Source organism: Evansella halocellulosilytica, from assembly GCF_002335745.1.
In the GTDB taxonomy this organism is placed as follows: Bacteria; Bacillota; Bacilli; order Bacillales; family Salisediminibacteriaceae; genus Bacillus_CA; species Bacillus_CA halocellulosilytica.
On sequence record NZ_NIST01000001.1, the window covers coordinates 211,827 to 327,169 of the forward strand.

The 115,343-nt window shown below is 39.2% G+C and carries 103 protein-coding genes and 1 other annotated feature (2 of these 104 cut by a window edge); of the genes, 12 read left to right on the top strand and 91 right to left on the bottom strand.

Annotation, left to right across the window (positions count from 1 at the left end; genetic code table 11):
* From CD001_RS00995 to CD001_RS01050, 12 genes are all read right to left on the bottom strand, one after another.
* On the bottom strand, positions 1-923 hold the 5' portion of the coding sequence (locus tag CD001_RS00995; protein ID WP_096185785.1) for a hypothetical protein. 4 nt of this gene lie to the left of the window's left edge; 923 of the gene's 927 nt are visible here — the first part of the coding sequence; the start codon lies at positions 921-923; the stop codon falls past the left edge of the window.
* 10 nt (positions 924-933) lie between these two features.
* Positions 934-2,067, bottom strand: a complete 1,134-nt coding sequence (locus CD001_RS01000) for a polysaccharide pyruvyl transferase family protein (protein ID WP_096185786.1) — start codon at positions 2,065-2,067, stop codon at positions 934-936.
* A gap of 81 nt (positions 2,068-2,148) precedes the next feature.
* Positions 2,149-3,489, bottom strand: a complete 1,341-nt coding sequence (locus CD001_RS01005) for a lipopolysaccharide biosynthesis protein (RefSeq protein WP_096185787.1) — start codon at positions 3,487-3,489, stop codon at positions 2,149-2,151.
* A gap of 40 nt (positions 3,490-3,529) precedes the next feature.
* Positions 3,530-4,627 carry a glycosyltransferase family 1 protein gene (locus CD001_RS01010; RefSeq protein WP_096185788.1) on the bottom strand — a complete coding sequence of 366 codons (1,098 nt, stop codon included), beginning with the start codon at positions 4,625-4,627 and terminating at the stop codon, positions 3,530-3,532.
* 9 nt (positions 4,628-4,636) lie between these two features.
* Complete coding sequence (locus tag CD001_RS01015; RefSeq protein ID WP_096185789.1) at positions 4,637-5,722, bottom strand: glycosyltransferase family 4 protein; 1,086 nt, start codon at positions 5,720-5,722, stop codon at positions 4,637-4,639.
* A gap of 88 nt (positions 5,723-5,810) precedes the next feature.
* A complete protein-coding gene (locus CD001_RS01020) occupies positions 5,811-6,455 on the bottom strand; it encodes an acetyltransferase (RefSeq protein WP_096185790.1) in 645 nt (214 codons plus the stop codon).
* A 30-nt stretch (positions 6,456-6,485) separates the two neighbouring features.
* Positions 6,486-7,118, bottom strand: a complete 633-nt coding sequence (locus CD001_RS01025) for a sugar transferase (protein ID WP_096185791.1) — start codon at positions 7,116-7,118, stop codon at positions 6,486-6,488.
* Between the two features lie 5 nt (positions 7,119-7,123).
* Entirely contained in the window at positions 7,124-8,233 is a 1,110-nt protein-coding gene (locus tag CD001_RS01030; RefSeq protein WP_096185792.1) for a DegT/DnrJ/EryC1/StrS family aminotransferase, read from the bottom strand.
* Positions 8,234-8,274: 41 nt separating this feature from the next.
* Complete coding sequence (locus CD001_RS01035; RefSeq protein ID WP_096185793.1) at positions 8,275-10,095, bottom strand: polysaccharide biosynthesis protein; 1,821 nt, start codon at positions 10,093-10,095, stop codon at positions 8,275-8,277.
* Between the two features lie 677 nt (positions 10,096-10,772).
* Entirely contained in the window at positions 10,773-11,537 is a 765-nt protein-coding gene (locus CD001_RS01040) for a tyrosine-protein phosphatase (RefSeq protein WP_096185794.1), read from the bottom strand.
* Between the two features lie 101 nt (positions 11,538-11,638).
* Entirely contained in the window at positions 11,639-12,337 is a 699-nt protein-coding gene (locus CD001_RS01045; RefSeq protein ID WP_096185795.1) for a CpsD/CapB family tyrosine-protein kinase, read from the bottom strand.
* The gene (locus tag CD001_RS01050; RefSeq protein WP_096185796.1) at positions 12,327-13,073 is read right to left on the bottom strand and encodes a YveK family protein; all 747 of its coding nucleotides are present in this window, start codon (positions 13,071-13,073) and stop codon (positions 12,327-12,329) included. The genes CD001_RS01045 and CD001_RS01050 overlap by 11 nt, the downstream gene beginning before the upstream one ends.
* A 251-nt stretch (positions 13,074-13,324) precedes the next feature.
* Here CD001_RS01050 and CD001_RS01055 point away from each other — a divergent pair, with 251 nt between their 5' ends.
* On the top strand, positions 13,325-14,272 hold the full coding sequence (locus tag CD001_RS01055) for an LCP family glycopolymer transferase (protein ID WP_096185797.1): 948 nt from the start codon (positions 13,325-13,327) through the stop codon (positions 14,270-14,272).
* A gap of 220 nt (positions 14,273-14,492) precedes the next feature.
* Here CD001_RS01055 and CD001_RS01060 read toward each other — a convergent pair whose 3' ends face one another.
* The 3 genes from CD001_RS01060 to CD001_RS25855 all read right to left on the bottom strand — a co-directional run bounded on the left by CD001_RS01060 (position 14,493) and on the right by CD001_RS25855 (position 16,697).
* Positions 14,493-15,002 (bottom strand): SRPBCC family protein, encoded by a 510-nt coding sequence (locus CD001_RS01060; RefSeq protein ID WP_096185798.1) that lies wholly within the window; start codon positions 15,000-15,002, stop codon positions 14,493-14,495.
* 427 nt (positions 15,003-15,429) lie between these two features.
* Positions 15,430-16,404 (bottom strand): nuclease-related domain-containing protein, encoded by a 975-nt coding sequence (locus CD001_RS01065; RefSeq protein ID WP_096185799.1) that lies wholly within the window; start codon positions 16,402-16,404, stop codon positions 15,430-15,432.
* Between the two features lie 98 nt (positions 16,405-16,502).
* Positions 16,503-16,697, bottom strand: a complete 195-nt coding sequence (locus CD001_RS25855) for a hypothetical protein (protein WP_142303526.1) — start codon at positions 16,695-16,697, stop codon at positions 16,503-16,505.
* Between the two features lie 208 nt (positions 16,698-16,905).
* On the opposite strand from CD001_RS25855, the gene CD001_RS01070 reads away from it, so the two are divergent.
* Positions 16,906-17,850, top strand: coding sequence for a C40 family peptidase (locus CD001_RS01070; protein WP_096185800.1), 945 nt, complete (start codon positions 16,906-16,908; stop codon positions 17,848-17,850).
* A 497-nt stretch (positions 17,851-18,347) separates the two neighbouring features.
* Here CD001_RS01070 and CD001_RS01075 read toward each other — a convergent pair whose 3' ends face one another.
* The 6 genes from CD001_RS01075 to CD001_RS01100 form a co-directional block, all read right to left on the bottom strand.
* On the bottom strand, positions 18,348-19,229 hold the full coding sequence (locus CD001_RS01075) for a sensor histidine kinase (RefSeq protein ID WP_179298554.1): 882 nt from the start codon (positions 19,227-19,229) through the stop codon (positions 18,348-18,350).
* Positions 19,230-19,251: 22 nt separating this feature from the next.
* Positions 19,252-19,623, bottom strand: coding sequence for a hypothetical protein (locus CD001_RS26175; RefSeq protein WP_096185802.1), 372 nt, complete (start codon positions 19,621-19,623; stop codon positions 19,252-19,254).
* Positions 19,624-20,202: 579 nt separating this feature from the next.
* Positions 20,203-21,456, bottom strand: a complete 1,254-nt coding sequence (locus tag CD001_RS01085; RefSeq protein WP_096185803.1) for a sensor histidine kinase — start codon at positions 21,454-21,456, stop codon at positions 20,203-20,205.
* Positions 21,457-21,676: 220 nt separating this feature from the next.
* Complete coding sequence (locus CD001_RS01090; protein ID WP_096185804.1) at positions 21,677-27,886, bottom strand: SpaA isopeptide-forming pilin-related protein; 6,210 nt, start codon at positions 27,884-27,886, stop codon at positions 21,677-21,679.
* Between the two features lie 472 nt (positions 27,887-28,358).
* A complete protein-coding gene (locus tag CD001_RS01095; RefSeq protein WP_096185805.1) occupies positions 28,359-29,153 on the bottom strand; it encodes an SDR family NAD(P)-dependent oxidoreductase in 795 nt (264 codons plus the stop codon).
* 70 nt (positions 29,154-29,223) lie between these two features.
* Entirely contained in the window at positions 29,224-30,234 is a 1,011-nt protein-coding gene (locus CD001_RS01100; RefSeq protein WP_096185806.1) for a helix-turn-helix transcriptional regulator, read from the bottom strand.
* Positions 30,235-30,934: 700 nt separating this feature from the next.
* On the opposite strand from CD001_RS01100, the gene CD001_RS01105 reads away from it, so the two are divergent.
* Entirely contained in the window at positions 30,935-32,101 is a 1,167-nt protein-coding gene (locus CD001_RS01105; protein WP_096185807.1) for a response regulator, read from the top strand.
* A 34-nt stretch (positions 32,102-32,135) separates the two neighbouring features.
* Here CD001_RS01105 and CD001_RS01110 read toward each other — a convergent pair whose 3' ends face one another.
* Positions 32,136-32,687, bottom strand: coding sequence for a response regulator (locus CD001_RS01110; protein WP_096185808.1), 552 nt, complete (start codon positions 32,685-32,687; stop codon positions 32,136-32,138).
* A gap of 94 nt (positions 32,688-32,781) precedes the next feature.
* On the opposite strand from CD001_RS01110, the gene CD001_RS25860 reads away from it, so the two are divergent.
* Positions 32,782-33,027: a hypothetical protein gene (locus CD001_RS25860; protein ID WP_142303527.1), complete on the top strand. Its 246-nt coding sequence runs from the start codon at positions 32,782-32,784 to the stop codon at positions 33,025-33,027.
* A 6-nt stretch (positions 33,028-33,033) separates the two neighbouring features.
* Positions 33,034-33,213: a hypothetical protein gene (locus CD001_RS25865; RefSeq protein ID WP_142303528.1), complete on the top strand. Its 180-nt coding sequence runs from the start codon at positions 33,034-33,036 to the stop codon at positions 33,211-33,213.
* A gap of 16 nt (positions 33,214-33,229) precedes the next feature.
* Here the strand turns inward: CD001_RS25865 and CD001_RS01115 are convergent, their stop codons facing one another.
* Positions 33,230-34,048, bottom strand: coding sequence for a hypothetical protein (locus CD001_RS01115; RefSeq protein WP_096185809.1), 819 nt, complete (start codon positions 34,046-34,048; stop codon positions 33,230-33,232).
* Positions 34,049-34,250: 202 nt separating this feature from the next.
* Between CD001_RS01115 and CD001_RS01120 the strand changes: the two genes are divergently transcribed.
* Positions 34,251-35,258, top strand: coding sequence for an LLM class flavin-dependent oxidoreductase (locus CD001_RS01120; RefSeq protein ID WP_096185810.1), 1,008 nt, complete (start codon positions 34,251-34,253; stop codon positions 35,256-35,258).
* Between the two features lie 662 nt (positions 35,259-35,920).
* On the opposite strand, the gene CD001_RS01125 is transcribed toward CD001_RS01120, so the two are convergent.
* The 11 genes from CD001_RS01125 to CD001_RS01175 form a co-directional block, all read right to left on the bottom strand.
* Positions 35,921-36,913 carry an LLM class flavin-dependent oxidoreductase gene (locus tag CD001_RS01125; protein WP_096185811.1) on the bottom strand — a complete coding sequence of 331 codons (993 nt, stop codon included), beginning with the start codon at positions 36,911-36,913 and terminating at the stop codon, positions 35,921-35,923.
* Positions 36,910-37,197, bottom strand: a complete 288-nt coding sequence (locus CD001_RS01130) for a DUF3219 family protein (RefSeq protein ID WP_096185812.1) — start codon at positions 37,195-37,197, stop codon at positions 36,910-36,912. The genes CD001_RS01125 and CD001_RS01130 overlap by 4 nt, the downstream gene beginning before the upstream one ends.
* Before the next feature lie 149 nt (positions 37,198-37,346).
* Positions 37,347-38,747, bottom strand: coding sequence for an SLC13 family permease (locus CD001_RS01135; RefSeq protein WP_179298556.1), 1,401 nt, complete (start codon positions 38,745-38,747; stop codon positions 37,347-37,349).
* Positions 38,748-38,809: 62 nt separating this feature from the next.
* On the bottom strand, positions 38,810-40,228 hold the full coding sequence (locus CD001_RS01140) for an aldehyde dehydrogenase family protein (protein ID WP_096185814.1): 1,419 nt from the start codon (positions 40,226-40,228) through the stop codon (positions 38,810-38,812).
* A 37-nt stretch (positions 40,229-40,265) separates the two neighbouring features.
* Positions 40,266-42,197, bottom strand: coding sequence for a TRAP transporter permease (locus CD001_RS01145; RefSeq protein ID WP_179298557.1), 1,932 nt, complete (start codon positions 42,195-42,197; stop codon positions 40,266-40,268).
* Positions 42,198-42,264: 67 nt separating this feature from the next.
* Positions 42,265-43,272 carry a TAXI family TRAP transporter solute-binding subunit gene (locus CD001_RS01150; RefSeq protein WP_179298558.1) on the bottom strand — a complete coding sequence of 336 codons (1,008 nt, stop codon included), beginning with the start codon at positions 43,270-43,272 and terminating at the stop codon, positions 42,265-42,267.
* Between the two features lie 10 nt (positions 43,273-43,282).
* The gene (locus tag CD001_RS01155; RefSeq protein ID WP_096185817.1) at positions 43,283-44,206 is read right to left on the bottom strand and encodes an NAD(P)-dependent oxidoreductase; all 924 of its coding nucleotides are present in this window, start codon (positions 44,204-44,206) and stop codon (positions 43,283-43,285) included.
* 27 nt (positions 44,207-44,233) lie between these two features.
* Positions 44,234-44,617 carry a carboxymuconolactone decarboxylase family protein gene (locus tag CD001_RS01160; RefSeq protein WP_096185818.1) on the bottom strand — a complete coding sequence of 128 codons (384 nt, stop codon included), beginning with the start codon at positions 44,615-44,617 and terminating at the stop codon, positions 44,234-44,236.
* A gap of 192 nt (positions 44,618-44,809) precedes the next feature.
* Positions 44,810-45,466 (bottom strand): GntR family transcriptional regulator, encoded by a 657-nt coding sequence (locus tag CD001_RS01165; protein ID WP_096185819.1) that lies wholly within the window; start codon positions 45,464-45,466, stop codon positions 44,810-44,812.
* Between the two features lie 982 nt (positions 45,467-46,448).
* Entirely contained in the window at positions 46,449-48,020 is a 1,572-nt protein-coding gene (locus CD001_RS01170; protein WP_096185820.1) for a C40 family peptidase, read from the bottom strand.
* Between the two features lie 229 nt (positions 48,021-48,249).
* A complete protein-coding gene (locus CD001_RS01175) occupies positions 48,250-48,687 on the bottom strand; it encodes an Rrf2 family transcriptional regulator (RefSeq protein ID WP_096185821.1) in 438 nt (145 codons plus the stop codon).
* Positions 48,688-49,051: 364 nt separating this feature from the next.
* Between CD001_RS01175 and hmpA the strand changes: the two genes are divergently transcribed.
* The gene (gene hmpA / locus CD001_RS01180) at positions 49,052-50,293 is read left to right on the top strand and encodes an NO-inducible flavohemoprotein (RefSeq protein ID WP_096185822.1); all 1,242 of its coding nucleotides are present in this window, start codon (positions 49,052-49,054) and stop codon (positions 50,291-50,293) included.
* Positions 50,294-50,400: 107 nt separating this feature from the next.
* Here the strand turns inward: hmpA and CD001_RS01185 are convergent, their stop codons facing one another.
* The 12 genes from CD001_RS01185 to CD001_RS01250 form a co-directional block, all read right to left on the bottom strand.
* A complete protein-coding gene (locus CD001_RS01185) occupies positions 50,401-51,579 on the bottom strand; it encodes an anhydro-N-acetylmuramic acid kinase (protein WP_096185823.1) in 1,179 nt (392 codons plus the stop codon).
* Positions 51,569-52,441, bottom strand: a complete 873-nt coding sequence (locus CD001_RS01190) for a MurR/RpiR family transcriptional regulator (protein WP_096190445.1) — start codon at positions 52,439-52,441, stop codon at positions 51,569-51,571. The genes CD001_RS01185 and CD001_RS01190 overlap by 11 nt, the downstream gene beginning before the upstream one ends.
* Before the next feature lie 960 nt (positions 52,442-53,401).
* Positions 53,402-54,982: a beta-N-acetylhexosaminidase gene (nagZ, locus tag CD001_RS01200; RefSeq protein WP_096185825.1), complete on the bottom strand. Its 1,581-nt coding sequence runs from the start codon at positions 54,980-54,982 to the stop codon at positions 53,402-53,404.
* A 56-nt stretch (positions 54,983-55,038) separates the two neighbouring features.
* A complete protein-coding gene (locus tag CD001_RS01205) occupies positions 55,039-55,872 on the bottom strand; it encodes a carbohydrate ABC transporter permease (protein ID WP_096185826.1) in 834 nt (277 codons plus the stop codon).
* Positions 55,869-56,759: a carbohydrate ABC transporter permease gene (locus tag CD001_RS01210; protein WP_096185827.1), complete on the bottom strand. Its 891-nt coding sequence runs from the start codon at positions 56,757-56,759 to the stop codon at positions 55,869-55,871. Before CD001_RS01210 ends, CD001_RS01205 begins: the two co-directional genes overlap by 4 nt.
* Before the next feature lie 79 nt (positions 56,760-56,838).
* Positions 56,839-58,221 carry a sugar ABC transporter substrate-binding protein gene (locus CD001_RS01215; RefSeq protein ID WP_096185828.1) on the bottom strand — a complete coding sequence of 461 codons (1,383 nt, stop codon included), beginning with the start codon at positions 58,219-58,221 and terminating at the stop codon, positions 56,839-56,841.
* 84 nt (positions 58,222-58,305) lie between these two features.
* Entirely contained in the window at positions 58,306-59,223 is a 918-nt protein-coding gene (gene murQ, locus CD001_RS01220) for an N-acetylmuramic acid 6-phosphate etherase (RefSeq protein WP_096185829.1), read from the bottom strand.
* A gap of 896 nt (positions 59,224-60,119) precedes the next feature.
* Positions 60,120-60,992 carry an IS3 family transposase gene (locus CD001_RS01230; protein WP_096185831.1) on the bottom strand — a complete coding sequence of 291 codons (873 nt, stop codon included), beginning with the start codon at positions 60,990-60,992 and terminating at the stop codon, positions 60,120-60,122.
* Entirely contained in the window at positions 60,989-61,312 is a 324-nt protein-coding gene (locus CD001_RS01235) for a transposase (RefSeq protein WP_096185832.1), read from the bottom strand. Before CD001_RS01235 ends, CD001_RS01230 begins: the two co-directional genes overlap by 4 nt.
* Before the next feature lie 324 nt (positions 61,313-61,636).
* Positions 61,637-63,196: a SpoIID/LytB domain-containing protein gene (locus CD001_RS01240; RefSeq protein WP_142303530.1), complete on the bottom strand. Its 1,560-nt coding sequence runs from the start codon at positions 63,194-63,196 to the stop codon at positions 61,637-61,639.
* A gap of 451 nt (positions 63,197-63,647) precedes the next feature.
* Positions 63,648-64,208, bottom strand: a complete 561-nt coding sequence (locus CD001_RS01245) for a hypothetical protein (protein ID WP_142303531.1) — start codon at positions 64,206-64,208, stop codon at positions 63,648-63,650.
* A 5-nt stretch (positions 64,209-64,213) separates the two neighbouring features.
* Positions 64,214-65,731 (bottom strand): hypothetical protein, encoded by a 1,518-nt coding sequence (locus tag CD001_RS01250; protein ID WP_096185835.1) that lies wholly within the window; start codon positions 65,729-65,731, stop codon positions 64,214-64,216.
* Between the two features lie 297 nt (positions 65,732-66,028).
* Positions 66,029-66,281, top strand: a binding site (T-box leader).
* A gap of 66 nt (positions 66,282-66,347) precedes the next feature.
* Between CD001_RS01250 and CD001_RS01255 the strand changes: the two genes are divergently transcribed.
* Positions 66,348-67,625, top strand: a complete 1,278-nt coding sequence (locus tag CD001_RS01255) for an MFS transporter (protein WP_096185836.1) — start codon at positions 66,348-66,350, stop codon at positions 67,623-67,625.
* Between the two features lie 331 nt (positions 67,626-67,956).
* Here the strand turns inward: CD001_RS01255 and CD001_RS01260 are convergent, their stop codons facing one another.
* From CD001_RS01260 to CD001_RS01420, 37 genes are all read right to left on the bottom strand, one after another.
* Positions 67,957-69,189 (bottom strand): M14 family zinc carboxypeptidase, encoded by a 1,233-nt coding sequence (locus CD001_RS01260; protein WP_179298560.1) that lies wholly within the window; start codon positions 69,187-69,189, stop codon positions 67,957-67,959.
* A 525-nt stretch (positions 69,190-69,714) separates the two neighbouring features.
* Positions 69,715-70,692, bottom strand: coding sequence for a GNAT family N-acetyltransferase (locus tag CD001_RS01265; protein ID WP_257009676.1), 978 nt, complete (start codon positions 70,690-70,692; stop codon positions 69,715-69,717).
* A gap of 21 nt (positions 70,693-70,713) precedes the next feature.
* Positions 70,714-71,862 carry an exo-beta-N-acetylmuramidase NamZ family protein gene (locus tag CD001_RS01270; RefSeq protein ID WP_096185838.1) on the bottom strand — a complete coding sequence of 383 codons (1,149 nt, stop codon included), beginning with the start codon at positions 71,860-71,862 and terminating at the stop codon, positions 70,714-70,716.
* 6 nt (positions 71,863-71,868) lie between these two features.
* Positions 71,869-72,828 carry an N-acetylglucosamine kinase gene (locus CD001_RS01275; RefSeq protein ID WP_096185839.1) on the bottom strand — a complete coding sequence of 320 codons (960 nt, stop codon included), beginning with the start codon at positions 72,826-72,828 and terminating at the stop codon, positions 71,869-71,871.
* Positions 72,829-73,244: 416 nt separating this feature from the next.
* Positions 73,245-74,615, bottom strand: a complete 1,371-nt coding sequence (locus CD001_RS01280; RefSeq protein WP_096185840.1) for a GntP family permease — start codon at positions 74,613-74,615, stop codon at positions 73,245-73,247.
* Positions 74,616-74,722: 107 nt separating this feature from the next.
* The gene (gene pdxA, locus CD001_RS01285) at positions 74,723-75,727 is read right to left on the bottom strand and encodes a 4-hydroxythreonine-4-phosphate dehydrogenase PdxA (RefSeq protein WP_096185841.1); all 1,005 of its coding nucleotides are present in this window, start codon (positions 75,725-75,727) and stop codon (positions 74,723-74,725) included.
* 13 nt (positions 75,728-75,740) lie between these two features.
* On the bottom strand, positions 75,741-77,024 hold the full coding sequence (locus CD001_RS01290; protein ID WP_096185842.1) for a four-carbon acid sugar kinase family protein: 1,284 nt from the start codon (positions 77,022-77,024) through the stop codon (positions 75,741-75,743).
* A 3-nt stretch (positions 77,025-77,027) separates the two neighbouring features.
* On the bottom strand, positions 77,028-77,795 hold the full coding sequence (locus CD001_RS01295) for a DeoR/GlpR family DNA-binding transcription regulator (protein WP_096185843.1): 768 nt from the start codon (positions 77,793-77,795) through the stop codon (positions 77,028-77,030).
* A gap of 183 nt (positions 77,796-77,978) precedes the next feature.
* The gene (locus tag CD001_RS01300) at positions 77,979-80,432 is read right to left on the bottom strand and encodes a penicillin acylase family protein (protein ID WP_179298561.1); all 2,454 of its coding nucleotides are present in this window, start codon (positions 80,430-80,432) and stop codon (positions 77,979-77,981) included.
* Positions 80,433-81,083: 651 nt separating this feature from the next.
* Positions 81,084-81,347: a hypothetical protein gene (locus tag CD001_RS26180; protein ID WP_179298562.1), complete on the bottom strand. Its 264-nt coding sequence runs from the start codon at positions 81,345-81,347 to the stop codon at positions 81,084-81,086.
* Between the two features lie 305 nt (positions 81,348-81,652).
* Positions 81,653-81,799, bottom strand: a complete 147-nt coding sequence (locus CD001_RS26185) for a hypothetical protein (RefSeq protein ID WP_179298563.1) — start codon at positions 81,797-81,799, stop codon at positions 81,653-81,655.
* Between the two features lie 162 nt (positions 81,800-81,961).
* Positions 81,962-82,108 carry a hypothetical protein gene (locus tag CD001_RS26190; protein ID WP_179298564.1) on the bottom strand — a complete coding sequence of 49 codons (147 nt, stop codon included), beginning with the start codon at positions 82,106-82,108 and terminating at the stop codon, positions 81,962-81,964.
* Positions 82,109-82,171: 63 nt separating this feature from the next.
* A complete protein-coding gene (locus tag CD001_RS26195; protein ID WP_179298565.1) occupies positions 82,172-82,318 on the bottom strand; it encodes a hypothetical protein in 147 nt (48 codons plus the stop codon).
* 102 nt (positions 82,319-82,420) lie between these two features.
* A complete protein-coding gene (locus tag CD001_RS01310; RefSeq protein ID WP_096185845.1) occupies positions 82,421-82,684 on the bottom strand; it encodes a DNA primase in 264 nt (87 codons plus the stop codon).
* Between the two features lie 80 nt (positions 82,685-82,764).
* A complete protein-coding gene (locus CD001_RS26200) occupies positions 82,765-82,932 on the bottom strand; it encodes a hypothetical protein (RefSeq protein ID WP_179298566.1) in 168 nt (55 codons plus the stop codon).
* 587 nt (positions 82,933-83,519) lie between these two features.
* Positions 83,520-83,954 (bottom strand): 3-hydroxyacyl-ACP dehydratase FabZ, encoded by a 435-nt coding sequence (fabZ, locus tag CD001_RS01315; protein WP_096185846.1) that lies wholly within the window; start codon positions 83,952-83,954, stop codon positions 83,520-83,522.
* Positions 83,955-84,310: 356 nt separating this feature from the next.
* Entirely contained in the window at positions 84,311-84,955 is a 645-nt protein-coding gene (locus tag CD001_RS26750; protein WP_257009677.1) for a DNA-directed RNA polymerase subunit beta, read from the bottom strand.
* Between the two features lie 43 nt (positions 84,956-84,998).
* Positions 84,999-85,829 (bottom strand): flagellar hook-basal body protein, encoded by an 831-nt coding sequence (locus CD001_RS01325; protein ID WP_179298567.1) that lies wholly within the window; start codon positions 85,827-85,829, stop codon positions 84,999-85,001.
* A gap of 50 nt (positions 85,830-85,879) precedes the next feature.
* Complete coding sequence (locus tag CD001_RS01330; protein ID WP_096185847.1) at positions 85,880-86,704, bottom strand: flagellar hook-basal body protein; 825 nt, start codon at positions 86,702-86,704, stop codon at positions 85,880-85,882.
* A gap of 169 nt (positions 86,705-86,873) precedes the next feature.
* The gene (gene mreB / locus CD001_RS01335) at positions 86,874-87,878 is read right to left on the bottom strand and encodes a rod shape-determining protein (protein ID WP_096185848.1); all 1,005 of its coding nucleotides are present in this window, start codon (positions 87,876-87,878) and stop codon (positions 86,874-86,876) included.
* Between the two features lie 128 nt (positions 87,879-88,006).
* Complete coding sequence (gene spoIIID / locus CD001_RS01340) at positions 88,007-88,291, bottom strand: sporulation transcriptional regulator SpoIIID (protein ID WP_096185849.1); 285 nt, start codon at positions 88,289-88,291, stop codon at positions 88,007-88,009.
* A 614-nt stretch (positions 88,292-88,905) separates the two neighbouring features.
* Complete coding sequence (locus CD001_RS01345; protein ID WP_096185850.1) at positions 88,906-89,766, bottom strand: M23 family metallopeptidase; 861 nt, start codon at positions 89,764-89,766, stop codon at positions 88,906-88,908.
* Between the two features lie 128 nt (positions 89,767-89,894).
* Positions 89,895-90,989 (bottom strand): stage II sporulation protein D, encoded by a 1,095-nt coding sequence (gene spoIID, locus CD001_RS01350; protein WP_096185851.1) that lies wholly within the window; start codon positions 90,987-90,989, stop codon positions 89,895-89,897.
* A gap of 832 nt (positions 90,990-91,821) precedes the next feature.
* On the bottom strand, positions 91,822-93,147 hold the full coding sequence (gene murA / locus CD001_RS01355) for a UDP-N-acetylglucosamine 1-carboxyvinyltransferase (protein ID WP_096185852.1): 1,326 nt from the start codon (positions 93,145-93,147) through the stop codon (positions 91,822-91,824).
* A gap of 32 nt (positions 93,148-93,179) precedes the next feature.
* Positions 93,180-93,971 (bottom strand): YwmB family TATA-box binding protein, encoded by a 792-nt coding sequence (locus tag CD001_RS01360; protein ID WP_096185853.1) that lies wholly within the window; start codon positions 93,969-93,971, stop codon positions 93,180-93,182.
* Between the two features lie 139 nt (positions 93,972-94,110).
* Positions 94,111-94,344, bottom strand: a complete 234-nt coding sequence (locus CD001_RS01365) for a DUF1146 family protein (RefSeq protein ID WP_096190449.1) — start codon at positions 94,342-94,344, stop codon at positions 94,111-94,113.
* Positions 94,345-95,036: 692 nt separating this feature from the next.
* Complete coding sequence (locus CD001_RS01370; protein WP_096185854.1) at positions 95,037-96,500, bottom strand: NADH-quinone oxidoreductase subunit N; 1,464 nt, start codon at positions 96,498-96,500, stop codon at positions 95,037-95,039.
* 5 nt (positions 96,501-96,505) lie between these two features.
* Positions 96,506-98,038 (bottom strand): complex I subunit 4 family protein, encoded by a 1,533-nt coding sequence (locus CD001_RS01375; RefSeq protein WP_096185855.1) that lies wholly within the window; start codon positions 98,036-98,038, stop codon positions 96,506-96,508.
* A complete protein-coding gene (gene nuoL, locus CD001_RS01380; protein ID WP_096185856.1) occupies positions 98,035-99,897 on the bottom strand; it encodes an NADH-quinone oxidoreductase subunit L in 1,863 nt (620 codons plus the stop codon). Before nuoL ends, CD001_RS01375 begins: the two co-directional genes overlap by 4 nt.
* Before the next feature lie 51 nt (positions 99,898-99,948).
* On the bottom strand, positions 99,949-100,263 hold the full coding sequence (gene nuoK / locus CD001_RS01385; RefSeq protein WP_142303532.1) for an NADH-quinone oxidoreductase subunit NuoK: 315 nt from the start codon (positions 100,261-100,263) through the stop codon (positions 99,949-99,951).
* Positions 100,259-100,756 carry an NADH-quinone oxidoreductase subunit J gene (locus CD001_RS01390; RefSeq protein ID WP_096185858.1) on the bottom strand — a complete coding sequence of 166 codons (498 nt, stop codon included), beginning with the start codon at positions 100,754-100,756 and terminating at the stop codon, positions 100,259-100,261. Before CD001_RS01390 ends, nuoK begins: the two co-directional genes overlap by 5 nt.
* Positions 100,753-101,208, bottom strand: coding sequence for a NuoI/complex I 23 kDa subunit family protein (locus CD001_RS01395; protein ID WP_096185859.1), 456 nt, complete (start codon positions 101,206-101,208; stop codon positions 100,753-100,755). The genes CD001_RS01390 and CD001_RS01395 overlap by 4 nt, the downstream gene beginning before the upstream one ends.
* 4 nt (positions 101,209-101,212) lie before the next feature.
* Positions 101,213-102,172, bottom strand: coding sequence for an NADH-quinone oxidoreductase subunit NuoH (nuoH, locus tag CD001_RS01400; RefSeq protein ID WP_096185860.1), 960 nt, complete (start codon positions 102,170-102,172; stop codon positions 101,213-101,215).
* A complete protein-coding gene (locus tag CD001_RS01405) occupies positions 102,172-103,281 on the bottom strand; it encodes an NADH-quinone oxidoreductase subunit D (protein WP_096185861.1) in 1,110 nt (369 codons plus the stop codon). The genes nuoH and CD001_RS01405 overlap by 1 nt, the downstream gene beginning before the upstream one ends.
* Positions 103,282-103,295: 14 nt before the next feature.
* Complete coding sequence (locus CD001_RS01410) at positions 103,296-103,844, bottom strand: NADH-quinone oxidoreductase subunit C (protein WP_096185862.1); 549 nt, start codon at positions 103,842-103,844, stop codon at positions 103,296-103,298.
* Positions 103,841-104,368: a NuoB/complex I 20 kDa subunit family protein gene (locus CD001_RS01415; RefSeq protein WP_096185863.1), complete on the bottom strand. Its 528-nt coding sequence runs from the start codon at positions 104,366-104,368 to the stop codon at positions 103,841-103,843. Before CD001_RS01415 ends, CD001_RS01410 begins: the two co-directional genes overlap by 4 nt.
* Positions 104,359-104,730, bottom strand: a complete 372-nt coding sequence (locus tag CD001_RS01420) for an NADH-quinone oxidoreductase subunit A (RefSeq protein WP_096185864.1) — start codon at positions 104,728-104,730, stop codon at positions 104,359-104,361. Before CD001_RS01420 ends, CD001_RS01415 begins: the two co-directional genes overlap by 10 nt.
* 1,952 nt (positions 104,731-106,682) lie before the next feature.
* Between CD001_RS01420 and CD001_RS26755 the strand changes: the two genes are divergently transcribed.
* From CD001_RS26755 to CD001_RS01440, 4 genes are read left to right on the top strand one after another with little or no spacing between them, the layout of a single operon-like run.
* The gene (locus CD001_RS26755; protein WP_257009678.1) at positions 106,683-107,243 is read left to right on the top strand and encodes a helix-turn-helix transcriptional regulator; all 561 of its coding nucleotides are present in this window, start codon (positions 106,683-106,685) and stop codon (positions 107,241-107,243) included.
* Positions 107,244-107,264: 21 nt separating this feature from the next.
* Positions 107,265-108,191 (top strand): ABC transporter ATP-binding protein, encoded by a 927-nt coding sequence (locus CD001_RS01430; protein WP_096185865.1) that lies wholly within the window; start codon positions 107,265-107,267, stop codon positions 108,189-108,191.
* The gene (locus CD001_RS01435; protein WP_096185866.1) at positions 108,184-108,528 is read left to right on the top strand and encodes a hypothetical protein; all 345 of its coding nucleotides are present in this window, start codon (positions 108,184-108,186) and stop codon (positions 108,526-108,528) included. Before CD001_RS01430 ends, CD001_RS01435 begins: the two co-directional genes overlap by 8 nt.
* Positions 108,453-108,977, top strand: a complete 525-nt coding sequence (locus CD001_RS01440) for an ABC transporter permease (protein WP_257009956.1) — start codon at positions 108,453-108,455, stop codon at positions 108,975-108,977. The genes CD001_RS01435 and CD001_RS01440 overlap by 76 nt, the downstream gene beginning before the upstream one ends.
* Positions 108,978-109,132: 155 nt before the next feature.
* Here CD001_RS01440 and CD001_RS01445 read toward each other — a convergent pair whose 3' ends face one another.
* From CD001_RS01445 to atpB, 8 genes are all read right to left on the bottom strand, one after another.
* Complete coding sequence (locus CD001_RS01445; protein WP_407081130.1) at positions 109,133-109,531, bottom strand: F0F1 ATP synthase subunit epsilon; 399 nt, start codon at positions 109,529-109,531, stop codon at positions 109,133-109,135.
* Between the two features lie 87 nt (positions 109,532-109,618).
* A complete protein-coding gene (gene atpD / locus CD001_RS01450) occupies positions 109,619-111,031 on the bottom strand; it encodes a F0F1 ATP synthase subunit beta (RefSeq protein ID WP_096185869.1) in 1,413 nt (470 codons plus the stop codon).
* Positions 111,032-111,104: 73 nt separating this feature from the next.
* Entirely contained in the window at positions 111,105-111,983 is an 879-nt protein-coding gene (gene atpG / locus CD001_RS01455) for an ATP synthase F1 subunit gamma (RefSeq protein WP_096185870.1), read from the bottom strand.
* A 36-nt stretch (positions 111,984-112,019) separates the two neighbouring features.
* Positions 112,020-113,528, bottom strand: a complete 1,509-nt coding sequence (gene atpA, locus CD001_RS01460) for a F0F1 ATP synthase subunit alpha (protein ID WP_096185871.1) — start codon at positions 113,526-113,528, stop codon at positions 112,020-112,022.
* 11 nt (positions 113,529-113,539) lie between these two features.
* The gene (locus tag CD001_RS01465; RefSeq protein WP_096185872.1) at positions 113,540-114,094 is read right to left on the bottom strand and encodes a F0F1 ATP synthase subunit delta; all 555 of its coding nucleotides are present in this window, start codon (positions 114,092-114,094) and stop codon (positions 113,540-113,542) included.
* Entirely contained in the window at positions 114,091-114,579 is a 489-nt protein-coding gene (gene atpF, locus CD001_RS01470) for a F0F1 ATP synthase subunit B (RefSeq protein ID WP_407081131.1), read from the bottom strand. Before atpF ends, CD001_RS01465 begins: the two co-directional genes overlap by 4 nt.
* Positions 114,580-114,675: 96 nt before the next feature.
* Positions 114,676-114,897 carry a F0F1 ATP synthase subunit C gene (gene atpE / locus CD001_RS01475; RefSeq protein WP_096185874.1) on the bottom strand — a complete coding sequence of 74 codons (222 nt, stop codon included), beginning with the start codon at positions 114,895-114,897 and terminating at the stop codon, positions 114,676-114,678.
* Between the two features lie 97 nt (positions 114,898-114,994).
* Positions 114,995-115,343: the 3' end of a F0F1 ATP synthase subunit A gene (gene atpB / locus CD001_RS01480; RefSeq protein ID WP_096185875.1), read on the bottom strand. 374 nt of this gene lie beyond the right edge of the window; the window shows 349 of its 723 coding nt (coding positions 375-723); its start codon lies off the right edge, out of view — the gene reads right to left on this strand; its stop codon occupies positions 114,995-114,997.

Genomic DNA, 115,343 nt, shown 5'->3' on the forward strand with positions numbered 1-115,343 from the left:
GATATATCCCTAAAATACCATTCTTTAAATCCACTATCACTAAATATATTACTTATTAAAAAGTGATAATATTTACAAGAGCTATAATTATATTCCCTTTTACTTTTAGACTCAATTATTAGAAGGATTACTCGAAATAATCCAAACCTTAATTGAGAGCATTCATCAAATTTAATTTTTTCTCTTATTTTCAATTCTTCACAATACAATTGAAATAATTTAAAATCAAAATCTAAAGTGTCAAAGTCAAGACACAATTCAATAATATCTGTAAGTATCCACTTTCTTTCAAATTGAATTGTTTCAAAATCAAATAATAATATATAACCCTCTCTATTTGTAAATATATTCATTATATCATTGTGTAATAAATAATCTAACTTCTGTTTCTTTTCTGTTTTTGATAAGGTAAAAAGTAAGATTAAACTATCTTTTACTAGCCTCCAATTTTTAGTTTTAATAAATATCCTATATATACTTCTAGGTATTCTAAAAATATATTTCCTTGTAACATAGTTTATTAATTTATTTTCCATCTTTTTCTTAAAATTTCTATTATTAACCTGAAATTCCAACATTGTTCTTGTTATAACTTGCGGTTCAACATTATCGTCTAATCCCAATTTGCCATCTATATATCCAATCACTAAATATTTATTATTACCATAATGGAATTGTGGGAATTTAAAATAATTATAATTCTCATTTCCACTTATATACCGATAAAAAGATAACTCATTAATATATGAGACAGAACCTTTAATAAATAACTTCTTTATTAACCCACTAAAACCATCTTTAATCCTATTTTCTTTGTATATTTGTTTAGTTCCGTCACTAAATTCAAGTAAATAGGTGTCATTTCGCAGCTTTTTTTTTTTATAGTTTCCCTTACTTTGAAGAAATTCCAGCTTATCTTTCAAAAAAATCACCCTAATAATTTATTTGGTCTAATCTATGAAGTATATCACCCTTGATTTCTCTCATTTCACTTTCTAACCTTTTTCTTAATCTAGCATCTTCTTCTAATTTTTTGGAAATATCCTGTAAGAGATTTATGTTAAGTATGTTTATATCTTTGCTTATATTAATTGAGTATTCAATGATATTAAATTGATGCATTAATCCAGTAACTTTAGGACTGTAGTCGAGACTTATTACCGGAACATTGTTAATTAAAGCTAGTATTAAAGAATGCATTCTCATTCCAATAACATAGTCACATTCCTGTAATAAGGTGTTAACCTCATTTGAATTATATTTATAAAAAGGTATAATTTCAACATTCCCTTTACCACTTTCTGGTAGTAAATTATATATTGATTGATTAAATGCCATGTCCCCCTTGCTAGTAGGGATCAAGTAAAAATATGCATCATTATTACTCTCAATATATTCAGATATTACATCACATATTTTCCCACTTATGTCACCTTTATTAGAATTATATAACGAACCAGTTAGATTTATTGCTATTTTCTTCTTCCTACTGTTTTTAATATTCTTTATCCCTTGATACTTTGTATCATTTATAAAAACAATATCTGAACTTACGCTAAAATTCTCATAACCAAATTTTTCAAGAACCGTTTTATCTTGAGGATTTCTTAAGATAATCTCATCATGAAGACCAATATAGTTCTTCATTATAAATTCTCCTAATTTAGATTCAGGTTTTATGACACCTATACAAAGACCAAATATTTTTTTTCTTATAAGTTTCATAATAAATAAGACAGGTAATAAACTAATAATAAAGTTATATCTAAAATTAAGAATTTTCTTATCGAAGCAGATCCCAGCCGTTGTTACAATTATGTCACACTTCATTAAGTTTTTAATAGAGCCAAATCCAAAGAACCTCATGGATAAACTCCTAAGAGTTATATCAATTCCTTTAATATTATAAGAACTAAAATAATTTTCTATAAAATTTTTATTATAAGTTGGTATATAAAATTCTAAACTGTCATCTTTTTGACTAAAATACTTAAGAATAGTTTCTAGTACAATAGTGTCACCAATATTGGTACCAGAAAACGATCCTATTATTCCAATTTTCTTCATAACATTTCTCCTAACTCAGAATAATGAGAAGTTCAATCTTTATAATATAAATACTCTTAACTATAAACAAACATTATCTTATTAAGAATAGTAACGTTCAGTGCCTTTAATAAATGAGTTACTAAGTCTTTTGGTTTTAATTATTGTTAGTATAACTAATACAATATTTGTGGACGAACCTGCTACACTATATAAAGCAATTGCTAATAGATCATCATTAAATAAATATGAGCCTACAAATAATCCAGTGATTCTTAACATTAAGCTTACAATAGATTCTATTAAACTTAGTTTTTGAGCAAATAATACAGGAAGCGTTTGCCTACTTGGCTTCGTAACAAATGTAAACAATAACCATAATGACATCCACCTAGCATATTCTCCTGCTTGAACCCATTCTTCACCAAATACAACACTGAATAGTTGTGGCCCAAATATCATTATAATTCCAAATGGAATGATTCCAATTGCCCCCATAGATAATGTTCCCATAATCAATAACCTTGTAACGTTTTCTTTATTATTAACAGCTTCAGACATACGAGGAAAAAAAACGTCACTTATAGCTTTTCCTATTAGAGTTGAAGGCATCTTTAAGACTCTTTGACCTATAGCATAAAACCCTGCAGCTGCAGGACTAAAAAGAGTTGTTAACATGATTACAGGTAAATTTTTTGACACTGCACTTATAAATGTCTGTGGACTCCGATATTGAGGGAAATCTCTATATTTCTTAGCAACTTGACCTATTTTTAAAGTTGAGTTAGATACACGTGATGGTTCCTTGAGTACTTTGTATTTTTTTAAACCTCTTATAATCAATATATTATGAAGAGCATATCCAATAGTTGATATCCAAATTAAAGTAGTTGCAAATGGAGATATAAAGCCGAAACCAGTTTTTGTTGCGTTTACTATTAAGGCTTGAGCTACTACTGCTTTTGCTTGTATTGAGAACAGCTTCTTTCTGATTAACCATTGTATTGTTACTTCAAGCGTTACACTCAAAACCATAACTAATGGTATTAATTGTAAATAAGGGGTTATTGATTGACTATTTAACATATTGGTGAAAAAATCACCCATAAACAAGAAAACAATGCTCATTAATGAAGCTGTAACTAGACTAATATAAATAGACAATTTGATTAGCTGTTTGGCATCTTTATCTTCTTTGGGTAACACTATTGCTAATGGATATGTCAATGCAGCAATAGGTGAAATAATAGCAATAATGGATAGAAATACCCCTAATATTCCAAAAGCTTCTGGACCATATAATCGGGTTATTATCGGTGCAAATAAAATAATAATTATTTGTGCCATTGTAGTACCCGCAGCTAATGTTAAAACATTTTTAACAAATTTTTTCCTGAAAATTTTATTGAATTGCTTTTTTACTTTTTCAACTTTACTTCCCATGATCCATCATCACTTTCTTAAAACATTAAGTAAAAACATTTTATACTTTAGTATAAAATGTTTCATAAAAATTCTTGATATTATGAATGCCAAATTTTTTATTCACTAATCTATTTTGTATTCGTTTGTCATGAAAGAAATCCATATCAGTAACCTTTTCAGCCCATGTATGGGCACCCCAGCCAAGATCTAATTTATACACTCTATTTGTTACAAGTACTTCATTTGTTATGCTATTAGAAATTATACAAGGAAGTCCTGCTGCTTGAGCCTCCAACACTACACCAGGGAGCCCTTCAAAAAATGAGGGGAATAACAATAAGTCCATTCCTTGTAATAGTTCTGGGACATCTGACCTTATCCCAAGGATCTCTACTTTGTTTTCTAATTTTAATTCTTTTATTTTTTCTTCTATATTATTCCTTAGTCCTCCATCCCCTACTAAAAACAATTTAGCATTCTTATCCTTTTCCAATAATACATTAAATACATCTATCAAAAAGTTATGATTTTTTTGAGGGTGGAATCTGCCTATGTGAATGACTGCTAATTCATCTTCTAATAGTAAATCTTTTCTTACTCTATTCCTTACTCCCTCATCAAATTTATATTTTTCAACATCTATAGCATTTGGTATAACTTTTACAGTACCATCTGCAACCAATTTTTTACCGAACTCACTAATACCTGCTAACCTAGAAACCGCAAATAAGTCAGATGCATAATAACGAGCAAGTTTTGTTGTAAATCTTTTTATTCGACTATCTTTATTTGAGTTTCTAGCATGGGCAATTCTTACTTTAACGTCATTTTTTAACGCTTCATTTAAATAAATGAACCCAGTACTTGTTTGATGTCCATGAATGATGTCATACTCTGGGTGTTTTTTAAAAAAGGATCTCCATGCTTTTTTATATTTAAAATAATTTTTTCCTGTAAAACGCGGAAAATTGAATATTTTACCACCTAAAGACCTTACTTCATCGGAGAAAAAACATTCATCTTTAGTATGAATAGCAAAATCAAATTGAATTTTTGACCTATCAATCGAACGATAAATATCCATTGTTCTACTTTCAGCGCCACCAGAATCAAGTCTACCAAATACATGAAGGACGCGTTTAACTGGTTCTTTCAAAAAAGTCACCTACCGATTAATTTCTTGTAAATATGCATTTACAACAATTCGTCTATCAAATTCTTTTTCTACTTTCTTTCTACTTTTCAATCCCATTTCAATTTTAGTATTATGATCTAAATAAATAAATGCTTCTACTTTCTTGATCAAGTCATTAGCATTTTGTTGCTCAACTAAATATCCATTTTCTTCATTATCAACAATTTCACGACATCCACTGCGATTAGTTGTAATAATAGGTCTACCACAAGCAGCACTTTCTAGTAATACATTGGACATACCTTCTGGATAATACGTGGGGTGTATTGTACAATGAGAGAACTTATGAAATTCTCTTACGTCATCTTGCCTTCCATGATATATTACTAACCCTTCTTCTTCCATTTTTCTCAATTTCTCTAAGTAGTTTTCTTCACAATTACCAATAATATGAAATTCTGTATTTGGATAATTAGTTTTTATATATTGAGCGGCTTTTAAATATTGGTCAATCCCTTTTTCTTTCATCACTCTTCCAATAAATATAAACCTCAATATATCTCCCTCTGGATATTCCATAAGGTAAAATCGTTGTAGATTTACACCTGACCCAGGAATCAACCTATTATTATTGACTGCAACTTTTTTACTAATTAAAAACTCCTGGTTTTCTTTATTTTGAAAAAAGACACATTGGGCTTTTTTCAATGATATTCTATATAAAAATAAAGAAATAGTTTGTAGTAGACCTTTTTTCTCTACAGCGGTACCTAATCCAGTTATATTAGCTATTTGTGGAACATTTAAAAGCCTACAAACTACCCCACCATATACATTAGGTTTAATAGTATATGTTAATACAACACGTGGTTTATTAGATTTTACAATTTTTTTATAATTTAATAATAGTTTTAAATCATTAAGTGGGTTTAGTCCTCTTCTATCAACATTTGTTTCAATATATTTACACCCGATACTTTTAAAATAAGACACCTTATCTCCTTGAGGAGATGAAATAATCACTTCATATCTTTCTTCAATTAACTTTTGCATTAATTCCTTGCGGAAGCTATAAAGTCCATCAATGGAATTTGTTAAGATAAGAACTTTTTTCATCAAAACGTCTCCTAAATTACTCAATAACATACGGTAGTTTTAAAGTTTATTTTATATTAATAACTAATCATTTTGTCTATATTTATTATTAAATAATATTTTTAACTTTTTTAGCTGGAACACCTATATACATACTGTTTTCAATTGTATTTTTAGTCAAAACACACCCTGCACCTAATGTAACATTTTTTTCTATTATTAGCCCTTGTAAAATTGTAGAACCAGTACCTATAGTTGAATTATATTTTATAGTTACGTTACCTGAGATTTTACTGCCAGGCATTACAGTAATATAGTCTTCGATAATACCATCATGCCCTATAGTAGTTCCTATATTTATATGACAGTGGTTACCTAATTTAAAGTTTGGATTAATAATAGTTCCTGCACATATGATATTCCCTACTCCTATATTGGTATATTTACTGACTATTGAGGAAGGATGAATTAAATTGACCCAATTAATATCCTTTATTTTTTTTGTGATTTCCCTTCTGACATTACCATTAGCTATAGCAATAGCTCCATATACCTTACATTTTTTTGATTGACGTTTTAAATAATCTGTAGTTCCAATTATTTTATAACCAAGTACTTCTTGTCCAATGAGTCTCTCATCATCGTCAATTAACCCTACTAATTCATATCTTTCGTATTCCTTATTTATGTTTTCAACTATTTCGATTACTTGCTTACTAAAACCACCACTACCAATTATGAAGAGTTGTTTCATTCTATCTTTCCTTTATTGTAATTTATTTTTTTAACTACTTTTGCTTCCGCGAAATTTATTATCCTGTGCTTTATTTTCGAAATTTACTCCTTCTCTCACAAAAACTTTTTTTATGGTTTGAAAGATAATTTTAATATCATACAAAAAACTAATATTATCTACATAGTGCACATCAAGATCAAATTTTTCATCCCAGCTAATGGCATTTCTTCCACTAACTTGCGCTAGTCCAGATAACCCTGGTCTTACTTCATGTCGTCTTTTTTGAAAGTTGTTATATAAAGGTAAATAATCGACTAATAATGGTCTCGGACCAATGATTGACATATCGCCTTTTAAAATATTCACTAGTTCTGGCAATTCGTCTAAAGAAGTTGAACGTAGTAAACGTCCAAATTTATTTAACCTTATATGATCAGGTAATAGTTCCCCATTTTCATCTCGTTCATCTGTCATTGTCCTAAATTTATATAATGTAAAAACCTTTTCATACATTCCTGGTCTATCTTGCTTAAATATAATAGGTGAACCTAGTTTTATCCTTACTAATAATCCAACTAATATTATTGCAGGGCTTAAAGAGATTAGGGCAATTAAAGATAAAATAAAATCCATCGGTCTCTTTATAAATTTCCTATAAAAACTATACTTAGAGCGTCCCATAACTTTTACCACAGCTCCTTTACAACCTTTGCAACTTTTTCTAAATCTTTTTCGACCATTTTCGTATCAGATGGTAAACAAAGTCCATTCTCGAATAACTTTTCTGATACATCTGTTCCTACATAATCATAGTGATTAAAGTATGGCTGCAAATGCATTGGTTTCCATACAGGCCTTGATTCAATATTTTCTGCTTCTAAAGCTTCAATTAAATCAAAAGGTCTAGCGGGACCATTTAATGTAACAACACTTAACCAATAATTAGGGTTATCCCATACATTAGAAGGCATAAAATTCACTCCCGGTAGTGAACTTAGTTCTTTTTTATAATATTCATATATATTCTTTTTCTTTTGAACTCTTTGATCAAGAACCTTTAATTGCCCTCTTCCTATCCCTGCAACAACATTACTCATCCTATAATTATACCCCAATTCACTATGTTGATAATGTCTTGCTACATCCCTAGACTGAGTTGCCCAAAATCTAACCTTAGCCACTTTTTTTTCATTATTTGAAACGAGCATTCCACCGCCAGAAGTAGTAATAATTTTATTTCCATTAAAAGAGAAGATTCCATAGTCTCCAAATGTCCCAGTATGTTTTCCTTTATAGTATGTACCGAGAGATTCAGCGGCATCTTCAATTAAAATTACATTATTTTTCTGACATAGTTCTATGATTTTATCCATATCCGCAGACAACCCATATAAATGTACAACAATAACAGCTTTTACTTGAGGATATTTACGAAATGCTTCTTCTAAAGCTTTAGGACACATATTCCAAGTTTCATAGTTACTATCTATAAAGACAGGTGTGGCATTTTGATAAATAATCGGATTAGCCGTAGCAGAAAAGGTAAGAGTTGGACAGAAAACTACATCTCCTTCGCCTACACCCGCTGCTCTTAATGCTAAATGAATTGCTGCAGTTCCTGAAGACAGTGCAGCCGCAGACTTAGAACCAACCAAATCTGCCAGTTCATTTTCAAATTCGTTCACATTTTCACCAAGCGGAGCAATCCAATTAGTTTCAAAAGCTTCTTTCACGAATTTCATTTCATAGCCTTCATCACTCATATGTGGTGATGAAAGGTATATTCTATCTCCCATTCTTAGACAACCTTCCCATGTAATCATTATTTCTATTATACTTACTTCACAACACTCAATTGCTTTAATCGCTCTACTTTAAAATGAGCAATATTTAACGTTTGTTCACGTAAAGTCACTACATTTGAGTCTTCGAATTCATTAATTAAGTCATAAATCACTTCAACGTTTACCGGAGGGGTTTTCCCACGGTAAATTTGTGGATATATTTGTTCTTTATGGACTTCGTTTTCTCCGAGGAGCTCTTCAAATAGCTTTTCACCAGGACGCATCCCCGTGAACTGGATGTCAATTTCTCCCTCATTAAAACCAGATAAACGAATGAGATTTTTCGCTAAATCAACAATTTTGACCGGTTCGCCCATGTCGAGAACGAAGATTTCTCCACCATCTGCGATTACTCCTGCTTGAAGCACGAGTCTTGACGCTTCAGGAATGGTCATAAAGTAACGCGTCATCTCTGGATGTGTTACGGTGACAGGACCGCCAGCTTCTATTTGTTTTTTAAATAACGGAATGACACTGCCGCGACTGCCAAGCACATTCCCGAACCGGACAGCAACAAACTTCGTTTCACTAATCGTGTCCATATGCTGGATGACCATTTCCGCAATCCGCTTCGTCGCCCCCATCACACTTGTCGGATTGACCGCTTTATCTGTGGAAATCATCACAAAGGATGCCACTCCTGCTTTATCTGCAGCTTCTGCCACATTCTTCGTACCGATCACATTATTTTTCACAGCTTCGTGTGGATTTTTCTCCATTAATGGCACATGCTTATGAGCAGCAGCGTGATAGACGACATCAGGATAGTACGTTCTCATCACTTCATTCATTCGTCCTTTATCTTGAACATCGGCAATTTCTGTTTCAATCTCAATGTCTGTATAGGTCGTTTTCAGTTCCATTTCAATACTGTAAATACTATTCTCCCCATGACCAAGAAGGACGATTTTGGCTGGTTTAAACTGACAAACTTGACGACAAACTTCTGAACCGATCGAGCCTCCTGCACCAGTGACAAGGACCGTCTTATTTGTGATTTTATTGCCAATACTTTCGCTATCTAATTGAACAGGTTCACGTCCTAATAAATCTTCGACCTGAACGTCACGAATTTCCTGAACCGATACTTTACCGGACATAATGTCTTCAACTGATGGCATAATTTGCGTTCGCGCCTTCGTTTCTGCGCAAATCGAAAAAATTTCATTAATTTCCGTTTTCGTTAAAGATGGAATCGCAATAAGGATATGGTCAATGTTGTTTTCTTCCACAATCCTCGCCGTCTCTTTTACATTGTCGAGGACGGGTAAGCCCATAATTTCAAGATTATGTTTTGTCTCATCATCATCAACAAATGCCACTGGATGTAATTCTGTCGTTTCACTGTTCATTAACTGCCGAGCAACCATACTTCCACCCGCACCGGCACCGATAATAAGTGTTCGCTTTTTATTTTTCCCCTTATTCAGCATCGTGTCACGGTAAAGCCTCCAAGAAAATCTCGATGCACCAATGAGCAGAATATGTAGCATCCACGTAATGAGTAATGTCCGTATAAAAAAGCCTTGGAATGCAACGAGTAAAATAGCCGCTACCGTTAAGATCGAAAATGTCACTGCTTTGAATATTGCTGTCAACTCTTGAATACTCGCATACTGCCATACGCGCTGATAAAGTTTGTACCGATGTGCAAATACATGGTGGCAAGCAAATAATGCAAGTGAACTGACGATAACCGCTATCGGAACCATTTCCGATTCAGGACTTAACAGCCAGTATCCTACGTATATGGAGAAAAATACGATAACCGAATCGACAAAAACGAGTAAGCTTAACCTTGTTTTATACCCCATTCAAAGTCCTCCTTTCATGAGTTAAAAGAATCTTCTCCGTTCCATTAAAGAACGCTCATCAATAGGTTAGAGACTGTTTGTTATATTAGCCCATTGGTGAACGCTCTTGTAGTCCATTTAGCACGATCCAAAAGAAGGAAGTTTTCGAAATCTAATAGTTTTCTAACAAACGACGAATGAATGTCGAAATTCTGATCAACTTTTGTCGACAAACAAAGATTTTTACATTCATTCGACAAAACCTTTTTAGAAATATTCGTTTTAAAAGCTATTTTTAGAAAATTTATTGTACAACTTCTTATAAGTCATGGTATACTTTTGTCGAAAAGTTGCATTTCGTTTTTCTTAGATGATTTATTCGTTACATCATTTCTAGATGAATTTACATATGTAAGATAGGCATTAAACCTAACCTCACACCGTACCAGTGGCGACGTGCGCCTAAGGACTGCTTGTGCACTCCCACAGCACGGCCGAGTATCTCCAGTTGATAAAGGTAAGGAGACATCACCTTTTTTTAAGAACTTCAGTCGTAAATATATACAGGTAAATCATCCTGTAGAACAATGAGTGAAACCTCGTAAGTGAAAGACTCTCTTACAAGGTTCAATTTGTGTATGTATTAACAATCTATACAATGCACGTCCCAATGAGAAATGAGAAACGTGCATCTTTCGTTAAAATAAGCCAAAAAACTTCTTCTCTTTTATTCTTTCGGGTGGTTCAATCATCACATGGGTGTTCTCGACAACAATTTCTGCGTTTTCACGAAAAAAATAAACCATGTTTTCACCGAATTCCTGCTGGACCTCATCATAGGCTAATTGTAGGTGAAAATTGCGGTTCGTCGTATTATGTGCGTCTGATGCAATGACATGTGTAAGGTTTGCTTCAATCATATCAAGCGAAAACTTTTTAATTTTCTTTCCGAATGTTCCTGCTATGCTTCCTGCTGTCACCTGAGTTAAACTCCCGTTTTTTACGAATTGATACAACATGTCCGGTTTTTTCATAAATACTTGGTTTCGTTCCGGATGGACAATGACCGGTGTTAACCCTTTTAACTGAATATCGTAGAGCATTTGCATTGCATATCTCGGTACTTGCGCGGACGGAAATTCAACGAGAACATATTTACTATCTGCGACTGTTTGGATTTTGCCAAGATCATAGTCCTCTAGTAATTCCCCATACATGCGGCATTCTTGACCAGGAAGAATGTTGACGTTGATTCCTTCCTCTTTCAATCTAGCATTTAGTTCATTCACTTTTTCTTGAATCAGTTGTTTTTCGTTAATAAATACGCCATTTTGATGATGAGGAGTGGCAACGATCGTCGTCACCCCTTCTTGTTCAGCTACTTTCGCCATCGCAAGAGCATATATAATATCTTTCGCCCCATCATCAACACCGGGCAATATATGACAGTGGAGGTCAATCATCGATTGAACCCCTTTCTATTGAAATTTAGTAGAAATCCACTTCAAGATAATGACTATTATACCAGCTTTATAGGTATTTTCTATAAAAATTTTGTAAATTTTTAGTTTTCACCATAGTAATAATAATATTGTGAATCTTTTAACTTTCGATCATTTAATACTGCACCTAAAATGTTCGCCTCAACCTTTTCCAACGCTTCAACCGCTTTTTTCGCATCCTCTTCTTCTGTTTTTCCGCTTCTAACAACGAGGATAACACCGTCACAATAGCGAGAAATAATTTGCGGATCGGTAACTATAGTCACTGGCGGTGCGTCAAACAAAATGTAATCATAATGTTTTTCCAACTCTTTAATGAATGCATTCATCGCTTTTGTTCCGAGTAATTCACTCGGGTTTGGTGGAACAGGGCCAGACGTTAATACGTCAAGGTTGTCAATCGATGTTTCATAAACGGCATCATAAAACTCCGTTTGTTTCGCGAGGACGGTCGTCAACCCTACTTGGTTCGGAAGTTGAAACGTAAAGTGAACAGTCGGCTTTCGTAAATCGGCATCAATAATGAGTACTTTCTTCCCTTGCTGTGCTAAGACGACGGCTAAGTTCGAGATCGTCGTTGACTTTCCTTCACCTGGTGTCGAAGATGTCACCATCATCGTTTGAATCTTTCTGTCAATCGATGCAAATTGAATATTCGTTCGTAACGTACGGAATTGTTCAGTTATCGGTGATTTTTTATCAAAATGCGCGACTAAATTTCGCTGTTTGTCTGATATTTCACTTTTTCGATTACGCGCCAAAATTCTCACGTCCTGTTCTTGTTCGTGTCGTATGCTTTAACTGTCCAGTCTTCACTTTCGTTTCATCAATTGTTGAGATTGATGTTAACACTGGAATCCCTAGCTTATTTTCGATATCGTCTTCGGTTTTTACCGTGTTATCTAAAAATTCGAGTAAAAATGCGAGACCAACGCCAGCCATTAATCCTACGACGAGTGCAATTGCCATGTTCAATGTCGGGTTCGGACTTACTGGACTTGGATCTTCAGCTAATTCGGCTTCTGATAAAATCGAGACGTTATCAACATTCATAATGTCGACGATGTCGCGCTGGAAAATAAGTGCAATCGTATTCGCGATCTCGACTGCCATTGCCGGATCTATATCCTCTACGGTAATATTCACTACTTGCGAATCCCCTTGACTGTTTACATTAATTTGGTCCTTTAACGAATTAATCGAACGTTCTAAGCCTAGCTCTTCTGTCACAGGTTCTAATATTCTAGGAGAAGTAATAATGACGTTGTATGTATTTATAAGGTCCATGTTCGTTCTAAGGTCCCCAGATGTATACATTTGTCCTTCTTCTTTTGATTGGTTCACGAGTAGCTGTGTCGAATTTTGATATGATGGTGTCAGTACGAAGTAAGAGATGATAGCACTTGCTGCAACTGCAACCGCGGTAATCGCGATGATCATTCCGATTCTTTTTTTCAACGTTTCATATATTTCTTTTAAACTAATAGTTTCTTCCATGTTCTCCTCCTGCTAGCTGACCTTTATTCTTGCTTTATGCTACCGCAAATTGCGCATAATGTAAATATTTTGATGAAAAATACTAGAAAAAGCATGGATTTGTAGATTGATAAATTGTTGAAATGTTATATACTATATGTTAAAGAAATTCCACATTTTTGTAATTGGATTTTTTACTGAAACGTTTTGCTTGGTTAAACCGTCTTAAATGTTATGGACGATTATATTCTACTAAAGGGGAAAAGTGAAAGATGAAAAAAGCACTTATTATTATTGGTTCGATCGTTGGATTATTGTTTTTATCGGTCGCTGGATATGGATTTTACCTATATAAATCGGTGGAAAATACGGTAGACGACCGTATGCATGTGACGATTGACCGAGAAAAATCTGCAAAACGCGATGTTGAAGTGGATATGGAAAACCAAGACCCGCTCGCCTTTTTATTACTCGGTGTCGATACACGTGAAGCGGACAGCGGTCGTTCAGACACGATGATGGTGATTACAGCAAACCCAGAAGATAACTCCATGAAAATGGTGAGCATTCCACGTGATACACGAACCGAAATTGTCGGACGCGGCACTACGGAAAAAATTAACCACGCTTATGCACACGGTGGACCGGAAATGGCGATGGATACAGTTGAAAATTATTTAGACATTCCGATTGACTATTTTATGACGGTTAATATGGAAGGCTTTAAAGATATCGTTGACGCGCTCGGCGGTGTCACCGTTGATAACGACTTTGCTTTTAACCAAAGTGGACATAGCTTTGATGCTGGTGAATTGTTTTTGAATGGTGATGAAGCATTAGCGTATGCTCGAATGAGAAAAGCAGACTCTCGCGGTGATTTAGGACGTAACGACCGTCAGCGCCAAATCATTAACTCGATTATCGAAGAAGGCGCCCAATTCTCTTCGGTAACGAAAGCACAGTCTCTTTTAGATGCGATGGGGAATAACATTGCGACAAACTTAAACTTCGACCAAATGATGAAAATCCAAAGTAACTACCGCAGTGTGCGCCACAACATGACGACACTTGAAATCGACGGCTACGGAGAGCGAATCGATAACATATGGTACTACATCGTGCCAGAGGAAGAGCGCTTACGTGTATCTGGTGAACTTCAAGCTCATTTAGGCCTCGATGGCGCCGTAACAGTTAAATCAGACGAAGAAGACGAAGCATAATTTTTTATAACTTCGGCAAGGGACTCCCCGAGTGATCGGTTCGTCCCTTTTTCGTTTATCGATAGTCACTTTTGATTTTTACATGAGTTTTGGGGTTGTTTGTGGCTTTTTCGATTTTTCGTGCGCTTATGATTTGCCACGGCTTTTTCGGTTTTTCGTGGCGTTTATGATTTGATCGTGTCGCTCATGACTTGCGCCACGTTCTCTTCTGCTCGCTTTTCTAAATCGGTTCGCTTCCAGAAAACAAGTCTTTCGGCCGCTTCCAGTTTGTTGAATTACCTGATTCGGCAAGTACTTTTAGAGCGTTCGCTCGTGATGCAATGAACTCTCTTATCTGTTTTTCTAAAAACAGCTTGTTCGCAATGATCCCGATCGGTCCGAATGGCGCACGATATTCGAACGTGCAAATCATCATCGTCCCATCCGAAATTTCGATAAACTCGCGAATATGTGTAAATGAATGGAAAAGTGCACCATTCACCATCATACTGACAATTTTGAACGGTTCGTCCAAGTATGTTACTTCTGCAGAAACTCTCTGATTGAACCCAAATTTCTCTGTTTCCCAAATCATTAGGTCGCCTTCCTCAAGCAATTCTTTCTTTTTATTCCCAGCTGCCTTACTGATCGTCTTCGTTGTCGTTCTCGTCGGGTCTTTAGCCTTTCTCGCAAGGTTAAAGCACACGTCTGCAGCTGCCTCAATATGCTGTTTATGTTTAATTACAGGCATCGCCTTAGCTCCTTCACTTCCATTTATTACATTATTATTTACCAAAGACTCCCTTTTTATATCCATTTGTTTGTTATTATGGTGGTTTTGGATGATGTGACCCGTAATTTGAAGGAAGGGTTTCGATTATAGAGGTTATTTCTTGGAAGTTCGGAGCTTATTCTTAGCTGTTTGACGCAAGTTTTTTACTGGGGTGCGCAACTTCTCTACGGGTAGGCGCAACTTCCCCTCGGTTTCACGCAACTTCTCTACGGGTAGGCGCAAGTTCTATGCGGTTGGACGCAACTTCTCTACTGGGGCGCGCAACTTCCCCTCAGTTTCACGCAACTTCTCTACAGTTTGACGCAACAACTCTTCGTTTGGGCGCAACAATACTGTGCTCCACATTCTAAGAGCTCTCTACATAAGGATTGAAAATTATTGAATGTTAATTTAACAATAATGGTCTTAAGTCATATTTCAGCTTTTTAGCGCTGCCTATTTGGGGTAAATTAAGTTTTTTTAGTTGGTATAAGGAAGTTCTTATGGGTATTTGTAAGAAGCGGCTATATTCTTTCGTCGTAATTGTGGGTGATATAAGCAAAGCATAGTCTATTAATGCTTCAATGTGGGCTTGATGGTCGACCTTGTTACAATGCGGGCAGATCCAAGATGCCCTTTTTTTCAACATTGGGATAAGTTGGCAGTTTAAACATCGAGTCCCACACGTAATGTCGGATACCGCATATGAATGATTTTCATAAGTCGGGGTCCAGGGCTCACTCGATTGTTGAATCGTATCAGACACAGAATCGAACCTCTTGCTTGATAACCTTTCATTTGCATAGTAGTTATCTAGCATACAAATTTTATCAAATATATTTTTACCTCTGATCACAATGTCTTCTACCTTTTTATCTATTGAATCACTTTCGATTATGCACTTTCCGTTCGTTAAAACAACAAAGCCTATGATAGGTATATTCCTCTCGAGATTTTTAACTCTAAAAAAATTACTCAGCTGAAATTTATGAAACTGTACTTGTTCAATTGGACAGGGGTAGCAAAGTGTATCCTCACCAACCGTTTGCAGCAGTTGTTTATAATGTGGTTGAAATTTTAATCGACCTTTCATATTCTTTGATTCTAATATAAGCGCATAATTCGGTGATAAAATAAGCATGTCCATTTGAAAAATAAGGCCGTTTAGTTTCATTCGGAGGTCATAAAAGATGTGATGATTCTTCGAGGATTTAAACGAGCCAAGGTGATAATCTAATGATTTTTCCCCCTTGTATCCAGCTGTTCTAGCCGAAATTTGGTCGTCTATGTCTTGAAGAAGTTTGTGTCTTTTAGGGAGTCTAATTTTCATGGCTTCTAATTGGCGGAGTTGAAGAGGAGGTTTGAGAGGTTTAATAATCAAAAAAGTCACTTCCTTTATTCATTTTTGGAGAAACATGGAAAGTCTATCTATATTATTTTAATGAAAACTTTCAGATTTGTGAAGTATCATTTCGTATTTTAATGTGCCGCTCTTTCTCTATTGGTTTGACGCAAGTTCTTTGTGACTAGGCGCAACAACTCTTCGTTTGGACGCAACTTCTCCTTGTTTAGGCGCAACAACTCTTGGATTGGACGCAACTTCTCCTCGCTTTCACGCAACTCCCCTGTGATTCGGCCAACTTCTACTCGGTTTGACGCAACTTCTAGTTTCAACCCAACACAGTTTGTTCTTTATTGAAGAATCTTGCTGATTTTCCAATTAATTAGCTCTATCATTTCATTTTTTCATCATATTATTACAAAGATTACAGCATGGTTAATATATTTTGACATATTCCGAAAGCGGATTGTCGTTGTCCTATCAATTATATATACTGATTTTTGTAACAACTTAGAGAATGATAAGGGGAGAGGACAAAGAATGAAAAAGATTGTATTAAGTGTCACATTAGCTGGTAGCTTACTCGTGCTTCCTAGCATTTCAGAGGCTGCTTTAGGTGACCAAACTTTACGTGAAGGAATGCGCCACAACGATGTCGTCGAATTACAAGAGGCATTAAGAGACAAAGGCTATTTCACCTTCCACACGTCAACAGGCTATTTTGGTGAAATTACTCGTGCAGCTGTCCGTGACTTTCAACAATCGAAAGGAATAAAAGTTGACGGTATCGCTGGTCCACAAACGTTTGGTGCACTCGGAGTTAGTGGCTCAAGCTCATCTAGCTCAAGCAGTACGCTTACATACGAGCAAACATTAAGAAGCGGTATGAGCGGCAGTCATGTGAAAGCTTTACAAGATGCGTTAAGAGATAGAGGGTTTAGCGCCGGTTCTTCTGGAATCTATGGACCGAAAACGATCGAGGGCGTCCGCGACTTCCAACGTTCAGCTGGAATTACTGTTGACGGTATCGCTGGTCCACAAACATATAAAGCATTAAACAACGGATCTAGCAGCAGCTCTTCCAATGCGAGCTCTTCTAGCAGTGGAAGCAGTACGTCTAACAGTCTAGCATCTGATTTAGAATCTACAGCTAAAAGTTTACTAGGATCTCCATACTCTTGGGGCGGAACATCACCATCTGGTTTTGATTGCAGTGGATTCCTAGGTTATGTATTCAGTCAGCACGGAATCGAACTACCTAGAACTGTTGCACAAATTCACAGTGCAAGCACGAGCGTTTCAGCAGCACAAAAAGGTGATCTCGTCTTCTTTGAAACGTACACGTCTGGTCCGTCACACGCTGGAATCTACCTTGGTAACGGTGATTTTATTCATGCTGGCACATCTACAGGGGTTACGATTTCAAACGTGAACAACTCATACTGGAGCCAACGCTACTTAGGCGCTGGACGAGTGAATGAATAGCTATAAAATTTTAAAATAGCATACAATCTATGATATAAAATATGAGTAGTACGACGATACACCATAGCTGTTTTACTTATAAAACTACACCATTGACCGTCGTATTTAACAATCGATTTATCGAAGCATTTAACTATCCTTATTTCCCCATTAACATACACATACGATCGATTGTACGACAGTCACAAAGTGGCCGGGAAAAACAGTATCAAATTAAGTGAAAAACGGTGCCAATTATCGCTTTTCGATAGTTGGCACTGTTTCGTTGAACAAAAATAGGTTCCATGAGACTGTCGAGCTGTGTACTTCGTACTTTAGATGACTAAAGGGACTTATGAAACAGCTGCCTATATAAGCATGAAGTGTAATAACTGTCTATCCGAGTCATCATCTTGATCGTTTGCAACTGGTAGGATAAGCCCAAGTCGATTATTGCGCTAACCAAGGGGAAGCTCGTCCTGGCTTTATGAGGAGTCTCCGCCATTTTCCGGTTTTTCTTATTGGGAAACGTGTTTGGTAATATTAAAGGCAATCACAGTGCCTACTTCTACCTTACTTTTAATTTGTAATCCTGTGCCAAAGCTTTCGATTAGTCTTCTATCTGTATTTTTGAGCCCTACCCCTGTAGAAGAATTAACTGTATCCATGCGTTTAATCGAGCGAATGACGTCTTTGCTCATTCCAACTCCATCATCTTTAATGATGACCCGTAAATAACCATTTTTCTTTAATGCTTTAATTTCAATTGTTCCACCAGAAACCTGTTTCATAACCCCGTGTTTTATTGCATTTTCAACAATTGGTTGAATTGTCAGCGTAGGTAGATAATATCCTTTTACATCTTCTACATTCCAATGAACTTTTAATCTGTCGCCAAACCTTACTTTCTCTATATACAGATAGGATTCTACGAGGGACATTTCCTCTTCAAAAGCTGTCCATCTATTAAAGGAATTAGAGTCAAATTTACTCCGTAGAAATTCACTAAATTCCTCTACCAACCTTCTCATTTTTACAACGTCTACAATGCTTAGTTGAACGATGGCATTTAAAGTATTAAAAATAAAATGTGGTTGTATTTGTGCTTGTAACCATTTTGCTTCCATTGCGGATTTCAATTCCTGTCTCATCTGATAAGATATAGCAAGTCCTAATCCTAAAGGCCATCCAATATAAAAAGGGATAGTAGATAGAACTAAAAATACCTGGAATGAATGTTGTGTCGGTCCAATTAGCTGATCCTCGATTTGACCGCTAAATGCTAAATACCATCTATAAGAAAAAACTGGGATGATCATAACGATTGAAACAGCTGTATATAAATGCACCCAAAATTGAACTATATTTGTTTTATAAAGCAAAGCAACTATCGTAATCACAGCAAGTAATACAACAATAAAATCATGGTAAAGATATCTTGTAGTAGGATTTGTTTGATTTATATACGACATGATAACGGATAACGGATAACAGAATTAACGCTATTATTAATTTTTCTCTTTTTTTATTATTACCTAAATCACGAAATCTAAGGATTCCTTCCATTAATAGAGTTGCACCGATCAATGTACAGCAATTGTTTATGAACGTGATCAAACTACCATCTAAAAAATGTATACTAATAAAGCTCACAAACCAACTAACAGACGAACAAGCCCAGAAAGCTGGCCCTTCTATCATAGGGTTGATTCTCCATAAAACAATCATTAATATTAATCCCATAAAATTAATGATCCCAACAACTAGCAAAAGTGTTGATAGATCAAGTCCCATATAAGCCTCCGACTATTCTGAAGATTATCGTTGCTTCATTATATAAATAATATGTATGTAAAACAAGGAGACAAAGGAATAGCAACGGCAATTTTAGATCGCCTTCTCCATCACTCTGAAGTTGTCTGCGACGAGTAACCGCAGGAGCAACGAGCGGTTCTTCGCTGAGTTCTCTACGAGCTGCTTCGACGCAATCTCTTCCTCGATTACTCTTGCAGAGGAAGAAGCACGGAGTCTGCGACGAGTAATCGCAGGAGCACTGTTTTTATGCGACGAGTAATCGCAGGAGCAAGCACTGGAAGGCTGGCAAGAAGAAGTCTGATCTTAGACTTCAATTGACAGGGTGAAGTGACCTCGAGCGAAAGAAATAGCTGAGCTAGACGTAATAATTATTTTCGAGAACCTATCCACAAGATCTAAATCCATAGTTTCCTAGACGACAAAAAAACTGCCAGCAAGAGTTTGTGTCCCATGCTGACAGTTTTTAAAACCTAACTTAGTCTCGATTTTTAGTCGAAAATCTGTCATCTCGTTTATCCATGTATAGAGAAATGACTAGGGATATATGAATATTTCGATTTATTTAGTAATATTAAAGGCAACGACAGTACCTACTCCGACTTTACTTTTAATGTTTAAACCTGTTCCAAAATCTTTGATTAGTCTTCTATTCGTATTCACTAATCCTACCCCATTAAACTCACCTGAATCGAAATCTTCGATCGAAAGGATTTCTTTTTCATCCATTCCAATTCCATTATCTTTCACGATTACTCTTACATAATCCTTTTTCTTAAAAACTTTGATTTCAAGTGTTCCACCATTTGCTTGTTTCAATATCCCATGTTTAATTGCATTTTCAACTATGGGTTGAATCGTCAGTGTCGGCAAATAAAACTCTTCTACATCATCTAGCTCCCAGCGAACATTTAATTTTTCGCCAAACCTTACTTTTTCAATATATAAATATGACTTTACAATAGAAAGCTCCTCTTTAACAGATACCGATTTATTAAATGAATGAAAATCAAATCTACTCCGTAAAAACTCACTAAACTCCTCTACTAATTTGCGCATTTTGTTAATATCAATGGTGCTGAGTGCATTTATCGAATTTAGTGTATTGAAAATAAAGTGTGGTTGTATTTGAGCTTGTAACCATTTTGCTTCCAGTGTAGCCATCAGTTGCTGTCTCAATCTATATGAAACAGCTAGAACTAAGCCAAAAGACCATCCAATGATATGCGGAATAACGGACAGGAACAAAAATGCTTGAAATTCATGCTGTGTGGAACCAATTAACTTATCCTCAATTTGACCACTGAAAGCCAAATACCATCGATAAGAAAAAACCGGTATGATAATAAGAAATGAAATAGCTCCATATATATGAACAAAAAACTGGGCTTTATTCGTTTTATAAAGCAATGCAATCATCGAAATGATACAAACCGATACGACAATAATATCATGATATAGATACCTTGCGGTTGGATACGATTGATTGATATAGGACATGACAATCGATACGATGATTATCAATACCATTCCTTTTAACCTTCGACTCTCATTCCCAACATTTCGAAACCTAAGAATGCCTTCCATTAAAAATATCGCACCAATCAACGTGCCGCAATTATTCAAAAATATGCCCAAACTTCCGTCTAAGAGATGCATGGTAATAAAGCCAGTAAATGAAATAGCAGCTGATAAAGCCCATAGAGCAGGACCTTTTACAGAGGGGTTATTTCTCCAAAGCATCAACATTAAGATAAATACCATAAAATTCACAACACCCACAACTAAGTCAAGTGTTGCTAGATCAAGTCTCATATAAGCCTCCGAATATTTAAAACATTGTATTTTTATATAAATAATTCCAAAACAACTACAAAAGATAGATACATTAAGATTTTGCAACTGAGGTCTGTCAATTAAAGGATACTTATAGTAAAAAACGCTGATGCCACAGAAAAAATCCCCCAATAAGGATACCTAAACCTTACTGGGGTGATATCAAATGTCAAACCATGATGTGATGTTTTTTAAAGGTTTATATTTCTCTTCTTCTTCGATAAGCCACTATCATTGTCCCGCCAATGATGAGTAGTCCGACACCTAGTAATAATAGGTTAAATGTGTTCGTTGCTGTTTTCGGCAATCGGCTTTCTCCTTGTGACTTCGTTCCTTCTCCAGTTTTGTCGTGATCATTTTCAGGTTGTTGCGGATCTTCTTTCGAACCAGAACCGGAATCTAAATGGTCAGGTGTTTTCTCATTCGTTACAACAACCTGTGTAAAATCTGTTTGCCCTTTTTCAATAACAAATGAAATCGGAGTAACATCCAGCTTGTAGCCTGCTGGTGCCTTCGTCTCGACAAATTCGTATTCACCTGGTTTTAAATCTCCAATAACGATTTTTCCGTCGTTACCTGTTTTTAGTCCCTCCTTGATTTGATTCCCTTCCCTATCAAAGAGGTTAAACTGAGCACCCGCTAGTACAAGTGATTCATCATGTTTTGCAACTTTTGTAAGTTCAACCTCACCACGTATTAACTTATTGGTAATCGTGATCTTTTTATCTTCCATTTGCCCGATATCAATCGTAAATGCTATCGGCTCATGTGACTCATAGCCAAATAGTGGTTTCGTTTCAACGAGTACATATTGACCTGGACGAAGATCATCGATGATGAGTGTTCCAGTCTGGTCGGTTTTCAATTCAGTCTGAAGGGTATTTCCTTCTGCATCTTGCAGTTCAAACTCTACCCCTTCGAGTTGTAAATTCACATCATCGGCATCTACTTTCGTTAGTTCAATGCCACCTTTTACAATCTCGTTATCTGTTGTTATGTGAAGGGTATCTGTCTGCCCTAATTCGATCGTGAAGCTGATCGGTTCATTAGAAAGAATATATCCTTCTGTTGCTTGTGTTTCAATGAATTGATACGTACCTGGTTTTAAGTCATTGACGAAAATTTTTCCTTCTTCATTTGTTGTTACGTTTTCTCGAATGATTTCGCCATTTTTATGAAGCTCAAAAATGGTACCTTCCAACGGCTCTTTCGTTTCTTGATCTACTTTAAGTAGCTCGACTGAACTTGTTGTCCGGCTGTTTTCTTTTGTTAAATCTAGTGTTTCCTGCTGATTGAAATCAATCTCAAATTCGAGTGGTGTTGTATCTAACTCATGGCCAAACGGCGCCTTTGTTTCAACAAAATAGTACGTTCCTGGCTTCAATTCCACTTGCAGCTGGCCATCTTCGTCTGTTGTTAAGCCTGTTTCTAGCTCATTTCCTTCCGCATCTAGGAGGGTAAACTCTGCTCCTTCTAGCGCTTCGTTTTCTTCACCTACTTTCGTTAATTGAACCGTTCCTAACGTTAATTCGTTGATGATCTCTACTTCTGTGCTTTCTGTTTGACCTAATTCGATTTCAAACGAAACTGGTGTAGCAACTAATTCATATCCCGCTATAGATGACGTTTCAATGAATTGATAGTGACCTGGTTTTAAACCATCTACGATGAGTTTTCCTTCCGCATCGGTTGTCAAGTCTTCTTGAAGCATGTTCCCATCACGGTCCTGCAGTTCAAAGACGATACCTTCTAATACACGTCCATCTTCTCCAACTTTCGTTAATTCGACCGAGCTTGTCGTACGGCTGTTTTCTTTCGTGATTTCTAACGTTTCCTGCTGGTTGAATTCAATTTCAAAATCGATTGGGGTTGCATCTAAATCATGACCAAACGGTGCGTTCGTTTCAATAATCTGATAGTTACCTGGCTTCAATTCTACTTGCAGCTGGCCGTTTTCGTCTGTCGTTAAGCCTGTTTCTAGCTCATTTCCTTCCGCATCTAGAAGGGTGAACTCTGCTCCTTCTAGTGCTTCGTTTTCTTCACCTACTTTCGTTAATTGAACCGTTCCCGGAGTTAACTCGTTGACCATTTGCACTTCTGCGCTTTCTGCTTGACTTAACTCAATTTCAAATGGGATTGGCGTCTGATCTAATTCATACCCCGCTATAGATGCCCTTTCAACGAATTGATAGCTTCCTGGCTTCAAGTTAGCTACGACAAGTTTTCCTTCTTCATCTGTTGTCAAGCTTTCAAGCAATGTGTTTCCTTCTTCATCCTGCAACTCAAAGACGGTACCTTCTAAAACAAGACCATTTTCTCCTGTCTTCGTTAATTCCACAGCTCCTGTTATAAGCTCATTTTCAACATGAACAACAGCTGTTTCCGTTTGATTTAATTCAACCATTACTTCTATTGGTTCTGAATCTAGTACATAATGTTCTGGTGCTTGCTGTTCCACAAAATAATACGTACCTGGTCGGAGGTTATCGATGAAGATTTCACCGTTCTCATCAGTAGTGAAACTTTCTTCACCGTCTACCGTCACATTATGACCGTCTGCATCTAGCAGAGCAAATACAGCACCTTCTAACGGAACGTTTTCATTGTCCTTATCGACTTTCACTAATGTGATTGATCCTAGAACAATCGAATTTTCAACGATCATTTCTCGTCGCTCTGTTTGGTTTTCATCAATCGTGAAGTGAATCAACTCATCAAGAGGTTGATACCCTTCTTGTGGTGTTACTTCTTCAAATGCATACTCACCTGGCTCAAGATCAAAGATCTGGATTAGACCATTTTCATCTGTTTCTATATTTTCATAGCCTTCGACGATATTTCCTTGCTCATCTTGTAGTCTAAAGGTTACACCTGCAAGCGGCTCATTCGTCTCAGAATCGACTTTCATCAGTTCTACATCACGGACGACCTTTTGATTCTCGACTGTTACTTGAGAGAGTTCTTCATCGACTACTACCGTCATCTCTTGATCAATCCCTACCACATAGCCTTCTGGTGCTTCTGTTTCTTTTAAAATATAGTCACCATGTAGTAAATTTTGAAAAACTACCTTCCCATCATCACCGGTTGTATAAGCTCGTAATGCTTGTTCACCCGTTTCATCATAAAGAGTGAACTCAGCTCCCGCTAAAGGTTCGTTATCGTCAGCATCGACTTTCATAACTTCCAAGCTGCCAATTTCACCGTCGATTCCTCCACCAATCCCAGAAAGATCAATTCGATGACTGATAGAATCGTCGGTGTCAAGGTCGCCTGTCTGTTCAGCTTCAAATTTTATATCATTTTCGATATAGCCATCACCCGCGTACATAATGTACGTATCATATTCAAGGACGTAACCACGAGTAATCTCTTCTTCGAGAAGTGTGATCGTAAAGGTTTCGATCCCGTCAGCATCTTCAGTAAATTCGATTTCGTAGTCAATTCCTTCTTCAAGCATTGCTTCAAGGTCTTTCGCAATACTGTTTTCGGTTACCTTTGTCTCATACAGCTTAATTGTATCTTTTAACAACGTGTGATTTTGGCTAGGTGTATCTGAAATCGCCACGTTTGAAACTGTTGACTGTGCGAAATTAATGTCGACCTGCCAATTGGCAACTCGCGGATTTTCGTCGTTTTGTACAACCGATTTCTTCGTATATTCCCCTCCACGATATGGGGAGACGGAGGCGTCTAACACAATATCCTCTTGGTTCTCACTTTTTACAACTGCTGTATTGTCATAAGTCTCAGCAATCAATTGATCCGTAAGATCCGTCGTAAACGTAATTAAATAAGGGGTGTCAATGTTATATAAGTTGACTCTGAAACCTTTTTCGCCGTCGTCATTCGTTAGCTCCTCGAGTTCATAATCACTTTCATCAAGTTCCTCTCCAACTTCAACCCCGTTGTCTCCTCCTGTTAGTTCCATATGGAAGATCCGGACCGATTCAAGGTCAAAATTTTGGTCACCAACAATGTAATCCTCGACAATCGCATTTGTAAGCGTCGTTTTGTTATAGTTTACTCCAATTTCCCAGTCAATTTCTTTCGTAACCGCATTGTATGATCCACCTTTAAATCCATTTGCGATCGTATAAGAATCTGGAGTAAAAGTAGCCGATGCTTCCTTCTCTCTTCTTTCCGTTTCACCTTCAGGGGTCCACTCAACCAATGCGTTATTTCGGTATGACTGTGTCCCTTTTTCTGCCTTATCGAAATCAATAACAGTCGTATATGTGATGATTACTTCCTTCGTGATGGGGTTGTCGAATTCAAGTGTTAGCATATAGGTGTCTGGATCAAAGGTTTGTTCATAGTCTGTACCTTCTTGCCAAACTTGCCCATCATGAGTAACCTGAATACCCTCTGGCGTAAACCCTATCGGCAGCTCATCTGTGAATATGACATCATCCATCGTATATTCGTCACTATTCATTCTGACTGTCCAGCCTGTTGTTTTATCATCATAATGAGCATTGTTATCGTTCGATTTATTTAATACTTGCTGTTGAATGCCTCGGCTGCCTTCTATTATATTATCGTACTCATCCGAAACTGTATTATTGATTGTTACACCATCTTCAACCCGCTCAATGTTTTTCGTTTCATAGACGATACGGTATGCATGCTCGATGTCTTCATTAAACTGGAATTCAAAACCATTTTCCGTTTCTGTAAAATCAAAGTTTTCAAATGATCTTTCTTCGACTACTTCCCCAGTATCTGGGTCGATCTCCACTTCGTAAACCTCGAAACCACCACTGGTAAGCTGCTGGTTTTCGCCAAATACATCTGTCAATGTGGCTAGATTTTGAGGAATTACTTTTTCGTCATAGTTGTATTTGATTTCCCATTCAATCGTTTGTGTACTAGCATCATAGCCGGTTGATGACTTCTCAAGCGGTTTACCTCGGTCAACTGTAACCGTTGCTTCTGCTTCTACAGGTTCCGTGTTTTCTCCATCTAGACTCGCTTCGTTGCTGTATGTCGTCCCCTCATGATCATTGATTGTTGTATCATAAACGACACGGTACGCTGAATCGATCGTTCCTAGCTCAAGAGGGAAGTTTGACCCAAAGCCGTGATTCACTATTTCTTCAGTTTTTTCCTCGTCAATCGTTCCATCGGCATTCATATGAAGCTTATAAACTTTCAATGATCCTTCTTCAAAAGAATGCTCTCCTTCAGTAATCGTATCTGAAAGTGATGCTTCTTCAATCATTTGTAAATCTTTATTGAAATCAACGGTCCACGTAATGGAGGTGGAGTTATATGACTTATCTGGAACACCTCGTTTATCGATCGCTGATGCATCTGGTAAAAACTTAACCGGATACGTTATCGCTTCTTCCCCTGTGATCGGAAATACAATTTCGTTTCCTTCAGCTGGTCCTGAATAATGGGCAGCAAACTCTGACCAAAGCTGAATGTATCCGCTAACGTTCGAATTATTTTCAATATTTTCATTGAATGTGATAACAATTTCATTTTGATTGTTCACGATAAATGTTCCAAACATAGTGCCATCTGGAGCTCTCAGTTCCATTTCCTCCGGATTTGGTAATACTCTGAAAATATCTGGAACCTCAATCGTATACGTAGAGCCATCGCTATACCCGTGATTGTTCGGAAGTTCAAATTCGTATTGAATCGTTACTTTAAATTCATCAAACGGATGGTCCACGACAATTTCTTGTCCGGGCTCTAATAATCGGTCCTCCTCATCATCTAGAAAACGTTGATACAAATTCACATTTGTAAGGAGGTTTTCAGTTATTTCGATCTCGTCTGTATAAGTAGTGATACTTTTGTTAGTCGCTTCCTTCTGTTCCACCTCTACTTCACGTTGATCTTCTATTTCCACTTCTTCCTGCTTTTCGCCTTCGTCAACTTCTGTTTTATTTGGTTCTTCTAGAGGAGAGTCAGAATCCTCCTTTGCTGATAATTCTTCCTCTACCTCTACCGGATCTTTACCAGTTTCATCCGTCTCCTCTTCCGTTAATACTGCTACACGAAACGACCCTTCTGCCTCGTTATGTGCTTCTACCTCTTCAGTAAATGTGACAGTAACTATTCCATCTGATGTAGCTAGAAAGGTTCCTACTTCTGTTTCTTCATCAGCTAAAGAACCAGTTTGTTCACTTTCAACTCGAAGCCCTTGTGGTAAATGGATTGTCTCTGTACTACCACTCTCCACGTCCACCTCTTTTATAGACCAATTGATCAAAACATAAGCTGCATCAGACTTTGATTCTATTTCGTTTCCGTCTTTATCTGTCAACGCCATTGAAGTAAACACAGAATCGCCGTTATCTTCAGCTAAACTATGCGCTGGTACCGCGACACTGCTTACAAGTGTTTGAAAAACGAGCATAAAAATTAATACAATACTTACTCTCTTTCTCATTCATAAACCTCCTCATCCTCTTAATCTTTTTCACACAAATAATTATTTTAACTATTGCACCTTTACAATTTCTCAACATCTTCTTAAACAGAAATAGAAACACCCATGCTTTTTAAAAACATGGGTGTTTCTACACTGCCAACTCTCCACTATTTAAGTTCTTATTTTCTTAAAAACTTTACCTGACGCTTGTTGCTGTTTCCTTCGGTTAAAAATCAGTCATATTGCACCTAAAACTAGTAATGATAGACCGGCTGCTAATAAATTGTTAAGAGCGTAGGATGAGTAGGCTAGAAGCCAATAATTTCTTTTGAACTAATGCTTCTCTGACTTACAAGAAAAATGATTTATTTGTGTTTTCGATCTCTAGTAATCACGACGTTTTTCGGATGGGTTAGTTATTTATATTGGCAAAGATTATAGTTTCGTAAGCTCGCTTATTCCATCTCGAAGGAGATGGGATAAACACCAGTTAAAAAATAGTCGGTACCATGCCTCCATCCATACGGATTGGAGAACCTTTAAACGCGGATGAATAAGGACTACATACAAATGTAGTTAATCTACCTATTTCGCTTGGCTTGATAAATCGCTGTATTTCAGATTGAGGTAGGTTTGTAGTCATAAATTCTTTCTCTTTTTCTGAAAAAGTCATTTCTTCATTAGAGTACATACTCTCAATTATTTGATGCACATTTTCAGAGAGTGTTGGCCCTGGCATGATCGTATTAACTGTAACTTCTGTTCCTATTGTTAATTTAGATAAGCTTTTTGACAATGATAATAGCATTGATTTTGTCATACAATATTGAGGCATTTGTCCTGAAGGCATAATGGCTTCTTCACTCGCAATAAAGATAATACGGCCAAAATTATTTTTCAACATTTTAGGTAAGTAAAACTTGGATAATCCATTTGCAGCAAGAACATTAGTACGGAAGTACTTTTCCCATACTTCATCGTCAACGTCTTCGTATTGCATTATTTCATAAATACCCATATTGTTAACTAAAATATCAATGTTAGGGTATTTTTCAAATAAAGCTTCTCTTTGTTGAATTTCCACAATATCGGCCGTAGCATTTTGAGGAGAGGTAGCTGGGAAATCTGACTTAATCTCATTTACAGTTCGCTCTACTTCTTCATCGTTTCTGCAATTAATGAGTACATTCACACCTTCTTTGGCAAGTTCAATAGCAATTGCTTTACCTATTCCTCTAGTTGACCCTGTAACTAAAGCTGTTTTATTGTTTAATCCCATATCCATCATAAATTTCTCCTCTTTAATGTTCCTGTACTTTTTTAGTTATTAATTGGTTATCGTTTTGATAATATAGTCAAGTTTGTACTAAATGTTCATTACGCCAATTTGAAGGGGTGTCACCTTCCCAGAGACGGAAGGCACGGTAGAATGAGTTCTGGTCTTCAAACCCAATCAGAAAGGCAACTTCTTTAATTTCTAGCGAAGGGTCTAGCAAGTACTCTTGCGCCTGCTTGTGTCGAACTTGTGTCAACAGATCCTTAAAACTCGTGCCTTCGTCAGTAAGCCTACGCTGTAATGTACGCTCACTCATCCCCAACTCGCTCGCGACATTCTGAATGTCAGGGCGTCCTCCTGTCAGGCTTCGTTTAATGATCCACTTGACCATCTCGGTAATTGAGCGGTTACGTTGTTGCTCTTTCAATGATTGGTCCAGTACGGGAGTTAGAATCTCCAGCAGCTCTGCATTGTACGAGACAAAGGGACGATCCAGATCTTCTCGATATAGCGTCAGCCTATTACAATTTGCACCGATCTGAATACGGCAGCCGAAATAAGCTTCTAGTGCCTGTACGTCACCCATTGATTGTGAAAATTCGACGAACTTCGCTGTTATAGGTTGACCTGTGCCCCGGCGTCCTAGCTCGAGAAGAAATGCCAGCGTGATTCCTACCAACATTGGCGGACCGGGCTGCTCAGTATGCAACCATTCCAGCTCGATTGTACAGTGCTCCCCTTCTTCGGTGATACGTAAGTTTTCGGGAGGGCACAGTTGTTTATACCGGGCCATTCGCTTTAGAGCGTCGCGGTAGTCACGAGCGTGGTAAGTAGCTAAGACGGTCGGTGGATAATGATTTGTTTCAAAGCCGGTCGCAAGCTTGATGATTCCTTTCGCAGTATCATCAATGAGGTCGGAATAAGCCTGCCAGAGAGCAAAATATTGGGCCGTAGTGACAACTGGTTCATTAATAACGGTGAGTGGAAGTCGTGCTTTTCGAACCACGTCGTGAGCGGCAATCCCTAATTTACTTAATCCTTTCCAAAATCCTACAGGGATCCTAATACGGTCAGAATTATACAACGTCATACATACGGGCTCCTTTAGCTATTTGCATTCATTAGATTATATGGTGATCGGCATCCTTCTCTGTTGACGGGACAGTTATTATCTTACCTTTCCAATGACGCTTTGTAACTAGCGAATAGTGACAATTAACTTGCTAACTATGCCGAATTGTAAGAAAGACGTAAGGATATTTAAACAAACATATATAGGTCATTATTGTAGCTCTTTTGTATTTCGACTATTCAGCAATCGAGGGCATATTTGAAATGATGGAAAGTGTTCTTTCTTCATACTAAAAAGGTTAGCAGAAAGCTCTTGCTATCTCTATATAATGATACTAAATGATAGATATTCCCTTTTTTATATCATCAGTAATCCTAAAAGGAAACAAAAGAAGAGGGGCCCCGTGGTTAGTCGCTAGGTTAGTAGACCTACCTTCATCATCATTTTCACACAAATATTTATTTAAGTTGGAACACCCTCACAATTTCTCAACAGCATGATGAATGAGTAGTCCTGAATCCGTAAAATAACCTTCGTTTTTCCTTGGTGCTCATTACTTATCGCCCGATGAGCGATTTCCGCTGTCCTTTGTAATTATCTATGCTAGTTTAATTGGTGAACGATGAAAATGTATTTCAGGCTTAGAGTTGGAGATAGAATGCTGTATAATAAAAGCAGGTAAAAATTTGAAGATGTTCTTTGACAAGAGGAGGAACTTATGAAGCTGATTCTTGTAGATGATGAGCCGCTCGCGTTAGAAGTACTCGAGCGAAAGATTCGTCAAGTTAATCCACTGGCTGATATTGAAACGTTTGTGACGTTACAGATGAATGTGCACGTCGATTTAATTAAAGAGGTCGAGGTTGTCTTTTTAGATATTGAAATGCCTCACATAAATGGCATTGAATTAGCAGAACAGCTGTTAGAAGTGAATCCTCGCTTATCTGTCGTTTTTGTGACAGCTTTTCATTCGTATGCGATCCATGCATTTGAATTAAATGCATTAGATTATCTTTTAAAACCTGTGTCATTAAAGAGATTACAAAAAACATTTAAGAGAATTGAGAGCTGTCAGAAAGAAAAGGAAGCTCCTGTCCCTCGAGAAAACTTGTTACGCATTCAAGTAAGTGGTGATTTACGTTTCCAATTCACAAATGGGGAAAGTGAAGTGGTCCAATGGCGTACATCAAAAGCGCAAGAGCTATTTCTCTACTTGCTTCATCATGACGGAAAAACGGTTCGTAAAGATGAATTAATCGAGTTGCTTTGGCCGGAGGTTGATCAAGAAAAAGCTTTCGCTCAGCTTTATACAACGATCTACCATATCCGGAAAACACTTGAACGGTTCACAAGCCACTTTTCAATCAAAAATCAGCATGATGGCTACATTTTGTCAATTAAAAATGCAGTCATCGACCTAGTTGAGTGGGAAAAACGACTCGATGAAGCACCACCTGTTCAAATCGATACGATTCGTGACTATGAAACGCTAATGGAGTTATATAAAAACCCCTATTTGGACAATTACAATTTTTTGTGGGCAGAGGCGGAGAGATTTCGCCTAGAGAAGCTATGGCTAAAAACAGCATACGAAATCGGGATCTGCTATGATTATCACCATTACTTCGAGGAAGCTGAAGCTTGGTTCACTAAAGTTTGTCGGATGAAGCCAGAAGATGAATATGCACGCTTTTATTTAATGAAGCGATATGCAACGTCAGGACAAGATCCGTTAGTAGACCTGCAGTATGAGCAATTAGAAAATGCATTAGATGAATTAAACCTCCATATTAGCGACGGAATTACAAGGTGGTATAGTAAGTGGAGCCAAAAAAGGAAAAAGGCAAAGGTATATGTAGGTAATGGAAAATCACCCTCACTTTAAAAGCGTGAAGGATTTCCCCTCACGCTCTCTTCTCTTATTTAATTGTCAACATTAACTCTAGCCGCTTTATTTGTATCAAGTCTTTCCTCTGAATACCACCGTTTAACGTAAAGCGAACAAGCATTTCATTGTACTCAACTTCCATACCCATTTTTATTAACTTCTTTCTCCTGCTTTTGTGACGACGGAGCTCATTCCTTTGCTCGTTTCTAGATAAAGACTGCTTTTTTCCATAATATTCACGAACGACTTCTACTAGCTCTTCTGGAGCACATTTGTTTGAAATAAAGCCATCGGCACCTTCTCTTATTCCTTTTACTATCAGACTCTGTTTATATGATGGTAAAAGGTAGATCATTTGCACGTGATGTTGTTGTTTTTTGATGAGGTTTGTGATTTTAATTCTGTCGGTTGATTGAATTTGTGAATTGATCAGCACAAGATCTGGCTTTAGTTTTATCGCCTTTTTGATCCGTTCATCATGCGGTTCAACCATTAAAACGCTCATATCCTCCTCGTTTTCGAGAAGGATCCTGAGTCCATCTCTATAGATTCCAGCTTGATCAACATATAATATTTTAATCATTTCTAAGCCGCTCCGTATAGTAATTGTGCCTGTTCATAATTCCTTTATTCTATACGGTCAACCTATACAATTTCTTAACAACATTCAGGAGAAGTTGCGTTCAAACATGGAGTTGTTGCGTCCAATCCAAGTGGTGTTGCGCCTAAACATAGAGAAGTTGCGTCCAATCCAAGTGGTGTTGCGCACAAACATAGAGAAATTGCGTCCATACGAAGAGTTGTTGCGCACAAACAAAGAGCAGTTGCGTCCAAACATAGAGAAGTTGCGCACAAACAAAGAGTTGTTGCGCACAATCATAGAGAAGTTGCGCCTAAACATAGAGATGTTGCGTCTAATCTAGGAGTTGTTGCGTCCAATCCAAGTGGTGTTGCGCCTAAACATAGAGAAGGTGCGCACAATCATAGAGTTGTTGCGCACAAACAAACAGAAGTTGCGCACAAACAAACAGAAGTTGCGCACAAACAAACAGAAGTTGCGTCCAAAAATAGAGAAGTTGCCTCCTATTGTCCTTTTTGTCGAAAAATAGTTAAACAAACGTTTATTTAATCACGTTTTCTTCTTGGAAACCCGATGATGATCATGACAAGGCCAATTAATGTTGAGCCGTATGGGTAAAGAAAGGGGAAGAAATATGTTGGGTAGTAGTGCAAGGCATCGGTATTATGCCCGATTCCACTTGGTGATACAGTACGAGCTAATTCGGTTTGTAGCGGTGTCCGGTTATCATAATCAAAATCCTCTCTCGTCCACGTTCCATCGTGCTCTATAAGAAAAGCCCGATACTCATACTCCTCGACCGGAGTCCAACCTTCTATATAAATTTGCCCTTCGTCCCGCTGCTTTTTTCTTACAATTGGGTTTGACAACCCGATCACAACAGCAAAAAATTCTTCGTCTTCCTTTCGATCCTCAATTTCTAAAAATGAAACGTGATCTCGATATTGATCTTGATAATAACGTTCAACATTTACGTCATAACCTTCATATGTATCTAAAACTTCACCGTTCAGTTTTAATTTAAGATTAGCGGGTACGACTTTACTTTTTCTAGGATCCCGGTATTCTACTTCATCGGCTAATAGCTCGTGCGTCATCTCAATAGTCTCGTCTCCGTAATGAGCGAGTGCAGTCGTATACACATAATCATGCTCTAACCCTTCAAGCTCAAAAATATCGTAGCCACCTTCTAATTGAAACTCGATTTCAGGGTCGATCATCTCTGCTGAGTCAATGACAAACTGACTTCCGATATTCCCTTGATGGGTTCGTTCAATCGTCATGAGCGTCGTATAATACGCCGAAGGAACAAACAGAATAAGACCAGTTATTAATAACAGCCACTTGGAAATGTGTTTCATCATAATTATTCGAGTCCCTCCTATATGTAAGGCTTCAACATCATTTTATCATAATTGCGCTTTGTTTGCTCAATATTTCACAATAGCTCCGTAGAGGTGGGACCGAGCAAATTTCATGCGCTTAAGATGATGATCATGATATTCTTTTACATAATCATTAAGGTTGACTTAACATGATTGTTTTTTCATAAAAGGAGGATTTCACATGTCTGAACGGAAACGACTTCAAGATATACATTTATCGGTTCTCGATCTTGCACCTGTTTTAGATGGAAAAACGGTGGCCGATTCGTTTGAAAATAGTTTAAACCTTGCTCAACAAGTTGAGTCTCTCGGTTATAAACGATTCTGGCTCGCTGAACACCATAACATGCCAGGCATCGCCAGCTCCGCAACGTCGGTCGTCATCGGTTATATCGCTGGAGGAACGTCATCAATTCGCGTTGGCTCGGGCGGAATTATGCTCCCGAACCACGCACCACTCGTTATTGCCGAGCAATTTGGCACGCTTGAATCGATGTATCCTGGTCGGATTGATTTAGGTTTAGGACGCGCACCTGGGACAGACCAACTTACTGCACAAGCGCTTAGACGAAATACGCGAAGCGACGGAAGCGAATTCCCACATCAACTCGCTGAATTGCGCGAGTTTTTAAAACCTACATCGCGAAACCGCGTTCGTGCAATCCCCGGTGAAGGACTAGACATCCCGATTTGGCTGTTAGGCTCAAGCGGATTCAGCGCCCAACTTGCGGGTCAGCTTGGACTGCCATTTTCTTTTGCGAGTCATTTTGCACCTGATTATTTGCTGCCGGCATTGCAGCTTTACCGCCAGAGCTTCCAGCCTTCTGACGTTCTCGACAAGCCATATGCGATGATCGGTGTGAATGTGATCGCCGCTGACACCGATGAAAAAGCGAGGTGGCTTGCAACGTCACAGTCTCAAGCATTCCTTAATATTATTCGTGGAAAATCCGGTCAGCTCCAGCCACCAGTCGAAAATATGGATGAGCATTGGGGACTCCAAGAAGAAGCATTAGTTCAAAAAATGCTCCGTTATTCAGTTGCCGGCAGTCCCGCTGTCGTCAAAGAAAAGCTCGAGGAATTCATTGATGAAACGGGCGCAGATGAAATTATCGTCAACACACACGTCTACGACCAAAAAGAACGGATTCGCTCATACGAACTACTAGCTGATGTCGTGAAAGGATAAGTGGAAAACCAAGATTCCGAAGCGCGGAATCTTGGTTTTTTAGTTTTGGAAATCGTGTGGTGCATGTTTTTTCGCTCAGTTTTATTCACAAATCGTGTTTACCAAGATTGACGCATGGTCAGTTATGTCAAGGCGAATTGTTCAGCCATAATGCTGTCATACAACAGAATTCCCCTCCGTAACTACACGATTTTCCAAAGCCTATATGTGAATACAATTACAAATTACCTTTTTTTGGAATAAAATGTGGAAGAAGAGATGGAGAAGTTGAATTTAAACTTGAGGAACAAAATCCGATGCATATATTAAGAAAAGCGCAAGCGCCTTTGGTTATCGACGAAGAAAACTGATCGGACAAAACGCCACGTCCTGTAGCATGCCCGACACTAGAACGTCCGTGTTCGTCGGTCTGAGCCGAGTGAGATAAAGGAGTGTCGAAAGTACCTGAGTTGCTTCGTAGTTTGTCCGTCGAGGCAACTCGTTAGATCAGAACTTCGGCTAAAACCCCCGCGTCCTGCAAGAACGCCGAAGTCACCACATCCGTGTGGAAGCTCGTGATGTAACGCTTTTCGCTGAAGCTAAAAAACAATCGAGAGATTGAAATTTTATAAATTCCTATCATTTGAAAACATGACCGGCTCAATGGGAGAGTCGGTCATGACTTAAGAAAGTAGCTCTTCCGCGATCAATTTATATGATTGTATACGGTCTTCAGGAGAATGAGTAATCGTTACAATCATGATTTCTTCGGTTAGGTACTGCTCCTGCATTTCTTGGAGCTTTCGTTTGACCTCTTGAGGATTTCCGATGACCATCTTTTGCTTCATTTTTTCAATGGAAAGTTGCTCTTCACGACTTAGCTTATATCGTTTTGCTTCGTCAACGGACGGGACTCTTTCACGCCCTTCCCCTTTTTGTAGCGACCAGACCAAATTGCTTAATGCGATTTCTTCCGCGCGTTCAGTCGTGTCAGCACAGATGGCCGATACGGTCAAAATCGCTTTCGGACGGTTCACTTGTTTTCGTGGCTGGAAAGCATCGACATAGTCTTTGATGATTTCAGCTCCGTCCTTATCACTCATAAACTGTCCGAATGTATAAGCAAGCCCGTTTTCTGCTGCGAGAAGGGCACTTTTTTTACTCGTCCCGAGAATCCAAGGTTTTGGAAGCTGCTCAGGCACTGGTGAAGCCGAAACCTTTGCAAATTCATGGTCGTCCGGGAAATCTTCGTTTAAAAAATGAAGCAGATCCTTCACTGCATTTGGCATGTCCCACACCTTTTTTAAAAATTGGTCAGATAGCGCATTCGTCGCTTCCGCTGAGCCTCCAGGTGCGCGCCCGATGCCAAGGTCGATTCGACCAGGAAACAGCGTTGCGAGCAGATTGAATACTTCGGCTACTTTATACGGCTTGTAGTGTGGCAGCAGCGTCGCACCGGAGCCAATTCGAATTCGGCTCGTCTGGGCTCCTATGTAACTTAACATCACTTCCGGAGCCGGGCATGCAAGTCCGGGAAAATCATGGTGTTCCGCAATCCAATATCGTGTATAGCCTAGCTCCTCCCCTGCTTGAGCAAGCCTGACCGATTCTGCTAGTGCCTCTTGCGCTGTTTGATTGGACGATATCGGTGCTTGATCTAATATGCTTAGCTTCATTGCTTGTTCACTTCCCGTAGCACTAATCGAAATTCTCCGACTTGGTTTGCTTCATATAAGTTTGTCAGTGACGTTGAATATTGCTGAATCGCACCGTAAAACTGCAAGTCTGCTTCTGGCACTTCGACTTGAAATGACCCATAGTAAAGCAACGTCGTAATCCGATGATAGTCTTCACTTTTTACATCAAATATCACATCGATTTCCGTTAATTCATCTATTTGCTTCGTTTCGAAGTTTTTAACCGGAATGACCGTTTCGTCTAAGATGATTTGAGTAACCAAGGAATCAGCTCCTTTATTTAGTATGAAAATGATAGCACTTGTACAATAAAGGAGCAAATACAAAGTTTGAGAGTATCGATCTTCTTCATATCGCATTCTCTTGAAGTACCAATGTAAAATTATTTGCGCAAAAAGGAAGCACTTTCAATTTAATATAGTCCTAAAAAATTCCACCAAATAGCAGCTACAACTATTAATAATATTGTCGAAATCACCGTTAAAATGACTCCAGGTTTAATAAAGTCCCTTTGCGTTATTAAACCTGTCGAGTAAGCCATAATGTTCGGAACTGATTCAATGACTAGGATAAATCCGCATAAACTTGCAACACCAGTTGTCATAACAAATAAAACTGGGTCTGCCCCTACTTGTAGTGCAAGGTTTATAGCCACCGGAACAAGTGTGACAACCACCGTGGACACAATTGATACTCCAAGGTGAAATAATTGAACGAAAACGGCCAGAAGAATAATAGATAATATTGGAACCGATATAATCGCTAATGATACATCAGTAAATAGAATAGACGATAAATAATCTACAGATTTTGTTTCGATCATCACAATCCCAATCGACATCGTTGTTCCAACAAGGAGAACCGTATCAATATTTATTTTGGAAATCACTTTCCACTCGGTGACCCCAATAAAAGGCATCCCCATAACGGCGGCTGATAAAAGAGTGACGACGGAAGGATGAAGACCATGAAGTGGCTGGGTTGTCCATAACATAACTGTAAAAACTAAAATAATGATACACTTCAGTTCTTCACGGCTTAATGGACCAAGCTTTGTAATTTGTTGGATTGTTTCTTTTTTTACATTATCTAAGTGAAGATCTTCTGTTGAAGAAGACTGTTTGACCACATACCAAGTAATTGGAATAGAGAGAAACCATATTGGGAAGGTATAAAGAAACCAATCAAAATATGAAATGATTGTCCCAGTATAAAAATATAATAATTCAACAACAATCACATTACTTACAGCAGCAGGGAGCAACCCAATCCCTGATATAGTTCCGCCATAAGACACAGCTAACATCATTTGTTTTTTTAACCCTACTTCATTATGAATCTGAAGAATCGATATTAATGATAAAATTACCGGTAGTATTAAAGAAACCCTCACTGCCGCAGTCGGTATGAATATCGCCAGAATTTGTGGGATAAGAATAATCCCAAATAAGAGAGAATTCGGTGAATTTCCCGTATACTTCAAAATAAAATATACAACACGGTTCGCTAAAGGGGTACTATTTACGGCATTTGCAAACATCATTCCCCCGATGATTAAAAAGACGGCTCCGGTTGCAAACCCGCTTAAAATCAATTCGAGGTCTGCTACTTGAAAAATAATATACATTACTAAAATAACAATGGACGTGTGGCCAAATGAGAGCATCTCGGTAATCCATAAAAAGATCCCTAGAAATGTCACAGCTAAAGTAGCCCGAACCTCCCAATTAACATGACCATCTAACAAAAATAAAATTAAGATAAACCCTAACACCGCAATGAGTATTAGGGTTATCTGTCTTATCTGTATCAATATGGATCACTCGTTTCTTCAATACTCTATCAATTACTCTCATACTTGAGTTATTTATATAATCACGTATTGATAACAATCAATTTTAATTCCGTCATTTCCTCAATGGCATATTGAGGACCTTCACGCCCTGTACCACTATTTTTAATTCCTCCATATGGCATAAGATCTGCTCGATAAGTGGAGGCATCATTGATAATAACTCCTCCTGTACGCAGCTGGTTTGAAACATACATGGCTGTATGTATATTCGATGTAAAAATACCTGATTGTAATCCATATTGACTATCATTAGCTTGTTTTATAGCTTCATCAATATCTTCATAGGTAATAATCGTCATCACTGGACCAAAAATTTCTTCACACACAACCTTCATCTCATTATTTACACTTTCTAAAATTGTAGGTGTAATAAATGAACCGTCCTGCTGACCGCCCGTTACTAATTTTGCTCCTAGGCTTACAGCTTCATCAATCCAATTCTTAATTCGATCTGCTTCTCTCTTACTAATTAATGGCCCCATGTTGGTCGATGGGTCCATTGGGTCTCCCATTTTGATAGCTTTTGTATGTTTAGTCAGGTGACTAAGAAATTCTTCTTTAATACTTTTGTGTACATAAAGGCGTTGAGCGGAAATACACGCTTGCCCTGCATTAGTGAACCCCCATTTCGTACATAATTCTGCTGCCTTTGTAACGTCTGCATCATGATGAATAATATTGGGTGAGTTATTCCCCAATTCTAAAGAAACGTTTCTAAAACCACTGTTTTGTTTAATATGCAAACCGACTCCAGGACTTCCAGTAAATGTATACTTGTTTATCCTTTCATCTTCAAGAAGCCAATTCCCTACTTTAGAACCTTCTCCGCAAATAAGATTTACATACCCGGCTGGAAGCCCTGCTTCCCGCAAAATATCCATTAATACATAGGCATTAATCGGCGTATCAGAAGATGGTTTCCAAACGACTGTATTTCCAGAAGCAATAGCTGGACCAATCTTATGACAAGAAAGATTAAGAGGGACATTAAAAGGCGTAATCGCACAAACTACCCCTATTGGTGTACGAACATAATAACCCATCTTACTTTCGCTACCAGGACTAGCTGATAAAGGGACGACCTCCCCTCCAATTCGTTTCGCTTCTTCAGATGAAACTAATAACGTTTGAACAGCCCGGTCAACTTCTACTTCCGCTTCAGAAATCGTTTTACCTACTTCCTTAACGAGTAGTTCTGAAATTTCTTCTTTTCTCTCTTTTAATAGTTTAGAAGCATTATTCAGAATCTCAAATCGTTGATAAGGTGTTAGTTGATCCGTTTCAAATGTCTTTACCGCTACATCAACCGCTTGCTTAACATGCTCCTTTTCAGCTTTAGAAATTGTGGCTAATGGCTCTCCAGTATACTTATGAAATACTTCAAAAGATGATAAGGATATGATTTCTTCCTCTCCAATTCTTAATCCGAAATTTTCCATACTGTACTCCTCCTCTTAAGAATCTTTCATTCTTCTATTATGGACTCACCTGCTGTTCTCCTATTTGTTCAATATCTGGGCGCTTATAGTGATACATAACGACAAGAACTAATATTAAGACACCGACAGCTCCTGTAATGAAATCGAAGATTAGAAGGAGCCCACCGCCCAATACGAATCCAACCCTTTCGTAAATATAAAGCTTTTTATTAAAGTAACCGATGATACCAGCACTCAGGCAAAAGAAGCCAATGATAGCAGGAATGAGTGTCAAGATGATGTTGAACACGTCTCCTTGAAGTAAAAAGTGATCAGAGAACATAAACATATAAGGAACAATGAATGCTGGCAGCCCAATAAGACAGCTTGTAACAGCGGTTCTCAAAGGATTCGCCCCAGCAATTCCTGCACCAATATAAGCTGTCACCGCTACAGGCGGAGTGATCGATGATAATGCAGAAAAATAAAAGACGAACAAGTGACTTGCAAGGACAGGGAAACCTAAATTTATTAATGCTGGCGCAGCCACAGCAGAACCGATAATATAGGCTGCTACAGGAGGTAAGCCCATACCTAGAATAATTGAAATGATCATCGTAAAGATTAACGCTAATATTAAACTTTGACCTGCAATGCCAAGTGTAACCGACGAAAAACGTAGACCTAATCCCGTTAAATTTAATACTCCGATTACAATCCCCGCACAAGCACAGGCAGCAGCTGCTTGCAATACCATGCCTGAAGAGTCTGCAATCGCTTGAAAAACTTTTTTAATCGTTAATCGAGAAGTCGGTTGAATGAATCCCATGATAATAAGCGCAATTGTAGAGTAAAAAGCTGCGTACATGACAGGGTAATACATCAAGATAAGTACGATTAGTAAAATCAAGGGTAACATCACATAGAAACCTTTTTTGATCACCAAAAAAATACTTGGTAATTGCTCTTTTGAAAGTCCTCGTAACCCTAACTTTTTCGCCTCATAATGGACAGCAGTAAATGTAGCTAAGTAAAAAAGGAGCGCTGGAATAATTGCTGCAAGCACAATATCTCCATAAGGGATACCAGTAATCTCCGTCATAATAAATGCAGCAGCTCCCATGATAGGAGGTGTAATTGTTCCACCAGTTGAAGAGGCAGATTCCACTCCTGCTGCAAAGTGCCTTTTATACCCTATTTTTTTCATTAGGGGGATTGTCAATTGACCAGTTGTAGCAACATTGGCTGAGGCACTTCCAGATACACTCCCCATTAAAGCACTCGCTATGATTGAAACTTTTGCAGGTCCTCCTGTATATTTTCCAGCAATAGAGAATGCTCCATCAGTAATCACTTTACTTGCACCTGTTGCATTTAAAAATGCTCCAAAAAATACAAACATAAATACCATAGTAGCCGCAACCTTCGCGGGCGCTCCATAAATTCCGTTCGTCGTCATATAAAACGTGTTCGTTAAGCGCTCTAAGCTATATCCAGGATGACTAAATATCCCACCAATATTTCCACCCCAAAGGGCATAAAAAATAAAAAGTATTGCTATTCCCGGTAATAAAATCCCTATCGTCCTTCTGCTGATCTCCAATATTACCGCGACTGCAATGATAGTCATAATTATATCTGTATAAGTTGGTGTGACCGCTCTACTAATAATCTCATTATAAAAGGAACTTCCATATAGAAATGGTAAAACTGCTACAGCAGCCAAAACCCAATCATACCAAGGAATTGATTCGGACTTTATTTTTGGTGAGGCTTTATATAGTAAAAAAGTCAATGTAGATACAAACATTAAAAATATTCCTGTATTAATCATAGGGGCTCTCATACTAAAAATAATTAAATAAATTTGAACGACCGCCATCACAAAACTTATTGTAAATACAATGGGTTTATCAATACCTCTCAATTTACGCTTAGATCGGGAAACTTCAGGATCAATTTCCTGAGGTACCTTTGGTTGATTTGACACTATGTCCCCTCCTTTTCTAGAGAGATCCATATAGATGGACAATTTCTTGTCCATCTATATAACGTTTTTAATCTTCAATAATACCATTTTCTTTATAATAGCTCTCAGCACCAGGATGAAGTGGCATAATAGGAATGAGAGCGCTTTCTATTAAGTCAGCATTAAGGTTTTCTTGTGTAGGGTGAGCTTCTATTAATCTATCCCGGTTTTCCCAAACAGCTTTTGTTAGGTCGTACACTAAATCGTCAGGAAGGTCAGCACTAACATAGTTAATTGTCGCTGCAAAGACTGTATTTATATCCTGCTCAATATCACTGTATGTTCCCCCTGGTAGAGTCCCCCCCGTTAAAAATGAATATTCTTCATCAACAAGTGATAACTCTTCATCAGTAAACTCTAAGATTCTAATATCATTCGTTGTACCCAATTCTGTTAAAGCAGGGGTGGGAGCTCCTGTAGAAAATATCGTTGCATCAATTCTTCCTGTACTTAATGCATCTGCAGCTTCATCATAATCTAAATAAAATGGTTCATAATCTTCATACCTAATTAACCCTATAGCATCAAATACTTGTTGAGATGTTACCTCTCCACCACTCCCTTGTACATTTACACCAATTCGTTTACCTTGCAGGTCAGAAACAGAAGCAATATCACTGTCTTCTAAAACAACTACTTGAAAGGGATAGTCATATACAGGTAACCACCCACGAAGGTTGTCATGTTCATCTCCTTCATATTCACCTTCTCCATGAAATGCATGATAGCCGACACCAGAGTTGCCGTGACCAGAATCTAATTCCCCATTATTAATTAGTGCAACATTGTCCGCTCCTCCACCCGTTACCTCCACGTTCACTTGAACATGATCCAGTTCCGTATTAATGATTTCTGAGTACGCAGTCGATATTTGATAGGCGGCTCCTCCTGGAGTTGCTCCTCCAAAAGCCAATACATAAGATTCCTCACTACCTGAAGCATCATCTGAATTTCCCTGAGTATCTTGTTCCTCACCACAAGCAACCATCATTGCTATAAAAGTTGAAAACATGGAGATAAATATACATCTTTTCATAATTCCCCTCCTAGGTTTTACTTGGTTCAGATTCGCTTTGCCCCACTTCAACATTCGCCCATTGTTCAAAGTACTTCACAATCGTTGTATAATCTTCCCCTTCAGCACCTTGTGTCATAATATAACGCCAAAAATGAGTTATATTTGTTCCTAAATACATTGGAACTTTTAAATTTTCCGCAAGGTCTAAACAAAGTTTCATATCTTTATAGGCAAGATCAGTTTTGAATCCATAATCAAATTTCCGGTTAATAATAGACTTTTTAAATTTATCTTCTGTTGCTGAATTCCTCCCACTACTTACGTTAAGTACATCAATCATTTTTTCCGGATTAAGTCCTGCTTTCACACCAAGGACTAAAGCCTCTGATGTTATCGCTAAAGCTGAAGATGAAAGTAAATTATTTATTACCTTCATGACTTGCGCCTGCCCAATCTCATCTCCTACATGAATTACCTTTCTCCCAAGGCAAGATAGTAATTCATAATGTTCCGTAAACGCTTTCTCAGCACCAGCAACCATTAATGATAATGTTGCTTTCTCAGCCCCCGGGACTCCTCCACTTACAGGTGAATCTAACACATTGATATCATGCCCCAAGAGTACTTTCCCAACCTCATTCGATACAGTTTGACCAGACGTCGATAGGTCGATATATGTTTGAATTCTCTTCCCTTCAACCAAACCTCCCTTTCCAATCGCAACTCTCTTAACGATTTCAGGAGTTGGTAAACTAACAAGTACCACATCAGCAAGGTCTGCAACATCCTTCGGGTTGTAAGCCTTTTCAATCTTTTCATTAATGAACTCATCTACTACTTCTGTTCGAATATCGTATACGACCATAGAATAACCATTTTTGGCAATATTTTTGGCCATATAATAACCCATATTACCTAATCCGATGAAGCCTATAATTAACTCTTTTTTCATATGCTTAACTCCTTGTAGGCTTGATTTTTATTCGACTTCGTCATTTAAGTCCTTAATAATTTCACTAGCTACTCTAAAACTATCTACAGCAGCCGGTACTCCACAATATATTGCACTTTGTAACAACACTTCTCTGATTTCCTCTTTTTTGCAGCCGTTTCTTAACGCACCCTTTAGGTGTAATTTCAACTCATGTGGACGGTTAAGGGCTGTTAACATAGCTAAATTTATTAAGCTCCTTTGTTTTTTATCTAATCCAGACCTTGACCAAACTTCTCCCCAGCAATATTCAGTTACAAGTTGTTGTATAGGCTCATTAAATTCAGTGGCATTGTTAATTGATCTGTTTACATGCTCTTCTCCTAATACACTTTTTCTAATGTCTAAACCTACTTCAAATTTTGAACTCATCTTACCTCTCCTTTTGCTCGTTATTTTTGTATTTTGTATATTGTCGACAATATACAAAATGTGTTTATACACGAATTATATAAAACCCGTCTATATTTGTAAAGTGTTTTTAAAATTTTCTGTAAATTAATATGAGAGTGGATTAAGAAAAGTTACTTTAAATGTACATTCATCTACCACTCTCCAAGACTGTCAATTGTTTTGTTCAACCAATATTCTTTCTAAAATTGCTAAAGCTCTTTTCTCTTTTTTAGATAATACTTTTAATATTTTTTCTTCATCCTGATCTCGTAATCCTATAATAATTTCCTTATATTCACAGATTGACTGACTAAGACTATCTGGATGTGAAAGAGTCAAATATCTAAAAGTAGTCCACCTTTTATTCAACTTTTCATATAAATCTTTTAAAACAAGGTTATTAGGTAATTCAAATAAAAACATATGAAGTTTTTCTACCAATAAGAAACATTTTTTTAATTCTTCATCCTTTATAGAATTTTCCATTTCCTCAATGATTTCAAATAAGTAATTTATTTGTTCAGTACTTCGATTTATAACACCCTTTTTCAATGCTATTTCGGTCAACCGATATACAATATCATAGAAATCTAAGATCTCTTTTCTTGAATACTTTTTTACAAAGACACCTTTCCTCGGAACTCGCTCTACAACCCCCTGATTTTCTAATAAGAATAGTGCTTCTCTTATTGGCGCTCTGCTTGTACCAAATATATCCTTTAATTCTTGTTCCAATAACCTTTGTCCTGGTTCGAGTTTTCCTTCAACAATTTGTGTGGCAATGTGATCTGCAATTTTTTGCGAAAGCGTCAATTTTTCAAATAACACTATAAAACCCCTCTCTATTTATCAGTTTTAAAAAAGCATAACTCAATCATGAAGAAAGAATTTTTTTATAAAAGAGTGGAACAGATAATGTCCATACACCATCATACACTTTTTTCTAATTAATCCCAAATGTATTTTAACGAATAATATAAATTCGTGATGCTTTGAAATAATCCCCTTTACACTCTTATAACTTCATGACTATACACAAATATCTTGTTAAAATTAGTCTAACAAAATTTAAAATTTCATGTCCAAATACTCTAGTTTTCGGATGAGATTTTTACATCCATCCATTCCTTTTCATACAATTCCCATAAAGCAATTGCGTTCTATGTCCTAACTTATTGTGAATAACTAATCTTCTAGAATCCCGCTCTCTGTTTGTTTATAGTATAGATAATCAGGGGATTTTGTCGAATCAAGGTTAAACAAACGTTTATTTAAACGGGAGCTCTCATCCGTTTTCGTGTCAATGATCGAAGTTGTCGCATATTTTGGAGCAGGAGGTGACAATAGTAGAGCACTGACCACCGTTACGTTGCTGAAAATTGGAAAGTACTAAGTTTGGCGTTGGTTTATCCGTGAATTTTTCAGTTTATCCGGTTAAATATTTAATTTATCCATGAAAAATCTGAGTTTATCCGGTAAAAATCTTGTTTTATCCGCGGAAAATACGGGTTTATCCTGTAAAAAATTCGTTTTATCCGTGAAAAATCCGGGTTTATCCGGTAAAAATTTTGTTTTATCCGCGAAAAATCCGGGTTTATCCTGTAAAAAATTCGGTTTATCCGCTAACTAGAATGATTATAATTAACTTCGGAATCCGACACATAATTCTGATTCCAACACATTCATCGGTACCTATTCCAAACTTCTGAATAGGCAACATATTTTTGCCTAAAAACACCGCATGCGACAGCAAAAAAGCCACACAGAGAGAACGACTCACCTGTGTGGTTTCTAGTAAACTTATAAACTACTAGTTAATTTTTTTGGCTCCGAGGTATCTAGAGCTCCAGTAATTTGTGTTCAAGTTTGCGACTGTCACCCCGGTTGACGAGCCTGCATGGATAAACTGGTTATTCCCGATATAAATGCCGTTATGAGAAGGTCCTTCGCGATATGTTTCGAAGTAAACAATATCGCCGACGCTCGGCTTTGAAACGGACGATGTTGCATTCCATTGTTCTGCAACAGTCCTTGGGAGGTCCACTCCGTTTTTCTTGAAAACATATTGTACGAATCCGCTGCAATCGAAGCCTGATGGTGTCGTACCGCCCCATACATATGGGGTTCCAGTTAGTTCTGCTGCATCTGCAATGAGATTCATTGTGTCAAATGACGCTTTATCTGATGAAGATCCTTGTGATTCTTCCATATGAATTTTCGAAATTTCTTCGAGTTTTTCCCATGTCGTCTTATTCACTTTGCCTGTTTCAGAAAGATTCCAGTCTTTTTGGAAGGCAATCAACGCATCTTTCGTAATTGGACCGAAATAGCCGGTTGGGGCTTGTTTGAAATGGCCGATCGCTTTCAGCATATTTTGCAGCTCTGTAACATTGTCGCCTCGACTGCCTTCTTCTAACAAAATTTTATCAGCCGAAGAATTTCCAGACGACCCTGAATTTGAACCGGAAGATGATTCTGTCTCCTTCGGAATGTTTTTCTCGAGCTGACCAAATGTTTGCGGTCCGAAAATGCCATCAACTTGAATGCTCGTCTGACGTTGTAATTGGCGAACAGCATCTGCTGTTACTGAACCGTAAATTCCAGTGACATTCCCTGAATAATAGCCTAAATCTTTTAATCTCGTTTGCAGCTCTTCTACTTCTTTTCCACTGCTTCCTTGACGCAAAATCACGTTTGATAGATCGACTGATCCATTTGATCCAGAATTAGCAGATGAGTTATCGTTGCTGCCATTATTTGATGTACTTCCGATCTCTTCGTTCATTTTAGTCAACGTTTGTGGCCCAGCAAGCCCATCGACTTTTAATCCCCGAGCCTGTTGAAAGCGTCTAACTGCCTTTTCCGTGATACCCCCGTAATAACCCGTCGCCTCATGGTAATCGAAAAAGCCTGCTTTTTTCAGGTAAGACTGGAGACGAACGACATCGTCGCCTCGTGTTCCTTGACGCATCACTTGATTCGTATTCCGAACAGCTTCTCCGTTGTATGTACCTGAAGAGGATGAAGTAGATTCATTACTTTCTTTTTCAGACGAGCTTGATCCGCTCGAACTACTTGCATTAAGGGCACCGAAGGTCTGTGGACCGACAATACCGTCAACAGTCAAGTCGTTCGCTTTCTGAAAATCTCTTACAGCTGTTCTCGTAATTTCACCGAAATACCCTGTTGCTGTGTGAAAATTGAAATAGCCTTCCTCTTTCAACCGCTCTTGCAGCTCTTTTACATCCGACTTCTCCATACCAAACCGCAGTGTTTCACTGCCGAAGGACGCTTCTGCTAGATTAGGAGCAACGAGAACAGCACCGGTCGCAGCAGCTGACACAAACAGAGTAGAACGTACTTTCGAATCAAAAAAAGACATAAATCCACCTCTTTCCCAAATTCTTCATAATGTGACATTTAGCACTATTATACTACATATTTTATCCAATAATAACAGATTGATAGAGTTTCTAGTAGGTTCGAAAGTACTATTTTGGAAAGGTTATCCTCTATGGGTAGATGGGGAAAAAGACAAACCCGACAAGTGCCAGGCACTTGTCGGGTTTTGTCGAATAAAAAACTAGGAAACCTATTGTGGAATAGATTTCCTAGTGAGAGAAGAAAAGGTTTTTTAATTCGTCTTCGTTTACGAGAAGATCTTTCAGTGTGTATGAATCAAGTATGTTTAAGTAAGCGGAGAGCGCTTCATTTAATACTCCTTTCAGTTTGCACGCTGGGCTGATCTTGCACGTATTTTTTTCAGGGTCAAAGCATTCGACAAGATTGAGTGGGCTTTCCGTATGCCTGACGACGGCACCGATATTAATTTGCTCCGGACTTTTTGCAAGCCTGATGCCGCCATTTCTCCCTCTTATCGTTTCAATGAATCCTAGCTTCCCGAGCTCATAAACGACCTTACTTAAATGATTGCTTGAAATGTTGTAAAAATTGGAGATTTCCTTTATATTGGATCGTTTCTCTTCGGGCTGGATCCCTAAGTATATGAGGACACGTAACGTGTAATCTGTATATATCGTTAATTGCATATTCATCACCTTCGTTCATTTTTCAAAACGAAACTATCTTTATTATTGTATTTCACTATACCACAAAAGGTAAATACGTTTGAAAATGTGAACAATTTTTAAACATGTATTTTAAATATTGCTTTTACGCACCGAAAGGCTCCATAATAAAGGTGTATTTAGAATATATGTTTTAAACGTAAAAATAGTGTTAAAGTGCGTGTTCAAAAAGGAGGATGAAAAGGACCGAGATTCGAAGGCGTAGTTTCGGGTACCGGAACGTGTGTAATTCATACGTGAGGGGCGGAAAAGCAAGCCAACGAAGAAATTCGATGTGTCACTTTCACTGGACTTTTTAAACAACTTCTTAAAGGAGAGATGAGCAATGACGACAGAAACGACACAGCTTGATGCAAAAACGATTGACATTGTGAAGTCGACGGTACCGGTTTTAGCAGAACATGGTGAAGAGATTACGAAACGTTTTTATGAAATGATGTTTACCAATCACCCAGAACTACTAAATATTTTCAACCACACAAACCAGAAACAAGGAAAGCAGCCGAGGGCTTTGGCAAATACAGTTTATGCCGCAGCACAGTATATCGATAATTTGGAGGCGATCTTGCCTGTTGTTAAGCAAATTGCCCACAAACACCGCAGTTTAGAAATTAAAGCAGAGCAATATCCGATTGTCGGAAAGCACTTATTACTAGCGATCAAAGAAGTATTAGGTGATGCGGCTACAGATGAAATTATTGAAGCTTGGGAGAAAGCATACGGAGTGATCGCAGATGTTTTCATCCAAGTTGAACGGGAAATGTATGCAGAGTCCGCTGCTAAATCGGGCGGTTGGAACGGCTTTAGACATTTTGTGGTAGAAAAAAAGGTGAAGGAAAGCGACGTCATTACTTCGTTTTATTTTAAGGCCAAAGATGGTGAATCTATTTCCGATTTTCTCCCAGGACAATATGTAAGCATTCGTTGTCACATCACTGGTGAGGAGTACACACACATTCGCCAATACAGCTTATCTGACTCACCAGGGAAAGATTATTACCGCATCAGTGTGAAGCGTGAATCGAACGAGCAAGTACCCGATGGGATCGTTTCAAATTATTTACACGACCATGTCAATGAAGGCGATGTCGTTGAATTGACTGCGCCTGCCGGTGACTTTGTCTTAGATGTCGAGGGGAAAAAGCCCGTTGCTCTTATAAGCGGTGGGGTCGGTTTAACCCCAATGATCAGTATGCTGAATACGATTGTTGAAAAGCAGCCGGAGCGAAACGTTACATTTATTCATGCTGCTCAGAACGGAGACGTCCATGCGCTTGATGAGCATGTGACAGAGGTGGCCCATAATCACGAAAATGTGGACTACTTCGTTTGCTATGAAAAACCGACTGAAGAAGACCGTCATTTGGATCGATTTGATAAAGAAGGCTACGTTGATTCAGAATGGTTAAAGTCGCTTTTAAAAGAAAATGATGTTCATCATACTGACTTTTATTTTTGCGGACCAGTACCGTTCATGAAAGTCATCCGCAAAGTATTGTCAGACTGGGGTGTTCCTGAAGAAAACGTTCATTTTGAGTTTTTCGGACCAGCAGACGAGTTACATTAAGAGGTTTGTTTGTGCAATGGTTTTCGGGTAATGTCCCAGAATCATCATTCAATAAAACAAAATGTAAAGTGACCGAACGGTTCGATGTCGGTCACTTTCGTTTTCGTTTATGGAAATGTCAACTTGCCCATGATCGTTCTTTTATTCGCTCCCGTCGCTGCTGGAAGGCTGTTCGGCTGTTGGCGAAGGAATTCGTTACCTAAAATCGCAAAGGCGATCGCTTCTTTCGCATCACTGGAGAAACCGATCGATTCCATTGATAAAACTGGGCGAGAGAGCTCATCATGTAAGTTTTTCATAATGAATTCGTTATGAACCCCGCCACCGCCAACGAATATTTCGTCAATGTTGTATTCAGGATCGAGCTGTTCCTTAATCGTTTTTGAGATCGCTCGAACGGTATAATACGTCACCGTCGTTACAATATCTTCAAAGGAAAAACCACGGTTCTCCCCTTCTTCATACAACGCTTTCGCTCGTTCATGTGTATAAAGCTCGCGACCAGTGCTTTTCGGATACGGACGTGGAATAAATGGATCGCGAGCGATCATCTCTGTCAGCCAGTCTTCACGTAACGTTCCGCTCGATGCCATTTTCCCTCCATCATCATAATCATTCGCACCATTTGTGCCAATTCGAATCATCTCATCAATTAAGACGTTACCTGGACCGATATCAAATGCTTGGGTAGGCTGGTGGGAATCGTTGGATCTGGCTGGCAATACCGTAAGATTACTAATCCCGCCTATGTTGATCAATACGCGCCCCTTGTTTTCATCTGTAAAAAGAAGCTCGTCAACAAAAGGGACGAGTGGTGCACCTTGACCACCTGCAGCAAGATCGTTCGGACGGAAGTCTCCGACTGTGAGACAGCCTGTACGGTGGGCGATGACGGCCAATTCGCCAATTTGTAAGGTCGCAAAGCTTTCTGGCATATGATAAATCGTTTGGCCATGGGAACTAACGAAATCAATTTGAGCCATCGTTTTTCCTGCATGGTCGATTACTTTTTGTGCAGCTTTAGCCATTTTCTCCCCTAGCAATACGTTCATTTCACAGATGGTGTCGACTGAGGATGTTTCCGGTTTACAAAGTTGTAAAATACGCTGCTTAAGCTCACGGTCATAATGAACAGTTTCAAAATGAAGCAAGTTCACTTTCGTTTTTTCACCAAAACCGGTAATTTCAACGAGCGCTGCATCTACCCCGTCGACGGAAGTGCCTGACATGAGGCCAATCGCGAGGACACGGTCTTTTTTCAATGGGATTTCAATTTTATTTTGCATCGTTGCCCCCATTGCGTGACGGTTTACTTCGTTTCGCTTGGATAAACTTGATGGCATCACGCGTTTCGTCTAAATGACCGATTACTTCGTCATATTCTTTGTTGGCAACACTCATAAAGAGCATGTCGATGACGTGAAGCTGGGCAAGTCTCGAAGATGTCGCACCGCTTCTGAAGGTCGCTTCTTTTGAGATTGATGTTCGTAAACAGATTGATGCGACGTCCGCTACTACCGATGGACCGAACCTTGTCAATCCAATTGTCGTTGCCTTTTTTTCGTTGGCTAGTTGGAGGATCCGCTCTACTTCGTACGTGTTTCCGGAGAAGGAAATGCCACAGACGACGTCGCCTTCCTTTACGTTTGCGACATGCATCGCCGCAACGTGAAAGTCTGGAAATGCGGTCGCCCTTTTATTAATCCGGGAAAACTTAAGCTGGGCATCTTGAGCAATAATATTCGAGGCACCGACACCAAAAAAATGAATATTTTCTGCATGTATCATGGCTTCTACTGCTTTGGAAAGGTCATCTAAGTCAAGGATTTCTGCTGTTTCACGAAGCGTTTGAATGCTGTTATTTGTCATTTTTGAAACGACTTGTGATGAAGATTCGCCAGGTTGAATATCACGATATCCTTCTTGGCCGTTCTTTTGCAAATCTCCGGCTAGCCGTAGCTTCAGCTGTTGAAACCCTTTGAAACCAAGTGATTTGCAGAGGCGGATCACGGCAGCACTACTCGTTAAACTCCGTTCTCCTAACTGGGTCGCGGTGAGTGAGATCGTTTCATTCGGGTGAGCCATTATGTATTCGGCAATTTTCTTTTCAGAAGGCGGCAATTTGTTGGCCATTTCATTGATGATCATAAGTGCTCCAGAAGTCGATGAAGTCACGTGTGTCACATCCTTTGTTAAATTTGCTCGTTGAGCTACACAGTTTTTTCTTCCACGCGAAATACTTTCCGTACAAACGTTCATTTTCTTTTGCTACTTACTATCATAACAAGGAATCATATGATTTTTCTCGATTTATCTTTAAAAGTGCGTAAAAGTCCGGTTCGATTTGTGTTAACGTGGGGCGGACGGGCAATGCGGGGATTGCGTGATTGGCTCAGAGATTACGCAAAGTGGTGATGGGATTCCCCCTCCCCGTAACTGCGTGCCTTCTTCAGGATTGTACTATTATTCCACCTATAATTTCGTGAAGCCCTCAATAATCGTGCGATCATGCTAATAGTGCGCCTTGCTCAGGTTGTGGGATTACACTTAACTGCGTAAGTTCTCTCGTAATTGGTGTTCCCGTTAATGGTGCGTCTTCTTCAGGGTTGTGCGACTCATTAAAACTGCGTTATTTCGACTACACCTTAGCGAAACCACATTTCGACTTTTCTGGGCGCCAGGAATGCTGATCTCTTCGCTTGACGGTTCTATTTCCCCTTTTCGTGCCGTCAAGCATGCTGATCTATTCCCTTGACGGTTCTATTTCCACTTTTCGTGCCGCCAAGGATGACAATCTCTCCCCTTGACGGTCCCATTTCCACTTTTCGTGCCGTCAAGCATGCCGATCTCTCCCCTTGACGGTTCTATTTCCACTTTTCGTGCCGCCAAGGATGACAATCTCTCCCCTTGACGGTCCCATTTCCACTTTTCGTGCCGCCAAGCATGACGATCTCTCCCCTTGACGAATCTATTTCCACTTTTCGTGCCGTCAAAGGGCACACTCTCTCCTTTTGGCGGTGACGGTAAGATTACGCTGCTTCGATGGACACACATTTTCCAATTATCTTGCAGAGAAAGGAAGAAGCACAGCACTGTCTCTTCTGCTATTTATGACAATGTAACCGGCAGCTTTCCTTTTGGAAGCTTCTCTCCTCGCAATATGTCTGTTATTGCACGTAAAGTGCCGAGGCGGTTTTCGTAGCCAGTCATGAATATGCTTACTTCCGGGAACGTTTGGATATCATAAGGGCTGCGCAAGCCTACGACAATAAGATCAGGATTTGATTGATGTAATTGACGGACTAGCTTTTGCTGGTTCAAAAACATCGATGCATTATATGTGCAGACGAGAAGTTGCTCTGCATCACGAGACTTTTTAACGGCTTCCTCGACTTCCTCCTCAGAAAGATTAGGAGGGACCTCGATTTCGTTTACCGTGTAGCCTGCCTCTTGTAAACACGCTCCGAGAGTAGCAGATTCGTTAATTTTCTCATCTGCCTCCGATTGATTCACCGCACCTGTATAAACGACAGTAACCGGCTTGTTTTTATCGAGGATCAGCTTGTTAAGGTCACCTTTTATTAACGTAATGCTTTCTTCACGTACTTGTTTAACAAATTCAACATGTTTTCGTTGTTTTAATGTGCTCTGCGCTTGCTGCCACGTGTTCGTTGTATCGTCATGTAACGTTCTTTTTTCCTTTAACGAAAGGATTCGCTGAACAGACTGATTAATTCGTTCCTCCGTAATTTCTCCTGCTAAAACGGCTTGCTTCAGTTTTTCAATCGTTTCGACTTGGACGTCATACGTATGGCTAACGAGAACGACATCGACTCCTGCCTTTACGGCTTTGACCGCAGCATTTGCCGTTCCGAAATAGTCGGAGATTGCTTTCATTTCCATACAGTCTGTAAAAACGACACCGTTAAATTGTAGCTCTTGCTTTAGCAGTCCTGTGATAATTTTATAACTGAGCGTGCTTGGCAGCTTCTCTTCAAGTGCCGGGAACACGACATGAGCTGTCATAATGGCATCAACACCGGCTAAAACAGCTCGTTTAAACGGGAGTAGCTCAACGTCATGCATTCGTTTCATCGTGTGTGTGACTTGAGGTAAATCTAAATGAGAATCGACACTCGTATCACCGTGCCCTGGAAAGTGCTTCGCTGTCGCCACAACATTGCTTTGTTGATACCCTTTTATTTGCGCTTCTCCTAAAGCGGCAACTCGTTGCGGATGACTACCGTATGAACGGACGCCAATGACCGGATTCGCTGGATTGTTGTTAACATCAACACACGGAGCCAAATTGACATTTACACCTAATGCACGCAATTCCTGTCCGCTAATTTTTGCCGCCTCATAAGCGAATTCATCACGATCTGTTGCCCCGATTGCCATATTTCCTGGTATTAAGGTGACGTCGAGAATTCTTGCAACCATTCCCCCTTCTTGATCGATCGATACGAACAATGGGATTGAGGAATGATCTCGATTGAAACGTTGGAGGTCATTCGATAATTCGTATACTTGCTGAAGTGTATCAATGTTCCTGCTGAAATAAATGACGCCGCCAATATGATACTTTTCAATAAGTGTCTCTATTTCGTTCGTTCGGGAATGACCTGAAAAACCACACATGACCATCTGACCAATCTTTTCCTCTAAACTTAGCTTTGATATGTCCATGTTAAGACTGACCTCCTTTTTTCTAATGAGAAAGCCCCCTTTCGAGGGGGGAAGTGTCAAGTTTTTACCGATCCTTGTACTAATCCTTTTGTCATTTTTCGTTGGAAAAAAATAAAGAATAATAAAACTGGGATTGTTGCAATGGTTGAAGCGGCCATTAATCCGCCATAGTCAGCTGTAAATCGGCTGAAAAACTGCTGAAGAGCTAATGGCAAAGTTCGTAATCCATCGTCCTGGATAAACGTTACTGCAAAGACAAATTCATTCCACGCAGTAATAAAAGCGAAAATACTTGTTGCGGAAACCCCGGGCCATGCGAGTGGGAAGATCACCTTCCGGAACGCTTGCATGCGCGTACATCCGTCAATCATCGCAGCCTCTTCAATTTCAGCAGGAATCGATGAGAAATAGCTGCGAAGCATCCATATACAGAACGGCAACGCAAACGTTAAGTAAACGATGACTAAGCCAACTAATGAGTTTACAAGTCCTAGGCGGCTCATAACGATGAAGAGCGGAATTAACATGACGACTAACGGAAACATTTGCACACTTAAAATCATAAGTAAAATTCCATTTTTCCCTTTAATCGGAAAGCGTCCTAATGCGTAACCAGCTAATGCAGCAAGACCGGTTCCGAGGATTGTTACTGTGCCAGCGACTAGTAAACTATTTTTAAAATAAACCCAGAAATTCGCTCTGACAAAAATGTTGTAGTAATGCTCGAACGTAAGATTATGCGGCCATAATGTCGGCACACTGCTAAAGATTTCAGAGGACGGTTTTAACGAGCTTGTGACCATCCACCAAAATGGAAATATCGAAAAAATGAGGACAAAGACGGCGGCGACATATATGAAAAATTTTTGGACGGGAGTTTTTCGCTTCATGACTTTTTCACCTCTTTGTCTTCACGTAAAAAGTAAATGTAGATGACGATAAAGAACATTAACAAAATAAACATGAGCATCGCGATCGCTGATGCCATACCGAAGTTCAACGAATTAAAGGCTTCACTCCAGGAATATAATGCAAGGACATATGTACCTCTTGCCGGACCACCTTCTGTCATGACATATATTTGGTCGAAGATTTTAAAGTCCCATATCGTTGATAAAATAAATAGAATGAGTAGTAATGGTTTTAGCATTGGGAGAGTAATCTTCGTCAACTTATGCCACGCATTTGCTCCATCAATTTCTGCTGCTTCATAAAGTGTGTCAGGGATCGTTTGGAAGCCAGCTAATAACGAGACAGCGATAAACGGGAAGCTTTGCCAGACGATCATAAAAAAGATGACCGTAAATGCGGTGAACGATGAGTTAAACCAGGCGTACCCTTCGAACATACTTAAGCCGATACTCGATAAAAAATAATTGGCAATTCCGTATTGGTCATTGAACATCCAACGCCATACGATCCCGCCGGCTACTGCCGGAAATACCCATGGGATCAGGATGACAATGCCGAGAATCTTGCTCCCTCTAAATTTTGTATTTAACAATAAGGCGACTAATAACCCTGTGATCATCGTTCCAAATACACATGCTAGACCAAAAATGATCGTGTTCCTTGTGACTGTCCAAAAAAATGGATCTTTTAACGTTTCAGCATAGTTACTGAATCCGACCCATTCGGATACTCCAGTCATCAACGAATACATATTATATTCTCTGAATGACAGCACGAACGTATTAATTAAAGGATAAATCGTTAACCCCATAATTAAAATTAAGGCAGGGGAGAGAAGTATCCAAGGAAGCCAACGATTCTTCATGCTCTACAACTCCAATCTATTAAGGAGGGTGGCTTTGAAGATAACCTCTCCATTAGCCACCCTATATTCATGTTTTGATTTATTCTGTTTGGAAAGCGTTATTCATCGATTCAGCCATATCTTCCATTGCTTCTTCTGCTGTTTTTTGGCCTTGCATCACTTCTTGTACTGGTGCGACAAATAAGTTTTCCCCTTCAAACCTTCCCCAAGATGGGCTTGCTGGATATGAACGGCCATCTATCATTGCATCTGAGAAGATGCTGAGCATTTCATCATCTGTGAAAATTGGGTTTTCTAATCCTTCAAGTGTACCTGGGAAAAATCCGGTAAATTCTGCCCATTCTGTAATAAATTCATCAGAAACTAATAGCTCCAAATATTCGTTTGCTAATTCTTTGTTCTGTGATTGTTCGAAAACGGCTAAGTTTGAGCCGCCGACAAAGCTCGAATTTGATTCATTTCCTGGCAGTGGTGCAACACCGACTTTATCTTCAATATCTGGATTCTCACTGATCATCGCATTCACACCTGCAGGAAGGTCGATCGTCATCGCTAAATCTTCTTGTGCAAAAGCTTGTCGTGTCTCAAGGACAGACCAGTTCAAGGCTCCTTCTGGTACAAAGCCTTCTTTATACATGTTTGTGTAAAATTCCATTGCCTCAACTGCTTCTGGTTCATTTACTGTCGATACCCAGCGCATTTCACCGTCTTCATCTTCTTCCTGAACTGCTAATTCACCGCCAAAGTGCCATATTTTCGGTAAAATAAAGTGTTGTGAAATTCCGACTGCAGGATAAGCATAAGCGTCTGTATTGTTCACAATCGCTTCACTTACTTCCCAAAGCTCGTCAAAATTCGTCGGGACGTCTACACCTGCTTCGTCAAAAATGTCTTCATTATAAATTAACTGGCGAACTCCTGCATACCATGGAATTCCGTATAAGCTGTCATCATATGTGCCAACTTCCTCAAGTGCTGGAACCCATCCATCGGTCATTCCCCACTCTTGTACGACGTCATCCATGTTTGCTAATGCACCCATTGCTGCAAATTCAGGATTCCAAGTTGTCCCAAGTTCTGCGATATCCGGAGCACCTCCTCCAGCAATCGCTGTAATTAAATTTTGGTGTGCAGACAACCATGGAATAAACTGTACATTGACTTCGACATTTGGATATTGTTCATTAAATCTTTCATTCACGCGAGCAAAATACTCTTCTGCTTCTTCAGGTGATCCAGTTTCCATAATCCATACTCGAAGTTCAGCTTGTTCGTCTGATCCCGAAGCATCCGCATCTGCTTCAACTCCGTCATCTGTTTCTTCTTCTGAATCGACCTCATCCGTGTCTGTATCACCATCTGTATCTGCAGGTTCTGACCCGCCATCGTCTGAACATGCTGCTAAAAATAAAATCAACAATAACGACATGAAACCATTCTTAAAGATTTTTTCTGACATCATTGTACCCTCCCTATGAATATAGTCATTTATGTTTTTTTATTAAAACCTCGTTTTGTAGATAGCGCTTTCACTCTTTGTTAATTCTCATCCTTGCTTTTTTTCAAGGAGCGTGATCGCACTTCTAACATAACCTTCCGTAACATCTAGTACATGTTTCGCTTCGTCATACGTCACATTTGTTTTAATCATGACGATCGCAGCTTTAACATCTTGATTCGCATCGGATAGCGTAAGACCTGCTTCTTCGACGGAAACGTCTGTCACAGATGCAACAATTCTCTTTGCTCTTTCTATTAACTTATAATTGCTAGCGTTTAGATCTACCATTAAGTTTTCAAAGACTTTTCCAAGTTTAATCATCGTTGTCGTTGAAATCATATTTAACACCATTTTATGGGCGGTCGCTGCTTTTAATCGTGTAGATCCTGTGATCACTTCCGGGCCAACAATCGTTTCGATTGGGTGATCTGCAAGACACGCTATTTCAGAGCCTTGGTTACAAGTGAGTGAGATTGTTTTCGCGCCGACTTTATTTGCATACTTCAGTGCTCCCATCACATATGGGGTTCTGCCACTTGCTGCAATTCCGATAACGGCATCGTTTTTTGTGAGGCGTTCTGTTTTTAGGTCGTTTGCTCCTTCATCCTCGTTATCCTCTACTCCTTCTATGGCTTCAAACATCGCCTTTTTACCGCCAGCCATGACCGCTTTTACCATATCCGGATCAGTCCTGAAGGTCGGAGGACATTCAGATGCGTCAATGATTCCTAACCTGCCACTCGTCCCAGCACCGACGTATAGTAATCTCCCACCAGTTTTCAAAGCTTCATAGACTGCTTCCGTGGCGACTTCTACTTGAGGAAGAGCATCCTCTACGGCTTTTGCAACAGATTGGTCTTCTTTATTCATCAATGAAATAATTTCTCTCGTCGACAGTTGATCAATATTCATCGTTCGTTCATTGCGTCTTTCTGTCATTAAAGAAGATAGCTTATTTTCCATCTCATCACCAAATTTCATCTATGTGTCGTTTATTCTGAAATTTAATTTCAATTACAGTTTATCGGTTGTAAAATTAATTTTCAAGTACTTTTAGTAATTTTCGGAAAATTATTTCAGTCACTTGCTCTATATCTATTCCGAACAAGTGCCCACGTATGCTTCTTTCTAATGATTTACATGAGTTTTCCATTGCTCGGGGGATTTGGGGATGTTGATGGACTTTGGGGACTTGGGCGGACACTAGGGACCTTGGGAAACATAGGGACACTGACGATCCGAGCAAATTTGGCCGACATTGTGGTATGCTTTTGGGATCTTGAGGACACTGATGACCTCGGCCGACACTGGTATACTTTGGGGATCTTGAGGACACTGATGGCCTTGGAGGACACTGGTATGCTTTGGGGATCTTGAGGACACTGATGGCCTTGGAGGACACTGGTATGCTTTGGGGATCTTGAGGACACTGATGGCCTTGGAGGACACTGGTATGCTTTGGGGATCTTGAGGACACTGATGGCCTTGGAGGACACTGGTATGCTTTGGGGATCTTGAGGACACTGATGGCCTTGGAGGACACTGGTATGCTTTGGGGATCTTGAGGACACTGATGACCTTGGCCGACACTGGTGTATGCCTTGGAGGACACTGGATCCGTTAAAACGGTCAAAAAGCTAGTTTATCGAAGTTAAGAGGACACACTGGACCTATGTCAAGAAAGTAGACACCTAAATAACGAATTTTTGGATTTATAGTTGCTTTAACTAGTTGGCCTTTGTTCACCTTTCGAAAAGTATAGATAATTCAGCGGAAGCGTCAAGCCCAAACCGCTTGACCCCTCCACTTCATCATCTGTTTGATGGTTAGGTGAAGTAAGGGCCAAACTACTACTCGTATTAAGCAGCTTTCCTATCAAACTGCTTTGCATATTGCATTGGTGACAGGTATCCAATAGAACTGTGTATTCTTTTGCGATTATAGAAAAACTCAATGTATTGGAACATACTAGTATAAGCCTGCTCCTTGGTTTTAAACCGACGACCTTTTAATAATTCTTTTTTCAAAACACTAAAAAATGATTCTACACAAGCATTGTCATAACAATTGCCAGTACGACTCATACTAGCTTCCATACCATAACTTTCGAGTCGTTGACGATATTCTTTTGATGCGTATTGAGTACCTCGGTCTGAATGATGGATTAAGTCTTTGTTTGGATTTTTTGATTCATAAGCATTTTCCAGAGCTTCTAACACGATTTCATTTGCCATGTGACCTTTAAGACTCCAGCCAACAATTTCACGAGTACAAAGATCAAGGATGACCGCCAAGTATAATTTCCCCTGGCGACAAGGAATATAGGTAATATCAGCACCCCAAACCTTGTTAGGAGCTGCTATACGAAAGTTTTGATCCAATTTATTAGGAGCGATAGGATTTGCATGATTAGAATCTGTTGTAACGACCTTGAACTTCTTTGACACACAAGAGCGTAATCCTAGCTCATTCATATATTTACTAACTGTTCTTTGACTAACTTGATAGTTTTCTTTCCACAACATTTGGGTGATTTTCGGACTACCATAAATCCCATGACTATCTTTAAAATGGTACTCGATTCGGCCTTGAATTTCTCTTTTTCGAAGCTCTTGTTGACTAACCTCACGTTTTTTCCACTTGAAATAGCCACTCCGCGATACTTGCAGTACTTTACACATCTTCTTCACTGAAAATTCGGAGCTATGCTTTTCAATGAATTCGAACCTCATGGCCGTGGTTTGCTGAAGATGTGCACCGCCTTTTTTACAATTGCCAACTCTTCTTGAGTGTCTGCTAGTTTGCGGTCTTTTTCTCTTAATTGACGTTCTTGACCTCGTAACTGTTGTTCTAATTTACGAATACGTTCTTCACTTGCCAGTGGTTCATTATCAAATTCTCGATATTGAGTCATCCACTGATGTAGACAACTTAATGGAATATCTAATTCTTGTGCTATGTCTCTCATCGTTTTCTTTTGCTTCTGCTCTTGAGCAAATTTAACTGTTTGACGTTTAAATTCTTCACTATACCTTTGCCGACGTTCACCCATGGGAACCCCTCCTTGTATTATCATCTCATCATGTCCAATTATAATGTTCGTTAAAGGGGTGTCCACTTTTTATTCTATATTCACACGTTCCGCTATATTGCGATTATGGCTGGTTTTTCATATCTTTTTCATCAAATAGCGGATCCAATGTCCTTAAACACCGTAGAATTAGCTTTTTTTGAGTCAATAGCGGATCCTATGGCCGCAGAAAATCCGAAGACATGACAAAGTGCCTGGCACCTGGGAATCCTTTTCCAGGTGCCAGGCACTTGTTAAAAAATGGTTAAGAAATTTATGGTTAAGAGATGTATGATTAAGAGATGTTTAATAGATAGTTTCTAGGTCTATGTCTGTGTAGTAGTGTTTGAGGATTTCTTCATAATCTGCACCTTTTTCAGCCATTCCTACTGCTCCTGTTTGCGACATGCCGACTCCGTGTCCCCAGCCGCCGCCATATGCTATAAAGCCGACAACTTCTTGAGATGGCCGCTCAACGACCGGTTCAATAAAGAACAATGTACTTAGCAGCGGGCTCATGTTTCCATCTTCATTAAAGTATTGGAGTGCCCAGCGAATTTGATCTTTCGTTTCATAGAAAGTTCCGTTCTCTGTCACAAATTCTATTTCATAGGCTCTCCCCGAACTTGAACGTTCGAGAACATTCATTTCATAAACGTCACCGACGTCCTCATTAAATCGGTCACTTAGCGCCTCTGTTATTTCTTCCATCGTCCACTCAAAATTCCAACGATGGTATCTTGACCAGTCAGATTCATAGGCACCATTATTTAATCCACGTAATGAACGGGCATTTCTACTATTTTTAAACACTTCAAGAGATGGAACGTTTTCTTGTGCATTTCCACGATTCGCATCAGGTACTCCACGTAAATAAGGGATAGCATCCGTATTCCAAACATCCTCATTATTTGCGGTATGCCCGCCGCTCGTAGAATGATAGACAGCTGTAATGAACTCTCCATCGTAAGTTGCGACAACTCCTCTTGTGTCATCGATAGCTTCATTTGAAATTGGATGTTCATCATCAAATCCGCCATACACTTGGTCTGCTGTTGTTGGCAGCAAGTCATAGCCATTGGAACTATGCTTTCCGAGGTTTGCTAGTGCATACGTCCTTGCAGCGATCGCTTGTGATTTTTGTGCTTCTAATTGGGCATATGGATTCGGTGGCAATTCTCTAGGAACGACACCATACAAGTATTGCTCTAAAGGTAACTCATTAATCGCAGCTAACGTTCCTGCGCTATTAAAGTTTATTTCTGAAACGCCTCGATAACGATCTCCATCTACGAATACAAGATTATCATCAGCTTGCAAAACGATTGCTCCTTCATACGTAAATTCACCATTAATAGTAAGAGACGGTTCTCCTTCTGATGTCGTCATTTCCCGCCAAAATGCATCGTTTTGTGCAAGACCTTTTTCAATGACTTCTTGCCTGAAAGCTTCTCTTTCTCCCCATGGAGTATCTAACGGGAATTCCCCGATCAACATTCTGTAGCCACCATCATAAGGTTCCACATATGTGACATACCCTTCCTCTTCTGCTTGAGAAAGCCAATCTTGTAAGGCTGATTCATTAGTCGTCCACCCTGTTTGCAGACGGAACCATGTCTCAATTTCACCTTGCGATTGAAGCTCTATTTCAACTTGTTCATCTTCACCTTCATATAAGAGAAAACCGTTTTCCTTTGATTCAATTTGAAAATGTGCATCGCTTCCGATTGTCACAGACGTTGCTTCTGGTACAACACCAATGCGAATCATTTGCTCTTCTTCCTCTGCAACAACTACTGATAAATTTGAAAAAACGAATGACATTCCAACAACGAGTGCTAAAAAGATTTTCATAGACTCACTCACCTATACCACCCCTTCAAAGGTTTTTCATATGTACGATTCAACCTTAAAACTGGAAAAACCTTTTATAATTTTAAGAATAATCAAAAAATTAAATTTCAGTAGATTTGACCTATTCGTTTTTACTACTGACGGTAGAAGGAAGTGGTAACTTTTGGTTGGTGAATTAGCAACGTGGTCCATAATATAGTATGGCAGGTTTCCTATTTTCATTTTTAAAAAAGAGAGTTCCCGTTTTTTCATGATCGTCGTTTCTATAGATTGTTTGTGAAGTAAAAAGATCTGATCGACAAATATATTGAGACAACAATCACTTGATACTTTGAAACAACACTTTTCAGTTTACTAAGTAGTCACACCTACCTCTTTTCATACAAAAAAACTAACCGAAATGGTTAGCAAATATCTCTCTTAATTTATAGGTATCATTCCTACCACAAAAGACGAAGAAGTATTATTCACAGTAATTATGCTGCAAACGCCAATTTTCCTGTAAATCAGTTAAAATTAAACTTCGACTATCCTTCAAGGATTCATTATTTTCATGAAAGGAAAGGGCGCTCCTATAATCATATAAAACATCTAGTATATCATCTTTATTTAGTAACTCTTTTTCACAAAATTGAACGGGATTACCTGTTTCATAAAATTCCACAATTTGACTTAATAATAAACTTAAATAGTGACTTTGCCTATAAACATCATGATACATTGGCTCACTTGTTTTCGAAAATGAAGACGTCAAATAGTCAATATAAATTGAATTAATATTTCTATATTCTCTATAATTTAATTCAGCCCTCTTTAAACGATCTTCATTAACTATTTCTTGTTCAAGAATATGAACAAAATTATCAATTATATACCTACTATTATGTAGACTATAAGCTAACTCTATTTTCGTATATTCATCTACTTCTACTAACGTATTATTTAATTGATAATTTTTATATAGTAGATAGAAACAGAAGAGAGAGATTATACATATTAGCGTGATTAGTATTTTCTTATTCACTTTAATCATTCCACCGTGTACACTAAATTCTTTGTTTTATTTACTGTCTCCGCATGTGTATAAGAACCCCAGCGATTTCTAACGTATATGTCAAAATCAAATTGATGTGTAACTCTTCTAGACAAATTAGATCTTCTGTAAGTTAATTCCCCGTCTTCACTCACATCCTGAGGAACAATACCTTGGTAATTAATACCTGCTCTATCCCCAACAATACGCAGACTGTCTTCTACATCTATTCTGAGGTCTCTTATAGTTCTTTGGTATGAGTTAACTTGAGCTTCTACTGTTGTCGGAAAGTTCATTGTCTCTCCTGAAAATGGTTCTTCTTGATAGGTAACAATATTTCGAACATTATTAATAGTTGCATAGTAATTACCGAAAGGAAGGAGACCAATAACTGAACTAAAATTAAATGAGTATGAACCATTAACTTCTACAAATGACCTAGCTGAATAAAATATATCCGCTATATTGGGGTAGACAACTTCCAAAGTTATATTATCTAGCCGTATATATGATTCATCTGCAAATGGTACTATTTCCCCTGTCTCCTCCAAATACAAATACCGTCCATCATTAGTTATTTGTAAATGCAAGAAACTATTATTAGTTACATTTGTCCCTTCAGCTAAATCATCAATATGCCCAATTGGCCACACCCACTTTATTACATCTGTTAAAACATTTTCTGATATCACGGGCCAATTAGTTGAAACTTTATAATAACCCCAATCATTACTATATGTTGTTAACCGACTATCAACTCTTTTAAAATTGTAATCTGGGACATCGGGAATAATACTTCCTTGCACACTTATATTGCGTTCTTCACCTTCCTTTTCATTAATTATAGGATTAACTTCTTTTTCAACAAAAGGGAAAAACCAATTTTCATTAGAAAATAATACATCTTTTTGCTCTTTTAAGTTATTAAGTTCTTTACTTTCACTAAAACTAAGACTTTCTTTATTATCAAGATTTGATATTAACCCCTCTAAGTTGATTGAATCTTCTTCGACAACTTTTTTGTAACTCCTTGGTAATTCACCTTCAAAATAAAGGATTTGTTCGTTCTCATTAATACCTACCGCTAATTTAAGAACCACCTTATTTTCCAAGTCATAATTAATTGGCAAAAGTAATGGTTTAAATGCACTTTCTTCTATAGTTGCAGATAATATATTATATGCACTATCTGTATTTTTGAAATCTATAACTTTTGCATTAGATTCTTTTAAAGCGAGGTTTAAAGAATCATATATTTCGCCTGAAGATTCAATTATTAACTTCCCATTTGGATAATCTATTGTCCCCTCAAGAAACACCTTGCCATTTTCATAAGAAAAATCCTCCAATTGTAACCTTGAATCTAAATCACTTTTTGAATTTAATCCATGAATTTGGTCATCATAGAGTACTCCTAAAATTTCATCATCATTTTCTGCATAGACAGTGTAATTTGAAAAAATTACTATACCTATAATTATTGCTAATACAAAACAATTAGAAATTTTTATCATTTTTCCCTCCATTAAACAAAATTTATTAAAAATTCCAATAAATTAACTATAAAATAAATCTAACAAACATTCAATTTTTTTAAAGTATTTTTTTAAAACAGTACCTTTATCACACTTTTAGCAAATGACGAAAAAAAACAGACTCTGTGATATTTGATTCCTAATCAAGAAAGATATTTAATGTTACTATTTACATTAAGGTAAGAAACACACAGGAATACCTAGAGTAGTCTGAGAGCAAATCTGTAAAATTTTTCTTGAAGCTCACATCATTTCATGTTAGTATTACAAAAATTACTAAATGCAATGATGAGAAGAGTAGATAAATAATTTCTTTACAGAGAGCTCCGGGAGCTGAAAAGGAGTAAGAATGATTTTATTGAACCAAGTCTCTGAGTAGTACACTGGATCCTTTATGGTGATAGTGTAACGGGAGCTCCCGTTATAGAGCTAGGGTATAAGCAGCTTCTTTGCCGTACCCGAAAAGATTAATATGGTGACGTATTAATAAACTGGGGTGGCACCGCGATTCTATAATCTCGCCCCCAAGACTGATGTCTTGGGGGGCGGGATTTTTTATTTTCTAGAAAAAATCACTTAACAGGGAGGACTGGAATTGGATTTTAAAAAAATTATTCATTCGTGGAAATATCCAAGTATTTTATTGTTTGGTATTGGTATTTCAAATATTGGAGCGTGGATCTATTTTATTGCATTAAATCTAATTGTTTTTAATATGACTGGTTCTGCATTGGCAGTTGCAGCACTCTATATCATTAGACCTTTAGCAACGTTATTTATTAACTTATGGAGTGGTAGTTTTATTGATCGTTTGAATAAAAAATACGTCATGATTTTTTTAGATATTTTGCAAGGAACACTAATCGTTTGTTTAGCGATTTTTTCGACTTCGTTATGGATGATCTACGTTCTTGTCTTTTTAATTAATATGGCTTCTTCTGTATATGAACCAACATCATTTAGTTATATTACGAGGCTAATCCCACGAGAAAAAAGACAAAGATTTAACTCTTTAATAAGTCTTATAGATTCAGGAGCATTTTTCATTGGACCTGCCGTTACTGGGTTGTTATTTATGATTGGATCCCCCATTTATGCAATTTACATGAACGCTTTAGCGTTCTTCTTTTCAGCTATCGTAACTTTATTTATGCCAAATGTAGAGAAGAACGATATTAAAAATATAACAACCGAACAAAAATTGTCCTTGAAATTACTAAAAGAGGATTGGATTGTTGTTTTGCAGTTTAGCCGTAAGTTTATATATGTAATGACGATTTATTTCTTATTTAGTGTATTTATCGTCATGCAAACAGCTATTGATTCACTTGAAGTTGCATTTTCAAAAGAGGTCATTTCTCTTTCTGATAGCGAATATGGTTTTCTCGTAAGTATTGCAGGAGCAGGTATTTTAGTAGGAGCATTAATCAACGTCATCTTCACGAAAAATCTAGCAATTTCTATGTTAATCGGAGCTGGAGCTGTCATGGTTTCAGTAGGTTATATTATTTTTGCGTTCTCCAACCATTTTTTAATTGCAGCGATAGGCGTATTTTTGTTGGCATTTGCTAATGCCTTTGCAAACACAGGTTTTTATACATTCTATCAAAACAATATTCCAGTAGAAGTAATCGGAAGAATAGGCAGTCTTTATGGGTTTGTTGAAGCTTTTTTAATTATTATTGCAACAGCTATCTTTGCAATAGGTGCTCAAGTTCTTTCCATACAAGTTACTGTAATAACAGGTGCACTAATGATGTTCGTATTAACAATCGTATTATTTAGTCTTACTTCTCAACCATCAAAAAATAAGTTTTATAAAACTGTACCAGAGGACATGAGAACAAGCGATAGTTTGTCTAATCAAGCATGATTTGTCCTTCAAGTTATCTTTGTTATTTCGTGTCATTTCCTTTATAACGGAGGAAGGTCGTTCAGCAAGCAATTTTGAAGGGAATAGAGTTCAATTCTCCTTATCCTTATCTGCAAGCAAATGATGCTTGCCTGCTGTTCACTTAGTGCAAATCATAGTGGCGAAAGCCTTTTAAAATGAAGACAAGTGCCTGGCACCTGGATATTTATCCCAGGTGCCAGGCACTTGTAAAAAATTAGGTAACAATGGAATGGGATTCCATTATGCCCTGGTGTTAAATGTGATCACGCGTGCGTTTTTGTTTGCCCGACACACACGATATTCTAATATGTTAGTTCGGTCTTCCGATACTTGGGCTTCCGTAAGGGATTTCCTCATCGTAAAATTCAGGGTCGATCTCATACACTTCTCCCGTTGCAAAGCCGCGTAATGTTTCATAAAGACCGATATAAGATTGCTTCGTATACTGACCATTTGCTTTTTGACCAGTATGTCCATATGGGTGCTGCTGTCCACGTGTTTCATAAAGCATGATAGCTGCACCATTCATGGAGTAACTCCCTAAAGCTGTACCAGGCAAGTTTACCTCAGGATATCTTGAAACAGCTGAAAATGGAGAATTTCCTTTTTGTAAAGATTGATAGACGAGGCTATTAACTTGTTTTGATAGATTTAGGGAATCCTCTTCGAGCTGATAATCTACACCATCATAACTGACCATTGTATCATCATTAACGACTTGAGCAATGACTTGTAGTGTATTTAAGCTGTCATCCTCTTCAGACACGACATTACTATATCTGTGGTGATGATCGATAAATAAATCAGGCTGTAGTTCCGCAAATACATCTCTAGATGCACGAGCTTCTGGAGTCGCAAATACACCAGGCTGAGAGCTGACACTTGGGATTAAATCTGCCGTTTCAGGACTTAACTCTAAATCTAAGTGCGGATGAAAATCTCGGTTTACATCAAAACCCATTTCCCCGCTAACAGAATCCGGACGGTAATACCAAGGAGCTGACGTTCCTTCGTCTAATCCGTATTCAGCTGGATCCCACGTTTGAATATTCTGTCTCTGTTTTGATTGTCCATTTGGTGTATCAAAAATGACCGCACCATCTGGGTTAAGCATTGGGATAAACCATACAGTGACATTATCTAAAATTTCCACGATATCTTTATTGTTACTCATCGCAAGCTGCTGAATGAGGTCAATAGAAGCCTCTGTTCCTAACTGCTCATCACCATGAATTTGCGTTTGAATGAAAACTTTAGGGTTATCAGTGTCCGCTTCACCAAATTTAACAGCATAAATCGGGTATTCATATGTAGCAGAATGACCTACCACTTCCAGATCCATACGACCATCTCTTGCACGTTCATTAATTTGGTGTAATTTTTCCTCTAATTGCTCAGGTGACATTAAGCTTTCAAGCTTTACTTCTTGATTAGGCTGAATCCATGGTCCATTCGGCTTTGATTGTGGTTCAGCAAATGCAGAAATACTAAAAGAAAATAATAATAAAAATGTCAATAATGCTGAAAAAGCTGTTTTTCTCACTATGACCGCCTCCATTAATAAATTTACCTTGCTAGCAACGATTACAGTAGAAATTGTTAGTTATTTTTCTACCGTTTTTAACGAAAAGTATTTCACCTCTCTAAAATTTAGTTTATCAAAATAAATACCGTTTGGATTTGTAACTTTCTGACAATTCAGAATAATGGTAAGGGAGGTGTGGGGACAAGTTCTCATTATAATCAATATCGTTTACAGCAATCGACAAAGTTCATGAATACTCCCTACTATTCGAGTCTATTTTTGCATTCCCTTTAGTCTAAACACGAAAAAAAGGTAAAAATGTCTTAATAAACTTCCAGTCGAGCTACAAGAAAAGCGCAAGGCAGCCTAACGTTGATATTCTTTACTTGTGACTAGTTATCACTGGAGAACTATAGGACGATATCTTAAAAATGGCTTGTTTTAGCAAGCGAATGATGCTTTTACAGTTATACGATCATCCATAGGTTGTATAATACAAAAAACCTCCAAACCTTCATAAAAGTTGGGAGGCAGAATGTTGATTTATTCAACTGGGTTCAGATTTTTTTCAAGTTGGTCATATTTCCATATGATCTTAAAATCAAATTTTTGATAGAATTCTATATGCTCAGTCCAATCGATTAAGAGATAGTCAACGCCTCTTTTTTTCAACGTAGTCAACGCAGCTTGAACGACACCCGCTCCATAGCCTAGTCCGCGGTATGTACGGTCTACACCTAATGGACCAATCCCGCCAAGCTTCCCATCAAAATGAGGAGCCCAATAGACATTTTGGGCAATCACCGGTGAATCTGGATCATTGATTCGGCAAAAACCAATGATGCGATCTTCTTTCTTAATCACAACGTATTCTCTTCCAGTTCCTCCGAGTTGAAAATACTTGATCGCTTCATATTCCCAACGTCCGGGAAAGGTGTCATGTATAAAAGCAAGAAAACGTTCTTTGTCATCAAGCGTCAGGATGCTGAACGACGTTGCTTCAAAACTTGGCACCGGCTCAATGCCTTTTCCTTTTTCACTCCGCATGAAGTCGACAACTGTCTTTGTACAGCTATAGCCTCGTCTTTCAAACCAAGCTCGCGTTTCAGTCATCGTAGATGGTATACCTGGAAAGTAGTGAAATGGATCACGTCCTAATGCGATTTTCTTCACACCTGTATTGAATAAATCAACTTCAGCCTTTTCAAGCAATTCACTCCCTAACCCTTGTCTGCGAAACGTTGAATCGATGAGAAGACATTGAATCCAGGCTATGTCTTTCGCAAGTAATTGCTTGGCTTCCTCGGATTGAGTACATTTTGCGACAAGGACACCGATGCATTCGTTGTGGTCGTTTAATATAAACGATGAAGCAGGTCCAAACACGCTTTCATCTTCGACACTGTTTTGCTTAAACAGCGCCTCTCGCATCGGAAATTCACTGCCAATTTCTCGATTCCAAAGATTACAAATTGATTGGACGTGCTCCTCTTTCATTTCATCCCAAGCATACGTTTTCATGACTTCCTCCCCTTTTCCCGTTTAATAAAGTAAAAATTTTTCCCGCAGCTTTTCAAATCGTTCAGCTTCTTGTTTTTTCGAATTTATCCATTCTAGGAGCGATCCCCCTCGTTCCACGTGTTTTCTCACCTCATCTGTTCCACTAATTAAATCAATAAAGTAACGTCCATTAATGGGCTCGGTCCAACTGAATTTTTCGGTATAAAGGGTATTGATTGAGTCGATCATTCCGAGAGCCGTCCTGATCGGTTGAAAGTCGTTGAAATCATCAATATGAATGTCTAACCCTTGGCACAATTCGTCCTGGTATTTCGACGTTAGAGGAGTAAACGTGACAGGGCGAACGGTCACTGCTGGTAGACGCAGTTTATCAAATTCCTTTTTTAAGGCATACGCATCTATCCAAGGTGCACCGATCCATTGGAACGGAGCGGTTGTTCCTCTCCCTTCAGAAACATTCGTTCCTTCAAAAAAACAAGTGCCTGGATAGAGAGCCGACATCGCTTTCCCCGTTGCATTCGGTGATGGCATAACCCAAGGCAGACCGGTCTCATCGTACCAAGTGTCGCGAGTCCAGCCTTTCATTTTTACAACAGTCAGTTCGACATTCATGTTGTATTCGCTATTAAAATATTGGGCTAGTTCGCCGACCGTCATCCCGTGCCTAATCGGTAAACCGTATTTTCCGACAAATGATTCGAACTCCGGCTCGACTATATTTCCGCACACTGCTGTTCCGTTAATCGGATTCGGTCGATCGAGCACATAAACTTCGATGCCGTGCTTACCTGCTTCCTCCATGCAATAAGCAAGCGTGTAAATGTAAGTATAGAACCGAACACCAAGGTCTTGTATATCAAAAACGAGGGCATCAAGCTGACGCAGCATGTCGTCAGTCGGCCGCCTATGCTTCCCGTAAAGACTCATGACAGGAATTCCTGTTCTGGAGTCGACTTGATCGTCCACCGTTTCACCAGCTGCGATATCACCTCTCACTCCATGTTCAGGGGCAAAAATCGCCTTAATCTGATAGTCTTGCTCAATGAATCGGTCCAAACTAAGCTTGAGATCGGAGTCCACCGATGTATGGTTTATAATTAATCCAATATTTTTTCCGTCTAATTGCGGCTGACCTTCTTCTAGTAACCGAGCTAGCCCAGTTTTAACCATTGCGATTCATCCTTTCTCCTTTAATGCCGCTGCGAAATCGTCCAGTTCATCATTTTTTCCTACAGCTTTTTTCGCTGCAATAACAGACCCAATTACAGGCTCAGCGTCAGGGACGAGCCACTCTGTCGCCCAAATCTGCTTGAGCTTTGGTAAAAATAAATCCTTTCGTTTCATTAAACCACCGACTAATACGACTGGGACTTCTTTTTGACAATCAGAATCAAACAACGGCATTGCTACCATTTTTACTGACTGGACAATTTCTTCACAAGCCTTGTCTATCATTAATAATGCCACTTCATCCTTTCGTTCAGCTTCGTCTAAAATGAGTGGAGCTAATGAAGCAATTGGCTCTCGTGATTTATCAAGATCATAAATGATTGGAATTAGCTGTTGCGGCTCGCTGACATTAAAAAAGGTAAGAATTTTTGTTGAAAGTGCAGAAGCTCTCTTTCCATAGTCGTGTTCATAAAATAAAGTTTTCAATGCTGCCAAACCAATTCCATAGCCACTTCCTGAGTGATCGAGTAAATACCCCCACCCACCAACACGCTTCGTTATGTTCTTTTCGTTCATGCCAAAAGTAAGCGATCCTGTCCCAGCAATATTGACAATCCCTGGCTTTCCATCTGTTCCCGAATATAATGCTGAAATGGCATCATAAGAAATCGTGACTTTCGTGTTTGGATGTGAAGCATTCTTTAATAAGCCGATAAGTCTTTCCTCATTCGTCAGTCTTGAATAGCCAGACATTCCTGCAAAAATAGAAACGACGTGCTGAAAATGAATGTCAGTAGACTCTCTCAACTGATCTAGTAAACATTGAAATCTCCGTTCAACCGTTTCTGCACGAACAGTTGTCGGATTCGTTGCCCCTTCCAATGCTTTTGCTAACACATTCCCTTCCTCATCACAGAGCAATGCCGCTGTTTTTGTTCCACCACCATCGATTCCGATGTAATACACCGATGACCATCCCCTTTTTTCCCCTGAAACGCAATTAGCGAAATTTTATTTTAAATATATTGTATATTCAATAAAATAAAATTACTACCCAATCCAGGAATATCTTTTCGTACGATGGCATTTCGGTTTATTCGGTGAAATTTTTAGTTTATCCGGTAAAATTATCGTTTTATCCGCGAAAAAGAGGGGTTTATCCGCGAAAAAGAGGGGTTTATCCGCTAACTAGAATAATTCTAATTTGTCCGACATGCCGCACATGCCCGACATACCGCACCTACTCAAACCTCTGCTCAACCAACCCAACGCAAAACCAAACATATTGCCCTCACTGACAGCATCTAAAGGCCAAAAACGCCAAAAGGGCGTCCGATCCCTTTTGGCGTCTCAACAAGACAAGCTTACGTATTGTTATCGTATTATCCGAAGAACATATTTGCGATGACGAGCATGACGAGTGCAACGAACCAGGCAATCGTCGTCGGTACTGACCAGACGAGAATTTGTTCTTTCACATTTTTAATGCCCATCATTCGGTTTACAACCCAGAATAGGCTGTCGTTAAAGTATGAGAAAATCATTGCACCTAGTGTCGCTGCTTGTGCTGCTAATACCATGTTAATATCCATGCCGGAAACAATCGGCGCAGAGATCGATGCAGCAGTAATCATTGCGACTGTACCACTACCTTGGATGAGGCGGACAATCGTCGCAATGAAGAAAGGTAATAAAACCGGCGGAAGAGCTGTCGCAGCAAATTGTTCAGCAATATAGTCACCGCTTCCGCTTTGTCTTAATACTTCACCTAACGCACCACCAGCTCCTGTAACGAGTAAAATGATACCTGCTGTTTTAATTCCTTCTTCCATGCGTTCAATCGCATTCGCTTGTGATACTTTTCCGAATAAACCATAAATAGCTACAATAAGTCCGAGTGCTACCGCGATGACTGGTGAACCGAAGAATTGAATATATTCGGCTGCAGTTCCTTCAACACCGAATGCAGAGACAGTAGTATTTGCAAAAATAAGAATAATCGGTACAAGAATTGGTGCAACTGATCTTGTTAATGATGGTAAATCTTTCTTTTCTTGCATTTCATAGTATTCTTCTAATGAACTTGGCATATCTGGACGGTGGAAATCGAGACCATCTTCAGTAGGAAGCTGGTAAATTTTCTTTCCGATCCATTTCGCGTACCAAACCCCAACGACAATCATTGGGACCGCAAATATGAGACCCCAAAGGAGCATTAAACCGACATCAACGTTAAAGATTCCGGCAACCCCTAATGGACCTGGAGTTGGTGGCACAGCATGGTGTGTCGCTGCTAAACCGACACCTAATGCAACACCTAGACCGACGACGGATTTTCCAGTTTTTGTTGAAAGCGCTTTTATTAAAGGCATTAAAATAACAAATGCTGAGTCTACGAATATTGGAATAGATACGACGTAACCAGCCATCGCCATTGCCCATTCTTCGCGTTTTCTCCCGAGCCATTTAATAAAGGAATAGGCCATCCTTTCGGCGGCGCCCGACACTTCGAGTATCCTTCCCATCATGACCCCTAATCCGATGACAATACCAATTGTACTTAATGTGCTGCCAAACCCTTCTGTAATCGCATTCACGACATCAGGAGCCGGCATGCCCCCGACGATACCTGTTACAGATGCGGAAATGAGTATGGCGAGAAAAGCATGAATTTTTGTTTTTAATACGAGAGCAATCAGTAAGAATACCCCGATAACTAACCCGAGTATCATTTGGCCTCCTGATACTTCCATGTTTCCCGTCCCCTTTCTATGAGCCTTGTAATCTATGAAATTGCCCGCCCTTGCCCAACAGTAGCGAAAGACGTCTACCGATTAAAGCAGGGCGGACTGACAATGACTTATTTATTTGTAAAATGCGGTGCATATTTTGCAGCAAGTTTAATACATTCTTCCATACTGACAGAGCTTGCAATCCCTTTTCCTGCGATATCAAATGCAGTTCCGTGATCAACAGACGTTCGAAGGAATGGCAGACCATTTGTAATCGAGATCGTTTTTTCAAAGTCTGTCATTTTCGCCGCGATGTGGCCTTGGTCATGGTATAAAGAAAGAACTGCATCGTATTTTCCTTGTAATGCTTGGTGGAAAACAGAGTCAGCTGGAACGGGTCCGACAGCGTCAATCCCATCTTCTACCGCTCTTTCAATACCTGGGCGAATTTCATCGACTTCTTCCATACCGAACAAACCGTTTTCACCACTGTGCGGATTTAAACCTGCGACTGCAAACTTACGTGTTGAAACACCTAGCTTTTGTAACGCCTCATTACAACGCTTTAAATAGTCATGGACTCTTTCTTTCGTCATTTGATCGATCGCATCTTTTAATGACAAGTGGCGTGTTAAAAAGAAGATTCTCATGTTTTTCACTTCAAACATCGTTAACGGGTCATTCGTTTCAGTCATGGAAGCGAGCATTTCTGTATGACCGATATGCGGTACATTGGCCGCTTTCAAAGATTCTTTATTAATTGGCGTTGTCGCGATGACATCTGCAATTCCTTCGTTTGCAAGGCGAACTGCTTCTTCAATATATTCAAACGCTGCTTGGCCACATTGTGCCTGAACTTCACCGAATTCGAACGTTTCTAAATCAACGTTGTCCTTAGAAAGAACATCGATTGAGCCAAACTCAAACTTCGCTTCATGAACAGATGAAATCTCATTGATCACGAGGTCGACTCCCATAATTTCAACTGCTCTTTTCATAATTGCAGTACTTCCGATTACAACGGGCTTTCCTGATTCAAACACTTCTTTAATCGCCAATGCTCCAACTGTAATTTCCGGCCCGATGCCTGCTGGGTCTCCCATTGGAATTGCGATAACAGGTTTATTTGTCATGGTCATTTCCCCTTTATAGTTTAGTTTGTAAAAATTTCACGCATTCATAAATCGACTTCTTATTTCCGATCATCCCGCCCTTTGTAATAATCGGCAAGTCATGAAAGTGTCCACCTATCAATTTTCCATAAGCTGCAAGTGGAAGCACTTCGTCTTCTAGTTGAATGCCGCTCGCGAGACTGATTGAACAAAGTGATGCGGTGACATCTCCTCCACTGGAAAAGCACCCTTTAATCATTGAATCTTGATCTTCAATAATTTTTCTGCTTATTTTTGCGAGACCGTCCGTAATCCGTTTCGCTAAAGCATCTTCACTGACATTTTCTTGTTTTGCGATTTCCGCTAAATTGATTAACGAATGTCCCGGTAGATGAGTTGTAATAATTAGCACCGATTGATCTTTCGCTTCCAGTGCTTCTTCGGTTGCTCTTTCGATCTCTTCATCCCAGCTTGACGTATAACTCGCTAACGGTTTCGGATTCACATAGACAGGCTTAGCTTCTGTTTTTTCAATTAAATAATGAAGCTGTTGTCCAGTCAGCTTTGTTGCACTGCCAACTGTGACGAGAATTCTTTCTTGTTCTACCTTTTGATTGCGTACTGCTTTTGCATAAGCGGCTGTTAACGGTCCAGGATCAGCAGAAATGATCGGACGATTCGGAATGAGCGCCATTGCTTCGGCGATATGCTCAACTTGGTCGTTCGTCGTCGCATCACAGACGATAACTCGATTTCCATTTTCAATTGCTGTTTCTAATTTTTCCGTTAACTCACTTAAAGATCCTAAAATATCTTTCAATCCTAAAAATTCGACTTCGTGCTTCGTCTGTTTTTTCATTAATGATGGAATGTACGATTCGTTAATCGGGTGGACAGGATCGTTCGCAACATCTGTTTGCTGTAAAGGAACATCATCGACAAGTAAGTACCCTCCTAACACAATTCTTCCTGAATCGGGGAAGGACGGAACGACAACAGCAATTGACTCTTTACCGAGATCTTCGAGAATCGCATCAATCTCGACACCGATATTTCCACGAAACGTACTGTCGATCCGTTTTGAAAAAAGCTGTGCGCCCCACTTTTTAAAGTGATCCATCGCTTGCTGTGTTCGTTTTTTTGCAATTTCAGGGGTGCTATAACGGCTATCTGTATCGATGACAATCGCATCGTAATTCGTTGTCTCTGGAAAATTTGCACCTTGTACCATTGTGGCAGCATATATTCCTTGTTTACTTAACCTGACACCGGTCGCATTTGCACCAGTAAGATCATCAGCGACAATTCCTATTTTCATGCTCTACCCTTCTTTCTTTGTTGAAACGGTGATCACATTCTCGTGATATGATTCTAAGTTAATGTGGGACACATGGTCATCTGTAATAATCCCTTTTACTTCATTTAGTGCACAAACAGTCGCAAAGGATTTTTTGTTAAATTTGCTTGAGTCTGTAATGAGCCAGCTTTCGCTTGCTGCACTTCTCATCATCTGTTTTATTTTCGCTTTTTCAAGCGTCGGTGCTGTCACTCCTGCTGAAGGGTGAATCGCGTGTGCACCTAAAAACATGAGATCAACATTAATATGTGACAACAGCTCCTGTGTGTGCGGTCCGAACATCGCGCCAACTTTATTTTGAAGCTCCCCGCCTGTGACGATCACATGTACATTTGAATCAACAAATTCAGCTGCAATTAAAATATCATTTGTAATAATCGTTAAGTTTTCTCTTTTCTTTAAAACACGAGCTAACTCAAGCGTTGTTGTCCCGGAATCTAAAATAATCGTGTTTCCATCCTCAACAATGTTCCCAGCTTCGATTGCAATCACTTTCTTTTCATATTGAAATTGGTGTTCTTTATTCGAATATGGTGTTTCATTAATGAGCCCTTGCAAAGGTACTGCACCACCGTGTGTTCGAATCAATTTGTTATCATTTTCTAATGACATCAAATCACGGCGAATCGTCATACTCGATACACCTAACGATTTCACGAGATCCTCAATCTCAACTTTTCCATTGTCTAAAACGAGCTGTTCAATATAATTTCTTCTTTGCTTAATGTTCATTTTTACCATCCCTTTTGTTTAAAATGAACACTTTGTGATTATTATTATCAGATATACGTTCGATTTTGTCAATACATATTCACAAATGTTCATTTCGAACTTCGATTTTTATATTCTTGTTTTATTTTATCAAAAAAATGTATCCAGGACCTTATACGTTGAGGGGTATAAGATCCTAGATACTTATCTGGTAAATGTCTTTACTTTCGTTCCTTCAACAGATCGTTTATCGTAGATCATCGGTTGAAGTTCTCCTTCTAGCCATAACTCTACTTGATCGTCATAATGAGGTGAAAATAGCTGTCCTGATTGGCCTGGCATGACGATGTCATACATGTCATCAGGGGAACGGAGGTCTGCAACGAAACGCCAGCCCGCTCCATGATTTACATTTCCGGTTTCGCGATTGTAGCTATGTGCACCAGGCGTATTTGAACTGCCGCCAACTTCCCACGTCCCAATATTAAATAAATGGTTTAATGGCCAGACGGAGGATAGCGGATGCTCTATCGTCATACGATGCCACTCCCCCCATGTCCAAGATGCTATGTTTTCACCTTGAATGTCTTCACCTTTTGCAATCGCTTGAGAAAATGTCGTTAAGGCAAATTCTCTGAGCTCGCGATGATGTTCACCTTGTAAGTCAGCAAATAAAATTTTTTCAGGATGGTTATGGGCGTCTACGAGCGCTTTATGAATCGCGAGTTGGTTCGAATACTCAAACCCGAGTAGCTCGTCGAATAATGCATGGCCAATGTCATCCATCCATATGTTCCAAATGAAAGCTGCTCCAGAATCCGTTGATTCGATATAGTTCCATTCTCGTAGCATGTCATACCCTTCTTTTTCTTTATCTGAAAGAGAATCGATTTCTGCTTCTATCGCCTCAAGTAAAATCGGAAGCAAGGAACGAGCTTGTGTATTTAAAAAATCGAGCTGCATCTCCTTCATATCGTCGATCGTGAACGGTTCACCTGAATCAATCTGGCTTTGAATCATTTCATTTAGGCGCTCTGCACGATACGGATGGAAAGAACGGCCTATCTCATACGGGTATTGATCATCAACCGGTTTGTTGTTCGCTGTCATGATGTACCCTTGTTCAGGATTCATCTGCTGGGGCAGATCCTCTGGTTCAATAAAGCCTTGCCATTGATATTCGGGGTCCCACCCTGGGACGGGCAGCATGCCATTTGAATGCTCTCTAATTGGCAGGAGTGCTTGACCACGGTATCCAATATTGCCGTCGCGATCTGCAAACACCCAGCTTAAGCCTGGAGTTACAAATTGATCTAGCCCTGCCATAAACTCCTCAGCATTTTCGGAACGATTTAATGCAAGCACACCATTTAGCTCTTCCCCCGCTTCTCTTCCGGTCCATCGAAGCGACATCGCTTGATAAGGAGTGTCTCCAATTGTGTCACCAATCTCTATTTCTTCATTGATAATGTTGTTGATAATCGGGCCATTTCTTGTCACTTCAACTGTTTCTATATGTTGGTTTCCTCCACTCACTTCGATAACTTCTTCAATGACTTCTGCTTCTTCCCATTCACCATCATACAAATAATGATGAGGTTTTTCTGGATGCACCTGTTCTAAGTAAAGATCCTCCTGATCGACAGATAACGAAGTCACGCCCCAAGCAAGGTGCGTGTTATGCCCGAGAACAACACCGGGTACTCCAGGAACAGTGACACCGATTGAGTGAAAATCATTTTCTAAGTTTAAATGTGTCTGATACCAGACACTCGGTATGTCGAATCCTAAATGCGGGTCATCAGCGACGAGTGGAAAGCCCGACTCAGTAAACTCACCACTAATTGCCCAATTATTGCTGCCATTATGTTCAGCTGGAGCAAATGCAGTTAATGACTGAAGCTCTTCGGCTAAAAATGGACTTTCGATATGAGCAGTTTCTTCATATATCGTCGGGAACTTGTCATCGATATGATAGTCGGGAATGAGGTGTTCAGCATCTTCACCTAACTCTTTTACCATTAAATAATGGTCAAGCTCACTTCGGTAATTCCCTGATAACGTGTATCCCATATATTTGACGACAATTGCTGAATCTATTGGCGTCCATGGTTCCGGCTCATAGCCGAGAATCCGGAATTCTATTGGCTGTTTTCCCTCTTCAAATGCTTCTTCGATATATGCGGTCACTCCAGCTGAATAAGCATCAACCATCATTGTCGTCTCTTCATCAAAAAGATCGATGAGTTCTGGAGCAGCGCGGTGCATACCGTATGTTCGGAAAAATATATCACTGTCTAACGCCGCTTCTCCGACTACTTCTGAAAGTCTTCCGCCAGCTAAACGCCGTGTCATATCCATTTGAAAGAGTCGATCTTGTGCAGTGACATAGCCTTGGATATAAAATAAATCTTCTAGATTTGCCGCGTTAATTTGTGCAACACCTCGATCATCACGAATGACCGAAACCTCTTCTTGTAGCTGCACCATTTGTTTTTCCCCTTCGACATTAGGGTGAGGCTGTGTTGCAAACCAATATAAGAAGGCGGTTGCAGCAGTGAGCAAAAGGAAGATGCTCATCAAAGTAATTGAAATAATCTTTACCCACAGCCGTTTAAAAAACGGCCTTTTCGACCGAGTTACCACTGTTGTCTCCACATCGAATCCCCCTTTATTCTCTCTATCACATCGTTTATGTACCCATATATTATTCGACATCATCACCCACCATTCCTTTGATTTCCAATTAAAACCCAAGTGCCTGGCACATGGAAATTAATTTCCATGTGCCAGGCGCAAAAAAAACCGATGAGGGTGGTGGGACCTCATCGGTTTATATCCGTTCAATCTATATTATTAAGGGGAGTAGTGGGTGCCGCAACAATGTCAGGTGGGTTCCTGAACAAGGTTGCGATACTTTCTTAATGTTGCTTTAGTGAGAAACAGTTTTACGATGCTGCTTGCTTCCCTAATGAACATTGGGAAAAGGTGGTGGCTGCCCCTTTCCCCTGTTCATTTATACAAAACTCCTTGTGGCTAAGAAGGAGTTTTGTTGCAACGATTGTTCAAACCATTAACGACGGTGTCAACGTATTGAATGAACAATCGATCGCTCAAAATAATCATTTAGGCTGTTCAACAAAGATAGGACATCGTTACCGAAATTCAATCTTTTTTCGCTCTTATGTCCCCTTTATTGAGCATGCGCTAATAGGGAGTTAGGATATTATTTTCCTAATAAATTTGCACAGAATTTCATGCTTACTAACGAAACGTTAGTATTCAAAAACCAAGTCCGTAAAAAAAGAATTACATATCTTCTTCTTCGTCTACGTCTTCTTCATCTTCATCATCAAAGATGTCATCTTCTACATCGTCTTCTAGATCGTCTTCACCTTCGTCGAACTCATCTTCTTCGAATTCGTCTTCTTCAAATTCATCATCGATGTCTTCTTCGATTCCAGTATCCTCATCTACTGGTGCATCGTCTTCTGGTTCAGCGTCTCCGCATGCTGCTAATACTCCTACTGTTAAAGCTCCAGACATAATTGATAACATTAATTTTTTCTTCATTATTAATTCCTCCTGTTGAATAAATATCTTGATGTTAGGTATGATTTTTCACCCCAACGTCGCATTCACTACCTTACAATAATGGCTGCGATGGAACTTATCATAACTTTATTTTTTTTAAGGTGCAATCCTTATCGGAGTTTTTTCAAACTCTTTGACAGTTCACCATAATGTAACGGCTTGTCTACACAATTTAGGTGAAATGTATGAAAAGGTTAATGTATACTGCCGGTTTAGCGTTCCCCGTCAAAACCAGCAGTATACGAAGGGTGAGCTTAAAAATTGTATATCTTACTTAAAATTGTTTAAACGTCTTCGTCAATGTCTCCGCCATCATCTTCCATCATCGGGTCATCTTCTTGCATTGGATCATCTTCAACATCTCCACACGCAGCTAAAACACCGACTGTTAAAACACCAGATAACAGTGCAAACAATACTTTCTTTTTCATCACAAGTTCCTCCTAATTAATTTCGTATCATACAAACGTAACTCTTGAGCTGCCATTCATTGATCTATATAAAAAGGGAATTGAGCGAAATTGCTCACCCTTGTTTATTAGAACAGAAAAGAGGGACATCTATATTGACTAATTATTTTTAACAGAAAATGCTTAAGAGTCTCCTCCACCGACAGTGTCATCCTCTTCCATCATTGGATCATCCTCTTGAATTGGATCGTCTTCGATGTCACCACATGCTGCTAATACTCCAACAGTTAACATTCCTGAAAATAACGTTAGCAATAATTTTTTCTTCATGATACATCCCTCCTTTTTAAAGGCGTGAGTTGATCGTTTTCATTAAAGGGCCTTCATGATGACTTAAAAGTCTCCGTCATCTGTACCGCCATCATCTTCCATCATCGGATCATCTTCTTGCATTGGATCATCCTCAACATCGCCGCACGCTGCTAGTACTCCAACGGTTAATACACTTGATAATAGTGTTAATAAGATTTTCTTTTTCATTCTAATTCCCTCCTATATACTTATTTGTTATTGAACTTATTTTAAACGCTAACGATTAAACCCATACATGCTTATTGAGATCATTTTTCAATATGGCTTTAATTATTCACCAAACTCGTCATCTTCTTCGTCTTCAACATCATCAAAGCCGTCATCTTCTTCGCCTTCATCGACGTCGAAGCCATCATCTTCACCTTCAGTATCTTCACCTAAATCTGCGTCGTCTCCATTGTCATCTGTTTCGAATTCTCCGTCATCAGTTCCGTTTGTTCCATCGTCTACATCAACATCTTCATCACCACATGCGCTTAATAAACCTAAAGCTAATACTGTTGATAGTCCTGTTAAAAGTGCTTTCTTTTTCATGATTCGTTCCTCCTCTTTTCTTCTCCCATATATTTTTCTTTCTCTATGTTAAGTCTTGTTGTTCCGGAAAAATCGTGAGTTTACTCGTCCTCAACATCTAGGTCAACATCATCTCCATTTTCCTCCTCGACGACGCCTCCTTCGTCGATTCCGTCGTCATTCACGTCTACATCGTCATCAGCACAAGCCCCTAGTAAACTTAGTGCTAGCACTGTCGATGCAGCTGTTAAGAATGTTTTCTTTCTCATATAAACATTCCCTCCTCAGCAAAAAATGGTTTTAAAAATTTCTAACGAAGATCATAGTTAAAAAATGATCCCGTTAGGAGTGATTCTATGTGCCCTATTACACGAATTCAACTGTTTCAAACATCTTTTTGTACTTTTTTACAATCTCCCATAATGTTTACACAGAGTCACAAAATCAGCTTTTTTATTCTTCTTTTTCCGTTTCTTTGCAGAGAATAGGAACTTTTCCTAAGGATTTGTTATTTTTCATTCAATTATTCTCAAATAGAAAAAAATTCTTGGCCAAAAAGGCATTTCCAAGTTCCCCCAGGTGCCTGGCACATGGGGAAATATGGAACTTATGTTGAGGGGGGCATTATGTGGTGGTGAGGGGGTTACGCTGAATAATATTCGACAAACGTTTTTAGAAAGCAGATTACGCCTCAATGATCGAAAGCGAATTTCACCAACCAATGATGAAAAAAGTCAAAAAATAGTTAAACAAACGTTTGTTTAGTACGTACCTCTTCGAAATGTCAGAGGTTGTGTATTTCCTTTAAACAAAAAAAGCCTTGCTAGTATCGACTAACTTGGCTTCTTCATGATTTCTAGTCTTCTTTATCTGCTAAGGCAAACATAAGCTCTGCTTCAGCCACTGTTTGTCCATCAACCGATGCGACCGCTTTTCCTTTGCCGATTTTTCCTCTTAACCGTGTCATTTCTACTTCCAACCTTAATTGGTCGCCCGGCTTCACTTGTCCTTTAAATCGGCAGCCGTCAATTCCTGCGAAAAAAGCAAGCTTCCCTCGGTTTTCTTCTTTTTTCAACATTGCAACTGCTCCAACCTGAGCTAAAGCTTCAATAATTAAGACACCAGGCATAACCGGGTAATCCGGAAAGTGGCCGTTAAAAAAGTCCTCATTAGCACTTACATTTTTAATGCCGACAGCTCGTTGCCCTTCTTCTACCTCTAAAATCCGATCAACTAACAAGAAAGGATAACGGTGTGGAATGATCTCTTTAATTTCTTCAATAGTAAGCATTTTTATGACCTCCTATAATATGCAGGTTCTATTTTCCTCATTTAAGTTTACTTTAATCGAGGTCTACTTTACAAGAATAATCATAAAATCATTGTTAACGTGAAAAAATACGATCACCCTCTTCATTAAAAGTCGCGAACAAATTGAAAAAAACATGGACAGAACAAACGTCAAACTGTCAATAGAATAAGGGAAATTGTGCGGTACCAGGTCGCGCACAATTTTGTGAACTCTATTAAAAAACCCGATGGTTGCAAAAAGTTTGCATCCATCGGGTTTATAAAGATAAATATTTTCCATGTCTGTCTATCGGTCGTTGTCTAGACTCTAGAAGACTCGATGTTTATCCTAGTTGATTATCGTGTTCGTTCCCGGTCTGTATCTTCAAAAATAATATCGTATATATGATACCAAGGATCACGATCTAACACATCGCGTGGTTCTCCGTCACCGATCACACCGTAACCAAACATAGCGCCACCGATAAGACTAGCAACTAATAAGATTAGGATAATAATGACTCGAAGCCAAATAGGAATTAAACGAATTCGCCCGCGCTTCGGCTTCACTGCTTTCTCTTTTTGTTCTGCTTTTTCCTGTTTAAGCTCTTTTCTTGTCATTCCTCTGTTTTGTTCTCCATCATCTTCTGCCATTTCTGAACGACGATCTTCTTCCTCTGTAACAAGCAAATTGTCTGGAGGAATCGGGTTGATTGCTTCAATTTCATCTTGTGATTGTTTGACGTCTGCAGAAGAAATGACGGCAACTTCATCATTTACTTCTCTATCATTCTCTTTAGATGATTTTTTTTCACCTAATGAAAAAACAGCAGTTTCTTCACTTACAGAATCAGCTGAATTTTTATAATCTGCATCATCTACGTTATCTTGAAACGAATCAACTTCTGATTGTTTATGTTTTAACTCATCGTTATTTTCAGTTTTCTCGTTTTCAATTGGAGAAGAATGATCTTCTCTTTGAAATTCATTCTCTTTATTCATGACAAACCCCTCGTCACCTTCGGCTTTCTAGCCTATTGTATCCTTAACGAATACTATTGACAAGCCCCATCATTTCATCTGCAATGGAAACTGCTCTTGAATTAAATTGGTAGTTCCTCTGAGTTAACAACATTTCAGAAATTTCATGGCCCATATCGACATTTGACATCTCTAAACTGCCTTGTCTAAATACTTGGGTACCAGCTGCTTCTACTAGCACATCATCCATTTCTAAATCGAGTTCATCTAAGTTTGGAAATGTATACGCGTTATCTCCTATTGAATTTAGAAGCTGAGGTTTTGTAATATTTACTAGCTGCAACTGACCAACAATCTCTGTCTCACCGCCATCTAAAACAACCTCTATCGTACCATCTTCTCTAATTTGAATGTCGTTATATGTTCCCGGAAGAATGATCGGGTCTCCGTCAGCAGATAACAAAAATTCACCATCTTGATCTACGAGAAAATTTTGACCTGCATTATCAGGGTTCGGCGACAAATAAAAAGCCCCATCACGTGTAAAACGTCGTTCTCCATCCTCAGTTGGAGATATTTCAAAGAAGTAACCCGGTTCGGTTAAGGCAACATCTAATGAACGACCTGTTTCATTCAATGAGCCTTGCTCAAAACGCATCGCTGTTTGTGCGACTGCACCTCCTGAACCAACACGCAATCCATTCGGTGTGAGACGTCCGACTTCCTGCCCTGCAACAGGCTGATTATTCACTTGTTGAAACAGCAGATCAGAAAAGCTTACATCTCTACGTTTATATCCCGTTGTATTTGAATTGGCCAAGTTATGACTTGTAGAATCTAACTTTTTTTGCAGCTGTCCCATTGTTACAGCAGCGGAAATCATCGATTGATTCAAACACCTACACCTACTTTCAAAATCATGTATTAATTATTTCAAAACGATCATTATCCTAGTCTGCCTACGTCATTCACTGCTCTCTCTAAGCTACGGTCATAGGCTTGCATCACACGCTGGTTCGCTTCGAATGAGCGCATTGCACTCATCATTTCTGTCATTGTTTGTGAAGCGTCAACGTTCGAACGTTCAATAAAACCTTGTTGAATTTGATAAGTGACGTCATCATTACCGATTGCTGTTACGACCTCATTTTCTCCTTCATACCGCAGTAATCCATCGCCTTCTTTAACTAGTTGGGCAGGATCTTGGACGAGTGCCACATTTAATTGTCCAAGCAGATCGTCATCAGCAGAAAAAATTTCTCCTTCTGCGTTTACTCGGATTTGTTCATTATCTACATTTATTCGCTCGCCATCTGCATCAAGAGCATAATGACCTTGTGAAGTCGTTAAAAATCCCGCTCCATCAATAGTAAAGTTCCCGTTACGTGTATAACGGACGTCGCCATCATCACTTTCTACTGTATAAAACAACATCGCATTCTGCCCTGATTCTTCATCTTCAGGTACCACACCTTGAAGAAGAGCCATGTCAGTTAAATTGCCCGTTTCTTGTATATCTCCTTGGAGAAAATTCGGTGTTCCCTCTTGCATATAAACACCTGTAGCTAAATCACCGATACGATTTGTGCCGTATTGCTGTAAATGGTCAGTGCCAATTGCACTTAAAAGCATATTCGGGAATGTACGTAAAGAGCCTTGGTCTGCTTTATAACCAGGTGTTTCAGCATTCGTTAAATTGTTCGTCAGCATTTCCTGACGGCGCTGCTGGGCGATCATTCCAGCCCCTGCAGAATATAAACCACGAAGCATAGTCTTCACCTCAATATCGACCGTAATAGTCCTATTTATCTATTTATTATATCGGTTTCTTACAATCAAAATTTAATTCTCTTGTCATTAAAGTCTGTCGTCCTATGAATTTACATGATTTATGTAAAAACTGCCTAAAATCTATGTAAGCTTGTCCAACTAAGAAAATTTAAGCTTTTATTTTTTGACGTTGAACGCGATCGAGGTTTTCAAGAAGAATCCCTGTTCCTTCAACGACACAATTCATCGGTTCTTCGGCGATAAATACAGGAACCTTCAACTCTTCAGATAATAGTTGGTCGATTCCATGCAAATATGCGCCGCCCCCTGTTAAGATGACGCCACGATCAATAATATCAGCTGACAGTTCTGGCGGTGTTTGCTCCAGTACATTTTTAGCGGCATGGACGATATGATAGATTGATTCTTCCAATGCTTCTCTAATCTCTTCAGAAGTGACGTTAATCGTGCGCGGCAGCCCTGTTACCATATCTCTTCCGCGTATATCCATATCTGCATCACGGGCACCCGGAAATACCGTCCCAACATTTTTCTTAATTTCTTCAGCCGTCCTGTCTCCAATTAAAAGCTTGTACTTTTTCTTAATATAGTTGAGGATCTCACTATCAAAGCGATCACCTGCAACTTTGATGGAGGAGGCGGTGACGATGTCTCCCATCGAGAGTACTGCTACGTCCGTCGTTCCACCGCCAATGTCTACCACCATATTTCCACTTGGTTGATAAATATCCATTCCTGCACCGACTGCAGCAACTTTTGGCTCTTCTTCCAGGTATACGTTTTTACCCCCACTTTTCTCTGCTGCTTCGCGAATCGCTTTTTGTTCCACTGAAGTAATGTTTGTTGGACAGCAAATTAAAATGCGCGGTTTCACAAACCATCCTTTCACTTTCACTTTATTAAGGAAGTGCTTCAGCATTGATTCTGTCGTATCAAAGTCTGCGATCACTCCGTCCTTCAATGGACGAACTGCAACAATGTTCCCTGGTGTCCGTCCAACCATTCGGAAAGCTTCAGTCCCTACAGCTAACACACGTTTGGTCGTTGTATCAATGGCCACGACGGATGGCTCATTAAGTACAATTCCCTTCCCTCGTACATGAATGAGTACGTTTGCCGTTCCTAAATCAATACCTATATCCCTACCAAGCATTTTCTTATTTCCTCCCTGACCTGATATGCCTATATGGCTTTAGTTTTATCCGATTCTAAGTAGAATTTGTATCTATTGTATCATTTTATCATAATTTGTCAGAAAAAAGTGGTAGGAATTGTTGAAATTTACACTTTTGTTTTCATCGGCTTTTCACTTGGCAGTTCCGGTTTACGATATTTCACTTTTGTTGCTTCTCCCCCGCGAAGATGTCGAATCGATTTGTGGTACTCTAAAATCTCTTTCACTTCGTTGGCCAGCTCTGCATTAATTTCCGGCAGCCGTTCTGTTAAGTCTTTGTGAACTGTACTCTTTGAAACGCCAAACTCTTTTGCAATTGTACGGACTGTTTTCCTCGTCTCTACGATGTACCTACCTATCTTGATTGTTCTCTCCTTGATGTAATCGTGCACACCTCTCGCCTCCCTAGTGTTTCTGGAGTTCAAAAAGACGAAGAAAGACAGCACACCTATACGATGACTTTTCTTGATGTAATGAGCTGCGTTCCTCGTTGAATTCAGGTTTGCCTTGACCCTCCTCAATCTCCTTGAACGACCTTTCTTTGTGGTAAGGTTTGTTAAATTTTATTAGACGGTCTCTTGAGATATGCCTAAAATCAAATATCTGTGTAAAAAAGACGAAATATTCATGAAATAATATGTATTTTTAAATGGATTTAACCTTGAATGGAGTGGATTGAACTCGGTTAAATAATGGATGTATATGTGAAAAAGAAAGTTTTTAATCTTTTTTCAAAAATTTCTTTTCGAGGAACTAATCACTGTTAGAGTTTAAAGTGACAAACTGGGACGTTTAATGGATGGATGGGTGGGTGGGTGGGGGCATGTTCACCAGTTCACTTAGAAGCGGAACATTTTAGTTAAGCAGAACGTTTCTGAACATATCAGCCAGATATGTCAAGTCCTTTTCGTTTAAAACACAAAATTGTCAGGGACCTGGTCCCTGACAATTTTTGTTTTTGGGCGGGAGTGTTCATTAGAATTTTTAACTACTTTTTGGTTTTGCTTTATGATTCTTCTTGTTCTACGTCAGGATTTTGCTCATCTTCCGTATCAGATTCTGGTGCATCTTCTTCATCTTCTCCTGCATCAGGTTCTGGAACATCTTCGGCGCCAGGTTCATCTGCCGCTTGATTTGGTTCAATTTCCGGTAACGACGTCATCGGCTGTTCCATGTAATCAAGTGGATTTACTGGTACACCTTGTTTTCGAATTTCAAAGTGTACATGAATTCCGGCATCACTGTTGTAAAGGTTTCTGCCAGCTTTTGCAACGACATCACCTTGCTTTACAGTCTGACCTACTTCTACTTGTACATCTTCTAAACTTTGATAGATTGAAACAATGTCTTCATCATGTTCGACGTGTACAACTTGTCCAAAAAGGGCATCTTCTTCCGCTTTAATGACAGTACCACTCATTGCGGCAATAACATCAAAGCTTTCTCCCTCTTCTGTAGATAGATCAATGCCTCGGTTTTGGTAGTAATAGTTGTTGTATCGAATAAGGGCATTTTGTTGATCTTCAACAGAAGATTCATAATCATAGAATGTTCCGACTACAGACACTTCATTTTCATCTAACACAGGCATTTGGAATACTTCATTGTTTGCAGTAACTGGGACCGCATCTTCTTCATCTGTTAATGCTTGATCCTCATCCCCAGGTTGATCTATATCAAACTCTGAGTCTCTTTGATCCTCTGCTAAATCATCGCTAGTTCCAGTTAGCCACAAGAATGTTGTTAAAAAGATTGCTGCTAGTGTTAGATAAAGTGCAGGCACCGCCCAACGCTTTTTCATTAGACGCTTGATTTTCGCCTGTAATGGCTCCCTTTTGGAAGCTTGTTTTTCTTCGTTATTGTTCATTTGATCACCACCTCAGCAACCATTGTGATCAAATTAAGCAAACTTTATACATTTTTTAGAAAATTTTTTCTTTTTGACACTTTTACACAAAATTGTCGGGGACCTGGTACCCGACAATTTGCTGGAATCTATTGATTTCCTAAGGCTTGTTGTTCACTGCTTGATTCTTGCTCTTCAGTTTCATCCTCTTCTTCTTCGGACGATCTATTTTGGTGCGCGATAATGAGTCCGAGTACATCTTCTGCTTCTTCTATCTCAACATTTTGGTAGTAATGTAAAATAATCTCTTCATAGTCATAGCCTTCTTTTGCCATCTGATCGGCTCCATATTGGCTCATTCCTACTCCGTGGCCCCAGCCTTTCGTTTCAATACTAATCATATTTCCTTGGCGTTCCCATTGGAAATCACTAGAATCAAGGTCTAGCAAATCTCTCACTTCTCTACCAGTAAATTCAACTCCGCCGATTTCTGCTTTTGCAACACGTCCGCCTGTTGTACGGCTCAAAATTTCCCCAGGTGGACCACTGTCTATCGTGACTTCCAATTTTTGTTCGAATTCTTGCACGGACATCACAGTCTCTCCTTCATAGCGAGGTGAATCAACATCCCAAGGACTTTCTACACTTCTTAAGTATGGAAACTCATTTGACCAATATTCTTCCGAGTTTTCCGTGTAACCATTGCTCGTTGAAAAATAGGCCGCTGTAATCGGTTCTCCGTTATACGTAATGATTTTCCCGCTCGTTTCATATACTGCCTGCTTTACACGAGCCATTTTCCATTCATATTCAGATCCCCATTCTTCATTTAACTCTTCTTCATTTTTAAACACTTGGTGCATGACCGTATCTGTTACATTCGCTCCATCAGGCAAGTTTATATCGCTTCCAGTCGTTAATAGTTGCATAATGTACGTCCTAGCTGTCAGTGCTTGTGCTTTTAATGCATCCATCTCATAAGTAGCTGGCATTTCTGAAGCGACGACGCCAGCTATGTAATCTTCAAACGGAACTTCCTCGATAATTTCTTCTTCAGAGCGAAAAACTGCAATATGCTCTACTTCTTCGGGTTCACCCGTTATGAGCGGAGGCTGCTCATCTGTTTGCTCTGTCTCATAAGTTGTCAGTCCTGGTTCATCATTGGAAAAGCCAACAACTAAAATAGTTGGAACAACGAGTAAAAATATCATTAATAGTAACGCAAAAAAAACAAAGTGCTTCATCTGCTAGTTCTCCTCTCTTCACGGTGCTCATTTAATATTTCTCATCACATATCTATGAACATCTATTACTAGTTAGAACAAAAAGAGAGGATAATATACTAGATTCTTATATATTTAATAGATAGAACCGATCAGCACCTTAAGAACGTGCCAAGACTATAAGCATCAATAGAAACTTACACATATCAATCCATTCAATTCAATTAAATGAATTCACATAATTTATATGTTCAAACTAAGTAGAGTAAAATATAACTCCTTACGAGAACTTAAAATCGAAAAACACTAAAAACACTAAAAATGTAAATAATCCCCATGTGCCTGGCACGTGGGGATTATTGGTAAATTGGTAAATTGGTAAATTGGAGATCATCAAAAAGTGTGGATCTGACCTCCGCTATTTTATTGCACATTGCGCTATGGTATCGCATAGAAATAAATACCACTAAAAAACATAAATATCATACATAAAACCTTTCACGAATGGTTAGATTAAAAAAGATGGCAAACGGGGTCAGATGCTAAATGCTAAGTTCAGAGAAGATGATTACAATCGATGACAGAACAACGACTCCTTACGATTAAAAAGAGCTCCACCACACATACATAATACGTTTGAAGAACACCATACATAACGTATAAAGAGCTTCACTTAATTACATATGAAAGAAAGGGATAAACGATTCACACATAACGACAGCCGCCTTATCAACGGATCACATACTGCCCATGAATGTATTTTCGAAAACAGCATAAAACCCCTTGAGCATCGGCAACTACCTCGATGCTCAAGGGGTTTTCACTAATAAATTATAATACCAGCCGCACTTTATTAAGCAAAGTTCGGATCCATTTTTAGTGGAGAAGGTGCTTCAAGATTCTCAAGCTCCGCTTGCTCCTCTTCGTATACGCGTTCAATGTCGGCGCCTAGATTTTTCAACTTGCCGGCAAAATCAACGTAGCCACGATCAACGTGTTTCAGTTCTGTCACACGTGTGTAACCTTCAGCAACAAGCCCAGCAAGTACTAGAGCTGCACCTGCACGAAGGTCAGTTGCTGCAACTTCTGCACCTTGAAGCTCAGTAGGTCCAGCAATAATAGCTGTTCTACCTTCAATTTTAATGTTCCCATTCATACGGCGAAATTCTTCGACATGCATGAAACGATTTTCAAAAACGGTTTCGGTAATCACACTCGTACCTTCAGCGCATAGCATAAGCGCCATCATCTGTGATTGCATATCAGTTGGAAAACCTGGGTGCGGCATCGTTTTGACGTCTGTCGCCTTCAACTTATCCGGACCGATAACCCGAAGACCATTGCTTTCTTCAATGATAATAACACCCATTTCAGTCATTTTCGCAATCAATGGACGTAAGTGTTCAGGTAAAACATTTTCTACTAATACATTGCCACCAGAAATGGCAGCAGCAATCATAAACGTCCCAGCTTCAATTCGGTCAGGAATTATCGTATGTTCCGCAGCGACGAGTTCCTTCACTCCTTCAATACGGATTGTTCCAGTTCCCGCTCCTCTTACTTTCGCTCCCATTGCATTTAAATAATTCGCAAGGTCGACAATTTCAGGTTCTTCTGCAGCATTTTCAATAATCGTTGTACCCTTTGCCATCGTTGCTGCCATCATAATATTTTCAGTAGCACCAACACTTGGGAAATCTAAATAGATTTTCGCACCATACAATTCATCATCCACTTTCGCTTCGATGAATCCATTCCCGATTTCAACTTTTGCTCCCATTGCTTCGAAGCCTTTTAAGTGCTGATCAATTGGACGGGATCCAATCGCACAGCCCCCAGGCAACGCAATTCGTGCATGACCTTTACGCGCTAAAAGCGGTCCCATGACTAAGAATGATGCTCTCATTTTTCGAACATACTCAAATGGTGCTTCAACGTGCAAGTCACCTTCTGCACAAACAGAAAACTGACCGTTTTCATATGTGACATCCGTATTTAAATTTCTTAAAACTTCGCTGATCGTGTATACATCAGCAAGTGGCGGTACATCATATATTGTGCTCTTCCCTTTGCTGGCCAAAATGGATGCAGCGATGACCGGCAAAACGGCATTTTTAGCTCCTTCGACTCGGACAGTGCCGTTTAAGCGCCTGCCACCGCGGACGATGATTTTTTCCAAAGTATTCCCCTCCGCGTCCATATTCTATATTATTAATATTCAGTCGTAATTATTGGTGTGCCAATTGTAACGGTTGTTTCTCCGCCCAATCGTGTTTTTTGTGTTCGTAATGCGACTTGTAAGTTCATCGATTCACCATTCGTTTCGATTGACTTCCCCCAAAGAGGAGTATAAGCTGACAATGAAACGAACGAATCTTCGTGCAGTTCTTCAACTAAATCTGCTTGAAAAGCTTCGACAATATGTTGGCCTGTTTCATAAACATCATGGTCATCTCCTGCAACCTTCCCTTCAATCCTTAGAAAGATATCTGATGGATCGATTAGCGAAAGGATCGATTGGTTCGTATTGAACAGACTGGAGAACGCGGTTTCCCAATCAGGCATAGGTATAAACGAAGCTTCATAAATAGCATATGTTTCATATTGATGATTCGTATCGTCTGAAAAAACATGAATGGTGACTTTTTCTTGATAAGGTGAGGATGAATCATTAGCTGAGTAACCTTTCCACGACTCGTGGTTAGCATCTTCATCCATTTCCCATTTGAAGTTTCCGTTCATGTGCATCCACTCTTGTATATGCCGGTCCATTTCATCTTTAGAAGAAAAATCTTTATTATGTGTACGACCATATATATGAATGCGTTGATTACGAATATTTAGTTCGTCTGTTTTTTTATCGATGTGCTGTATGACTTGAAGTGGTTCTTCTGTTACATCAGTTGTTACTGAACGCGCTTCACTTTCGTGTGTTGCCGTCCAAACGATTACGATAACGATACTGCCAAAAAGTAGAAATGCTGTTAACCATTGTTTCCCCATATCGTCTCTCCCCTTTATCGTTTAAGAACTTAAACGATACTTCTTACTAGCATTGTTACCTTATGGGAGACAGACATACATGGAAGTATCCACTAAATGCTGACAATATGCGACTTAAATCGATGTTAACACGATGATCTTAAAACAAGTGTCTTAGCATCATTGACCAGTTTAAGTAATTCAACAAGAAACTACTTACTAAGTGCGTGATACTAAGTGTCAAGAGGACCATGAATGCTTTTGCCTTAACTCCGTCCGGCTGTTTCATAAAAAGATCAAACTTAAAGGACTGGATAGACCACCAGACGATAACAAGTACTAATAAATTTACTAAGATGCTTAGCAACGCCTGCTGCCCCATTGACTCGAGCATTTCCATAACCCCTCCACATTCATTCGTAACAGCTCTGCTTCTTACGACGTTCGATATTTACCCTTATGTTTATTTATTATCAATTCAGACTGTCCGTATAGATGTCTGACCTCAAATGAATAAACGGGCACAAATTTAATAATACCTAAAAATGAAAAAAAAAGCTATATGTGATTCCCTTTTATTTGTAGGTATTTTGACCTAATTGTCGTAAATTTCGAGCTTGTTCCCCACTCTGTCGAATAAGCTCATATTTACCTTTTATACATGACCTATCACTTGAATCAAGACGATAAACCTATATTTTTGTTTACCTGCAAAAATCTTTCATTTCACAAAAAAGGACTTACCCTTGATTCAAGTACTTTCCACCATTTTTTGATTCAAAACATCATTTCTTTAGTCCATCAGCAAAAAACACGTTTTTCGCCTGGAACTAAAAGGATATAAAACAAGATTCATTCGCATGATTTGCAATAAAGAGCCTCCCTAATGAGCGGAAAAGAATCGACGATACAAACGACTTGACGACTTATTTTTAAGATACCTGTCTTTCATATCGTATGCTCCCTATTCACTTGCGCTTTCCTTTAAGCATAATTTTCAGCCAAAAAAAAGCCTCCACCTCGCTAAATAGTGCGTACAGTGGAGACTTTTTCTGTCCGTTATCCCATCTTGAAATAATTTCAAGGTTACATGAACATCGCCATCCAGTTTATATCGTTAAAGAAGTTTAGTAACAAATTCGGCAATACGCCAAGTATAATTGTGCCTGCAAGAGACACTGTCACAACTGCTGATAAACTGAAAGGAACATTCAATTCACTCCTCTGATCATCTTTCGGTCCCCTCATAAACATATGCTTGATAATCCCAAAGTAATAGTAAAAAGAAATAATACTTGTGACGATCATGATGACAGCGAGCCAAAGCATATCAGCTGTCACTGCCCCTTGAAGGATATACACCTTTCCGAAGAATCCTGCAGTTAGCGGCAAACCACCGAGCGACACAAGAAATGTGGTCATCGCAACAGCCATGTATGGCGACCGTTGGTACAATCCCGAGAAGCTAGTAATATCTTCATTTCCGGCTTCCTCAGTCACAATCGTAATGATTGCAAAGGCACCTAACGTCATGAGGACATAAGCAGCTGCGTAGAAGGCAACCATACTAAATGTCCCGCTGACCGTTGCTACCGCAGCAATCGGCACAAGAATATATCCTGCTTGAGCGATCCCTGAATATGCCATCAGACGTTTCACATTTCTTTGTGTTAAGGCAATAAAGTTACCGACAATCATCGTTAATGCGGCGAGTACGGCAAAAACAAATGCCCATTCGTCATATACAGTTCCGAACCCAACGAAAAATACTCGTAAAATGATCCCAAATGCGGCCAGCTTGGAAACTACCGTTAAAAATGCAGTCACAGGAGTTGGAGCTCCCTCGTATACATCTGGTGCCCACATATGGAATGGTACGATTGATATTTTAAAGCCAAATCCTGCTAGCATAAACAGCAAGCTAAGCGTCATCATAAGTGTATACTCTTCAAATAACGCTGGCATCACTTCACCAATTTCCACAAGGCTAGTCGTGCCAGTGAGACCATAAACGAAAGACATTCCGTATAAAATAAACGCGGAGGCAGCTCCCCCTAAGATGACATATTTCAAAGCTGCTTCTGTTGATTTCTTTTTATATTTTTTAAAGCCTGCTAAACAGTAAGAAGAAATACTCAACAGCTCAAGACCGATAAATAACGTAATTAAATCGGCAGAAGAAACCATGATCATCGTCCCTAATGCTGCAAAGAGCATTAGCGAATAGTATTCTCCTTGATATACGTCGTCATGCAAGTCTAAGTAGTACATACTGATCGCAATGACGAAGGCTACCCCTAAGAGCAGGATGACTTTAAAGACCATCGCATAGGCATCGACGTAAAACATATCCGCGATGCTTGCGGATTGATTATTTGTAAAAATAACAAGGACGATCGTCACGAACAAGGAAAGGATACTTAATCGGCCAATAAAAGCTTTATTGCCCTTTATTCCCGTCATGAAATCGATTGTGAATATCACGAGTGCTAATGTTGCTAAAACAATTTCCGGAGTCATTAAAGACCAGTTGGCATCAAAAGCTGACATTGTCTTTAACCCCCTATCCTCGACACGAAGTCGATTACTGTAATGTTTATGACGTCACTTAAAAGGTTCGGGTAAACACCAATTAATAAGCTGAACAATAACAATCCGACCATCGGAACGTACTCGAACGGTCTTGCATCCTGGAGACTTTTAAATTTTTCATCGAGCTGCCCGAACGTTGTCCGCTGCATCGCCCATAGAAGATACGCAGCTGTCAAAATGATCCCAATTGCTGCAATCACACCGATGACGGTTGCAGCCGGAATGAAATCACTCGATGCTCCAAATATGCCAATAAAGGCTAACAATTCACTAACAAACCCTGAAAGGCCAGGAAGTCCAACAGATGCCATCGCTGCAGCTAACATAAAACCTGCAAGTATTGGTACGGTTTTGGAAAGACCTCCGAGTTCTGAAATTGTCCTCGTTTTCGTCCGTTCATAAATCGCCCCAACCATGAAGAAGAGAAGCGCAGAGATAAAACCGTGCGAAACGAGCTGGAAGATTGCCCCTTGCATTCCTGATACAGTGACCGAAGCAGCTCCGAGTAAAACGATTCCCATGTGACTAATACTCGAAAATGCGACGAGCCGTTTTAAATCGGTTTGAACGAGCGCTAAAAACGCCCCGTAAATGATATTAATAACCCCTAGTATCGCGATAAGTGTTGCAAACCTCGCCGCTTGATCAGGTAAAATTCCGAAACCAATTCTGAGTAAACCGTACCCTCCCATTTTTAGTAACACACCGGCTAAAATCATACTAGCTGCCGTCGGTGCTTCCACGTGTGCATTCGGAAGCCACGTATGGAATGGAAAAATCGGCAATTTAATCGCAAATGCGATAAACAGTGTTAAAAATAATCCACCTTTAAAGGCTGCTGTTAACGCTTCCGGGTTAGCAGGATCTGCATAGATTTCCGCTAATCGGATCATGCTGAACGATGTTTCATTGAAAAACATTGCCTCTGCACCTTTTAAGTACATCGCAATAAACGCAATGAACATGATCGCACTTCCGAGCCCTGTATAAACGAGAAACTTAAAAGAAGCATATTCCCTTCCTTTTCCACCCCAAATGCCGATAATGAAAAACATCGGAATGAGCGTTAATTCGAAAAACAAGAAAAAGAGGAACAAATCAAGTGAAACGAATACACCGAGCATTCCGGTAAACAAAATTAATGTCCAAACGTAAAACTCTTTTACTCTCTCTTTCATTGAAAAGGAAGCAAAGATAGACAATGTTGTTACGATTGTCGTTAACACGAGAAGCGGCATTGAGAGTCCATCGACGCCCATTTCATAGTTTAACTGAAGAAACCCAATATCGATCCATGGAACAAATTGTTCAAATTGCAGTCCGCTTACTCCTCTATCAAACCCGCTCCAAATCATTAGCGATAAAACGAGCGCTGCGACACCAGCTCCAGCTGCTAGGGAACGAATGACATTTTCATTTTCCCGTGGAATGGTTAGTATGAGTAATGCTACTGCCATCGGTAAAAAAACAAGCCAGGTTAAAATATTCGGGATCATCCTAAATACCCCCTAAACACGAAGGCGAGAGCAATGATCGCAATTCCTCCGATTATCGTCACAAGACCGTACGTTTGCAGCTGACCGTTATGACGTTTTCCAAACGTCTTGCCAGTACTCCGAGTTGAGCGGCCGACAAAGTTGACAATCGCATCAATTAAATGACGATCAATATCCCACATTAGCCTTCCAACTGAAACAGTCGGTCTCACAAACACGTGTAAATACAATTCATCCATATAATATTTATTTAAAAGCAATCGATGAACAGCTGGCAGTTTTCTTGATAATACTTCTGGTGAGATAGCCCCTCTTGCATACATCGCCCATGCAAGGGCAATCCCTAAGCCTGCGACGACGATCGAGAGAATCGCTAACCATAATTCACCGTGAGGCTGACTGCCGAGAGCCATTCCTTCTATTAAAAATCCTTCTAAAGCGTGACCGGTAAATGGTGCATTGATAAGTCCTGCACCGATTGCGAGAATCGCTAAAACGGTTAACGGAACGGTCATCCATTTCGTGTTTTCATGTGGCTCATGATCACCTCTAAATTCACCAATAAAGACTTTGAAAAATAATCTAAACATATAGAAGGCTGTCATAAATGCCGTTATGACCGCGATCGTAAACAAAAATGGATCTCCGTTTAACCATGCTGATGCGAGAATTTCCTCTTTACTCCAAAACCCTGCAAGCGGGAATATACCTGCAATTGCCAGGGCACCTATTAAAAAGGTAACTGACGTTATTTTCATCCGTCTCCATAGTCCGCCCATTTCACGAATATCTTGACGGTGATGGAGTGCATAGATAACACTTCCAGCTCCAAGAAAAAGTAATGCTTTAAAGAACGCGTGAGTCATTAAGTGGAACAGTCCTGCAACATAACCTGCTGTTCCTAATGCCAACATCATAAACCCAAGCTGACTGATCGTTGAATAAGCTAATATTCGTTTTATATCCGTATTCACTAACGCAATCGTAGCTGCAAAAATAGCGGTGACTGCCCCGGTATAAGCAACGATCGTCAATGCTGTACTTGATGCAAGAAACAGAGGATACATCACTCCTACTAAATAAACACCGGCTGCAACCATCGTCGCTGCATGGATCAGTGCACTGACAGGAGTTGGACCTTCCATCGCATCCGGAAGCCAGACGTGGAGCGGGAACTGTGCTGATTTCCCTACTGCCCCTAAAAAGATACAAATGGCAATAATCGTAACCATTGTGTCTGTCACGAGTCCTGCTTCAACGGCAGCAAACACTTCTCCGTATTCAAAGCTGCCAGTCGCATTAAATAAGAGAACAAGACCGATAAGGAGACCGACATCACCAATTCTCGTCGTTAAAAATGCTTTTTTCGCCGCCGATGCTGCTTCTGGTTTAAAGTACCAGAAACCAACTAGCAAATAGGAACAGAGCCCAACGAGTTCCCAGAAAATAAACAATTGTAAAATGTTTGGTGCTAGCACGAGGCCGAGCATCGAGAATGAAAACAAACCTAAGTAACCGTAAAAAACGTGAATGCGATTATCTTCATTCATATATTCCTTTGAAAAAATATGGACGACTAAACTGACGAGAGTGACGACGATCAGCATCATCGCATTTAACGGTGTCACTTCATACCCCATCGTCACGGTGCTGCTACCGAAAGTCAGCCATTCGATGACATATGTGTAGGTTTCTCCGCCAATCCGTTCAAACAGTACGAATACTGATAGAATGAATGAGAGAGCCAAGGCTGTTATCCCGACATAGGAAGCATGTTTCTTTAAGAATCTTCCAAAGAACAGCAGGATGATGAAGGCGATTAGCGGAAAGACCGGTATTAACCAGGCATTTTGTATCATACCATCACCTTTTCTTCATTTAGTCTCTTAAAAGAGGTTGTTCAACTACCATTACCATCGCAATAAATCGTGTTTAATGATATCAATCGAATGTCGATTGCGATAAAGCGCGATGAGGATCGCTAATCCGACTGCTGCTTCAGCAGCTGCAACCGTTATCACAAACAACGTAAATACTTGCCCTGTAATGTTGGCAAATGGACCGATGCTTGAAAACGCAATTAAATTGATGTTAACGGAATTTAGCATAAGCTCGATACAAACTAAAACGATGACTAAATGTCGTCTTGTCAGCACACCGTACAAGCCAATGCAGAATAGGACTGCTCCGAGTGCTAAAAACAATGAAATAGGCACCATGCTAATCCGCCTCCTTCCGTGCGATCACAATCGCTCCAACAAGGGCGGCTGTTAATAAGAAACCAACAGCTAAAAAGGCGATCAAATAGTTGCCATACAAGACAAGACCTAGTTGTTCAGCCGTTCCAACGTAATGCTCTTCATTCGCCGGCAGGTCCATTCCTAAGATCCCATACAGCAACACACCTAATAACCCTGTAACACCGATAAAACTGATTGCTTTATGAGCTTTTCGTGGATCACCTGCAAACTGAACATTACGGTGATCGGTCATCATCATCCCGAATATAAACAGGATCGTAATAGCCCCTACATAAACCATAATTTGGATGATCCCAATAAATTCGGCACGAAGCAGGAAGTATATTCCCGCTACTGCTAAAAAGCTAAAAGCCATTGATACTAATCGATGAGAAATCTTTTTTAGAGCGATAATAAAGACAGCTCCTGTTATTGCAGCTATTGCTAATATGAGAAAAATAATCATGTGTGCATTCACTTCCCGTCACCTCTTCCTTCAGGTTCAGGTACGGGATCAGATTCTTCATAGTAGCCGTAAACATGATTATCTGTCAGCCACTTAATATCTTTAAAATGCTCTGATCGGTTAAATCCGCACAAGTTGTCATATCTGGCTGTCATGACAATCGCATCTGTCGGACATACTTCTGTGCAAAAATCGCATAATATACAGCCTTGAAAATCAATATTATACGTATCAATCACTTTTTTCTTCGGATTCTCCTCACTTTTCTTCCCGGTTAACGTAATGACATCTGTCGGGCATACTTTTACACATAAGTCACAGACAATACATTTATCCGGAAAAAAGCGGTGAATACCTCTGAATCGTTCGGGCATGATCACCTTTTCATCTGGGTATTGGATGGTGAACTTCTTTTTTCTAAAATAGTTCAGTGTTACACCGAAACCTTTAAGTAATCGAAACATTTTATCACCCCATCCACACTTTAATAATCGAGGTTATGACGATATTTAATAACGCTAACGGGATGAGCACCTTCCAGCCAAATTTCATCAAGTGGTCTACTCGTGCACGAGGTAACGTTGCACGTAGCCAGTACCAGATGAACATGAAGATACACATCTTGAGCAAGAACCAGACAATCCCTGGTAAAAATGCAGGTCCCAGCCATCCTCCGAAAAATAGAACGGTTGCTAATGCTGATATTGCAATCGCATATGTGTACTCAGCAAGCATAAAGAACGCAAACCGGAAGCCTGAATATTCGGTATGATATCCTGAAACAAGCTCAGACTCTGCTTCAGGCAAGTCAAATGGTGAACGGTTTAATTCTGCAATTGAAGAAATCATATAGACGATAAACGCTAATATTTGAGGAACAATGAACCATACGCCCATCGATTCCTGATAAAAGACAATGTCCCTTAAATTGAGTGACCCTGCAATAATGACAACCCCTAATACTGATAAAACAAGCGGGATTTCATAACTAACCATTTGGGCGACTCCACGAATGGACCCTAATAACGAATATTTGTTATTTGAACTCCAGCCACCTGTCAATACTCCTAGCATTGTAATGGAGGAAAAACCTAAAAAGTATAATAAGCCAATATTTAAATCAGCCGCATAGATGTTTTCACTCCAAGGTATAACTGCAAGCACGGCAAATGCCGGTGTAAACGCAATGACAGGTGCCATGACGAATATTTTTCGATCGGCCACGTGAGGAACGACATCTTCTTTCATTAACAATTTCGAGACGTCAGCAATCGTTTGAAACATCCCCCACGGTCCATGTCGGTTCGGCCCGACCCTCACTTGCATATATCCAATAACTTTGCGTTCAAACAAAATCGCATACGTTACAGCTCCAAGTAAGGCAAATAGAACGATGACCGCGTAAAGGATCATCCAAAGTAGCTCCATTACGCATCAACCTCCCCGAGTACAACGTCGAGACTTCCGAATATCGCGACAAGGTTTTGTATCGACTCTCCTACTAATATTTGCTGCAAGATCGACACGTTGACAAAGGATGGTCTGCGCAACTTGACGCGATGTGGTTTCGTTTTTCCATTACTAATCACGTAAACGCCAATTTCCCCTTTAGAAGCTTCACAACGGGTGTACGCTTCCCCTGCAGGCGGCTTAATCATCATAATTCGTTTGCCTTTTTTATGAATGATTTCTCCTTCCGGGAACTGTTCACATGCCTGTTCAATAATTTTCAAAGACTCATGCATTTCAGCAATTCTTACTTTATACCTTGCGAATACATCTCCTTCCTCGCGAGTAGGTATATCGAAATCAAACCGGTCGTATATCGAATATGGCTCTGTTTTTCTCAGGTCTAATTTAACTCCGCTCCCCCGGGCAATCGGACCTGATAGCCCCCAATTAATGACATCTTCTTTTGCTAATTTCCCTACACCAATCGTTCTCGCTTGGAAAATTTCATTTCCAGTTACGAGCCTGTCGTATTCATGAATATTTTCCCGGACCTCTTTAACTGTTTCTTTTACTTTATCGATCCAGCCATCTGGTGCATCCCACTTCACACCGCCGATCCGCATATAGTTGAATGTCATCCGTGCTCCGCTAATTTCATTTAATCTGTCTAATATGAGGTCTCGGTCTCTAAATGCATAAAGAAACGGACTTAATGCGCCGATATCCAACAAATATGTTCCCCACCAAACGAGGTGGCTGGCAATTCGGTTTAATTCAATCGTAATGACTCTTAAATACTCTGCTCGCTCAGGAATCTCCCACCCGAGCAGCTTTTCAACTCCGGCACAATAAATATAGTTATTCGACATCGCATTTAAATAGTCGAGCCTGTCAGTGTAAGGGATAAATTGTGAATAGATAAACCCTTCTGCAAGCTTTTCAGAACCGCGATGTAAGTACCCCATGATCGGCTCTGCCTTGCGGATCGTTTCGCCATCGACCTTAAGCTGCAGCCGGAAGACACCATGCGTACTAGGGTGTTGCGGACCCATGTTCAGCGTCATTTCTTCAGTTTTAATAGACATATGAATAGCACCCCCTAATCCAAGCCTAGGGCTTTCTTGTCTGTGACATAATCTTTCCTTAACGGATGACCTTCCCAGTCATCTTCTAGTAAAATCCTTTTTAAATTCCAATGACCTGGAAATTCAATGCCGAGCAAGTCATACGTTTCTCGCTCCATATAGTCAGCTGCTTTCCAAATTGATTCAACTGAAACGACTATCGGCTTTTCCCGAGATGTTTTTACTTTGACATATAAGTAGTGATCATTTGTTGTGGAGTAAAAGTTGTAAACGACTTCCATATGTTCATCGTAATCAACTCCGGTAATACAGGAGAGAAAATCAAATTGAAGATCTGAATCATCATGAAGGTATTTGGCAAGTTCGAGCGTCCAATGAGAACTGTCTAAAGTGATTAATGGATTTCCAAAGTTTATCTTTGCTTCTTCGATCACTTCTTTGCCTTGGAGGGAGTTAACTTTTTCTACAATTAAATCAAGAAATTCTTGATTTGGATGAATTTCTGTAACCTCTTCTTGATCTTTTGCTTCCTCTGTTTTTTTCTTGTTTTTCTTATCTGTCATTCTTGATTCACCTTCTCTCCTCTTGCTTCAAGGCGAATCCTTTCACGTAATTTTTCCACACCGTCGAGTAATGCCGGTGGAGTTGGCGGACAACCTGCGATGTATACATCAACAGGAACAATTTTGTCGACACCATTGAGCACGCTGTAGGCTTCTTTATACGGACCGCCACACGTCGCACAAGAGCCCATTGCAATAACCCATTTCGGCTCTGGCATTTGATCATATAACGTCCGAAGTACAGGTGACATTTTTGCTGTTACGGTTCCAGCAACGATCATGACATCAGAATGTCGAGGCGATGCTCTAAAAATAACACCGAATCGGTCAAAGTCATATCTCGCAGCGCCAGTTCCCATCATTTCGATTGCACAGCACGCAAGGCCAAATGTTAGCGGCCATAGCGAGGAGGTTCGCGACCATGCTTTTAACTGTTCTACCTTTGTAAAAAACACATTCTTCTTTACATCTTCCAAAACTCTAGGATCATACTGTTCTGTATCTTGAAACCCTTTTAATTCCATTCGAGCACCTTCTTTTTCCAAGAGTATGCAAGCCCTAATCCTAAAATCAAGATAAATATCAACATGGCATTAAGCCCTACCCAGCCAAGCTGATCTAATGCAACAGCCCACGGGTATAAGAAAACGGTTTCAACGTCAAAAATTATGAATTCGAGCGCTACAATATAGTAGGCTACATGAAACCTTACTTGAGCATCTCCCGTCGGTTCAATCCCGCTTTCATAAGTTGTCAGTTTTTCCTTATAAGGATTGTTTGGCCTTATCAGCCTGCCAAACGTAAGTGCTCCAACTGGAAGTGCAACCCCTAGCAGAATAAAGATCATGACATACACTAAACTGTCATAATAAACGCCCAGATCCATATGTTCACTCCCTTCCGTTTCATATTACAATTTTCAGACAACCCTCCATTCAAATTATAACAAAATCTATCAAAAATTGTCTATATTATTCTGAATTGTCAGATTACTAATGTAGGTACTGTATTTACGTTTGTTATAGTGGTTACTTACCTTCATGACAATTCCAATAAAACTAACTCCCTTATTAAATCGTATTTCCATCTTCTTCAATTCATGACTATCCCTCTTAAACTTGTAGACAGATTAATTGATTTTAGTTTCACAATCATGATTCTTCTTGGAGTTAAAACCTAAGCGCCATCATTTTTGCGCAAGGGGCTTAAATGAGGTTTTTATAGAAACGACACACGACATCCATCACACCGATATGTACTCCCTCCTTTCGTATGGGTGACTTCATTTAAGTCCTTGCCTAAGGTGTTCTCTCGCATAAAGACGATTCATACAGTCCCTTTACTTAAACCGCCTTCACTTTCCTTCATGATTTGTAGTACACGTCCCTCCTTTACTATTGAATTCATTGCTGAAAGAAAATATGTCTAATTACTAAAAACAAAATGTCTTCATTTTTACTTGCGTCGTTATATGGAGTTTACCCTAATGTCTCTGTAGAAGTGTGTAGTTTTTAGGGGAATAGTATATAGAGTTTATTTACATACAATGACTATTTCCGTGGAAATAATTTATCTTTCAACATTCAATCCGGTTTGGTTTATTGCCACGGACAAGATTGTGTTTCGCACTAGTAAATTCGAGCTTTGCTTTAGTTTGTCGTTTAGCGTAGTGATTTCGTGTTTTTTATAGTTTGAAGGACAACACAGCTATTGGTATTTCGACGCAAATTCTCTGCTCTTCGTCACAATTTCTCCTCTCAGATGAATCTTCAAACAGTGTTTGCAGTCGAAAACTTCTCATGACGGTCCTTTTTCTGCTTTTCATACCGTCAAGGATCTCAATTTCTTCTCTTGACGGTCCTTTTTCTGCTTTTCATACCGCCAAGGATCTCAATTTCTTCTCTTGACGGTCCTTTTCCGACTTTTCATACCGTCAAGGAACTCGGAATCTCCTCTTGACGGCACTTTTTCTACTTTTCATACCGTCAAGGAACTCGGAATCTTCTCTTGGCGGTACTATTACCAGCTTTCCTACCGTCAAGGATCTCAGAATCTTCTCTTGACGGTCCTTTTTCTGCTTTTCATACCGTCAAGGAACTCGGAATCTCCTCTTGACGGCATTTTTTCTACTTTTCATACCGTCAAGGGGCTCGCTTTCTCCTCTTGACGGCACTTTTACCGATTTTCATACCGTCAAGGATCTCAATTTCTTCTCTTGACGGTCCTTTTCCTGCTTTACATACCGTCAAGGATCTCGATTTCTCCTCTTGACGGTCCTTTTTCTACTTTTCATACCGTCAAGGAACTCGGAATCTTCTCTTGGCGGTACTATTACCAGCTTTCCTACCGTCAAGGATCTCAGAATCTTCTCTTGACGGTCCTTTTCCTGCTTTACATACCGTCAAGGATCTCGATTTCTCCTCTTGGCGGTACTTTTTCTGCTTTTCATACCGTCAAGGGGCTCACTTTCTCCTCTTGACGGCACTTTTACCGATTTTCATACCGTCAAGGATCTCAATTTCTTCTCTTGACGGTCCTTTTCCTGCTTTTCATACCGCCAAGGAGCTCGAAGTCTTAAAAAGGGTGATTAGAAATATTCCTTGAATCCGTGATAACTGGAGTCAATATACATACACCTACTCGCTTTCCACCGACAATGTTATTTTTCTAAAAGGAACAGTCTATTAGAAAACACACAAAAATAATTTATTCCATCACGGATTCAGGTATTAAATAGCCTTCCATAACAATGTAAACAACTAGTTGTCATATGTACACCAACGGTTTATCGATTTATTGTAGTTGTTCGGATAAACTGAAAATGAAAGGAGGATGAGCATGAAAATTGGTGAACAAATTCGTATGCTACGTAAAAGTGAAAATCTTTCTCAAGAGCAATTAGGCGAAAAACTTAATGTTTCCCGACAAGCTGTTTATAAATGGGAAAGTGATAAAGGATACCCCGATATTCAAAATTTAATAACACTAAGTGAATTGTTTGACATCAGTATAGATGAACTCATCAAAAAAGATAGAGTTTTTCAGCGGAGAATAATAGTAAAAGGCGGGATCGTATCTAATAGACGCCTTTTATCATCGTTAAATTATTTCAGTATTTTTTTCGCTCCTTTCCTATTCCCTTTTATTACGATTTGCGTTGGCGAAACTGATATAAAAGGTCATGGAAAAAAAGCTTTTATATCCCACTCTATTCCGGTGATTATGTACGTAACCTTGATGATGGTATTTTATCTATCTTCGTATTTAACAGGAGCAGATCAACCTAATTCTCTTTTGGTAATCTGCGGTGTAACAATATTCGCGGTTAGCAGCATAAGTGTTGTTATTTGGAATGTGGTTCAGGGAGTCAAAGTGATTAAAAACCACCTTAAAACATGAACATAATGGAGATGATTATTCATGAACAATCAACCAATTATAAAATTAAAAAACGTTAGTAAGACACTTGGTAACAAGACGATTGTAAATGATGTAAGTTTAGATATATATCCCGGTGAAATATTTGGATTATTAGGACCAAATGGGGCCGGAAAAACAACAACCATTCGCATGCTCGTTGGATTAGTGGCAATGACTGAAGGAAAGGTATTCATTAAAGGGGTGGACCTTGAGAAGAATTTCGAACTTGCAATATCTCAAGTTGGAGCTATCGTTGAAAATCCGGAATTATACGATTATTTAACAGGCTATCAAAACTTGATACATTTCTCCCGTATGTCTGGAAATATTTCCAAAAAACGGATTAATCAAATCATTCAGATGATTGGTTTGGAGAGTGCCATTCAATCTAAAGTGAAAACCTATTCGTTAGGTATGCGCCAACGCTTAGGGTTAGGGCAGGCTCTCATGCACTCCCCTTCGGTACTCATTTTAGATGAACCGACAAACGGATTAGATCCATCTGGTATTCGTGAGTTCCGTCAGCTTTTAATAAAGTTAGCAAAGAAAGAAAAAATGGCTGTTCTTGTATCGAGTCATCTCCTCGCTGAAATGGAAATGATCTGTGATCGGATAGGGATTATTCAACATGGTAAATTAATTGATGTTCAATCGGTACAGGACTTTGTTGAATCAGAAAAAGAATTGACTGTAACTTTTACAGTCGATCGAGTTGAATTAGCAAAACAAACTGTACAACAGAATTTCAATAATAAGTCATTTAGTGTAAGTAACAAAACCTTGGAAGTACATCTAGAATACAATCAGGTTCCGCAAGTTACAAAATCCTTAGTGGAAAATGGAATTAAAATATACAGTATAATATCAGCACAGGAAACGCTAGAAGAAAAATTTATCGAAGTGACAGGAGGTCAGCCCATTGTCTAAATTAATAGCTTGTATTAAAAATGAAAACATGAAAATCTATAGTCGTTTAGGAACGAAAATAATGTATGGTTCATTAATTGTAGCAGTGCTTGTTGCTGGCTTAATCCATAACTATTTGCCCGAAGCTCCTGCGTCTATGTGGGAATTTCTATATGTTAATTTAGAAATTTACGTTTCCATCATCGTCTTGTACGCAGTCATTATAGCTGCAGGGAATATTCCAGAAACGAATTTTCTAAAGGCACGATTAAGCTTTTACTCATACGTCCAGTTAGCCGATACAAAGTACTGTTATCAAAATATATCGCTACTATTCTATTTTCACTTAGTATGCTAATTGGAACATTTGCATTGTCTCTTGTTATTGGCGGGTTATTCTTTGGTTTTGGTCCTCCGTCACAAGCGAACTTAATAACAATGAGTGGTAGTCCAGTGGAAAAAGTAATCCCTCATCTGATCAATGTAACTACATTTATCTTTATCGATATGCTGATGATGATTACCATTGCCTTTATGATTTCCACTATTTTTCGTAATAGTGCAATGGCTATTGGTATAGTCGTCTTTTTGAGGTTTGCTGGACCGAATATTGTAATTGCTCTTCATCAATACGATTGGGCAAAGTACATTTTGTTTGCTAATCTGAACTTAAGGCAACACATTGGTGGTGCTTCTTATATAGAAGGGTTGACAATGACCTTTTCCGTCATTACACTTGCTGTATATTTCATTATTTTTATCATCTTAACATGGTGGATATTCAATAAAAGAGACATAACTGCATAGAAAAGTAGTAGAACAAAAAATACTTTATCACAGAATTGCGTGTTAGCAATAGAAACTATCCTTAACCATCTTTCCACACTATATTCCGATTACCGAAAAACAAAAAACACCCTTAAGCACTTTAGCTTGGGGTGTTTTCGTTTAATGTTTTATGTTTATTGCTTCGTACCTGAAACTTCAATACGATTGATCGCTCTTTTCAAGGCTAATTCTGCTCGTTTGAAATCGATATTGTCTCGTTTTGCTTCTTCCAAGCGACGTTCAGCTCGTTCTTTTGCTGCACGTGCACGAGCGATATCGATATCTGATGGGAGTTCAGCAGATTCAGCTAAAATATTTACTTCGTCAGGGCGAACTTCCATAAAACCGCCGCTGACAGCAATGAGCTGAACCTTTGAATCTTTTTTAATTCGAACAGCACCAATGGCTAGTGGTGTCACTAAAGGTAAGTGATTTGCCATAATCCCTAGCTCACCATCTTGTGTTTTTACACTGACCATTTCCACGTGTCCGTCAAATACACTGCCATCAGGAGTGACGACATTTGCTTGCATCGTCTTCACGGTTCACCCTCCTCCTTTAACGAAAGTGTTTGATAACATGGAAACACTATTTCTATTTCCATGTCATTAAATCACTTTTTATTGCATTTCCTTCGCTCTCTCAACAACTTCTTCAATACGTCCTACGAGACGGAAAGCATCCTCTGGGAGGTCATCATACTTCCCTTCAAGAATTTCTTTGAATCCTTTAATTGTCTCTTTAACAGGTACGTAAGATCCTGGCTGACCAGTAAACTGTTCCGCCACGTGGAAATTTTGAGATAAGAAGAACTGAATGCGGCGGGCACGGTGTACCGTTAACTTATCATCATCTGAAAGCTCATCCATACCTAAGATGGCAATAATGTCTTGAAGCTCTTTATACTTTTGCAGCGTTTGCTGTACTTCACGAGCAACTTCATAATGCTCCTCACCAACAACTTCTGGTGAGAGCGCGCGTGATGTAGATGCAAGCGGGTCAACGGCTGGGTAAATACCCATCTCTGAAAGCTTACGCTCAAGGTTTGTCGTTGCATCTAAGTGAGCAAATGCCGTTGCCGGAGCCGGATCTGTGTAGTCATCGGCAGGTACATAAATCGCCTGAATCGATGTAACGGATCCCTTTTTCGTAGATGTAATCCGCTCTTGAAGTTGTCCCATTTCTGTAGCAAGTGTTGGCTGATAACCAACCGCAGAAGGCATACGTCCAAGTAGGGCAGAAACCTCCATACCTGCTTGCGTGAAACGGAAAATGTTGTCGACGAATAAAAGTACGTCTGCACCTTTTTCATCACGGAAGTATTCTGCCATTGTTAAACCTGTTAATGCAACACGCATACGTGCTCCAGGCGGTTCGTTCATTTGACCGAATACCATCGCTGTTTTATTAATAACACCGGAGTCTTTCATTTCGTAGTATAAGTCGTTTCCTTCACGAGTTCGTTCACCTACACCTGCGAATACAGAAATACCACCATGCTCTTGGGCGATGTTATTAATCAACTCTTGAATTAATACGGTTTTACCTACACCGGCTCCACCGAAGAGACCGATTTTTCCACCTTTTACATAAGGGGCTAGAAGGTCTACTACTTTAATACCTGTTTCTAGAATTTCAGTTTTTGTTGATAAATCATCGTATTCTGGCGCTTGACGGTGAATTGGATCACGACGAACATCAGTTGCGACTGGCTCGTCTAAATCGATGTTTTCACCTAATACGTTAAATACACGTCCTAGTGTCTCATCTCCAACTGGAACAGAGATTGGCTTTTCTGTGTTTATTACTTCTAAGCCGCGAACTACTCCATCAGTTGAATCCATCGCAATCGTACGTACAGTATCATCTCCTAGGTGGAGTGCTACTTCTAACGTAAGGTCTACGTCAACTTCACCGGAAGATTCGGCTTTATGTTCAACTTTAAGTGCGTTATATATCTCAGGTAACTGGCCGCGTTCGAATTGTACGTCGACAACTGGACCCATTACTTGAGTGACGCGTCCTTTATTCATCTTCTTTCCTCCTTACTTCCTATATGACCACTAGTCTATGTGAGGATATATTAACTCTCATCCATTACAGCGTTTATTCAAGGGCTGCGGCACCACCGACAATTTCATTAATCTCTTGAGTAATTGCTGCTTGCCTTGCACGGTTATATGAAAGAGTAAGATCATCGATCATATCCTCTGCATTATCTGTCGCAGAGCGCATCGCTGTCATACGTGCTCCGAATTCACTAGCCTTCGCATCGAGTAATGAACCGAATATTAAGCTCTCTGCGTAATGAGGTAATAATTGTTCCAAAATGACGTCGGGATTAGGCTCGTATAAATAGTCTAACCTTCCACCTGCTTGCCCTTCATTCGTCTCTTCTCCATCAAATTCATTTAATGGAAGAAGCTTTGTTTCCGTCACTTTTTGACTAATTGCACTGACAAAGTGGTTGTAATGTAAGTACACTTCGTCAAAAATTTCATCCGTAAACATTTGAACAGTGGTGGAAGCAATATTTTTAATATCCGAGTATTCAACCTGATCGGAAAGGCCAATAATCTCTTGATAAATCGGCATACCACGCTTTTTGAAAAAATCACGGCCTATTCGTCCGATGACAACAATCCCGTACTCATCTTCAGATTCATGCCGCTCATTAATAAGGTTTAATGTTTGGCGTAACAAACCACTGTTGTATGCACCACATAAGCCACGATCTGAAGTAATGACAACGTACGCTGTCTTTTTTATTTCATCGCGTGTCTCAAGCATCGGGTGCGATACGTCACTCCCCGAAGCAATACTTGCAACAACTTCACGAATTTTTTCAGTATATGGGAAAAAGGACTGTGCTTTTGTCTGCGCCCGGTTCAGCTTTGCCGCTGACACCATTTCCATCGCTTTTGTGATTTGTTTTGTTTTCTTTTTCGAGTTAATGCTCGTTTTTATATCTTTCATTGAAGCCACTGTTCTTCACCACCTTTGCTTTCCAGAGGTTGTTTATTACTTAGATGAGCTAAACGTCTTTTTGAATGCTTCAATTGCTTGTTTAAGAGCATCTTCATCTGGAAGCGTTCCAGTCTCTTTAATATGAGTGAAGAGGTCTTTATGATTATGTTCAAAGAACGTGAATAGCTCCGATTCAAAACGGCGTACATCATCGACTTCGATATCATCTAAGAAGCCTTTTGTTAGCGCATAAAGGATAACAACTTGTTTTTCGACAGCTAAAGGCTGGTGAAGTCCTTGTTTAAGTACTTCAACTGTACGTGCACCACGGTTTAGCTTCGCTTGTGTTGCTTTGTCCAGATCAGATCCGAACTGAGCAAATGCTTCAAGTTCACGATAAGAAGCTAAGTCAAGACGTAATGTACCTGCTACTTTTTTCATCGCTTTAACCTGTGCAGATCCACCTACACGTGATACGGATAAACCAGCGTTTACCGCAGGACGTACACCTGAGAAGAACAGGTCAGATTCTAAGAAAATCTGTCCATCAGTAATCGAAATTACGTTAGTTGGGATATACGCCGAAACGTCACCAGCTTGAGTTTCGATAAATGGAAGTGCAGTTAAAGAACCTGCTCCTTTATCATCACTTAGTTTCGCTGCACGTTCTAGTAAACGTGAATGTAAATAGAATACATCCCCTGGATATGCTTCACGGCCTGGAGGACGACGTAATAATAAGGAAAGTTCACGATATGCAGATGCCTGTTTTGTTAAGTCATCATAAATGACGAGTACGTGCTTTCCGTTATACATGAACTCCTCACCCATCGATACCCCTGCATATGGTGCAAGGAATAATAATGGTGCAGGTTGAGAAGCACTTGCAGAAACAACGATTGTGTAATCTAATGCACCGTGCTGACGAAGTGTATCAACAACACCTGCTACAGTAGATTCCTTTTGACCAATCGCAACATAAATACAAATCATATCTTCATCTTTTTGGTTTAAAATTGTGTCGATTGCAATTGCTGTTTTACCTGTTTGGCGGTCTCCGATGATTAACTCACGCTGACCACGTCCAATAGGAATTAAGGAGTCGATCGCTTTTACACCTGTTTGTAGTGGTTCATGAACGGATTTACGATCCATAACCCCTGGAGCAGGACTTTCAATAGGACGAGTTTTCGTTGTTTCTACAGGACCTTTACCATCAATTGGCTGCCCTAAAGAGTTAACAACACGTCCTAAAAGCTCTTCACCAACAGGAACTTCCATAATACGTCCTGTACGACGGACTTCGTCACCTTCACGAATATCTGTGTAAGGCCCTAAAATAATAATACCTACAGTGCTTTCTTCGAGGTTTTGAGCCATCCCCATAACACCGTTCGAAAATTCTAAAAGCTCGCCGGCCATAACGTTTTCTAGACCGTGAGCAACAGCAATTCCGTCCCCGATTCGGATGACGGTACCAACATCATTTACTTCAATTTCAGATTGATAACCTTCAATCTGCTTTTTTATTAGAGAGCTGATCTCATCGGCTCTGATGCTCATTTCGTTCACCCCTATCTACTAACGTTCCCAAATATCATACGCTGCTGGATGCGATCTAGTTGATTAGCAACACTGCCATCATAAATACGATCGCCAATACGTACCTTCAACCCGCCTATGATGTCTTTATCAATGACGTTTTCTATTAGCAGCTTTTGTTTTCCAGCGATGTTTTTAAATACATCTGTTATAGCGCTTTTCTCTTCTTCATTCAGCGGTTTTGCTGTAATGACAGTTGCTTCTGCAACTCCTTGTTCTTCATTTACAAGAGCCTTAAAATTATCCGTTATTGAAAAGATAGCTTCTTCTCTTTTACGGTCGACAAGAATATAAAGAAGATTTATTATCGCATCACTCACTTGAGAGGTAAACACCTCTTTAATGATGTCTTTTTTCACATCGTTTGACACCTTTGGGTGTTTGAACACTTCGTCAAGAAGCTTCGTATCATCAAGTACTTGTGAAACAACTTGCAACTCTTCTAATGTTTGATCTAGCTTTTTGTTTTCTTTAGCATGTTCAAACATTGCAGTTGCATAGCGGAAACCTACTGGGTGCCTTCTCATAGATCTTCGCCTACTTCTTTAAGAGTTTCCTGGATTAATTTTTCTTGTTCTTTTTCATCCAGCTCTTTTTCAATTACTTTTGCTGCCACAAGAACAGATAAACTAGAAACTTGTTCACGTAGTGCAGAAATTGCTTGTTCTTTTTCCTGTTGGATTTCTGCTAAAGCTGTATCTTTTATACGCTCAGCGTCTTGTCGTGCACTCGTAACGATGTCACTTGCTTGTTGTTCGCTGATTTTTTTCGCATTTTCGACAATTTCTTTTGCTTCTGTATGCGCTTTTTGAATGGCTTCGCGCTGTTCAGCTAAAAACTTCTCCGCCTCTTCACGGTTCTTTTCTGCTGAAGAAATTTGTTCCGCAATGTGCTTTTCCCGCTTTTCCATCATGTTCATGACAGGACCGAAGGCAAACTTCTTCAATAGTAAAAGAAGGACGAAAAATGCTACTAGCTGATAAATCGCATCAAGCCAAGTAAATTCTTGAATCAAACTATTCGCCTCCTTATCTTTCGGTCATACATAAGGAATGGCGAAGATTGTAAAATAAACGTTCTCCGCCATTTCAGACTTTCCATTAAATCATTATAGTTGTAGGTATAACAAAATGGACATAACGACACCGATAATTGGAAGTGCCTCAACTAACGGAATACCGATGAACATTACAGTTTGTAGTGGACCACGCATTTCTGGTTGACGAGTAATCCCTTGTAATGTTGAACTTACAACGATGGCAACACCAAAAGCACCACCGATTGCTGCTAAACCTGCTACGATTCCTACTGCAAGAGCAGTTAAACCCATAATAAAATCCTCCTTTAATATCTCATATAATAATTTTTTGTATGATGTAACGCCCTATTAGAGCCACATTACCAATTTTCATAGAAACTTATGTTTCTTAGTGTTCATCATTGACTTTGTGTGCCATGTATACCATTGTCAGCATACAGAATACGAACGCTTGTAAGCTTCCGATAAACACACCGAATCCTTGCCACACAATTGTTGGTAGGAATGCAAAAATCCCCCACATCACGGATGATGTCCCTAACCCAACAAGCATAACCATGAGAACTTCTTTCGCGTATACGTTACCAAATAAACGCATTCCCAATGTTAATGTGTTGGAAATTTCCTCTAAAATCTTGAATGGAAATAGAAATGCTTTCGGACGGAAATAATCCTTTCCATATTCTTTCGGTCCTTTTAAGGCAATTCCATAAATGTGAGTCAAGACAATCACCATT

What these genes read in the sequence shown, in the direction of transcription:
- CD001_RS01000 (WP_096185786.1), bottom strand. Translation starts at nt 2,067, where the DNA reads ATGAAGAAAATTGGAATAATAGGATCGTTTTCTGGTACCAATATTGGT.
- CD001_RS01005 (WP_096185787.1), bottom strand. Translation starts at nt 3,489, where the DNA reads ATGGGAAGTAAAGTTGAAAAAGTAAAAAAGCAATTCAATAAAATTTTC.
- CD001_RS01015 (WP_096185789.1), bottom strand. Translation starts at nt 5,722, where the DNA reads ATGAAAAAAGTTCTTATCTTAACAAATTCCATTGATGGACTTTATAGC.
- CD001_RS01020 (WP_096185790.1), bottom strand. Translation starts at nt 6,455, where the DNA reads ATGAAACAACTCTTCATAATTGGTAGTGGTGGTTTTAGTAAGCAAGTA.
- CD001_RS01025 (WP_096185791.1), bottom strand. Translation starts at nt 7,118, where the DNA reads ATGGGACGCTCTAAGTATAGTTTTTATAGGAAATTTATAAAGAGACCG.
- CD001_RS01030 (WP_096185792.1), bottom strand. Translation starts at nt 8,233, where the DNA reads ATGGGAGATAGAATATACCTTTCATCACCACATATGAGTGATGAAGGC.
- CD001_RS01035 (WP_096185793.1), bottom strand. Translation starts at nt 10,095, where the DNA reads ATGGGGTATAAAACAAGGTTAAGCTTACTCGTTTTTGTCGATTCGGTT.
- CD001_RS01040 (WP_096185794.1), bottom strand. Translation starts at nt 11,537, where the DNA reads ATGATTGACCTCCACTGTCATATATTGCCCGGTGTTGATGATGGGGCG.
- CD001_RS01050 (WP_096185796.1), bottom strand. Translation starts at nt 13,073, where the DNA reads ATGGAAGAAACTATTAGTTTAAAAGAAATATATGAAACGTTGAAAAAA.
- CD001_RS01055 (WP_096185797.1), top strand. Translation starts at nt 13,325, where the DNA reads ATGAAAAAAGCACTTATTATTATTGGTTCGATCGTTGGATTATTGTTT.
- CD001_RS01060 (WP_096185798.1), bottom strand. Translation starts at nt 15,002, where the DNA reads ATGCCTGTAATTAAACATAAACAGCATATTGAGGCAGCTGCAGACGTG.
- CD001_RS01070 (WP_096185800.1), top strand. Translation starts at nt 16,906, where the DNA reads ATGAAAAAGATTGTATTAAGTGTCACATTAGCTGGTAGCTTACTCGTG.
- CD001_RS26175 (WP_096185802.1), bottom strand. Translation starts at nt 19,623, where the DNA reads ATGGGACTTGATCTATCAACACTTTTGCTAGTTGTTGGGATCATTAAT.
- CD001_RS01085 (WP_096185803.1), bottom strand. Translation starts at nt 21,456, where the DNA reads ATGAGACTTGATCTAGCAACACTTGACTTAGTTGTGGGTGTTGTGAAT.
- CD001_RS01090 (WP_096185804.1), bottom strand. Translation starts at nt 27,886, where the DNA reads ATGAGAAAGAGAGTAAGTATTGTATTAATTTTTATGCTCGTTTTTCAA.
- CD001_RS01095 (WP_096185805.1), bottom strand. Translation starts at nt 29,153, where the DNA reads ATGGATATGGGATTAAACAATAAAACAGCTTTAGTTACAGGGTCAACT.
- CD001_RS01100 (WP_096185806.1), bottom strand. Translation starts at nt 30,234, where the DNA reads ATGACGTTGTATAATTCTGACCGTATTAGGATCCCTGTAGGATTTTGG.
- CD001_RS01105 (WP_096185807.1), top strand. Translation starts at nt 30,935, where the DNA reads ATGAAGCTGATTCTTGTAGATGATGAGCCGCTCGCGTTAGAAGTACTC.
- CD001_RS01110 (WP_096185808.1), bottom strand. Translation starts at nt 32,687, where the DNA reads ATGATTAAAATATTATATGTTGATCAAGCTGGAATCTATAGAGATGGA.
- CD001_RS01115 (WP_096185809.1), bottom strand. Translation starts at nt 34,048, where the DNA reads ATGATGAAACACATTTCCAAGTGGCTGTTATTAATAACTGGTCTTATT.
- CD001_RS01120 (WP_096185810.1), top strand. Translation starts at nt 34,251, where the DNA reads ATGTCTGAACGGAAACGACTTCAAGATATACATTTATCGGTTCTCGAT.
- CD001_RS01125 (WP_096185811.1), bottom strand. Translation starts at nt 36,913, where the DNA reads ATGAAGCTAAGCATATTAGATCAAGCACCGATATCGTCCAATCAAACA.
- CD001_RS01140 (WP_096185814.1), bottom strand. Translation starts at nt 40,228, where the DNA reads ATGGAAAATTTCGGATTAAGAATTGGAGAGGAAGAAATCATATCCTTA.
- CD001_RS01150 (WP_179298558.1), bottom strand. Translation starts at nt 43,272, where the DNA reads ATGAAAAGATGTATATTTATCTCCATGTTTTCAACTTTTATAGCAATG.
- CD001_RS01155 (WP_096185817.1), bottom strand. Translation starts at nt 44,206, where the DNA reads ATGAAAAAAGAGTTAATTATAGGCTTCATCGGATTAGGTAATATGGGT.
- CD001_RS01160 (WP_096185818.1), bottom strand. Translation starts at nt 44,617, where the DNA reads ATGAGTTCAAAATTTGAAGTAGGTTTAGACATTAGAAAAAGTGTATTA.
- CD001_RS01170 (WP_096185820.1), bottom strand. Translation starts at nt 48,020, where the DNA reads ATGTCTTTTTTTGATTCGAAAGTACGTTCTACTCTGTTTGTGTCAGCT.
- CD001_RS01175 (WP_096185821.1), bottom strand. Translation starts at nt 48,687, where the DNA reads ATGCAATTAACGATATATACAGATTACACGTTACGTGTCCTCATATAC.
- hmpA (WP_096185822.1), top strand. Translation starts at nt 49,052, where the DNA reads ATGACGACAGAAACGACACAGCTTGATGCAAAAACGATTGACATTGTG.
- CD001_RS01185 (WP_096185823.1), bottom strand. Translation starts at nt 51,579, where the DNA reads ATGCAAAATAAAATTGAAATCCCATTGAAAAAAGACCGTGTCCTCGCG.
- CD001_RS01190 (WP_096190445.1), bottom strand. Translation starts at nt 52,441, where the DNA reads ATGATCATCAATGAAATGGCCAACAAATTGCCGCCTTCTGAAAAGAAA.
- nagZ (WP_096185825.1), bottom strand. Translation starts at nt 54,982, where the DNA reads ATGGACATATCAAAGCTAAGTTTAGAGGAAAAGATTGGTCAGATGGTC.
- CD001_RS01205 (WP_096185826.1), bottom strand. Translation starts at nt 55,872, where the DNA reads ATGAAGCGAAAAACTCCCGTCCAAAAATTTTTCATATATGTCGCCGCC.
- CD001_RS01210 (WP_096185827.1), bottom strand. Translation starts at nt 56,759, where the DNA reads ATGAAGAATCGTTGGCTTCCTTGGATACTTCTCTCCCCTGCCTTAATT.
- CD001_RS01215 (WP_096185828.1), bottom strand. Translation starts at nt 58,221, where the DNA reads ATGATGTCAGAAAAAATCTTTAAGAATGGTTTCATGTCGTTATTGTTG.
- murQ (WP_096185829.1), bottom strand. Translation starts at nt 59,223, where the DNA reads ATGGAAAATAAGCTATCTTCTTTAATGACAGAAAGACGCAATGAACGA.
- CD001_RS01230 (WP_096185831.1), bottom strand. Translation starts at nt 60,992, where the DNA reads ATGAGGTTCGAATTCATTGAAAAGCATAGCTCCGAATTTTCAGTGAAG.
- CD001_RS01235 (WP_096185832.1), bottom strand. Translation starts at nt 61,312, where the DNA reads ATGGGTGAACGTCGGCAAAGGTATAGTGAAGAATTTAAACGTCAAACA.
- CD001_RS01250 (WP_096185835.1), bottom strand. Translation starts at nt 65,731, where the DNA reads ATGATAAAAATTTCTAATTGTTTTGTATTAGCAATAATTATAGGTATA.
- CD001_RS01265 (WP_257009676.1), bottom strand. Translation starts at nt 70,692, where the DNA reads ATGAAAACGTATGCTTGGGATGAAATGAAAGAGGAGCACGTCCAATCA.
- CD001_RS01270 (WP_096185838.1), bottom strand. Translation starts at nt 71,862, where the DNA reads ATGGTTAAAACTGGGCTAGCTCGGTTACTAGAAGAAGGTCAGCCGCAA.
- CD001_RS01280 (WP_096185840.1), bottom strand. Translation starts at nt 74,615, where the DNA reads ATGGAAGTATCAGGAGGCCAAATGATACTCGGGTTAGTTATCGGGGTA.
- pdxA (WP_096185841.1), bottom strand. Translation starts at nt 75,727, where the DNA reads ATGACAAATAAACCTGTTATCGCAATTCCAATGGGAGACCCAGCAGGC.
- CD001_RS01290 (WP_096185842.1), bottom strand. Translation starts at nt 77,024, where the DNA reads ATGAAAATAGGAATTGTCGCTGATGATCTTACTGGTGCAAATGCGACC.
- CD001_RS01295 (WP_096185843.1), bottom strand. Translation starts at nt 77,795, where the DNA reads ATGAACATTAAGCAAAGAAGAAATTATATTGAACAGCTCGTTTTAGAC.
- CD001_RS26180 (WP_179298562.1), bottom strand. Translation starts at nt 81,347, where the DNA reads ATGAAGAAAAAATTAATGTTATCAATTATGTCTGGAGCTTTAACAGTA.
- CD001_RS26185 (WP_179298563.1), bottom strand. Translation starts at nt 81,799, where the DNA reads ATGAAAAAGAAAGTATTGTTTGCACTGTTATCTGGTGTTTTAACAGTC.
- CD001_RS26190 (WP_179298564.1), bottom strand. Translation starts at nt 82,108, where the DNA reads ATGAAGAAAAAATTATTGCTAACGTTATTTTCAGGAATGTTAACTGTT.
- CD001_RS26195 (WP_179298565.1), bottom strand. Translation starts at nt 82,318, where the DNA reads ATGAAAAAGAAAATCTTATTAACACTATTATCAAGTGTATTAACCGTT.
- CD001_RS01310 (WP_096185845.1), bottom strand. Translation starts at nt 82,684, where the DNA reads ATGAAAAAGAAAGCACTTTTAACAGGACTATCAACAGTATTAGCTTTA.
- CD001_RS26200 (WP_179298566.1), bottom strand. Translation starts at nt 82,932, where the DNA reads ATGAGAAAGAAAACATTCTTAACAGCTGCATCGACAGTGCTAGCACTA.
- fabZ (WP_096185846.1), bottom strand. Translation starts at nt 83,954, where the DNA reads ATGCTTACTATTGAAGAAATTAAAGAGATCATTCCACACCGTTATCCT.
- CD001_RS26750 (WP_257009677.1), bottom strand. Translation starts at nt 84,955, where the DNA reads ATGAATAAAGAGAATGAATTTCAAAGAGAAGATCATTCTTCTCCAATT.
- CD001_RS01330 (WP_096185847.1), bottom strand. Translation starts at nt 86,704, where the DNA reads ATGCTTCGTGGTTTATATTCTGCAGGGGCTGGAATGATCGCCCAGCAG.
- mreB (WP_096185848.1), bottom strand. Translation starts at nt 87,878, where the DNA reads ATGCTTGGTAGGGATATAGGTATTGATTTAGGAACGGCAAACGTACTC.
- CD001_RS01345 (WP_096185850.1), bottom strand. Translation starts at nt 89,766, where the DNA reads ATGAACAATAACGAAGAAAAACAAGCTTCCAAAAGGGAGCCATTACAG.
- spoIID (WP_096185851.1), bottom strand. Translation starts at nt 90,989, where the DNA reads ATGAAGCACTTTGTTTTTTTTGCGTTACTATTAATGATATTTTTACTC.
- CD001_RS01360 (WP_096185853.1), bottom strand. Translation starts at nt 93,971, where the DNA reads ATGGGGAAACAATGGTTAACAGCATTTCTACTTTTTGGCAGTATCGTT.
- CD001_RS01365 (WP_096190449.1), bottom strand. Translation starts at nt 94,344, where the DNA reads ATGCTCGAGTCAATGGGGCAGCAGGCGTTGCTAAGCATCTTAGTAAAT.
- CD001_RS01370 (WP_096185854.1), bottom strand. Translation starts at nt 96,500, where the DNA reads ATGTCAGCTTTTGATGCCAACTGGTCTTTAATGACTCCGGAAATTGTT.
- CD001_RS01375 (WP_096185855.1), bottom strand. Translation starts at nt 98,038, where the DNA reads ATGATCCCGAATATTTTAACCTGGCTTGTTTTTTTACCGATGGCAGTA.
- nuoL (WP_096185856.1), bottom strand. Translation starts at nt 99,897, where the DNA reads ATGATACAAAATGCCTGGTTAATACCGGTCTTTCCGCTAATCGCCTTC.
- CD001_RS01395 (WP_096185859.1), bottom strand. Translation starts at nt 101,208, where the DNA reads ATGTTTCGATTACTTAAAGGTTTCGGTGTAACACTGAACTATTTTAGA.
- nuoH (WP_096185860.1), bottom strand. Translation starts at nt 102,172, where the DNA reads ATGGAGCTACTTTGGATGATCCTTTACGCGGTCATCGTTCTATTTGCC.
- CD001_RS01405 (WP_096185861.1), bottom strand. Translation starts at nt 103,281, where the DNA reads ATGTCTATTAAAACTGAAGAAATGACGCTGAACATGGGTCCGCAACAC.
- CD001_RS01410 (WP_096185862.1), bottom strand. Translation starts at nt 103,844, where the DNA reads ATGACAGATAAGAAAAACAAGAAAAAAACAGAGGAAGCAAAAGATCAA.
- CD001_RS01415 (WP_096185863.1), bottom strand. Translation starts at nt 104,368, where the DNA reads ATGGAATTAAAAGGGTTTCAAGATACAGAACAGTATGATCCTAGAGTT.
- CD001_RS01420 (WP_096185864.1), bottom strand. Translation starts at nt 104,730, where the DNA reads ATGGATCTGGGCGTTTATTATGACAGTTTAGTGTATGTCATGATCTTT.
- CD001_RS26755 (WP_257009678.1), top strand. Translation starts at nt 106,683, where the DNA reads ATGAAAATTGGTGAACAAATTCGTATGCTACGTAAAAGTGAAAATCTT.
- CD001_RS01430 (WP_096185865.1), top strand. Translation starts at nt 107,265, where the DNA reads ATGAACAATCAACCAATTATAAAATTAAAAAACGTTAGTAAGACACTT.
- CD001_RS01445 (WP_407081130.1), bottom strand. Translation starts at nt 109,531, where the DNA reads ATGCAAGCAAATGTCGTCACTCCTGATGGCAGTGTATTTGACGGACAC.
- atpD (WP_096185869.1), bottom strand. Translation starts at nt 111,031, where the DNA reads ATGAATAAAGGACGCGTCACTCAAGTAATGGGTCCAGTTGTCGACGTA.
- atpA (WP_096185871.1), bottom strand. Translation starts at nt 113,528, where the DNA reads ATGAGCATCAGAGCCGATGAGATCAGCTCTCTAATAAAAAAGCAGATT.
- CD001_RS01465 (WP_096185872.1), bottom strand. Translation starts at nt 114,094, where the DNA reads ATGAGAAGGCACCCAGTAGGTTTCCGCTATGCAACTGCAATGTTTGAA.
- atpE (WP_096185874.1), bottom strand. Translation starts at nt 114,897, where the DNA reads ATGGGTTTAACTGCTCTTGCAGTAGGAATCGTAGCAGGTTTAGCAGCA.